The sequence below is a fragment of the Pseudoalteromonas sp. SR43-5 genome (genome assembly GCF_014163835.1).
Classification (GTDB): Bacteria; Pseudomonadota; Gammaproteobacteria; order Enterobacterales; family Alteromonadaceae; genus Pseudoalteromonas; species Pseudoalteromonas distincta.
In genome coordinates, this window is the sequence record NZ_JACJEA010000002.1 from 1 (window position 1) to 115343 (window position 115343).

Annotated in this window: 94 protein-coding genes and 1 pseudogene (1 of these 95 running past the window's edge); 31 read left to right on the plus strand and 64 right to left on the minus strand. The window is 38.3% G+C overall.

Features of this window, described 5'->3' with window-relative positions; translation table 11 throughout:
* Positions 1 to 172 precede the first annotated feature (172 nt).
* The 3 genes from H5090_RS01485 to H5090_RS01495 all read right to left on the minus strand — a co-directional run bounded on the left by H5090_RS01485 (position 173) and on the right by H5090_RS01495 (position 4894).
* On the minus strand, positions 173 to 2191 hold the full coding sequence (locus H5090_RS01485; RefSeq protein ID WP_182694839.1) for a S9 family peptidase: 2019 nt from the start codon (positions 2189 to 2191) through the stop codon (positions 173 to 175).
* 155 nt (positions 2192 to 2346) lie between these two features.
* Entirely contained in the window at positions 2347 to 3081 is a 735-nt protein-coding gene (locus tag H5090_RS01490; RefSeq protein ID WP_182694840.1) for a 5-oxoprolinase subunit PxpA, read from the minus strand.
* Position 3082: 1 nt separating this feature from the next.
* Positions 3083 to 4894 carry a glycoside hydrolase family 3 protein gene (locus tag H5090_RS01495; RefSeq protein WP_182694841.1) on the minus strand — a complete coding sequence of 604 codons (1812 nt, stop codon included), beginning with the start codon at positions 4892 to 4894 and terminating at the stop codon, positions 3083 to 3085.
* 370 nt (positions 4895 to 5264) lie between these two features.
* Between H5090_RS01495 and H5090_RS01500 the strand changes: the two genes are divergently transcribed.
* Positions 5265 to 6770 (plus strand): sensor domain-containing diguanylate cyclase, encoded by a 1506-nt coding sequence (locus H5090_RS01500; protein WP_182694933.1) that lies wholly within the window; start codon positions 5265 to 5267, stop codon positions 6768 to 6770.
* On the opposite strand, the gene H5090_RS01505 is transcribed toward H5090_RS01500, so the two are convergent.
* Positions 6767 to 7291 carry a hypothetical protein gene (locus tag H5090_RS01505; RefSeq protein WP_154902851.1) on the minus strand — a complete coding sequence of 175 codons (525 nt, stop codon included), beginning with the start codon at positions 7289 to 7291 and terminating at the stop codon, positions 6767 to 6769. The genes H5090_RS01500 and H5090_RS01505 overlap by 4 nt on opposite strands.
* A gap of 149 nt (positions 7292 to 7440) precedes the next feature.
* On the opposite strand from H5090_RS01505, the gene H5090_RS01510 reads away from it, so the two are divergent.
* The gene (locus tag H5090_RS01510) at positions 7441 to 11463 is read left to right on the plus strand and encodes a rhombosortase-dependent M36 family metallopeptidase (protein ID WP_182694842.1); all 4023 of its coding nucleotides are present in this window, start codon (positions 7441 to 7443) and stop codon (positions 11461 to 11463) included.
* A 263-nt stretch (positions 11464 to 11726) separates the two neighbouring features.
* Here H5090_RS01510 and H5090_RS01520 read toward each other — a convergent pair whose 3' ends face one another.
* The gene (locus H5090_RS01520; RefSeq protein ID WP_182694843.1) at positions 11727 to 12602 is read right to left on the minus strand and encodes a LysR family transcriptional regulator; all 876 of its coding nucleotides are present in this window, start codon (positions 12600 to 12602) and stop codon (positions 11727 to 11729) included.
* Between the two features lie 108 nt (positions 12603 to 12710).
* Here H5090_RS01520 and H5090_RS01525 point away from each other — a divergent pair, with 108 nt between their 5' ends.
* The gene (locus H5090_RS01525; protein ID WP_182694844.1) at positions 12711 to 13382 is read left to right on the plus strand and encodes a hypothetical protein; all 672 of its coding nucleotides are present in this window, start codon (positions 12711 to 12713) and stop codon (positions 13380 to 13382) included.
* A 261-nt stretch (positions 13383 to 13643) separates the two neighbouring features.
* Here H5090_RS01525 and H5090_RS01530 read toward each other — a convergent pair whose 3' ends face one another.
* Positions 13644 to 15725, minus strand: a complete 2082-nt coding sequence (locus tag H5090_RS01530) for a TonB-dependent hemoglobin/transferrin/lactoferrin family receptor (RefSeq protein ID WP_182694845.1) — start codon at positions 15723 to 15725, stop codon at positions 13644 to 13646.
* A gap of 139 nt (positions 15726 to 15864) precedes the next feature.
* On the opposite strand from H5090_RS01530, the gene H5090_RS01535 reads away from it, so the two are divergent.
* From H5090_RS01535 to H5090_RS01550, 4 genes are read left to right on the plus strand one after another with little or no spacing between them, the layout of a single operon-like run.
* On the plus strand, positions 15865 to 16674 hold the full coding sequence (locus H5090_RS01535; protein ID WP_182694846.1) for a hemin ABC transporter substrate-binding protein: 810 nt from the start codon (positions 15865 to 15867) through the stop codon (positions 16672 to 16674).
* Positions 16671 to 17723 (plus strand): iron ABC transporter permease, encoded by a 1053-nt coding sequence (locus tag H5090_RS01540; RefSeq protein WP_182694847.1) that lies wholly within the window; start codon positions 16671 to 16673, stop codon positions 17721 to 17723. Before H5090_RS01535 ends, H5090_RS01540 begins: the two co-directional genes overlap by 4 nt.
* On the plus strand, positions 17720 to 18508 hold the full coding sequence (locus H5090_RS01545; RefSeq protein WP_182694848.1) for a heme ABC transporter ATP-binding protein: 789 nt from the start codon (positions 17720 to 17722) through the stop codon (positions 18506 to 18508). Before H5090_RS01540 ends, H5090_RS01545 begins: the two co-directional genes overlap by 4 nt.
* On the plus strand, positions 18505 to 19224 hold the full coding sequence (locus tag H5090_RS01550; protein WP_182694849.1) for a HugZ family protein: 720 nt from the start codon (positions 18505 to 18507) through the stop codon (positions 19222 to 19224). The genes H5090_RS01545 and H5090_RS01550 overlap by 4 nt, the downstream gene beginning before the upstream one ends.
* A gap of 66 nt (positions 19225 to 19290) precedes the next feature.
* On the opposite strand, the gene H5090_RS01555 is transcribed toward H5090_RS01550, so the two are convergent.
* The gene (locus tag H5090_RS01555) at positions 19291 to 20223 is read right to left on the minus strand and encodes a ChaN family lipoprotein (RefSeq protein WP_182694850.1); all 933 of its coding nucleotides are present in this window, start codon (positions 20221 to 20223) and stop codon (positions 19291 to 19293) included.
* A 275-nt stretch (positions 20224 to 20498) separates the two neighbouring features.
* Between H5090_RS01555 and H5090_RS01560 the strand changes: the two genes are divergently transcribed.
* Both H5090_RS01560 and H5090_RS01565 read left to right on the plus strand, forming a co-directional pair.
* Positions 20499 to 21074 carry a hypothetical protein gene (locus H5090_RS01560; protein WP_076924884.1) on the plus strand — a complete coding sequence of 192 codons (576 nt, stop codon included), beginning with the start codon at positions 20499 to 20501 and terminating at the stop codon, positions 21072 to 21074.
* A gap of 256 nt (positions 21075 to 21330) precedes the next feature.
* Entirely contained in the window at positions 21331 to 22005 is a 675-nt protein-coding gene (locus tag H5090_RS01565; RefSeq protein WP_197111856.1) for a hypothetical protein, read from the plus strand.
* A 316-nt stretch (positions 22006 to 22321) separates the two neighbouring features.
* Here H5090_RS01565 and H5090_RS01570 read toward each other — a convergent pair whose 3' ends face one another.
* Both H5090_RS01570 and H5090_RS01575 read right to left on the minus strand, forming a co-directional pair.
* Positions 22322 to 22765, minus strand: coding sequence for a GNAT family N-acetyltransferase (locus tag H5090_RS01570; RefSeq protein ID WP_182694851.1), 444 nt, complete (start codon positions 22763 to 22765; stop codon positions 22322 to 22324).
* A gap of 362 nt (positions 22766 to 23127) precedes the next feature.
* Positions 23128 to 23628, minus strand: a complete 501-nt coding sequence (locus tag H5090_RS01575) for a lactoylglutathione lyase family protein (RefSeq protein ID WP_002959229.1) — start codon at positions 23626 to 23628, stop codon at positions 23128 to 23130.
* Positions 23629 to 23742: 114 nt separating this feature from the next.
* Between H5090_RS01575 and H5090_RS01580 the strand changes: the two genes are divergently transcribed.
* Positions 23743 to 24618 (plus strand): LysR family transcriptional regulator, encoded by an 876-nt coding sequence (locus tag H5090_RS01580; protein WP_182694852.1) that lies wholly within the window; start codon positions 23743 to 23745, stop codon positions 24616 to 24618.
* 61 nt (positions 24619 to 24679) lie between these two features.
* Here H5090_RS01580 and H5090_RS01585 read toward each other — a convergent pair whose 3' ends face one another.
* Together H5090_RS01585 and H5090_RS01590 are read right to left on the minus strand one after the other, a co-directional pair.
* Complete coding sequence (locus H5090_RS01585) at positions 24680 to 25357, minus strand: haloacid dehalogenase type II (protein ID WP_182694853.1); 678 nt, start codon at positions 25355 to 25357, stop codon at positions 24680 to 24682.
* 80 nt (positions 25358 to 25437) lie between these two features.
* Positions 25438 to 26214 (minus strand): class III extradiol ring-cleavage dioxygenase, encoded by a 777-nt coding sequence (locus tag H5090_RS01590; protein WP_182694854.1) that lies wholly within the window; start codon positions 26212 to 26214, stop codon positions 25438 to 25440.
* A 105-nt stretch (positions 26215 to 26319) separates the two neighbouring features.
* On the opposite strand from H5090_RS01590, the gene H5090_RS01595 reads away from it, so the two are divergent.
* Complete coding sequence (locus tag H5090_RS01595; RefSeq protein WP_182694855.1) at positions 26320 to 27225, plus strand: LysR family transcriptional regulator; 906 nt, start codon at positions 26320 to 26322, stop codon at positions 27223 to 27225.
* Positions 27226 to 27232: 7 nt separating this feature from the next.
* Entirely contained in the window at positions 27233 to 27400 is a 168-nt protein-coding gene (locus H5090_RS20725; RefSeq protein ID WP_310736300.1) for a LysR family transcriptional regulator, read from the plus strand.
* An 86-nt stretch (positions 27401 to 27486) separates the two neighbouring features.
* Here H5090_RS20725 and H5090_RS01605 read toward each other — a convergent pair whose 3' ends face one another.
* Positions 27487 to 28368 (minus strand): LysR family transcriptional regulator, encoded by an 882-nt coding sequence (locus H5090_RS01605; protein WP_182694856.1) that lies wholly within the window; start codon positions 28366 to 28368, stop codon positions 27487 to 27489.
* Positions 28369 to 28483: 115 nt separating this feature from the next.
* Here H5090_RS01605 and H5090_RS01610 point away from each other — a divergent pair, with 115 nt between their 5' ends.
* Entirely contained in the window at positions 28484 to 29209 is a 726-nt protein-coding gene (locus tag H5090_RS01610; RefSeq protein ID WP_182694857.1) for an aspartate/glutamate racemase family protein, read from the plus strand.
* Positions 29210 to 29276: 67 nt separating this feature from the next.
* Here the strand turns inward: H5090_RS01610 and H5090_RS01615 are convergent, their stop codons facing one another.
* From H5090_RS01615 to H5090_RS01640, 6 genes are all read right to left on the minus strand, one after another.
* Positions 29277 to 30437 (minus strand): aldo/keto reductase, encoded by a 1161-nt coding sequence (locus tag H5090_RS01615; protein WP_024596529.1) that lies wholly within the window; start codon positions 30435 to 30437, stop codon positions 29277 to 29279.
* A gap of 616 nt (positions 30438 to 31053) precedes the next feature.
* Entirely contained in the window at positions 31054 to 31245 is a 192-nt protein-coding gene (locus tag H5090_RS01620; RefSeq protein ID WP_024596528.1) for a DUF3185 family protein, read from the minus strand.
* A 51-nt stretch (positions 31246 to 31296) separates the two neighbouring features.
* On the minus strand, positions 31297 to 32763 hold the full coding sequence (gene rmuC, locus H5090_RS01625; RefSeq protein WP_024596527.1) for a DNA recombination protein RmuC: 1467 nt from the start codon (positions 32761 to 32763) through the stop codon (positions 31297 to 31299).
* 876 nt (positions 32764 to 33639) lie between these two features.
* Positions 33640 to 36786, minus strand: a complete 3147-nt coding sequence (locus H5090_RS01630) for a DEAD/DEAH box helicase (protein ID WP_182694858.1) — start codon at positions 36784 to 36786, stop codon at positions 33640 to 33642.
* A 406-nt stretch (positions 36787 to 37192) separates the two neighbouring features.
* Positions 37193 to 38155, minus strand: coding sequence for a transcriptional regulator (locus tag H5090_RS01635; RefSeq protein ID WP_182694859.1), 963 nt, complete (start codon positions 38153 to 38155; stop codon positions 37193 to 37195).
* 15 nt (positions 38156 to 38170) lie between these two features.
* On the minus strand, positions 38171 to 39409 hold the full coding sequence (locus H5090_RS01640; protein ID WP_182694860.1) for an AAA family ATPase: 1239 nt from the start codon (positions 39407 to 39409) through the stop codon (positions 38171 to 38173).
* Positions 39410 to 40182: 773 nt separating this feature from the next.
* Here H5090_RS01640 and H5090_RS01645 point away from each other — a divergent pair.
* The gene (locus H5090_RS01645) at positions 40183 to 41397 is read left to right on the plus strand and encodes a hypothetical protein (protein ID WP_024596523.1); all 1215 of its coding nucleotides are present in this window, start codon (positions 40183 to 40185) and stop codon (positions 41395 to 41397) included.
* A gap of 70 nt (positions 41398 to 41467) precedes the next feature.
* Here the strand turns inward: H5090_RS01645 and H5090_RS01650 are convergent, their stop codons facing one another.
* On the minus strand, positions 41468 to 42343 hold the full coding sequence (locus tag H5090_RS01650) for a DNA replication terminus site-binding protein (protein ID WP_182694861.1): 876 nt from the start codon (positions 42341 to 42343) through the stop codon (positions 41468 to 41470).
* 953 nt (positions 42344 to 43296) lie between these two features.
* On the opposite strand from H5090_RS01650, the gene H5090_RS01655 reads away from it, so the two are divergent.
* On the plus strand, positions 43297 to 44646 hold the full coding sequence (locus H5090_RS01655) for a class II 3-deoxy-7-phosphoheptulonate synthase (protein WP_024596521.1): 1350 nt from the start codon (positions 43297 to 43299) through the stop codon (positions 44644 to 44646).
* Positions 44647 to 44709: 63 nt separating this feature from the next.
* On the opposite strand, the gene H5090_RS01660 is transcribed toward H5090_RS01655, so the two are convergent.
* A complete protein-coding gene (locus H5090_RS01660; RefSeq protein WP_007583184.1) occupies positions 44710 to 45519 on the minus strand; it encodes a pyruvate, water dikinase regulatory protein in 810 nt (269 codons plus the stop codon).
* Between the two features lie 158 nt (positions 45520 to 45677).
* Here H5090_RS01660 and ppsA point away from each other — a divergent pair, with 158 nt between their 5' ends.
* On the plus strand, positions 45678 to 48053 hold the full coding sequence (ppsA, locus tag H5090_RS01665; RefSeq protein WP_182694862.1) for a phosphoenolpyruvate synthase: 2376 nt from the start codon (positions 45678 to 45680) through the stop codon (positions 48051 to 48053).
* A gap of 71 nt (positions 48054 to 48124) precedes the next feature.
* On the opposite strand, the gene H5090_RS01670 is transcribed toward ppsA, so the two are convergent.
* Positions 48125 to 48334 carry a PGPGW domain-containing protein gene (locus H5090_RS01670; protein ID WP_182694863.1) on the minus strand — a complete coding sequence of 70 codons (210 nt, stop codon included), beginning with the start codon at positions 48332 to 48334 and terminating at the stop codon, positions 48125 to 48127.
* A gap of 145 nt (positions 48335 to 48479) precedes the next feature.
* Here H5090_RS01670 and H5090_RS01675 point away from each other — a divergent pair, with 145 nt between their 5' ends.
* Complete coding sequence (locus tag H5090_RS01675; RefSeq protein ID WP_182694864.1) at positions 48480 to 51527, plus strand: FAD-binding and (Fe-S)-binding domain-containing protein; 3048 nt, start codon at positions 48480 to 48482, stop codon at positions 51525 to 51527.
* Positions 51528 to 51667: 140 nt separating this feature from the next.
* On the opposite strand, the gene H5090_RS01680 is transcribed toward H5090_RS01675, so the two are convergent.
* Together H5090_RS01680 and H5090_RS01685 are read right to left on the minus strand one after the other, a co-directional pair.
* Complete coding sequence (locus H5090_RS01680; protein ID WP_182694865.1) at positions 51668 to 52867, minus strand: sodium:proton antiporter; 1200 nt, start codon at positions 52865 to 52867, stop codon at positions 51668 to 51670.
* Positions 52867 to 54078 (minus strand): tyrosine-type recombinase/integrase, encoded by a 1212-nt coding sequence (locus H5090_RS01685; RefSeq protein WP_182694866.1) that lies wholly within the window; start codon positions 54076 to 54078, stop codon positions 52867 to 52869. Before H5090_RS01685 ends, H5090_RS01680 begins: the two co-directional genes overlap by 1 nt.
* 149 nt (positions 54079 to 54227) lie before the next feature.
* On the opposite strand from H5090_RS01685, the gene H5090_RS01690 reads away from it, so the two are divergent.
* The gene (locus tag H5090_RS01690) at positions 54228 to 54791 is read left to right on the plus strand and encodes a YSC84-related protein (protein ID WP_024596516.1); all 564 of its coding nucleotides are present in this window, start codon (positions 54228 to 54230) and stop codon (positions 54789 to 54791) included.
* Positions 54792 to 55201: 410 nt separating this feature from the next.
* The gene (locus tag H5090_RS01695; protein WP_182694867.1) at positions 55202 to 55663 is read left to right on the plus strand and encodes a hypothetical protein; all 462 of its coding nucleotides are present in this window, start codon (positions 55202 to 55204) and stop codon (positions 55661 to 55663) included.
* Positions 55664 to 55810: 147 nt separating this feature from the next.
* Here the strand turns inward: H5090_RS01695 and H5090_RS01700 are convergent, their stop codons facing one another.
* The 4 genes from H5090_RS01700 to H5090_RS01715 form a co-directional block, all read right to left on the minus strand.
* Positions 55811 to 56851 (minus strand): patatin-like phospholipase family protein, encoded by a 1041-nt coding sequence (locus H5090_RS01700; RefSeq protein WP_182694868.1) that lies wholly within the window; start codon positions 56849 to 56851, stop codon positions 55811 to 55813.
* Between the two features lie 126 nt (positions 56852 to 56977).
* The gene (locus tag H5090_RS01705; protein ID WP_076924661.1) at positions 56978 to 58384 is read right to left on the minus strand and encodes a sodium:alanine symporter family protein; all 1407 of its coding nucleotides are present in this window, start codon (positions 58382 to 58384) and stop codon (positions 56978 to 56980) included.
* 126 nt (positions 58385 to 58510) lie between these two features.
* Positions 58511 to 59422, minus strand: a complete 912-nt coding sequence (gene ctlX, locus H5090_RS01710) for a citrulline utilization hydrolase CtlX (RefSeq protein ID WP_182694869.1) — start codon at positions 59420 to 59422, stop codon at positions 58511 to 58513.
* On the minus strand, positions 59419 to 60492 hold the full coding sequence (locus H5090_RS01715; RefSeq protein WP_182694870.1) for an ornithine cyclodeaminase: 1074 nt from the start codon (positions 60490 to 60492) through the stop codon (positions 59419 to 59421). The genes ctlX and H5090_RS01715 overlap by 4 nt, the downstream gene beginning before the upstream one ends.
* Before the next feature lie 172 nt (positions 60493 to 60664).
* On the opposite strand from H5090_RS01715, the gene H5090_RS01720 reads away from it, so the two are divergent.
* The gene (locus H5090_RS01720) at positions 60665 to 61096 is read left to right on the plus strand and encodes an Lrp/AsnC family transcriptional regulator (RefSeq protein WP_182694871.1); all 432 of its coding nucleotides are present in this window, start codon (positions 60665 to 60667) and stop codon (positions 61094 to 61096) included.
* Positions 61097 to 61296: 200 nt separating this feature from the next.
* On the opposite strand, the gene H5090_RS01725 is transcribed toward H5090_RS01720, so the two are convergent.
* The 3 genes from H5090_RS01725 to H5090_RS01735 form a co-directional block, all read right to left on the minus strand.
* Positions 61297 to 62310 carry a patatin family protein gene (locus H5090_RS01725; protein WP_182694872.1) on the minus strand — a complete coding sequence of 338 codons (1014 nt, stop codon included), beginning with the start codon at positions 62308 to 62310 and terminating at the stop codon, positions 61297 to 61299.
* 284 nt (positions 62311 to 62594) lie between these two features.
* Positions 62595 to 63584, minus strand: coding sequence for an LLM class flavin-dependent oxidoreductase (locus H5090_RS01730; protein WP_024597585.1), 990 nt, complete (start codon positions 63582 to 63584; stop codon positions 62595 to 62597).
* Positions 63585 to 63725: 141 nt separating this feature from the next.
* Positions 63726 to 64469: a siderophore-interacting protein gene (locus H5090_RS01735; protein ID WP_182694873.1), complete on the minus strand. Its 744-nt coding sequence runs from the start codon at positions 64467 to 64469 to the stop codon at positions 63726 to 63728.
* A gap of 204 nt (positions 64470 to 64673) precedes the next feature.
* Between H5090_RS01735 and H5090_RS01740 the strand changes: the two genes are divergently transcribed.
* The 3 genes from H5090_RS01740 (at position 64674) to H5090_RS01750 (ending at position 66835) form a co-directional block, all read left to right on the plus strand.
* A complete protein-coding gene (locus H5090_RS01740) occupies positions 64674 to 65093 on the plus strand; it encodes a MarR family winged helix-turn-helix transcriptional regulator (RefSeq protein WP_004334811.1) in 420 nt (139 codons plus the stop codon).
* Positions 65094 to 65174: 81 nt separating this feature from the next.
* A complete protein-coding gene (locus H5090_RS01745) occupies positions 65175 to 65588 on the plus strand; it encodes a S24 family peptidase (protein ID WP_004334808.1) in 414 nt (137 codons plus the stop codon).
* Positions 65576 to 66835 (plus strand): Y-family DNA polymerase, encoded by a 1260-nt coding sequence (locus tag H5090_RS01750; protein WP_024597582.1) that lies wholly within the window; start codon positions 65576 to 65578, stop codon positions 66833 to 66835. The genes H5090_RS01745 and H5090_RS01750 overlap by 13 nt, the downstream gene beginning before the upstream one ends.
* Before the next feature lie 27 nt (positions 66836 to 66862).
* Here H5090_RS01750 and H5090_RS01755 read toward each other — a convergent pair whose 3' ends face one another.
* The 5 genes from H5090_RS01755 to H5090_RS01775 all read right to left on the minus strand — a co-directional run bounded on the left by H5090_RS01755 (position 66863) and on the right by H5090_RS01775 (position 69051).
* Positions 66863 to 67324, minus strand: a complete 462-nt coding sequence (locus H5090_RS01755; protein WP_182694874.1) for a hypothetical protein — start codon at positions 67322 to 67324, stop codon at positions 66863 to 66865.
* Positions 67325 to 67763: 439 nt separating this feature from the next.
* Positions 67764 to 68282 (minus strand): DUF4240 domain-containing protein, encoded by a 519-nt coding sequence (locus H5090_RS01760; RefSeq protein ID WP_024597581.1) that lies wholly within the window; start codon positions 68280 to 68282, stop codon positions 67764 to 67766.
* Positions 68282 to 68473: a YwbE family protein gene (locus tag H5090_RS01765; RefSeq protein ID WP_004334795.1), complete on the minus strand. Its 192-nt coding sequence runs from the start codon at positions 68471 to 68473 to the stop codon at positions 68282 to 68284. The genes H5090_RS01760 and H5090_RS01765 overlap by 1 nt, the downstream gene beginning before the upstream one ends.
* 68 nt (positions 68474 to 68541) lie before the next feature.
* On the minus strand, positions 68542 to 68823 hold the full coding sequence (locus H5090_RS01770; protein ID WP_182694875.1) for a hypothetical protein: 282 nt from the start codon (positions 68821 to 68823) through the stop codon (positions 68542 to 68544).
* Between the two features lie 15 nt (positions 68824 to 68838).
* Complete coding sequence (locus H5090_RS01775; protein WP_004334789.1) at positions 68839 to 69051, minus strand: hypothetical protein; 213 nt, start codon at positions 69049 to 69051, stop codon at positions 68839 to 68841.
* Positions 69052 to 69151: 100 nt separating this feature from the next.
* Between H5090_RS01775 and H5090_RS01780 the strand changes: the two genes are divergently transcribed.
* Positions 69152 to 69961 carry an ion transporter gene (locus H5090_RS01780; protein WP_182196261.1) on the plus strand — a complete coding sequence of 270 codons (810 nt, stop codon included), beginning with the start codon at positions 69152 to 69154 and terminating at the stop codon, positions 69959 to 69961.
* A gap of 88 nt (positions 69962 to 70049) precedes the next feature.
* On the opposite strand, the gene H5090_RS01785 is transcribed toward H5090_RS01780, so the two are convergent.
* The 19 genes and pseudogenes from H5090_RS01785 to H5090_RS01875 all read right to left on the minus strand — a co-directional run bounded on the left by H5090_RS01785 (position 70050) and on the right by H5090_RS01875 (position 96637).
* On the minus strand, positions 70050 to 71174 hold the full coding sequence (locus H5090_RS01785) for a DUF748 domain-containing protein (RefSeq protein ID WP_182694876.1): 1125 nt from the start codon (positions 71172 to 71174) through the stop codon (positions 70050 to 70052).
* 229 nt (positions 71175 to 71403) lie between these two features.
* A pseudogene (locus H5090_RS01790) lies at positions 71404 to 73293 on the minus strand (putative bifunctional diguanylate cyclase/phosphodiesterase).
* Positions 73294 to 73631: 338 nt separating this feature from the next.
* Positions 73632 to 74771 (minus strand): aspartate-semialdehyde dehydrogenase, encoded by a 1140-nt coding sequence (gene asd / locus H5090_RS01795; RefSeq protein ID WP_004334779.1) that lies wholly within the window; start codon positions 74769 to 74771, stop codon positions 73632 to 73634.
* Positions 74772 to 74974: 203 nt separating this feature from the next.
* A complete protein-coding gene (locus H5090_RS01800) occupies positions 74975 to 77671 on the minus strand; it encodes a TonB-dependent receptor domain-containing protein (RefSeq protein ID WP_182694877.1) in 2697 nt (898 codons plus the stop codon).
* Between the two features lie 64 nt (positions 77672 to 77735).
* The gene (locus tag H5090_RS01805; protein ID WP_182692813.1) at positions 77736 to 81824 is read right to left on the minus strand and encodes a hypothetical protein; all 4089 of its coding nucleotides are present in this window, start codon (positions 81822 to 81824) and stop codon (positions 77736 to 77738) included.
* 296 nt (positions 81825 to 82120) lie between these two features.
* Positions 82121 to 83449 carry a lipopolysaccharide assembly protein LapB gene (locus H5090_RS01810; RefSeq protein ID WP_182694878.1) on the minus strand — a complete coding sequence of 443 codons (1329 nt, stop codon included), beginning with the start codon at positions 83447 to 83449 and terminating at the stop codon, positions 82121 to 82123.
* A 44-nt stretch (positions 83450 to 83493) separates the two neighbouring features.
* The gene (locus tag H5090_RS01815; protein ID WP_024597386.1) at positions 83494 to 84099 is read right to left on the minus strand and encodes an energy transducer TonB; all 606 of its coding nucleotides are present in this window, start codon (positions 84097 to 84099) and stop codon (positions 83494 to 83496) included.
* Positions 84100 to 84111: 12 nt separating this feature from the next.
* A complete protein-coding gene (locus H5090_RS01820) occupies positions 84112 to 84525 on the minus strand; it encodes a biopolymer transporter ExbD (protein ID WP_004334764.1) in 414 nt (137 codons plus the stop codon).
* 53 nt (positions 84526 to 84578) lie between these two features.
* Positions 84579 to 85106, minus strand: coding sequence for a MotA/TolQ/ExbB proton channel family protein (locus H5090_RS01825; RefSeq protein WP_010552929.1), 528 nt, complete (start codon positions 85104 to 85106; stop codon positions 84579 to 84581).
* A gap of 3 nt (positions 85107 to 85109) precedes the next feature.
* The gene (locus tag H5090_RS01830) at positions 85110 to 86477 is read right to left on the minus strand and encodes a MotA/TolQ/ExbB proton channel family protein (RefSeq protein WP_165723865.1); all 1368 of its coding nucleotides are present in this window, start codon (positions 86475 to 86477) and stop codon (positions 85110 to 85112) included.
* A 10-nt stretch (positions 86478 to 86487) separates the two neighbouring features.
* Complete coding sequence (locus H5090_RS01835) at positions 86488 to 87240, minus strand: DUF3450 domain-containing protein (protein WP_004334751.1); 753 nt, start codon at positions 87238 to 87240, stop codon at positions 86488 to 86490.
* A gap of 251 nt (positions 87241 to 87491) precedes the next feature.
* Positions 87492 to 88106, minus strand: a complete 615-nt coding sequence (locus tag H5090_RS01840) for a DsbA family protein (protein WP_024594646.1) — start codon at positions 88104 to 88106, stop codon at positions 87492 to 87494.
* 13 nt (positions 88107 to 88119) lie between these two features.
* On the minus strand, positions 88120 to 89202 hold the full coding sequence (locus H5090_RS01845; RefSeq protein WP_182694879.1) for a GGDEF domain-containing protein: 1083 nt from the start codon (positions 89200 to 89202) through the stop codon (positions 88120 to 88122).
* Between the two features lie 12 nt (positions 89203 to 89214).
* Positions 89215 to 91104 carry a methyl-accepting chemotaxis protein gene (locus tag H5090_RS01850; RefSeq protein WP_182694880.1) on the minus strand — a complete coding sequence of 630 codons (1890 nt, stop codon included), beginning with the start codon at positions 91102 to 91104 and terminating at the stop codon, positions 89215 to 89217.
* Positions 91105 to 91359: 255 nt separating this feature from the next.
* Positions 91360 to 92616 (minus strand): sugar MFS transporter, encoded by a 1257-nt coding sequence (locus H5090_RS01855; RefSeq protein ID WP_182694881.1) that lies wholly within the window; start codon positions 92614 to 92616, stop codon positions 91360 to 91362.
* 88 nt (positions 92617 to 92704) lie between these two features.
* The gene (locus H5090_RS01860; RefSeq protein ID WP_182692723.1) at positions 92705 to 93595 is read right to left on the minus strand and encodes an ABC transporter substrate-binding protein; all 891 of its coding nucleotides are present in this window, start codon (positions 93593 to 93595) and stop codon (positions 92705 to 92707) included.
* Positions 93596 to 93673: 78 nt separating this feature from the next.
* Positions 93674 to 94186, minus strand: coding sequence for an RNA methyltransferase (locus tag H5090_RS01865; RefSeq protein ID WP_024595017.1), 513 nt, complete (start codon positions 94184 to 94186; stop codon positions 93674 to 93676).
* The gene (locus H5090_RS01870) at positions 94186 to 94698 is read right to left on the minus strand and encodes a YcgN family cysteine cluster protein (protein ID WP_004334734.1); all 513 of its coding nucleotides are present in this window, start codon (positions 94696 to 94698) and stop codon (positions 94186 to 94188) included. Before H5090_RS01870 ends, H5090_RS01865 begins: the two co-directional genes overlap by 1 nt.
* 97 nt (positions 94699 to 94795) lie before the next feature.
* Positions 94796 to 96637: a DUF885 family protein gene (locus H5090_RS01875; RefSeq protein WP_182694882.1), complete on the minus strand. Its 1842-nt coding sequence runs from the start codon at positions 96635 to 96637 to the stop codon at positions 94796 to 94798.
* Positions 96638 to 96791: 154 nt separating this feature from the next.
* Here H5090_RS01875 and H5090_RS01880 point away from each other — a divergent pair, with 154 nt between their 5' ends.
* Positions 96792 to 98069, plus strand: a complete 1278-nt coding sequence (locus H5090_RS01880; RefSeq protein ID WP_182694883.1) for an amidohydrolase family protein — start codon at positions 96792 to 96794, stop codon at positions 98067 to 98069.
* A 220-nt stretch (positions 98070 to 98289) separates the two neighbouring features.
* Positions 98290 to 100710: a TonB-dependent siderophore receptor gene (locus H5090_RS01885; RefSeq protein WP_182694884.1), complete on the plus strand. Its 2421-nt coding sequence runs from the start codon at positions 98290 to 98292 to the stop codon at positions 100708 to 100710.
* A gap of 139 nt (positions 100711 to 100849) precedes the next feature.
* Here H5090_RS01885 and adhP read toward each other — a convergent pair whose 3' ends face one another.
* Complete coding sequence (gene adhP, locus H5090_RS01890) at positions 100850 to 101860, minus strand: alcohol dehydrogenase AdhP (protein ID WP_182694885.1); 1011 nt, start codon at positions 101858 to 101860, stop codon at positions 100850 to 100852.
* Positions 101861 to 102065: 205 nt separating this feature from the next.
* Between adhP and H5090_RS01895 the strand changes: the two genes are divergently transcribed.
* Positions 102066 to 102611, plus strand: coding sequence for a GbsR/MarR family transcriptional regulator (locus H5090_RS01895; RefSeq protein WP_024596846.1), 546 nt, complete (start codon positions 102066 to 102068; stop codon positions 102609 to 102611).
* A 40-nt stretch (positions 102612 to 102651) separates the two neighbouring features.
* On the opposite strand, the gene H5090_RS01900 is transcribed toward H5090_RS01895, so the two are convergent.
* Together H5090_RS01900 and H5090_RS01905 are read right to left on the minus strand one after the other, a co-directional pair.
* On the minus strand, positions 102652 to 103668 hold the full coding sequence (locus H5090_RS01900; protein WP_004334714.1) for a lytic transglycosylase domain-containing protein: 1017 nt from the start codon (positions 103666 to 103668) through the stop codon (positions 102652 to 102654).
* Positions 103661 to 103948, minus strand: coding sequence for a YcgL domain-containing protein (locus H5090_RS01905; RefSeq protein ID WP_004334712.1), 288 nt, complete (start codon positions 103946 to 103948; stop codon positions 103661 to 103663). Before H5090_RS01905 ends, H5090_RS01900 begins: the two co-directional genes overlap by 8 nt.
* A gap of 155 nt (positions 103949 to 104103) precedes the next feature.
* Between H5090_RS01905 and minC the strand changes: the two genes are divergently transcribed.
* From minC to minE, 3 genes are read left to right on the plus strand one after another with little or no spacing between them, the layout of a single operon-like run.
* Positions 104104 to 104808: a septum site-determining protein MinC gene (gene minC / locus H5090_RS01910; protein ID WP_024596847.1), complete on the plus strand. Its 705-nt coding sequence runs from the start codon at positions 104104 to 104106 to the stop codon at positions 104806 to 104808.
* A 5-nt stretch (positions 104809 to 104813) separates the two neighbouring features.
* Positions 104814 to 105623: a septum site-determining protein MinD gene (gene minD, locus H5090_RS01915; RefSeq protein WP_004334708.1), complete on the plus strand. Its 810-nt coding sequence runs from the start codon at positions 104814 to 104816 to the stop codon at positions 105621 to 105623.
* A 1-nt stretch (position 105624) separates the two neighbouring features.
* Positions 105625 to 105888, plus strand: a complete 264-nt coding sequence (minE, locus tag H5090_RS01920) for a cell division topological specificity factor MinE (protein ID WP_004334706.1) — start codon at positions 105625 to 105627, stop codon at positions 105886 to 105888.
* 323 nt (positions 105889 to 106211) lie between these two features.
* On the opposite strand, the gene rnd is transcribed toward minE, so the two are convergent.
* From rnd to H5090_RS01935, 3 genes are all read right to left on the minus strand, one after another.
* The gene (gene rnd / locus H5090_RS01925) at positions 106212 to 107342 is read right to left on the minus strand and encodes a ribonuclease D (protein WP_182681952.1); all 1131 of its coding nucleotides are present in this window, start codon (positions 107340 to 107342) and stop codon (positions 106212 to 106214) included.
* 51 nt (positions 107343 to 107393) lie between these two features.
* Positions 107394 to 109046 (minus strand): long-chain-fatty-acid--CoA ligase FadD, encoded by a 1653-nt coding sequence (fadD, locus tag H5090_RS01930; RefSeq protein WP_182672373.1) that lies wholly within the window; start codon positions 109044 to 109046, stop codon positions 107394 to 107396.
* 115 nt (positions 109047 to 109161) lie between these two features.
* Positions 109162 to 110013 carry an alpha/beta hydrolase gene (locus tag H5090_RS01935; RefSeq protein ID WP_182694886.1) on the minus strand — a complete coding sequence of 284 codons (852 nt, stop codon included), beginning with the start codon at positions 110011 to 110013 and terminating at the stop codon, positions 109162 to 109164.
* A gap of 411 nt (positions 110014 to 110424) precedes the next feature.
* Here H5090_RS01935 and H5090_RS01940 point away from each other — a divergent pair, with 411 nt between their 5' ends.
* Entirely contained in the window at positions 110425 to 111714 is a 1290-nt protein-coding gene (locus H5090_RS01940; RefSeq protein ID WP_182694887.1) for an alkaline phosphatase, read from the plus strand.
* Between the two features lie 95 nt (positions 111715 to 111809).
* Here H5090_RS01940 and H5090_RS01945 read toward each other — a convergent pair whose 3' ends face one another.
* From H5090_RS01945 to H5090_RS01960, 4 genes are all read right to left on the minus strand, one after another.
* Positions 111810 to 112139, minus strand: coding sequence for a hypothetical protein (locus H5090_RS01945; RefSeq protein ID WP_007580633.1), 330 nt, complete (start codon positions 112137 to 112139; stop codon positions 111810 to 111812).
* A 68-nt stretch (positions 112140 to 112207) separates the two neighbouring features.
* The gene (gene tsaB, locus H5090_RS01950) at positions 112208 to 112909 is read right to left on the minus strand and encodes a tRNA (adenosine(37)-N6)-threonylcarbamoyltransferase complex dimerization subunit type 1 TsaB (protein ID WP_182694888.1); all 702 of its coding nucleotides are present in this window, start codon (positions 112907 to 112909) and stop codon (positions 112208 to 112210) included.
* 9 nt (positions 112910 to 112918) lie between these two features.
* Positions 112919 to 114835, minus strand: a complete 1917-nt coding sequence (locus H5090_RS01955) for an ATP-dependent DNA helicase (RefSeq protein WP_182693235.1) — start codon at positions 114833 to 114835, stop codon at positions 112919 to 112921.
* Positions 114836 to 114941: 106 nt separating this feature from the next.
* Positions 114942 to 115343, minus strand: partial view of a M28 family metallopeptidase gene (locus H5090_RS01960; RefSeq protein ID WP_182694889.1) — the 3' end only. The gene runs 1461 nt beyond the window's last position; the window shows 402 of its 1863 coding nt (coding positions 1462-1863); its start codon lies beyond the right edge, outside the window — the gene reads right to left on this strand; it ends in the stop codon at positions 114942 to 114944.

Below are 115343 nucleotides of genomic sequence, written 5' to 3' on the forward strand. Positions count from 1 at the left end.
AGTATGTTCGTTAATCATAATGTGCCCTCAAACAAGATTTGAAGATCTGATCATGACATTGAGATTTAGTTCAAAAAAATCCCCGCTAATTTCTTAGCAGGGATTTGTGTATAAGAGACAGCTTATTTAAAGTGGCTTTTATTTGAGCTATAAATGTTATACAAATTTTAGGTTATTTAGTGTGTTTATCAAACCACCATTGAATATAAGCAACTTTGGTCATTAAGTTTGATGGGCGAGCTGTAATACCATGCGATGCATCAGGAATTCGCACCATTGCAGTATCAACACCTTGTAACTTTAATGCCTGATAAAACTGTTCAGTTTCTGAAATTGGTGTACGGTAGTCAGATTCCCCAGTGAGCAACATAGTAGGAGTTTTAACGTTTCCAACATAGCTAATAGGCGAGCGTTTCATGTAATGCTCAATGTGATCCCATGGTTTCCCTGGAAACCAGTAATCAGCAAAAAACGGGTAAAAATCGGCAGTTAGTACAAAGCTGATCCAATTAATAACCGGTTTGGCAACTACAGCCGCAGCAAAACGATCGGTATGACCCACAATCCAAGCTGTTAGCACGCCGCCGCCAGAACCACCGGTCACAAACAATTTAGACTCGTCAATAAAGCCTTTCGCTATTAGCGCATCAACGCCCGTCATTAAGTCGTCAAAATCGTTACTAGGGTAATTATGATGAATAGTTTGTGCAAACTCTTTACCATAGGAATCACTACCACGTGGGTTCATGTATAAAACGACATTACCTTTGGCTGCAAAAAGTTGAATTTCAGCGCTAAAGTGCGGGCCATAATTAGCGACAGGGCCGCCGTGAATTTCTAGTATTAGCGGGTATTTTTTGCTGCTATCAAATTCTGGTGGGTAAGCAACCCAACCTTGAATAGGTAACTCATCGTGACTTGATTTAACCCAAATTTCTTCCACTTTAGCCAAAGCTTTGTCGCCCAATGCATCTGCATTAAGAGTAGTTAAACGCTGCGCTTTACCGCGTTTAATTGTTGCTATATCAGCAGGGCGCTGAGTATCGGCAAGGGTAAAGGCTACTTCGCCATCTTCGCTTACATCAAAGTCGCCACCAGAATAAGGGCGTCCAAAGGCAACGCTGCCAATTTGGGTTGTTATTATTTTACGCTTGCCACTGCGTGGTTGATACGCAAGGGCGGTTTGACCTTTATCGGCGTAACTAAAGTACACACCTTTTGAATTGGCACTCCATTTTATTTGACCTACGCTTCTATCAAAATTTGGCGTTAAGCTAGTTGTGTTACCTGTTTTTAAATCACGAATGTAAAGTTGAGCATTTTCGTAGTTAGTGCGTTTATCATCGTAACCTGTGTACGCTAAGTAACGACCATCGGGCGATACTTTAGGCTGCTCATCAGGACCATTTCGATCAGTAATTTCAGTTATATTTTGCGAGGCCAAATCGAGTTTATAAATTTCACTATTTGTGGGTTTTAGTTGGTTGTTTGTGTGCCTGTTCGCAGAAAAATAAAGTGATTTACCGTCTTTACTAAAACTTACATCGCCCGCGTTATCAAATTCATCATCAGTGAGTTGTTTAGCATTACCTCCGTTAGCATCTATGGAAAATAATTGGCTAAAACCTTTTTGTGTGTAACCGCCACCATCTGAACGGTAATACACATCATCAATAAATTTGGCGGGCTCTGCCCACGTTGCACCTTTTGGTTTACCTGGTAAGCTCACTGGCGCTGAATTAGCGCTTGGGACAAACATGCTAAATATTAATTGGTTAGAATCAGGGCTCCATGTAATCGAACGTGGACTACTTGTTAAGTTACTTATTTTTGCCATAGCACCTGTTTTAAGCCATTTAATATATATTTGGCTGCTGCCATCGCGGGTTGATATAAACGCAAGGCGTTGACCATCAGGAGAGAGTACTGGCGAATAATCCATATGTACGCCAGAGGTTAGCGGCTGCATTTGTTTGGTTTTGTAATCAACAGACCAAATATTACCCACTTTGCGATCTGTTTTTATATCCATTCGGTTACGCACAAAATAAACAGTTTTACCGTCTTCGGTTATATCTATTTGATTAGCATATTCTAAATTAAACACGTCTTGCAGTTGTAGTGTATTTGTTTCAGCGTAGGCTAAATTGCTACAACCTAAAATGAGGCTAAGTGTTAAAAGCTTTTTCATTTTTATCCCTGTTGTTACTTTTTTTAATTTGCTAAGTAGTTATATGTTAGAGATTATTAAATTAACAGTAGGATGCGATGAAGCTCTTATTTAACTCTATGAGTTAAAGCTGTAAAGGGGCTTTACAGCTTATAATTTAAGGTTGTGTGGAAAGCCTAATTGGCTGAGTTACACAGGGCTTTTATATCTTTTATAAGTGATATGCCATCAGCGTTGTCGCCATGTACACATAAGCTATGGGCGTTGAGCGTTAGTTTTTTTCCTGTTCGTGTTGTTACACTACCATCGGATAAAAGCTGAGTTACTTGCTCTAGTAATGCGGCTTTGTTGTGAACGCTGCCCTCAAGTGTTCTCGACACTAAATGCCCATCGTCGGTGTACTGCCTATCTGCAAAGGCCTCTAGTATTAACTCAACTCCTAAACTTTTAGCTATTTGAATGTGCTTATTGGCATTTTTAGTCGCTAAAACCATTAGTTTTAAATCTGTTGGGTAGCTGGCAATTGCATTTATAACGGTTTGTAATATTTTATCATCAGCCATCATGTCGTTATAAAGTGCGCCATGCGGTTTTACATAGCTAAGTGTTAAACCTTGCACTTTTGCCATGCCCTCAATAGCGGCTATTTGATAGTGCAGGCAATTTGTAAGCTCTTTTTCACTAAGTACTATTGAGCGCCTACCAAAGCCTTGCTTATCTGGGTAGCTTGGGTGAGCACCAATTAGTACGTTATTTTGCTTGGCAAGTATAAGAGTGTTTGCCATTACGTCGGCATCACCTGCATGGAACCCACACGCAATATTAGCCATATCAATATGTGGCATAACGTCATCGTCTAGTCCCATTTTCCATGCGCCAAAGCTTTCACCTAAATCACAATTGAGCTTCATATTAGTGCGCCTTTTGCGGTTTTATTGTGACAGGTAATACGCCGTTAGCAGTTGCTTCGCCTAGTAACACTTTTGCAAGTGCGGTAAAAGCAGGACCAGATACAATATCGTTTTTATCTACATCAATATTATATGCGTAGGATGCAAGTACAGCATTTGCATAATTGCCAAATTTAGCAATGTCGTAAGGGGCTCTTAGGCTTATAAAAACAGTGCTTTTGTTTTTCTCTTTTGCCATATTTAATAATGACTCAAGTGCTTTTGGTTGCTCTGCATTATTAAGTGCAAAATTAGGGTCGTCTTTTAAATCATCCATACCGCCAATTTCTACCGCACTTTGATTAGGTGTTGCATTGCCGGCTATAACTACATCAGCAGCGTGTATTTGTGCTTTTGCGAGTGCAGGGTCGAACCCTTGTAAGCTACTACAGCTATAAGTGAATTTTTTCTGGCTGATAGCTTCAATCGCTTGCTGCATTGCCATACATTTACGCGTGTCGGGCATAATAATATGAACATTACTTCCTGCTTTTAAATTAAGTGGCAAAGTACTGTTATTATTTTTAACCTGCGTTATTGCCTTTACAGCAAGCTGCGCTTCTATTTCACGATGTGTTGCACTGCCAATTGTTTGCTTTGCATTTATGAGCGCGGTAATAGGGTCAAAATTAGTGCTTAATCTAAATTTATTTTTAAGTGTAATTATACGCTGTGCCGATTGTGCTATTTCTTGCTCATCAAGTTGGTTTGATTTAACCGCTTCAACAAGATCTTTAATAAGATCATCGAGTTTATTTAAATCATCGGGTGTTCTAATTTCAATAGGCATTAGGGCAATGTCAGCTCCAGCGGCAAATGTATTTATTACCGCTTGAGTTGGTGTGAAGAAGTTACTAATACCAGCCATATCAAGCGCATCAGTTACTACAACTCCTTGGTAATTAAGCTCGCCACGTAAAATATCAGTAATGATTGCGCGCGACATTGTTGCTGGTTTTACCATAGTTTTGCCATTAACACTTATAAACGTTGTGCTATCAAGCGCTGGGTATTGAATATGCGCCGTCATTATCATACCTGGGTTTTGCTTGGCGATAATGTGTTTAAACGGTGCTAGGTCTTGCTCGTAAATAACTTCTTTTGCATGGTTTACTTTAGGCAAGCCTGTATGGCTATCTACGTTTGTATCGCCGTGACCCGGAAAGTGCTTTAACGAGGTAATCACGCCATTGCTTTCAAATCCTGCAACTTGTGCGGCGCCCAATTTACTCACTAATGCTGGGTTTTCACCAAACGAGCGTACGTTAATAACTGGGTTGTCGGGGTTCATGTTTACATCAACCGTGGGCGCGTAGTTTACATTTATACCCAGCGAGTTTAGTTCTTTAGCTATAACTGTTGCTGTTTTTGTCGCAAAGCTTGTACCGTGTTTTTTGTAGGTTGCGCCAATCGACATATTACCGGTAAATGAGGTGGCAACATCGCGTGGTAAACGCGCTACACGTCCGCCTTCTTGATCTATTGATATAAATAGCGGCAGCTTACTACTGGATTTACTTGCAGCTGTTTGCAATTGGCTATTAAGCGTAATTGTTTGCTCTATCGATTGAGTGTTTTCAGAAAATAAAATTACCCCACCAATATCGTATTTTGCAATAGCGGTAGCGAGCTCATTAGGTAACTCGGTCATTGGAGTTCGGCATTTATTACTTACTCCTTGCTGGCAGAAGTAACGAAAGTCGAGTATTAGCTTTTGCCCAAGTTTTTGTTCAAGAGAAAGCACGGGTTTAGCAAGCGAGGATTGTAATGGCATTAAGCACCCAGATAAAAAAACGATAGACGATACAATACACTTATTTAGCAAAACACACTCCAAAGCTAAAAAGTAGATAAGTGTAAGCAGCTTAACTACTTTTTGAGGTAACTGCAAAAGAAGGATTTTTTGCAGAGGAACCAATAACATATTGTAAAAGTTAAAGAAAATTTATAATTTTGCTATTAGCGAAAAGTTATATTTAGTTATATTTTTTGTGGCTTTGTTAATATTAGATAATAAATTTTCCAGAGGGTATAATTGCGGGCTTTATATACAATTATAGGTTCGGGTACTGAATACCTGTACTTAGGATGGCATACGTTTGCGAAAAAAATTATTAACGGCCTTAAATCTTCGATTTCTTATTTTGCTTTTAGCGATTACGGCTTCTATTAGTACTTTAGTAAGTAGCTTTTATTCTACCTACCAAGTACAAAAAGAGCAGTTAACAGCTTACACGCTAAAAAGTAACTATGCTTATGCCAATAAACTGGCATCAGCAACAGATAATTTTTTAGAATCCGCAATGCAACAACTGGCCTATTCAGCTAAAAAAATAGAGCAAAGAGTTGATGATGAAAATTTATTAAACCAAGAAGCGACCCGCTTACACTTACAAACGAATAGCTTTAACTCGGTTGTAATTAATAAGCATAGTGTTGTTGTCGCAACCTCTCCTAAATTTCCGCAACTTATTGGTGAATCAATCCACTCACCTGGCGCTGTACAAGCGCTACAAGAAAAAAGACCATTAATCAGCGCGCCTTATATGTCGGCTGCTGGGAACTTTATTGTTTTTATTTCTCATCCTTTGTTTGATCAAAGTGGAGATTACCTTGGTTATATTGGTGGCTCTCTTTATCTAAAGGAGCGTAATATTTTAAATAGCTTATTAGAGCAGCATTATTATGAGGGTGGAACATATATTTATGTGGTCGACGCCAGTAGGCGAATTCTCTATCACCCAGATCAGGCACTAATAGGGACAGTCGTCACAAATAATTCCATCACTAATAATATGATTACAGGCCAAAGCGGTACTTCTATTGTTAAAAATAGCCAAGAGATAGAAATGCTAGCAGGCTTTTCCTCCGTGCCTAAAGCAAAATGGGTAATTGTCGCTCAGCGCCCTGTAAGAGCAACGCTTTCGTCACTTGATTTACTCATAACTGAAGTAATAAAACGTACATTACCGATGGCTGTTATTACGTTTCTTTTAATCGGTTTTTTTGCTCACTTAATTTCTAGACCTTTAAAACAACTAGCAGACAAAGCAAATACACTTGACGATCCAACAAGTATTGAAGAGCTAAAAAGTGTTAAATCTTGGTACTTTGAAAGCCAAAGACTAAAAATTGCAATGCTCAATGGAGTTAATACTTTGCAAATGCAGATAGGTCAGCTTCGTCATGATGCGCAAACAGATCCCCTAACTGATACTCATAACCGTAGGAGTTTAAACCAGTTGATGTTTAAGCAAACTCCATTTGCTATTTTAGAGATAGACATCGATTTCTTTAAGCGAGTTAACGATACCTTTGGCCATGATAAAGGAGATGAAGCTCTTAAATCGCTTACTGATATTATCAAAAAATTATCTCGAAAAGACGATATCGTAGCACGTATAGGTGGTGAAGAATTTGTACTTGTCTTGCCTAATGAAAACAGCCAAAGTGCGCTCAAAATAGCAGAGCGACTACGTAAAACTGTTGAGTCTACAAATATGGAAACTATCGGCTTTATAACAATTTCAATTGGGATTGCAACTTGGCCTGAGCACAGTAACGACATGGACCAAGTTTACAAATGTGCTGACAAAGCACTTTACCATGCAAAAGAACATGGCCGTAATCAGTGCATTGTTGCTGATTAAAAGTGTGTTTCGATAGGTGAATAGTTAATTGCAATTTCTACATTGGTCACTGATTTATAGCTGTTTAAAGCACTAGACAATCCTGCAATATCAACACCTTTTTCAACAAGTAATGTGTAATTGTGAGCTGTTGACTTGATTAATTCATAATTATTTTTTAACTCATCAGGCACAGAATCGGTATTTAATGTAATGGTAAGAGTACCTGTTACTACACCTTTTTGTTTTAAGTTCTGATTATAAATAACGTCGCCTTTAAATAACTGCTCAGAGTTAAAGATAAGTTTATCACCCGATGAATTTATGCTTTTAGATGCATTTTTAATAACACCTTGACTACTTTCTTTTTTAGGGAAAATAGTGTCACTTTTCTGGTTCTTAGATGGTTCTTTTATAATGATTTCTGCTGTTTTAGGTTGTGCCTGAGAGTTGTTAACCTCTGTTTTTTCACTGTTATTACATGCAGATAGTAATAAAGCTGCGATTATTGGCACTGCACTTGTAAAAATTATTTTTTGCATTCGTTTACCTTTGTTTACTTTTCTTTAAATTTAAAGCTATTCAGCCTTATTCAAGTCTGTATATTAACAACTTAACCAGGCGTTTACATAAAATAATCAATTTAAAAACATTAAGTGTTTAAACATAATAAATACAAACAGGTGGATACATGTCTCAATTTAAATTAACAACTATTGCCATGGTTGTAGCATCTACATTAGCAGCAGGTGAGCTAACGGCCGCTGAACAAACTCGATTTTATGATGTAAGTGCAACAAATGCAGTTACTCAGGGTACTTCTTTAGCTGCTGTTCAGCAGAAAACCTTAGCCGAACGCGCCACTGTCTCGGGTCAAAAATCAATTTACGATGCACAAATGGGTAAAGCAACGTTTTTATGGCAAGCAATAGGTCAGCGTAAGCCTGACATGGCTTTAATCGCTGCTGATAACCGTAACCAATATGCTGCTGACTTTTATATTGAAACTTTAACAGGTATTAGTAATCGTAAAGCAACAGCATCTTCTGCTGTTATGGTTGATTTATCAGAGCAAAAACGTGGCTCTATTAGTGCAAAATACAAGCAACAAGTAAACGGTGTTGAAGTTTTTAACCGCGAATACAACTTGTTAATGGATAAAGAGTACAACCTAGTAGCAAGCTCGGGGTATTTTGCTGATACGTCGTCATCTAAAAATAAACTTGCTGCATTAACGGGTTTTGTAAACTCTGAGCAAAGTATAAAAAAAGCATTTAGTGAATTAGCTAATATTGATGTCTCACTTCGTAAAATTGGTAATGAAGGTGGCTATGCAAAATATGAGGCTAAATCATTAGATGACTCTAAGATTGTTTTAGGTACGCCACGTGCAAAAGAAGTGTTTTTTGAAGTTGCAGGCGAGCTGAAATCTGCTTATTACATTGAAGTAGAAGTAGCAGAAGTTGGCTCTTTAGAAAGTGACTACTTTAGTTACGTAGTAGATTCGAATAACAACAAAGTATATTTTGCGAAAGATTTGAAATCTCATGCAGCTGACTTTAATTACCGTGTTTACGCTAACCAAGATGGCTACCCAATGGAAAGCCCGCACGGTGACGTAATTCCTGCAGATGGCCCAGGACAAGTAGACGAGACTGAGATTTTAGACGCGCCAATGGTATCTCTATCCTACTACAGCAAACTAAGCACAATGGACCCATGGTTAGCTGATGATGCAACGACAACATCAGGTAATAACGTATTTGCTTACGCCGATGTGATTGCACCTCAAGACTTTAGTGAAGGTGACTTTACCGCTGAAACAACTGCAGACTTCACATTTGACTACCCTTACCAAGTAGATGAAGTTGCAAATAGCTACGCAAACCGTAAAGCAGCTATTGTTAACTTGTTTTATATGAATAACTTTTTACATGATTTTTTCTATGATCATGGTTTTGATGAAACATCAAATGTAGCGCAGGTATCTAACTTTGGTCGTGGCGGCGTAGAAGGTGACCCGATTGAAGCACAGGCTCAAGATAACTCAGGTCGTAATAATGCAAATATGTCTACACCAGCTGATGGTGCTAGCCCACGTATGCAAATGTACTTGTACAACAGTAAAGATGCCACTGTTGGTGTAGATTTTGGTATTACAGTAACTTCACATGACTCTTTAGGCCTTTTAGCTTCAACAAAAGAATCTGGCTTTGGTAAATACCAATTCAGTGATGTGGCTGCAGAAGTTGTTCGTTTAGATGATGGAAATACAGTAGATTCAACAAGTATTAATGATGGTTGTGAGCCTGCTATAAATGCTGCTGAACTAGCAGGGAAAATTGCAATTGTAGATCGTGGCTCATGTGCTTTTACGATTAAAGTAAAAAATGCACAAGATGCAGGTGCAATAGCAACTATCGTTGTTAATAATGACCCAGATACGGCAGAACCGGCACCAATGGGCGGTGAAGACGATACTGTAACCATTCCAAATATGGGTTTAAATTACGCTGATGGTCATGCAATGTATGACCTAATTGATGCTGGTGAAGTTGTTACTGTAGACATGTTTACCAAAGCAACATTAAAAGATGGTACGTTTGATAATGGTATTATTGCTCATGAATGGGGTCACTACATTAGTAACCGCTTAGTCGGTAATTCATCAGGCCTTATTAACTTCCAAGGCCGCGCAATGGGCGAAGGCTGGGGCGATTTCCACTCATTAATGTTTATCGCTAAAGAAAGCGATATAAATATTACAGGTAACGATAAGTTCCAAAAAGCATATGGTAGCGGCACATTTGTAGAAGACTTCTACTTCGGTATTCGTCGTCTTCCTTATTCAACTGATACAGATGTAAATGCATTGTCGTTCCGCCATATTACTGAAAATGCTGGTGCTGATATTGGTATATCACCAACAAGCGTGGCTTCTCCTCATGCTGCCGGCGAAATTTGGGCAACTGTATTATGGGAAAACTATGTAGCGCTTATTAACGAGCATGGCTTTAATGAAGCACAAACTCGAATGGCAGATTACTTAGTTGCAGGTTACAAATTAACACCTATAGCACCAACCTACACTGAAGCACGTGATGCTATTTTAGCTGCTGCCTATGCAGTAGACCCTGCTGATTACAAATTAATGGTAGGTGCATTTGCTAAACGTGGTATGGGTCTTGGCGCAGTATCGCCAGATCGTTTCAGTAATGACCTTACTGGTGTGGTTGAATCAGATAAAACACAGCTTTCTAGCTATGCATTTGCAAGTGCTGACTTAAACAACATGTACAATGGTACAGAGCTTGGTTTTTGTACTAACGACAATATTTTAGATAAAGGCGAAACGAGTACGGTTAGCGTAACAATTACTAACCGTGGTAGTGAAGTACTTAGTGGTACAACAGCACAACTGACTGTTATAAGCGATCATGATGTAACATTTGAAAATGATGGTTTACTTACTTTTGGTGAAGTTCAACCGTACGAAGCAATAACTAGTAACGATATTAAAGTTACTTTGAACGAAGCGGGTACAGCTGAAACACTAGAAATTGAAGTCACATTCCCTGAAATTGAAACGGACGATGATATCGTTGAAGCACTTGATCAAACACTTACGTTTGAAGTAAATATGGGCTTTAAGTCAGAAGTGCCTGTTGGAGCTGTAGTTTCAGATGATATGGAAGTAGCAAGTTCATCACTATTAGATTTAAAAGAAAACGTAATGTTTGGCGGTGACTTAGCTGTTGGCACTCAGGTTATGGATAATAGTGGTAATATTGCCTTCTTTGAACAAGGTGGGTTTGAGCTAGGCACACAGGCAATGCGCCTTGTAAATAATGGCTTCCAATCAGATGTAGCAATAGAGAGTAAGCCATTCGAAGTTGGTTACTCAGGCGACTTTGAAATCTCGTTTTGGCATTTCTATAGTATTGAGCAAAACTGGGATGGTGGTGTTGTAGAAGTTAGTGTTAATGGCGGTGACTGGGTTGATGCTACTGAAATTGGCGGCACATTTGATGTTGGCTACGACGCTGTTCTAATCGAAAACGATTCGCAAGAACTTCAAGAACGTGAAACTTTTACTGGTAATAACGTACAAGATAGTGGCGCGTATGGTAATTATGAAACTATCAACTTTGGTGATGCTCTAAACGGCAACTTAGTAAAAGTACGCTTTAGGATTTCATCAGATGGCGCAGTAAGTGATTTAGGTTGGTGGATTGATAACCTAACTATGTCTAACGTTTTATCTCCTGTATTTTCTGAGCTTGTAGCGGGTGATTCACTAGCATGTGATAACGCAGCCCCACTTGTTTTAGTCGAAAGTGCATCAGCGGAAATTACTGAATCTGCTACAGGAACAATTACAGCAACAGCGACAGATCGCAATGGTCAAACACTAACTTATGCTTGGACTCAGGTTAGCGGTAGTGCTGCTACGCTCACTGGTACCGATACAGCAACTTTAAGCTTCACACCTGCAGCTATTACTGCAGATGAAGAGCTTGTTTTTGAAGTTGCCGTAAGTGATGGTGTAACAACTGTGACTCAACAAAGTACTGTAATGGTAAAAAATGAAGCGGTAGCAACTGTGCCTGTAACAGAATCAAAATCTAGCGGTGGTGGTAGTTTTGGCTTTATAGCTTTATTACTTACTCCATTAGTATGGTTTAATAGACGCCGTAAAAACGTAAGTAAATAAGTTTAAATAACATCCCGTCATCTCTAAATACATGACGGTTTTAATGAAAGGCCAGTAGCGTTTGCATCTGGCCTTTTTTATGCACTTAGTTTGATTTTTTTAGTCCTGAGCACAGTAACGACATAGACCAAGTTTACAAATGTGCTGACAAAGCACTTTACCATGCAAAAGAACATGGCCGTAATCAGTGCATTGTTGCTGATATTAGCTAACCACTGCTTAGCTAAGTAATACTTTACATTGAACTTAAATTGATAAATTCTCTACAAAGAGTGCATGAGTTTATTAAGCCAGCCATCAGCTTTTGATGGTTTGTAAATCATTACTATGTCTTCGCTGTAGCGACTGTTAACCCCCTTTACAGTTAATTTTTTAAGCCCTAAATCATCAATCACGAAATTTGGTAAATATGCCAACGCCAAGCCACTTTGTATCACCTCTATTAATGCACTGTAATCGCTACATCTAAATACAATATTGCGCGGGGCTATTTCATCTTGCCAACCGTCGGAGCCAATACCTTGTTCAAGGCCGCACAGTGGTGAAAACAACGGGCATGCAAAAGACAACTGTAGTAATTGGTTTTTATTGAGTGTTAAAAAGCCTTTTTGTACTAGCTGATGTGAAGGAGACGCAGCTACACTAAACTCAGTATTAAATACGTCAACCGCCACTAAATTAGTATGTGAGCTGTTGTTTAATGCCTCGCGAGTAACTAGCGCAATATGCGCCGAACCTGATGCAACTTGGCTTATGGCTTCACCTTCAAATACATTATTAATACGCACCGAGCAAGGCAGGTTACTAAGGAGTGTAAGCAGCTTTTTAACGCCACTTTTGAGTAAAATGGCAGGGCCTGCAATAACCGCATTAAATTTATGATTATCGCTTTTAAAACGGCTAGTAAGCTGCTGGTAATTATGAACTAAATCGCTACTGTGCTTAACAAACTCTTTGCCTTTATCATTGAGTACTAAGGTTTTACCTACACGGTTAAACAGCTCCGTGGCTAAATTTGCCTCAACCTTTTTTAGCGTTTTAGACAGCGCACCTGGGGTAATATTAAAGTGCTTAGCGGTTGTATGCAGATTTTGCGAACCCGCCATATGAATTACTTTTTCAATGTCATCTAAATGCATAGCGCCAAACCGTATTAACTAAAAGGAAACAACTAATCACTTATTATCGATTATTTGTATATAAAAATCAGCTTATAGTGGCGCTATATATATTTTTTGAGCACTAACATGAAACACATACTGCTATTTTTTATTTTATTATCGAGTGCAGCGCACGCAAATACACCTCAACACAATTCACACATAACCCACAGCTATAATGGCTTCCATGGTATGGCGCTTATTTTAGCCGGCGATAAAGTACTTGCCAGCCACATGCCTTTATACGCCCCTCCACACAACTACCAAATAGTGTATGAAGTAACTACGGATGACACCCACTTAAAAACAATCAAAAATATTTTAAATAAAGCAGCAGACGAGCAAGAACAGATCACTATTTTACCAACCAAATTTGACCTAAATTTATTAATAAATAAAAAGACACCCACCTTAAATGTAACTGTATTTAACGGCCATTTTGAACGCGGTGGCAACGCACTTTTTACTACAAAGCTAACCTTTAAAAACCCGCTATATGTTGAAAAAATAACGACTAATCAAGCACAAAAAAATGTGTTTACATTAATAAAGCTAACAGAGCAGCAAGGTTTAGTAATTCATAAAATACAAAGCAAGCCAAGCTATGACTCGTTAAGCTTAGTACCGCTTACTATGAGTAAATATAACGGGAAATTGAAGTGTGATGCTTCGGTAAGCACTGCGCTTAAAAGCAAACTAGAGGCATGTTTTAAAACCGTACCAAGCTATTTAGAAACAAAAGACTTTGCAGTTAATTAATTTATAAAACCAGTGATTTTGGCTTTAAATCGCTGGCTTATAAAGTGTTACTTTGTTTTTAGTAAATTTTAAGATTAAATTTTGAGATGACACCCACCGTTAATTTTGTACTTTAGCCATAATGAATTAGGTGGTGCACTTCCAATTAGAATCTAGGAATCAATAAATAAAAAATTAGGTTGGGTGTCATCATAAAAATAAACTCAACAAACGCTACAGCTTCATGCAGCGTTTGTTGCTATTTAATTTTCTAGGAGCTAATTAAAACTCATAGCTTATTTTGGCTGAAAAGTTACGCCCAGGTTGGGTGTATTGGCTAAAATCAGCACCTTGTGATTGACCTGCAATCAACTCAAAAGGTACATATTCTTTATCGAGCAAGTTAAGTACACCTACATTTAGCTGCCACGCTTGCCATTCGTAGTTTGCGTATAAATCAACAACGCCGTAGCCATGTCCTTGCGTAGTTTTATTACCGTTTGTATCAAGTACTACATCCGATTGCGATTTAGCCAAACGCAACGCGGCGGTCCAGTTAATATTACCCTGTTCTGTACTTAACAATACTGAGCCATTTAACGGGCTAATGCTGGTAAGTGGCTGATCGGTTTCTTTATTTTCACCATCAACGTAAGCCACGTTTGCCTCTAGTAGTATATTTTCAGCTACATACATGGCAATTCCGGCTTCCACACCGCTTATTTGTGTTTCGCTAATATTTTGGTACTGATACAGCGTTTTGTTTACGCCAGGAATGTACGTTGGCTCAACACCCACTACGGCGGTTTCTATAAAGTCATCGTATGCTGCATAAAAAGCACTTAAATTTACGCTAATATCGCTGCTGGCGTATCTTAGCCCAAGCTCAAACGAATCACTGCTTTCAGGGTCTAAATCGGCGTTTGGTAATATTTGATAAAACGGCTCAACGCCGTGACTTTGATAGGCTTGGTCGTGTGGTGGTATTTTAAAGCCTCGTACGTATTGCCCGTACAACGATAAGTTATCATCCACTTGGTATATAACACCTAGCTTAGGCGAAAAGGCAGATTCGGTAATATCACCAAGCTGCGCATCGGCGTATAGCTCATCATTTTTAGCCTCTAGGGTGTAGTAATCATATCGCACACCCGCAATAACCGACCACGCGCTATTATTAAACGAGATACTGTCTTGTACATAAGCGCCAATTAAAGAGGTATCAGCCCCCGGGAATGCTTTTTGTTTTTGGTCTGTAAAATCAACAGTGCCATCGGCTAAAATACGGGTTTTAAAACGTGGGCGGGTGGTGTCGTATAAGTCTATATCAATCCCGTATACCACTTCATGATCGGCACCCTCTGCGTTAAACCCTTTATTAAATACCGCTTTTAAACCTAAAATATTTTGCTCAAAACGATAGTCGTTATAATCGGTGTAGGTGCTTGCGCCACTAATTTGATCGCTTTGTTGCTCGTAACTACTATAAGACACTTGCCCATACCATTTATCAAACGCGGCGGTTGCTACTTCTGAATGGTAATCGAGCGCCAGTGACCAACTCGTGTCATCTTCTTCGGTTTCTTGAACAGCGGGGGTTATTACTTGCTCAGTTGTTTGATTAAAGTAATCAAGGGTGTATTTAAGTGTGCGTTTTTCATCAAGCTGTTGCTCAAATTTAACTAATAAAGCATCCGACTTAGCATCATAACCGGGTAAATTTTCGTCATAGTTTTGTACTTCTTCGCTGTCGCGGTGGCTATACACGGCGCTTACTGCAAAGTCGCCTAAGTCTTTTGCCGCAGTAATATCGGCGGCAACTTGATTACTTTGACCTTGATACCCAAGCGCCATTTTTACAAAGCTGCTGTTATTTTTTAAATAATCACTAGGATCTTTAGTGGTTATAACCACAATGCCACCAAGTGCATCAGAGCCATATAATGACGATGCAGCACCTTTGGCTACTTCTACTTGTTTTACACCTGCTACGTCAAAATAATTACGGCCAACTAAATAGCCCCCTCCACCTGCATAACCATCGTTGGTGCGTCGGCCATCTTTTATAAATACAACCCGGTTACCACCAACACCACGTACTGTAAGTGTTTGCGCGCCTGCGCCACTGCCTGTCGTTGCAATGCTTGGGTCGTACTTAAACATGGTTTGTAAATCTACAGCTAGCTGACGCTCTATGTCTTGCTCGGTAATAACAGTAACTGAGCCTGTAACATCTTTAAGCTTTTGCTCAAAGCGCGAGCCACTTACAACAATATGATCGTCAATTATGTTTTCGGCAATGGCAGTGCCCGAGCCGAGTAGTAAGGTTGCAATAGCAGTAAATCTAAACGCAGAGGGATTCATTTTAACTCCAAATGATAATAGTTATTATTTATGGCGGAGATGTTACAACTAAGTCAAAATAAGATCAATTAATTATGATAATCATTTTCATTTAGATTTAACTAGTTATAATAGCCAAAAAATAAAACCGGAGTGTGTAATGAAATACCTATTTATATTGTTTGCTTTAATGGCCCAATCTGCAGTTGCACAAGAGCGCGTTATTAGCGCTGGCGGCACCCTTACAGAAATAATTTATGCGCTAGGCAAACAAAATACCCTTGTAGCGGTTGATCAATCGAGCATGTACCCGCACCAAGCCACACAATTACCACAAGTGGGCTATTATCGCGATTTAGCGGCAGAAGGCGTACTTTCAATGCGTCCAACCACCTTGTTAGCGCTTGAAGGCGCAGGGCGTAGCCAAGCACTTAAGCAAATTGAGGCAACAGGGGTTAAGCTAATTCATTATAAAAAGCCGACCTCAGTTAACGAGCTACTTGAGCTAATAAAACGTTTAGGTGACGATTTAAACGCTAAGCAAAAAGCACAAACACTTATTACGCACATTACAAAATCGTTACCTGAAAAAGCAAAAGCGCCAACACACAGCGCGCTATTTATACTCTCAGCTAATGAGCGCGGGCTTGTTGCCGCCGGGCAAGAAACCGTCCCTAATTTATTATTTAGCTATGCAGGCATTACTAATATAGGCGCTACGTATTCAGGCTTTAAAGCAATAAATAGTGAAGTACTGGCTGTAAATCAGCCCGACTTTTTAGTAGCCCCAGCCCATGTTGTACAAAGCATTGGCGGCAAGCAGGCTTTTTGTAAGCAACCGAACCTACGCTTATTAAAAGCTGCGCAAAGCTGTAACTTACTTGTAATGGATAGCCTGCTTTCGCTTGGCATGTCGCCACGTATTGCCACAGCAATTAATGAGCTTAACGAGTATAAAACCCGCTTATGAACACCCTAACATTGAGCCGCTTTGTGCCTATAACACTTAGCCAAACTCATAAATGGATGCTATTAGCCTCTGTTTGTATTTTTGCTTTGGCGCTACTAAGCATTGGGTACGGCCCTGCAGGATGGGATTGGCGTTTAGCTATTGCCTGGCTTGCGCCCGAGTACTTTAATCAGTTTGATGCGCTGCAAATTAATGTAGTAATGCAAATACGTTTGCCGCGTTTTGTGCTTGCTGTATTAGTAGGGTTGGTACTTGCCCAAACAGGGGCGGCAACCCAAGCGCTTTGCCGTAACCCGCTGGCAGACCCATCTATTATTGGCATTAGTGCAGGTGCGGCAATGGTTGCAGTGGCGTTTATTGCACTTAGCGCGCAGTTTAATTTTAACGCTCAGTTGTATTTACCTTATGCGTCGTTTTTAGGGGCGCTTGGTGTTACCTCGCTGGTATATTTTATTGCCAAGCAGCAAGGGCAAATTAATATCACCACACTTATATTGGTGGGGGTTGCTATTAACGCGTTAGCATTCGCTGTTATTGGGCTACTGAGTTTTTTTGCCGACGATAGCGCGCTACGATTAATAAATTATTGGACCATGGGCTCATTAGGCGGAGCAAGCTGGAGCACGATTATTCAAGCTGCGCCGTTACTGTTTATCAGCCTAATTGGCCTGTGGCGGTTAAAAAAACCCATGAACTTACTCCTTATTGGCGAGTCACAAGCTCAGTACCTAGGAGTAGATACCAATAAGCTTAAATTGTATGTCATTATACTCGTTGCATTAGGGGTCGGTGCGGTTGTAGCGCTTACCGGTTTAATAGGGTTTGTTGGCTTGGTAGTCCCGCATATTGCCCGCTTAATGGTGGGGCCGCATTTACGTAATATGCTGCCGCTTTGTATGCTAATTGGCGTGGTGGTATTGCTACTTTCTGACTGGCTAGCACGGATTGTGATCATGCCATCAGAGCTACCTATTGGCATTATTACCGCGCTATTGGGTGCGCCATTGTTTATTTATTTAATAGTGAAAAATAAGCGAGGTTGGTCATGATCACGTTTAACAACCTAAGCGTTGGCTTTGATAATCACAGCGTTTTAAACGCTATTAATGGCAGCGCTAAACAAGGGCAACTTGTAGCACTACTTGGTGAAAATGGCGCAGGTAAATCTACCTTGCTGCATACCTTAGCAGGTATGCACTCCTTTACAGGCAGTGTACTTTTTAATGCTAAGCCGCTGGCCTCTCACGCTAAAAAACGCCTTGCAACACAGCGCGCAGTCATGATGCAAGCTAACCACGTAGGGTTTGATTTTAATGTATTTGAGCTTATTGCAATGGGTCGCTATCCGTATGTAGAGTCATTAAAAATGCAAAGCGAAAAAGTACATAAATACGCCGCTATTATGGATTTAAACCAGTATTTAACTCGCCGCGTAAGTGCGCTTTCGGGCGGAGAGCAACAACGTGTTCATATGGCGCGTACTTTAGCCCAGCTCGATGCCTTTACACAATCGGCCGAGCCAAAACTAATGCTGCTCGACGAGCCTACATCAGCACTTGATATGCGCCACCAACATGCTTTGCTCAGCTGCGTTAAAACCTTTGTAGAGCAGGGCAACAGCGCCATTATTGCAATACACGATCTAAATTTAGCCAGCCTTTATGCAACCGACGCTATTTTACTGCACAACAAAAAAGTGTTGCAAAGTGGGCCTATAAACACCGTATTAACAGAACAAAACTTACAACAAATGTACGCCATGAAACTGCACGTAAACCCTCATCCTTATAACGATGCACCCATGGTTTTTTCTCAACGTCAGGAGTTTTTATGAGAGAGCAAGCATTAAACGATGCACGCACCTTGGTTTACAAAACCAATGCTGGTGTCATGTCGACCATTTCTAATAATTTACGCGGCTACCCGTTTGGCTCAGTAACCCCCTATATGTGCGACGAACAAGGCCGTGTTTACTTTTTTATTAGCGATATAGCCCAGCACACTAAAAATCTAAAGCACGACTCACGTATGAGCCTTACCGTATTTGACGCCGCCGACTACGGCGATCAAAACGAGCACGGCCGCGTAACGCTTGTAGGCGATGGCTCTGTTGTGCCAAGTGAGCAAGCACACACTTTACTTGATAACTATATTGCCCTACACCCCGAAGCCGCTAGCTATCGCAATGCGCACGACTTTCAGTTATGGCAATTAGACGTAGTGCGTGTGCGTTACATTGGCGGTTTTGGCAAAATATTTTGGCTTGAACAAACCGAGTGGCAGGGCGAGGCAAAAAACTGGGACGAAAGCCAACAGCAAAGCATGATAAGTCACATGAACGATGACCATAAAGATGCTATGTCGCTCATATTAATGCAGCACTACAGCATAGCTGATAACACCCCAATAATGAGCGGCTTATTACCCACAGGCTTTTATATACAAAGCCAAAAGCGTAATTACTTTATTAACTTTAAAACCCAGTGCAACAGCCCGTTAGAGGTACGTAAAGCGCTGGTTGAGCTAACCAACCAAGCCCGAAATAACTAAACTAAATACATGACGACATAGTTAACCTGAGCCCTGGTTAAGAGATTCACTAACTATGTCGTTATTTTATAAGCAAGCTGTTTGCTCGCCTCGTTTGGCTAACGCTTTAAAAGCGGCTTGTTGATGTCCTTTTTGTACATAACGGGGTGGCAAAGGGTTAACCTGCAACTGATACCCACTTTGATTAGCTTGCACATTCGTTACCGGCGATATCCACACAACATTTAGCTCTGGCGCTAAACGCTTAATAATACGCGCTATTCCTTCGCCATTTTTCACATGAAAATCGCCCGCTATATGCATTACCTGCGTATCTTTATGATTATTTAAATAGTTAACGATAGACTCCCCCATGGTTTCATCCCAGGTAACTTGCGCAGCATAATAATTTTCGTTTTGACTTGGCGTGCCATGGTGCATTGAGGTCATAAAACGTTGTTTATAATCACTGGGGGATGTATCAATAGCGGCTGCAATATAGCTCTGCTGTGTTTCATCAAGTTTATTTACATAACTTATGCCTTGCCTGCCAATACAGGTGACTATATTTTTAGGGCCATTTGCAGCTATTACATCACTATTGTTCGTTTTTGCCAGCTCTACCAGCGCACGGTAGTCACTTTTGTAGTTAGGCCACGCTTGGGTGTTATCAATTAAGTATTGCTCGCCAATTTCACCCTTAACGTACTGGTTTAAAATATGCTGATCCGCGCGGCTAAATTGTTCAAGCGAAAGGGCAGTGCGTTTATTACCGGCACTTAATTGCTCAAATAACTCAGCCTGAAATAAATGCACGCCCGGGTGTGTATGCCATTCACCTACTAAAACCACATCGGCATTTAATAGCTTGGGCTCTAATAATACAGAGCTAACAGGCTTTGCTTGTGCATTATAAAGTGCTGAGTAATATAACGATGAGCTTTTATCAGGCGGCACAGTTGTTGTGCTACAACCACTCAAACCCATAACTAACGCCAGAGTTAACATATACTTTTTCATACACACCTTTAAAACTCTTTAATGCAAATAATTATCAATATCATATACTTGTAATACCTATTAAGCCAGCCAAACTGCTGCTTACTTACATAATCAAGGAAATGAGCGAAACGCGCATTTATATGCCTTAACTTTGCTTGTAAATATTAAATAGCTTTTGATAGCAATGCCTTAGGTAATTTGTTAAAACTGTAGAAAAATGAGCGTAGCATCGGCAGAAGTATACTCGATTCGCGTATTATAAAATTGTTAGACAAATACATTTGGAGTATAAATTGGAAATTACATTACCAATTACGGTGATTTTTGCGATTTCACTTTTTATCATTAAAGAGAGCTTAGAGTTAGTCCGAAAGTCTAGAGCAAAAAAAAGAAAGCTACTTGCTTTCAAAGCTGTATTGAAAGAAGAATTAGAACTTAATTTATGGACGTGGAAAAAGTTTAAATCTTCACTGAACAGAATCCGAGAGGCTGGGCAAGGTGGTCATTACAATTATTCTATATCACCTGCAGGAACAGAGCGGTTCGAGGTAGTTGATGCCGAAGGATATGGAACTGGACAAATGTTCCCTAAAGTTGAAATTGAACTGCATTCTAAATTACTAATAGATGTTGCAGAGTTAGATGCAAAGATGTATAAAAAATTGATTGCAAGTTATAAAGGACTTTCTGAATTGCATCATTTGAGGAATAGAATAGTCGACTTTATTCATGAAAACCAAGAGACAGTTTGTGATATTGATAATTTTACTGGGTCTACTTTACAAGATCTTTCTCCTATTTATACTGAGTTGGATGCATTGTATCAATATTGTACGGGTAAAAAACTGACTGAACATCGCATGAGATAATTACCTAACAAGCTTTAAACGAAATAAAAACTGTTGGTTACGTTCCACTTTGCTTCACAATTATAGTCAACTATTTTTATTCGCTTAAGCAGGCGTTGAGACTGTAGAATTACTCTTTTTAAGAAAAACAGCCTGTTTTATGGGTTCCAAATGCTTTAAAAACGATCAAAGTTAATTACAGGAACTCGTTTTTTTAATTGAATTTGGCTGTCAGAGTTATTCTACAGTCTCGTTATAAATCACAAGGAGTGCGGTGTTGAATTCCGAGTTATCTGAAATTTCAGACCATATGTTTGAGTTGGGGACAAGTGCATTAGCCCATGCTAATTGGCATGCGAATTATATGAGCTTTGAAAATCATATGTGGCCAGAGCTTTCTGTGCTTCAAGCAGCTCATGCCGCAGAAATATTGATTAAAGCGAGGATAGCAGAAGAACATCCATTGCTAATTTTTGATCAAGTTCCAAAGTCTACTCAAGTTGATGATTCTAAATTAGGATTAAAACATCTTTTTGAAAAAGCTAAAACTATACAATATTCTGAATTACCTGAAAGGCTATGGGCAGCAACTGGTATAAAACTAAAGAATATTGATGCTTATAAGAAGTTTGGCTATTTAAGAAATAGCATTCAACATTTTGCTAGTCCATCGGATGTTGGTTGCAGTGAAGAAACAAGAAAATTTATTTATCAAGTCATTGATCCATTCATTCATGATTGTTGGGGTATAACAGCCGTTGATTACAACGAAGATCATGAACCGTATATTTATTTAATGGCTAACTTGATAACTAATGGTGTTGAGTTTTTAGTTTCAAATGCAGCTGCTAATAACTTGCAATATACAGAATTAAACTGGCCTAATGAAAACTACAAGCAGCTTATGCTTAAAAGGTTCAAACAGGCAGGTGCGGATGTAAGTGATTTATAACAAGCGCCTTATGTCTGCCCAACAGGTTAGGCTAGGACAATTATTCGCTGCAACTTCGTTGCAAAACACTCATAATCGCCTCATAGACGAGCGTTAGCAATCACTGAGATGATTATTAATTTAAATATAGAAGGTCATCGGCTTTGATAGCGCTTATAAAAGAACTCCAACCACAGCTTAAATACCTGTCGACATTAAACTTCTTATCCCTAAGCGTTGGAACTGGTGTGATATGGCAAAAAAAGTCGGCTTAGCTGAGGAGTATTTCCTTACAACTATTATTATTCCTTAAAATTAGCGACCTACTTATGATGAGTTAACTACTAATTTTAATAACCGCTAACATATCGTCGTCATCCTCATCGAGGCCAACTTCTTCAAACCCAAAACTTGAATAAAAGTCTTTAGCAACAGGGTTTAGCGGGTTGTAACAAATCTCGATTTGTTTAAGCTTAGAAGTTGTTTTAATCTCTTCAATTGCCATAGTTAGTGCTTTGCGCCCAATGCCTTTATTTTGATGAGTTTGATCCACCATAAAGCGCCAAATAGAAACCTTTGCAGAGGTTTCTTGTACCCACATAAAAAAGCCTACTGGCACACCATTTAGGTAAATAGCTTTACAGGTATACCCGCTATTGTAGTGCGCCTCAACTAACGACCACATATTACACGCTACGTATTCTTCTTGTGTTTTAGCAACCTCTAAATCGCATATGGCTTCGTAATTATCGGCGGTGATATCTTCCAATGACAGTTTCATGTTTTTCCTTCAGTACAACTTTGTGTAATTAGTAAGCTATCAGTGTATGTACCTATAATCAAATAAATGAAGAGATTGATTTTTATACCCCCTTAAATTAGCCTAAATAATGATCTACACGCCTATCTAAAACAAAAAGGCCGCAGTAATAAATACTGCGGCCTTAGCTTTTAGCTAAACTTTTTTAAACTAAGTGCGTTTATACCAATTCGCTTAATTAAGTGATCTATTTTGAGGGTGGAAAAACGTGTTGATAGCTAGGCAAAAAATTCGCTATTTAGTTGTTCTAAATGAAAATTTTTTAACACAGGTAGCGACACGTTTAGCCCCGCAAAATGATTAAGTATTATTGCGGGTTGGTATTAGTAAGCCCCTGCGCTGTAAATAAGCTCGTAGCTGTGGCTGTAAATCTCAAGGATGTTACCAAACGGGTCTTCCATGTAGATCATGCGGTACGGCTTTTCACCCGGGTAGTAATAACGAGGGGCTTCCATACGTTTTTTACCGCCAGCTTCTACAATACGCTCGGCTAAACCTTCTACATCAGGGTCTTGAACACAAAAATGAAAGATGCCTGTTTTCCAATATTCAAAATTGTCTTTTGGGTTTTCTTGGTTTTTAAATTCGAAAATTTCGACACCAATACGATCCCCTGTAGATAGGTGCGCTATTTTGAATTTTTCCCACTTTTCGCCAAATACTTCTGTACACATTTCGCCAATTGGGCTTTTGTCTTCGGTAATTAAAGTCGGTTCCATTATTGTGTACCAACCCATAACCTTAGTGTAAAACTCGACTGCTTTTTCAACGTCGGGAACCGAAATACCAATGTGCGAAAAACTACGTGGATATGTATGACTCATAATGCTTCCTCTTTAACTTGTGACTTATCTTGTGGCTAGTTGATGGAGTTAGTTTACGAATTGAACAATATTAAGTAAAATTATCATTAATCATCATTTTGAGTACGTTTTGTAATGATAAATCCAACATGGTTAAACACGTTTTGTACTTTGGTTGAGGTAAATCATTTTACCCAAACCGCCGAGCGTCTTTTTATGACCCAATCGGGCGTAAGTCAGCACATTAAAAAGCTAGAGCAGCAAGTAAACTGCGCGCTATTAGAGCGCCACGGCAAACAATTTACCCTTACCGTACATGGGCAAAACTTGTATCAACAAGGCAGCTTGTTATTAAAGGAATGGCAATTTTTAGAACAACAATTAAAAGATGATTCGCCTTACAGCGGCCTAGTAAAAATACAATCGCCTGGTAGTTGTGGGCTACAATTTTATAGCCAATTATTAGCGCTGCAGGCAAAGCATACCGAGCTTAATATTGATTATCGCTTTGCACCCAATACAAGCGTAGAGCAAGCCGTAGCAAACCACAGTGCCGACATAGGCTTTTTAACTCAAGCTCCCACACTTAGCGAAGTTACTAGCCACAAAATTGGTAAAGAAGCCTTACTACTTGTCACCCCCGCACATATTAAAAACCCAACGTGGGAGGTTTTATGTGAGCTTGGCTTTATTGGCCACCCCGATGCAAAACACCACGCGCAGCTATTACTAAGCGAAAACTACAGTGAGTTTGAACATGTTGATCAAATTAAGCGCACGGGGTTTTCTAACCAAATAAGTTTAATACTCGAACCGGTAAGTTTAGGGCTGGGTTTTACGGTTTTACCTGCGCATGCTGTTAGCGCATTTAATAAACCTGCGCTTATTAAAACGCACCACTTAGCTAATCCGATTAGCGAAAATATTTATGTATGCCATCACCGAAATAGGCCAATGGCAAAGCGTATGAATACAGTAATTGAGCTAATAAAGGCGGGAGTAAATAGTTAAAACGTAAACCCCCTTTACACCCACGGCACTTAATACCATAAGCAAAAGGGGGAATAGAAAATTAATTAACGCTTTCTAATTTTGCTTTTAAATCAAGTAAGTCGGTTGCGATAGTATTTGGCTGTATTTCCCACGGATCGAAAATAGATTCTTTAGATCGTTGAATCCACGCCGCGCGCATACCGTGCGATATAGCACCGGTTACATCAAACGGATTACTTGATACAAGCCACGTGTTTGCGCCTGTTGAATTGGTTTCGCGTAAAAAGTGGCTATAAACCCCTGGGTTTGGTTTAAAGGTTTTAACGTCGTCGGCACTTACTACCCCTTCAAAAAGCTCACTAATGCCAGCGGTTTCTAATAAGGTATGAACTGCGTCGGCAGCGCCGTTTGAAAATGCAAACAAACGGTAATCCTTCGCTTTTAATTGCTCAAGGCCTGCTTTTACATCATCGAACGCAGGAAGCGTTTTATAAAGCTCTAGCAGTTGCCCTTTTTGCTCTTCACTTAGCTCGGTTTTGTGCGCTAAGCAGGCGTAATCGAGTGCGTGTTTTGTACATAGCGAGAAAGGAATATAATTTTGCATTAATCCACGTCTAAATGAATACTCTAATTGCTTTTCGCGCCATGTATTTGAAAATGCTTGGGCGTTATCGCCAATCATGTCGTCGAGTAAGGACAGTACGCCGTGAGTGTTTATTAGCGTACCGTATACGTCAAATGCAAGTGTAGTTGCCATGTTTGCTCCGCAATAAAATAAATTAAGTTGGTTTTAGAGTACTTGCTTACAGCTTAACTTACTTTGAACGAACGCTCAATTTAATAAAACTTATACGCATCAAGCGCTAAAATATCCATTTCTATATCTTCATGTATTTTTTTGGCTTTACCGTCACTACTTCCAAGCGCTGCAAAAAGAGGTAAAAAGTGCTCCTGGGTAGGGTGATTAAATAAAGCATGGGGTGCTTCATTTAAATAGTTAAGTAACGCTTGGGTGTTTTGCGCTATTAATTTTTGCTCAACCCAATGGGTAAACTCATTAACCATTTGAACACGATTAGGTGTAGCAGGATTTTTAAATATTTCACGTAGATTGTGACTAATCCCGCCGGAGCCAATAATTAATACGTTATCGTAGCGCAGTGGTGCAAGTAACTGCCCGTATTTATACATAGCCTGAGCGCCCAAACGCGTGTTAATAGACACCTGAACAATGGGAATATTAGCTGCTGGGTACATTAAGCGCAGCGGGATCCACACACCATGATCCCACCCTTGTTCTGCATTTTGCACCGTTTTAATGCCCGCTTTGTAAAAGTACTCACTAATAGTATTAGCAAGCTTAGGGTCCCCTGGTGCTGGGTATTGAATTTCATACAGGGGCTTGGGGAAGTTATAAAAGTCGTGAATAGTATGCGGCGCATCTCCGGATGTAATAACTATATCGTGCGCTTCATCAAAGTGGGCAGAAAACACCACAATAGCACGTGGTTTACTAAGCGTTTGAGCTAATGATGCAAGAAAATCTGACGTAGCCGATTGCTGAACAGCCATCATTGGCGAGCCGTGAGATATAAATAAAGCAAGTTGAGTCATACTAAAACCTTAAACAAATAAACAAGTTATAAACACTATATAAGTTTCTAATTTGACGATAAATATGATACTTATTTATACATTATCAACAAAGTATTGTTAAAGATGGATAAACTCACCACCATGAAGACCTTTTTAGCCGTTGTGCAAGAAGGATCGTTTTCAAAAGCGGCCGATAAACTCGATATTTCGCCGCAGTTAGTCAGCAAATATATTTCTGCGCTGGAAGATAATCTACGCACGCGTTTATTACACCGTACAACGCGAAAAGTAAGTGTTACAGAAGCTGGAAATCAATATTATCAGCGTTGTCAGCAGGTGATTATTGATATTGAAAACATGGAAAACTCACTAAATAACTTAAGCGAGAATGTCTCGGGTGTGCTTAGTATTAGTGCACCTATGTCGTTTGGTACTAAGCATTTAGCAGGTTTGCTGGTTGATTTTCAAAAGCAGTATCCAAATTTAAAGTTAGATTTACGGCTCACCGACCAATATGTAGATATAGTAGAGCAGGGTATTGATATTGCTCTGCGCATTGGTGTATTAAAAAACTCAACGTTGATAGCTAAAAAAATTGCACCTATACACCTAGCGGTGTTTGCATCACCCGACTATTTAGAACGCCATGGCACGCCACAAACGCTTTTAGATTTACAGTCACATAATTATTTACGCTATTCCCACAGCGAACCCACAAAGCGATTATTTGGGGTTAATGAGTTAAAAAGCGAGCTAAAGCTTGAAAGTAACTTTGTGGCTAACAATGGTGATTTGCTACTAAATACAGCCATTGCGGGTGGTGGTATTGCTATGCAGCCAACATTTATAGCAGGGGAAGCACTGGCTCAAGGTAAAGTAGTGCGCATTTTAAATGACTACGAACCCGAGCCAATGGGGCTTTACATGGTGTATGCAAACAGACAGTTTTTACCCAGTAAAGTACGTGCGTTTGTTGATTTTGCAAGTGGCTATTATGGCGATACACCTTACTGGGATTTAGGACAGTGATATATCGATAAGTAATCAATTAAAGTTATTTGTAGATGTAGTGCAACAAGGCTCATTTGCCAAAGCCGCAGCACTGCATGATATGGTTAATTCGTCACTATCTAAGCAAATTAAAAAAGGGACAAAACACCCAATTATTATGGAAGTAAAAATCCATAATAAAATAGGAATATAATTAAAATACAGATTCATATTACTGTGAGCGCGTTAAATTAATAATGCCCATTTTACTGTAATGGGGGTTTACAGTAATTTTTTGCGTTATACATTTAGCTCTTTTAATTTATTCCAGACGCTCTCGCCGCCAGGGTGAAGCGCTGCATGGTACCGATACGCATAATATGTAATAGGTACGCAATGATGCTTTTGGCCAACCACAACTAAACTTTTCTCTTTTAGCTCTTTAGTAATGACATAGTTTGGTAACCAAGCAATGCCATTACCCTCTAAAGCCTGTATTTTTAAAAGCTCTGTCATCGACGATACAAATACTTTTTTAAGTTTAGAGCCCGATATTATCGGCTCTAACTGCCTACCCATATAAGAATCTAAACTGTAAGCTAAGTGAGGTACAAACCCATCACTTTCTAAATTGTATATTGCCTTACCGTTTGCATTGCAGGCACTCACCGGCAATAACTCTGCACTGCCTATTTTTTGATGACTAAACGGAGGTAACTTTAATCGTTCGTTATCAAAAGCAATAAGTAGGTCACATGCGCCATGTTCGAGCGTAGCTGTGGCTTTATCAACATCAATGGCTTCTATATTGAGGACTACTTTGCGATCACTTTTACTATGAAAGTTCGACAGCTTTAGCGCTAAAAACGTAGCTAATGAGTGCGCTGCAGCAACCTTTACTGAGTGAGTTTCTTCAGAGGAGAGTTCTTCTAACATACTCACTGAGTTATTCATTTGGTTTATTAGATTACGCGCTGTTATATGAAATATTTTACCGCTTGAGGTAAGTGTAATTGGTAAGTTCTCTCTATCTATTAGCACTGCACCTACGGCTTCTTCTAATGCTTTAATTCGTCGACTAAAAGCAGGTTGCGTTATATGCCTAAGCCTTGCGGCCTGCGAAAAGCTTTTTGTATTAGATAAGGCCAAAAAATCTTCTAACCATTTACTCTCTATATTCATAATACTCACTCAAGATATGCAATTTAAGCATGGCCAGTAAAATAATAGCATTATTCAAAACAAAAAAAACACGATAAATTTAACCCATACAGTAACAACTTATCGGAATATAACAATGCTTAGAACACTAGGAATATTGGGAGGAATGGGGCCTTTGGCTACCGCCTCATTTATGAATCAAGTAATTGCGTTATCACCTGCTAAGAATGATCAAGAGCACATACCTATGTTTATAAGGAATATCCCGCAAATTCCTGACAGAACAAATTTTTTAATGGGTATTGAAGATGAAAATCCATTTTTTGAGCTTAAAAAGGGTTTTAACCAACTTACTAGCTTAGGTGTAAGTTGCATTGTTATACCGTGTAATACCGCGCATTATTGGTACAACGCACTAACGCAAAATGCTGATGTGCATACCATTAGTATTGTACAAAGCGTTATTAAGCGCGCAAAGGCAACGGGCAAACGTAAGATAGGGATATTAGCAACCACAGCCACGCTCAATATGCGGATATATCAGACGGCATTTAGTAAGCACAATATTAAATTTATTGAGCCTAACGAGCAGCAGCAAACATTTATAATGCAAGGTATAACGGCGGTTAAGTCAGGAGATTTAACCTCAGGACATAATCTTTTAAAACAAAGTTATGAGCTAATGCTAGCCCACGGTGCCGATACAGTACTATTTGGTTGCACCGAAATACCGCTAGTTTTAAATGAACAAGTATTAAATTCACCCGATACATGCTTAGATACCATCGCGATTTTAGCGCAAGAGTGCGTTAATTGGGCTTATATAAGCACTCAACAATCAACCGTCTCAAGTGTGGCTTAATTAAACATTAGTTATAAATAGGTGTGCTTACACTGGTGCATTTAAGTAGCACACCTAAATAGCCAACTTACACTGGCGCGTTTTGTTCAATCAAGTTTTTAGCTTTTAACTCACTCCAAAACGCATCCGGAATAGTAACCTTCATTGAGGCTACATTAGCTTTAATTTGCTCCTCCGTGCGTGCCCCAGGAATAATTGAGGATACCGTTGAAGGCGCCTCTGCAAACTGCAGTGCAGCTGTTTTAATATCAATCCCATGTTTAGATGCAATGTCGCTTATTGCATTAAACTTTTGCTGCATAGGCCCTGGAATTTTAGGCGAGTAATTAAAGCGATTACGACCGGCTAAAAAACCACCATTAAGCGGCGCACCAATGACTGCTGAAATACCTCGTTTATCAAGCATAGGAAAGGTTTTATCAAGTGCCTGCTTGTGATCTAAAATTGAATATTGCAGCGCTAGTAAGCAAATATCTGGGTCTGACATATCAAGCGCTTTATAAACAGCATGAGGTGTATTTACTCCAAAACCCCAGCCTTTAATTATTCCTTCATCACGCATTTTAGTCAGCTCAGGAATAGCACCTTTAGCCGCTTGATCAAAATACTTAAGCCAGTCATCCCCCATGTCACTATTTTGTGGTGATAAATCGTGAATATAAACAATATCGAGTGAGGCGACACCAATACGATGCAAAGTATCTTCTATTGAACGGCGCGTGCCTGAGGCTGAATAATCATACTTATAATGAAACGGTGAGTGATCAGCCCAATGCCAACTATTTTCTAAAGGCTCTGCTGAAGGGGTAAGAAGGCGGCCTACTTTTGAGGATAAAACATAATCTTCACGCTTTTTGTTTCGAAGTAAATCACCGAAGCGCCTTTCGCTTAAACTCAAACCGTAAAAAGGTGACGTATCAAAATGACGAATACCAGAATCCCATGCTGCATTTAGCATTGTTAAAATTTCTGTATCACTTGATATAGTATTAAAGCCATTCCCGGCGGCAAGGCCGCCCAAGCCCATTCTTGATTCCGGCCGGTAATGCTTAGCGTTAGTAACATCGTTTGTGGGTAGAGCAGCGCTTTTATCTATTGATCCTTTAGTTTGCATAACACTGCCGTTAGACATTTTTACCTTTAGTTGCTCAGCCAAAGCTGAAGCACTAAAAATAGAGCCTAAACTTAAAGCAGCCCCTGCTTTAATAAAATTTCTGCGAGATACCATGTGACTATTCTCCTTGAGTAGGTTAAATATCTACGCTATAAGCTAGTATAAATAACAACCAAACTCAAGCAAGAAGAAGACAATAAACACCAATATTATCAATAAGATAGTTAAATTAATAAACACTGAACAGACGTTTGAATTAACATTTAAAACTGATTATTTTCTTTACTCGTATAGTCCTTTTAAATGCACAAAACAGTGCACTTTAATAGCTTGATAAAAAAGCATACTTCCAAATTGGTGCACGCTTTAATACTCATTTATACAACATAAAATGGTTACATTTATTAGATGTGTACAAATTAGTAGACAAAACCGCAATAAATTAAAGATGCACAAATAATTTCACTAGCAAAGCGATTGCGGCAATAATTGGCTAATTTAACCGAGCGTAGTTGAAATAATTGGGGTAAATATTACTGAAGCGTTTATTTTTGAAGGTTTGCCTTGCAATACACGGCGTATTTTACTCTTTCACAATGCCATTGCTGGCAAGCCCTGTAAGAGTTTTATCTTGCCAAGTAACACTGTGCAGCGCAGCAAATTGCAACTAAATTCAACGTAGTTAGCGCTGAAAATAGCTGCTTAAATAGATCAATTATTCAAGTTCAGGTTACTTGAGCTTTTTAATACCAATTAACACACAGATGGCACCGCCAATAATACCCGCCCATGCTTCTATTGGTGTGTCGCCACTAAATGCACGGCTAAGCTGCGAAGCCGCCGCATCATACACGTCGTATCCCCACATAATTAAAGCGATACCTATAACGATTAAAACAATTCCTACAATCTTATTATTCATAAATATCCTTAAGGTTTAACTTACATAAACTAAATAAAAAATAAATCAGGGTTAATCTAATTCTAATTGAGCACGTTCTACGCTCTCACTAGGTAACTCTTTTTGTACCGATACACCAAGCTCTTTAAACTCTGATGCTTGTTTAATTAAATTACCTTTACCACGGTATAGCTGCGAAAATGCTTTATCATAACTTTCTTTCGCTTTATCAAGCTGCTTACCTACGCCTTCCATACTCAATAAAAAACCATTGAGCTTGTTATAAAAACGCTCCGCTCGACTTGCCAGCTCTTTTGAGTATTTAGTTTGCTCTTCAAAACGCCATAACTGTTTAACAATATTTAAACTAGTAAGCAAAGTCGTGGGTGTAGCTACCAGTATATTTTTTTCGATTGCTTGTTGGTAAATATCGCTTTGATATTTGAGTGCTTCTACAAAAGCTGATTCTATTGGTACAAACATAACCACCACTTCTGGCGAGTTAATACCTGGTAAGCGGTCGTACGATTTACTCGCAAGTTCATTAATACGCGCTGTAACGGCGTTTACATGCTCTTTAATTGCTTGATTAGCATCTAGATCATTTTCAGCATTCACGTAGCGTGTATAGGCATTTAATGAAGTTTTAGCATCAATAACTAAGTGGCGACCCTGTGGTAAGTACACAACTACATCAGGGCGTAAGCGGCCATCTTCAGTGTTAAACGACACTTCGCGCTTATAATCAACGCCTGCACGTAAGCCAGCACTATCTAATACGTTTTCGAGCATAAGCTCGCCCCAATTACCTTGGGTTTTCTTTTGCCCTTGTAGGGCGTTACTGAGCTTGTCGGCTTGATCTGTTATAGCTTGGCTTTTAGCTTGCAAATGCAGTAGCTCGGTTTTAAGCGCAGTCCGTTGTTTTATGTCTTCAACGTGCATTGATTCCATTTTTTCTCTAAAGCCTTTTAGCTCGCCTTGAACTGGTTTTAATAATTGCTCAATGCTTTCTTGATTTAAGGTTTTAAAGCTTTGTGATTTTTCTTCTAGAATTTTATTGGCTAGGTTTTCAAACTCTTTTTTGAGCGTATTTTTACTTTGCTCAATTTGCGCGAGTTGCTCGCTAAAGTTTTGCTGTTTTTGCTCAAGGGTAGTGCGCATATTATTATATTCAACATCGCGCTGATTATATTGTTCACGAAGCGCTGCCAGCTCGCCTTCGGCTTTACGCCAAAAGTGATTGTATTGAATGCTTTGTTTTTCTTGTTCGCTAAAACGCGTTTTAAAATGCTGCGCTTCATCGCGCTGCTCTTGGTGAGTATGTTCTAGCAGTTCATGATCTTCTAGCAAGGCGCTGTATTGCAGCTCTTTATTATCAAATTGGTTTTGTAACAGGGAAAGCTGTTGCTGCTGTTCGCTTATTTGTAGATGTAGCTTTTTGCGAAGCCGTGTTGATACAGCGCCGTAAAATAGGGCGCCTAAAGCAACACCAGCACCAGCGCTTAGCCAATCAATATTAGTGAGTACTTGAGTGAGCATAAAATAAACTTATAAAATTTAGAGACATGCCATCATAACCAATAACCAACAACAGAAGTAGGGGAGTTAAGAAATTACAGACATAAAAAAGCCAGCTTAAAATAAGCTGGTCAAATATTACTAAGTTAAGTAATCAAAGGGATAATCAACATGTGCCCGAGCAAGCTGCAACTTAAATACATAATCACCAAAATAACTAATATTATTAGGTGAGGCTATATAACAACAGGCATTGGAGTAGACCGGATAACAAAATAATTAAGTCAAATTAATTTGCGGAAGATCAATTATTTTTATTCGGGTTGATTTAAACAAATCAAATTATGGGCATAAAAAAAGCCAGTTCAAAATGAACTGGCTCAATCATTACTAAAATTAGTAACTAAATAGGGGGAATCAACATGAAAACTTGTATTAACTGCAATTAATCAACAAGCATAATAGTAGACGCGTCTTTTTAATTAAGTTCAAAAAAAATAAAAAACTTTTAAAATAAGTGCTGAACGCTAGATTTTAGACATAAAAAAAGCCAACTCAAAATGGGCTGGCTCAATCATTACTAAAATTAGTAACTAAATAGGGAATCAACATGAAAACTTGTATTAACTGCAATTAATCAACAAGCATAATAGTAGACGCGTCTTTTTGAATTAAGTTCATAAAAAAATAAAAACTTTTAAAATAAGTGCTGCACGCTAAATTTTAGACATAAAAAAAGCCAACTCAAAATGGGCTGGCTCAATCATTACTAAAATTAGTAACTAAATGGGAAATCAACATGATGCTTGTGTTAACTGCAATTAATCAACAAGCATAATAATAGACGTCCGCTTTTTAATTAAGTTCATAAAAAGATCAAAACTTTTTAGATCTTTTTTAGTTTTTAATTAATGACAACATTTGCTGCTCATCAAACTTTGTAAAGCTCATTGATTTATCAGTAAATAATGCATCAACAAGGGCTTGCTTGTCTTGCTGCATTCTAAATACTTTTTGCTCTATTGAGTTACTCATTATGAGCTTATAAACAAATACAGGATTAGTTTGACCAATACGGTAGGCTCTATCAGTCGCTTGCTTTTCTACTGCGGGATTCCACCATGGATCAAAATGAATAACGGTATCTGCTTGTGTTAAGTTAAGGCCTGTTCCACCGGCTTTTAAGCTAATTAAAAACACGGATGTTTTACCACTGGTAAACTCGTCGATTACTTTATCTCGTTGACGCGTTTGCCCTGTAAGCATACTAAAGTTAATGTTTATTTCTTCAAGGCGTTGGGCTATTAAATCGAGTGCCGATGTAAACTGACTAAATATAATAATCTTACGACCCAGGCTTAGCATAAGCGGTAAGTTTGTTGTTAACCATTCAAGCTTAGCGGAGCCTGCTTGAGTATCTGGATCTATTAATTTAGGGTGGCAACAAATTTGCCTTAACTTTAAAAGCGCCTCTAAAAATGCAAGCTTACTTTTTTGTGCGCCTTGTTCGGCAAATAAGTCTATTAGCTTCTCTTCTAATGAACGTGTAATGCCTTGATACATTTCTTTTTGCTTAGGCTCAAACTCAAACTCTTTTGTAAGCTCTGTTTTTTCAGGTAACTCTTGCGCTACTTGTGCTTTAGTGCGGCGCATTATAAAGGGCATAATTAACGCTTTTAACTGCTCAGCCCTCTGCATATCAGCTTCACGCTCAATAGGTGTTTGAAAGTGCTGCTTAAAGTGGGCTTGAGACCCAAGTAACGATGGCATAGCAAAATCGAGTAACGATTTAAGCTCAAGTAAATTATTCTCGATTGGAGTACCACTTAAACAAAGTTTAAAGTCGGCATTTAAGCGTTTAACTAATCGTGAGACCTGTGCGGTATCGTTTTTAATGTATTGTGCTTCATCGAGGATAATATTTTCAAAATATAATGGCGAATAATATGCAATATCACGCTTTAAAAGCGGGTATGTAGTAAGAATGCATTGCGCTTGTGCTAAGTGTTGTAAAGGATCGTTACGGTTTGATCCAAAAATAGTGGTTACTTTTAAACTTTTAGCAAACTTAGTAATTTCGTTTTTCCAATTACTCACCAAGCTAGTTGGGCACACTATAAGTGTAGGGCCTGCTTGTGGGCGATTAAATGTACTCGCTAAAAATGCAATAACTTGGAGTGTTTTACCCAACCCCATGTCGTCAGCTAAAATACCACCTAATTGATGACGTTTTAAAAAACTAAGCCAATCAACGCCTTGCTGTTGGTACTCACGAAGTGTTACTGAGTCATTTAAGCCATGTAAGGAAACCTTAGGCATTGCCTTATCGGTATTATTTAACTCTTGTAAATATAGCTCAAGTGAATCGTCGTGAAGCTCTACGTTAATAGCTGTGTGCTTTACTAGTTCAGGCAAATACGAAAGCGGAATATTAAATTCGTCACGTGTTTTTACAAATTCAAAACGTTCTTTAAATTCGTTTAATAAGTTAATGGCAGACTTATTAATAACCCCAAATTGACGGCCAAGCGGGTAGTAATAAAACAGTTCACTTTGGCGATTCAATGACTGATAAAGCGAATCAGCATTAGTAAACAACAGCGATGCTTTTGCGTCACACAACAATACTTTGCAGTGCATTTGATGCCCTGCTGCACGGTGTACATGTAAACTCACTTCACATTGTGGATTAGGGCTTGTTACTTTACTTACACTGACTTGCCAACCACGCTGCTTAAAGCCAGGGAATACTTCGTATATTAGCCAATGCAAATGGATAGGAGATTGCTTTGTAAATACAAGCTCACTTTGTAAACCCCCTTTACAAAATTCAAACCCTAGATTGATTAGCTCGTTAGTTACGGTGTTTTCAAATGCGCTATTTATAGTACTTGCTGGGGCAGAACCAGCTAAATAGTTTTTATTTTTATACTTAAATAACAGCGAAAGTGATAAACCTTGCTCGCCCATTGTTACTTTTAAAACAGCATTACTAGATAGCTTAGGTAACGTTGGCTGCAAGTTAGTAGGGTGCGGTATAACACCTGCACCAAAGTTATCGGCAAGCTGTTTATATATTCTGTCAAAATTAGCGTCATGCAAAGCAGGCATAGTTTGTAAATGCGCTATTTCGTCTGCACTCAATGGGGTACGAAGACGACCCGCTTTTAAATGATCTAAATCGAGATAAGTAGGCGGTGTTGTTTTTAATAAAGCCCAGTTTTGGGTTTGCTCAAGCTTAATAACTAATTGTGATAGATCTTTATCTTGCTCCCATCTAAAACTCAATGCTTGGCCAGATTGCGCTTTAATTGGCACGCGAGAGCGCTGAAAAAACAAGCGCTCAGTAGCTATCAATTGTTGTAGGGCACTAAAGCCCCATTGGCCTTTTAGCTCAATACTTCCTACTGCATTTTGTGAACGTATCCAACTAAATAATCTAAAATCACTTTCGAGTAAATCATTTGGCGTTACGAAACTATTTAACTGTTGCTCTGTGAGGTTTCGGCCTAACGTGTAATTCTTTTTAGTCTCAAAATTAGCTATTTTAGGTGTTAAAAATACTTTGTTATTTTCAATATCTAATACAAATAATAATACTTGCGACGGCGTATGTTGATCACCACTTTTAAGAGCGCTTAATTCACTAAACCAATCATTAATGAAGTAATCTTCACCGTATTCACCAGAGTGCTCTATTTTAAGCTTAAACAAAATAGCAGCTAAATGTCGGCATTTGGTTTTTGCATTACACGTACAGTGTGTATCAACAGAATAACCAGTTGGTACTTTACTGATCTCAATACGTTGGTTAAATGATGATCCGTTATCCACTTGCACGGTAGAGTCTACAACAGAAAAATTAGGGGTATGCTCTAGCCAGGTGATTTGACCTTTCTTGTAGTACTCTTTGCCTTTATCTAAGACATTTTCGCGAAAAAGTTTTTTAATAAAGCGTTCAGAAAGAGGAAACTGGGTAGCCTGCTCATTTTTAATTTCTTCAAAAATAGCCATTAAATCATTTTTTGATAAGTTAGCAGACATGTCACTCTAAGCATTAAATTTTAAAAATAATTCTGCCAGTATATGCCTTATGTGCTCTGAGCTAAAGCACTATTAACAAGATATAAACTGGTTGGAGCTGATAGCTTAGTAAAAAATCGGTTTATAGGTAAAAATGAGTATAAAATTTCGCAAAATATTAGGCACTACATACAAATATAAAGATTAAACCACACGTTATAGATCACAATTTTACTAACAATAATAATAAACCAAGAGCAAATAGCTAAAAAGGGGCGATTAGTTAGTAAAAAAGTGATCTTGAAGAGGAAATATGATTATTTAAGGTAGGATTAGGCTAGTAAAGATCAGATTTTTACTAACAAAACAATCTGTCAGATCAGTATTTAACTAAGTATATATGTCTGACAGATCATTATTTAACTAACTAATTAAAGACACTTAATAGCTTAGTTAATTGTTCTAAGCGTTTGTCTGTCATCACTTTATTGTCGATTTTGATAGACACATCACCACTTTTTAAATTGCGTTGTACCGATACAAACTTATTTTCAAGTACAGCTTCACGCTTAACAGCAGCTTGAGGCTCAGCAGTTAGGCATTTGGTGATTGCCATTGCACGCTTGTCGTCACTTGTAATGGCGTTTAGCTCTTCATCACTAGCTAGGTCACTAACAAGTTGATTAAACGCCTCTTGGTCTCTCTCCTTTGCGCTCATGAGCTTTTTAGCCACTTCGCGACCCACGTGATTCGCAGTAGGGTAGAGTGCAATAACTTCAGCAGGTATTTGTTCATACGCTTTAACAGCATCTGCAATGGCGGTGTGTGATACACCTTCAATTGCAGCAATCTCTCTGTAAGATCCTTTTTTACCTTGTTCAATAAGCTCATTTTTAGTTTGCTGGTAAGCTTGTCCTAGCTCCCATAGACTTGGAGCGATATATTGATCTGAAGATACAGCTAAAATTTTAGCGTCTTGCTCAGTAAAGTCACTTGAACTAAGTACTAAATAATCAGCGTTACCTAAAATACAGGCCATACGACGGCGAGAACCCGCTAAGACTAAGCTTTTACCACCCTGATCCCAAAGTAACGCAGGGTGCTGATTACGGCCATCCTCTGCAATGGCAGGTAAAATATCCGATACTGACTTTTCGTTAAGAAGTGCTTGTACACGGCGGTTTTTACCGTACACACCTGTTGTAGATTCAATGTCAGCGTGTGCGATCACTTTGCAAATAAGAGTAATTTGGCGCTCAGGATCGCTCGGTGCTGGCATGCGAATTACATCACCAGCATTTGCTTGTTCAAGTAATGCGTCAAGGCTACTACTTCCTACAGCTGTTGCAAAAGGATCTAAGCGGGTGTCATTTTTACGTTTTTTAGCCATTTTTATTTAACATCCTTACTTAGGGGTATTGAGTGTTGATTGAGTTGACTGCCAATTTGAACGAATAAGCATTTCTAGCTCATCGACCACATCTTTGATATTTTCTTGAGCGCGCATTAGTGATTCACGGCTTGCTAAGCTGTCTGACGCTTTTTGATCAAAAATAGTATTGAAAGACGAAGAGCTAGCAGTAATCGCCGAGCTGTGGTTGATTGGGTAACTCATAACTTGGCGACCGAATGCACTACGAACATCTTTAACAATATCGCGCTGTGAGTGATTACCTTTTACATAGTTGGTCACTAAAAACTGCATAAAATCCCATCCCTCATGGCCAAGTGCCGCAACGGTATGGTAAATCTCGCCTAGTCGTTTTAAATATTTATTATTAGCATCAAAGTCTACAGCTTCTGGATGAACAGGTATAAGCATCGCAGTAGAAGCCATTAATGCATTATAAAACATAAAGTTAAGAGTTGGAGCTGTATCTATTAATATAATATCAAACTCGTCTTTAACAGGGTTAATTACTTTTTCAAGTAACTTATGGTAATGACGAGTTTGCTCATAATTTGAGGTGTCTTTGAGTAATGTTGCAGTTTCGTGCTCAAAATAAAAATCGTCCATACCTGATGGTAGTACACGAATATTTGGGATATGCGTTGGTAAAAATGAGTTTGAAACAAATTCAGGCCATGTTTCGCCCTCATCCAAATCTATACAATCACGCATTAAATCACCAACAGTAATTGGGTCATGTTCGCTTGAAGGAAAAAAGCTTGAAGAAGAGCCTTGAGGATCTAAATCAATTATTCCAATGCGATAGCGCTTAATATTTGTAGTTGCCAGCGCTGCTGCAATATTAACCATGCTGGTTGTTTTGCCACAACCACCTTTGAGAGAATTAATGACAATAACTTGCAGTTTGTCATCAGCAGTACGATGATCTGGTTTAATATCCATAATATCAGCCATAGCAAAAATATTTACTAATGTGTAAGCATAATGACCATTGGCGCCGCGTTTTATGTTTAAATCATCAAAGTCACCGTTGTCATGACGTCTTTTTAAAGTACGATTATTACAACCTAATAAATCGGCAGCTGCTTTTTGCGTATAAGTTCTTAATTCTTTTTCTTCTGATTTAAGATGAGCACGATAGTGCTGAATACGACCTTCTAATGATTTTTCAGCTACTTCGGCAGTTGCTTTTAAAAGCCGGTAGGTACTTAGCGCGTTATTATTGATAGACATACTTTCTTCCTCAAAGTTAGGCAGTTAGTATAATGTCCATTCAAATTGCTGTAAACAACTATTTAAGACGACATGCATTTTAAAAAGAAGACATTTAAAAATACTTTTACACTTTTAATATTGCTTAGTATAAATAAAGAAGTTTAAAGGTGGTTAAATATATAAGGTAGTAAAGGTTAAGGACCTTAAATTAACACATAACATTATGATTAATATAAACAATATAAAAAAAAGCAGATCAGCGTTATACTTGGTTAAGATCAGATCTTTATCTACCTGCAGATCACCTTTTTACTAAGCCTTATTTTTTAAATCAAGTTATACACAGGTTACGCATAAGGTTATGAACAAAAAGAGCCCTTGAGATCAATTTTTTACTAAGTAAATTATAAAGTTATGCACTAACCTTAGCGTCAATAGGTACGTTTAATTAGTATAGATCTGATCTGTACTTGGTACAGATCAGATCTATGCTAACTCGATAAGCCTTTATCCACAGGGATATTAATTTTCGTATGAATTTGTCGTGCTAAATTTTAAAATAAAGCCATTGTGATGGACAAAATAACAGCTGAGTTAGTAAAAAACCGATTTGAGATGACCTAGTTAGTAAAAATATGATCTGAAATCGCAAGTTATGTACATTACTTAGTATAATAGTGATCTAAACGTTTTATTTAAAGTCAGATCACTTTTATACTAACTTAAACATTTAACTTTTGTTGTTTAATGTGTTGTTATTAGATGTCGCAATAAAAATGGAAATAAGAACAATGAGCCGAAAGGTCAACATCTCGGTAGATAATTTGCCCGATACACTCAGGGGCCAAATCCACGGGGTGGAAAGTGCAATTGATAACGAAAGTTTAGCACTATTTACAGACAACAAAGACGTGCGAATTTCTATTGAAAATGCAGCTCATGGTTTACGTGCATATTCAAACACGTTTAATCATTATGATTTGTGGGGCCGTTTTGTTCGCTCTGGCTATAAAAAATTGCCACTTGAAGAAGCGCCTAAAAAAACAATCATTACGCGTAAAATATCAGAGAAAGTAGATGGTATTTTATACGATGGTGAGATAAAAATTACCCCTGCTGTTGTCAGTACTCGTAAAGATGGTGAAGATATTGAGTATCTTGTTTGGCCATCGGACAGGGAAGAAAAAGTAGAACGAGCACTTATTCGTTTAGCTTCTAAAGGCAAAATAGTTAAAATTAATTTTAAGTCCGGTATTCAATACGCGGTTGTTTTTTCTATGAACGAATTAGCGCAAGAGCTCAAAGCGGTAGGGCAGTCAATGCCATATCCTGCAATTAAAGAGTCACTTGAAGCATTGCAAGGTTCTAAACTTTCATTTAAATACTCAGCAACCGATACTAAAAACTCCGATATAGATGATTCGTTTTACGAGTCAAATATGAATTTTTTATCGTCACTTCACTTTAGTGGTAAAAAGGGTCAAGGTGGCAATGTAAAGTGTGTGGCCTGTTTAAATGCGTTTGTTCATAACATGATTGATAACCTTGAATACAAAGGATATTACTTTAACAGTGCACAAGAATTAAAACGGGGATTGTCGCGTTGGATGATGCTTCGTTTGTATCACCTTTGGCGTTATGCAGCTCCAGGTAAAACGTATCATTTTAGATTACTTTCTATTATGGAAAAATACGGATCTATTTATTCAACTGATGATATTACGGAAAATAAATTAAAAGCGCTTCGTCGTGATATGACCACCACAATGAAAGATTTGATTGAAAAAGGTGCTATATCAGAATACAGCATTACAAACGTCAAAGATGACAAAACTGGTAACATTATTGATTACACATACGAAATGCACCCCTCTGATCAGTTTTGCGATGAAATACTTACATTGAACAAACACAACAAGCGCATTGAGATTCAAGGCGGTAAACGTATTGTTGAAAATGCAGTGTTAATTGATGAAGATAAAATAGAAGAGATAGTAGAAAAATAATAAACGTTATTTTAAATACTGTACATATTTACTAAAAAGGCCACATATTGTGGCCTTTTTAACATAATAGCTATCGGTCAACTTGTTCTAAATATAGCCTATCAACTAAAAAATCATACTCACGTTTTCGAGGATGAGCTTCGGGTTTTTTATAATCAGGTAAGATACCTATTTTAACGTCTGGTTCTGGATTAATCAGAATAAATGGTAATGCGGCGCTCACATGATAGCGGTTTTGTGCTGTGTATCTCACATTAACTTGAGGGCTTACGCGAGTAGGGCGACGAATTCTTAATTTTTCCTTTTCACCTAAACTAGCAACCCGTAATTGTTCTTGAGCTACAAGTGATTGCCATTTTTGTTGATCTATCATTCTTGGATTTCGATAACTGGCCGATTTGTCGAGCATTTCGAGGGCCATTTTTTTAGTTAATGTTTTAGTTGCGTGCTTGTGCATCCAAGTAAACCTAACAGAAAATGGTGATTCACTCTCACTGTGAATCTTACGATAAGCAGCAAGTGTTATTAAATTTGGTATTGCATTATGAACAGCCTCAAATCGGGCATCGTTATTATCAATTGCCAATATACACTCTTTGAAACTAGCTTTAGCTTTGTTAACCTGTGCTATACGATTATTTAAAGCTTGTTTATCTGCATTTTTAATAACAAGTAAACCAGGGTGCCTTTTTAACACGCGACTGCTTAAGCCCGATTTTTTATAAATGTCAGAAAAGGAGTTTAAAATTGCCTTTTGAGCCGGCGCTCCCGTTATTTTAGAGACATGTATGGACTCAGGAACCTTATTTTCATCTAAATTACTTACATCAGGTAACTGATAGTACTCTGCTCTGGAAAACTCACATTCGTTTAATTCCTCAATTAACCTTAAAGTTAATTCGTTCATTAAATCAAACTGACTCCTAATTTGCACTTTAGTAACCACGGCACACCTCAAAGAACACATCTTACTAACTTCATATTATTGCATGCACTTTGCATTGAGTAAATATTTAATAAAATAATACTTGGCGTCCAGACTGTATCAAAAGTGGATATAGTATGATGTGTTCTTTCTGGAGTGAATGGTTCTACTTATTCCTGTAATTTAGTACTGTTTTATTGATTAAAGAGTTAGTCCGCTTAGAGCTTAATTGCCCATATAGTGTAATAAATGAGAAATGTAAAATGAACTTGGTGCGGTTGTATTCTAAATAATAGTGTTAGTTTTGGTTGTTTCTCTAATTAGTGATTAATATTATAACGTGTTTTAACTATGGGTTTATCATCTAAAAGCGTAGAATGTCATACATGATTTTTGCATGAGAGCCATTTAAGGCATCACTGGCAGTTAAGTTTTTAGTTATCACAACTTGCTAAATAACGTTGCCGGCAGGATGGGAAGGTGAGTGGTGAATCAGCAGATTACCTTGTGTCAGTTGTAAGTATATTCTGGCATCAGAATAATCAACAGCGCTATTCTACTAGGCTTAAAGTACATATAAATGAACAACACAAAATGCCATATCATATATTTAGGCCTGCACATAGTCCCTGTTAGTTAATAATTAATTTATCGCGTAAAGTTAAGAGTACACTTGATGCAATTTAAGTATGATGTGTTCTTAGGTAAAATACATATAATATACCCTTGTGCTTTATTTATTCTCAATGTGTTAAAATTGAAACTAATTAACTCTAAATGTATGTTTTAAATCACTTTAGTTTATTTGAAATAAAACTAAAGTGATTGTTATATAACCACCTGAGTTAAGTAAAATTACTTTTATACTTAACTCATAACTAAATAATTGGAAAATAGTGAATTTAGTCCTTGAACATAGGGGTCTGCATACGTTAATTTCTTCTTATCAGGTAATGTAGGAATGAGGAAAAATTATGTCATCGTGGAACCCAAATAGCTGGAGAGAGCTGCCAATACTGCAGCAGCCACAGTACCCAGATCAAGAAATACTTAAATCAGTTGAAGGCCAATTAAAAACGGCTCCGCCTCTAGTTTTTGCAGAAGAAACAAGAAGCCTATTCAAACAACTTGAAGACGTGTGCGAAGGTCGTGCATTTCTACTTCAAGGTGGTGACTGTGCCGAGTCGTTTAGCGATTTTAATGCCGCTAATATTCGCGATACATTCAAAACAATTTTACAAATGGCTGTTGTATTAACTTATGGCGGTAAATGCCCTGTAGTTAAAATAGCGCGTATGGCTGGTCAATACGCTAAACCTCGTTCAGCAGACTTAGAAACAATTAATGGCGTGTCTTTACCATCTTACCGTGGCGACATCATTAATAATATTGAGTTTACAGAAGAAGCGCGCATTCCAGACCCACAACGTTTAATGACTGCATACCATCACAGTGCCGCTACGTTGAACTTATTACGTGCATTTGCACAAGGTGGCCTAGCCGATCTTCATCAGGTTAACCGCTGGAACATGGGCTTTGTTGCTGCAAATCCACTTAAAGAAAAATACCAACAACTTGCAGATAAAATTCAAGACGCACTAGAGTTTATGGAAGTGTGCGGAATTAACTCTACAATTGCGCCAAGCTTAAAAGAAACCGATTTATACACTTCTCACGAAGCTTTACTACTTGGTTACGAAGAGGCACTAACACGTCGCGACCATTTATCGGGTGATTGGTACGATTGTTCTGCTCACTTTGTTTGGATTGGTGAACGTACACGCCAACTAGACCACGCACATATTGAGTTCTTTAAAGGCATTAAAAACCCAATTGGTGTTAAAGTTGGCCCAGGTATGGACCCAGACGACCTAATTCGTTTAATTGACGCATTAAACCCAGATAACATTCCTGGTCGTTTAACGCTAATTACACGTATGGGTGCAGACGTACTGCCAGAAAAACTCCCAGCACTAGTACGAAGAGTTCAACAAGAAGGCCGTAAAGTAATTTGGAGCTCAGATCCAATGCACGGTAATACTGAAAAAGCGACTTCAGGTTACAAAACGCGTAACTTCGATAATATCATGCGCGAGATCAGTCAATTCTTCGCTGTACACAAAGCAGAAGGTTCATACGCAGGTGGTGTTCACCTAGAAATGACAGGTCAGCACGTAACAGAATGTACAGGCGGTGCTTACGGTTTATCTGACGATGACTTAGCACAGCGTTACAAAACACAGTGTGATCCACGCCTTAACGCCGACCAAGTATTAGAGTTAGGCTTTTTAGTAGCTGATTTACTAAAAGACGCACGTAAATAATATTTATTGATACAAAAAAAACCGCTTAGTTGCGGTTTTTTTATTTCAAATTTGATGAGTAAGTCAGTACTTACGTCGCTCCAAGTCTGTTTCTATCAGTATTTTTGCAGAAATCTCTTCAACAGAATGATGCGTAGAATTAAAGTAAGCTATTTTGTGACGCTTATACAACATTTCTACTTCGCGCACCTCAATACGGCACTGTTTAATTGAAGCATACTTAGAGTTAGCCATACGTCGATGCCTTATAGCCGCAAGCCTCTCAGGGTCAATCGTCAGTCCAAATAACTTATGTTTATAAGGGACTAAACATTTAGGCAAACCTTCATTATCTAAATCTTCTTCTGTAATAGGGTAGTTAGCCGCTTTAATGCCGTACTGCAGTGCTAAGTATAAGCTTGTCGGTGTTTTACCACTTCTGCTAACGCCAATTAAAATGATGTCTGCTTCGGAAAAGTTTTTAATATTTCCACCATCATCATTCATAAGAGCATAGTTAACCGCATCAATTCTAAAATCATAACTTTTTTCGTGGATAGAATGCGTACGATGCATTTTTGGAACAGGGGCTACATTGAGCTCTTTTTCTATTTTTTCGCTATACGTAGTTAAAAAATCATACGTAACTGCATCAGCCGATTTTATAATTTCACTTAAATTGTGATTTACAAAAGTAAAAAACACGAAAGGCTTTTCACCTGTTTTTGCAGCGGTTGCATTAATTAAAGCTTTAATTTCGTGCGCTTTTTCTTCCGTTTCTACAAATGGAATTGTTTTATGATTAAAATCGATAGGAAACAACGACAAAGTCGCATGCCCAAACACCTCTGAAGTAATTGCTGTTCCATCTGATATATAAAAAGCAGTTCTCATAATTAACCTTTTTATTGCGTTTAAATCCCTAAAATGGGTTTCCCACGGTTTACGTGAGGACTGTTGCCAGTGTAGAATGATGACGACCTTTATAAAAGGTTTTCTTTCTTAACTCTCACAGTTAGACCTACAATTTGTTTTTTTTTGGAGAAAGATCCGTGCAAGAATACGTTCTCTGGTATCAAGAGCTTGGTATGCAAGATGTTCCTCGAGTTGGCGGTAAAAACGCGTCACTTGGCGAAATGATTTCAAACCTCGCAAACGCAGGTGTACAAGTACCGGGTGGTTTCGCAACTACCGCAGATGCTTTTAATGAGTTTCTAGATCAATCAGGACTCACCGCCAAAATTCATGACATCTTAGATACACTTGATGTTGATGATGTAAATACACTCGCTAAAGTCGGTGCCGATATCCGCCAATGGATAATCGACACACCATTCCAACCAAACCTAGATCAAGCCATTCGCGACGCATATAGCCAACTCCATGGCGATACTGCAACAGATGTTTCATTTGCGGTACGTTCATCAGCTACCGCTGAAGATATGCCAGATGCATCATTCGCAGGCCAACAAGAAACTTTCCTTAACGTTGTCGGTATCGATTCAGTCATGGTCGCTATTAAACACGTATTTGCTTCATTATTTAATGACCGTGCAATCTCATATCGTGTTCACCAAGGTTACGATCACCGTGGTGTAGCGTTATCTGCAGGTATACAGCGCATGGTACGTTCAGATAAATCAGCATCTGGCGTAATGTTTAGTATTGATACAGAGTCTGGTTTTGAAGACGTTGTATTTATTACATCAAGCTATGGCTTAGGTGAAATGGTTGTACAGGGCGCCGTTAACCCTGATGAATTTTATGTTCATAAGCCAACACTCCTTAAAAACAAACCTTCAGTAGTACGTCGTAATATTGGTTCTAAAGCCATACAAATGATTTACTCAGAAGACAAAGCACATGGTAAGCAAGTAGACATCGTTGATGTTGACCCTGAGCTTTCTAATAAATTTTCGATTACAGATGAAGAAGTGCAAGATCTTGCCAAACAAGCTGTAATCATTGAAAAACATTACGGTCGTCCTATGGACATCGAATGGGCAAAAGACGGAAACGACGGCAAACTATATATAGTTCAAGCACGTCCAGAAACTGTCCGCTCAAACGAAGACTCAAACGTAATGGAACGTTTTCAATTAAATGGCACAAGTAATGTACTTGTTGAAGGCCGTGCAATTGGTCACAAAATTGGTAGCGGTGTTGTACGTGTTCTTGATTCAATCAAAGAAATGGACCAGGTACAAGTAGGCGACATTTTAGTTACCGATATGACCGACCCTGATTGGGAACCAATCATGAAACGTGCAGCAGCGATAGTTACAAATCGTGGTGGCCGTACGTGTCACGCGGCAATAATTGCACGCGAACTTGGTATTCCGGCAGTTGTTGGTTGTGGTAATGCAACTGATTTAATTAAAGCGGGCCAAGAAGTAACAGTATCGTGCGCCGAAGGCGATACCGGCTTTATTTACGAAGGTATTTTAGATTTTGAAATACTAACGTCACGCGTTGATAAAATGCCAGAACTACCAATGAAAGTAATGATGAACGTGGGTAACCCCGATCGCGCCTTTGACTTTGCACGCTTACCGCATGCAGGTGTTGGCCTTGCGCGAGTTGAATTTATTATCAACCGTATGATTGGCGTTCACCCTAAAGCGTTATTAAATTTTGATGCGCAAACCGATGCATTAAAAGCAGAAATTACTGACATGATTGCCGGTTACGAATCACCGGTAGAGTTTTACATAACAAAACTGGTTGAAGGTATTTCAACGCTTGGTTGTGCTTTTGCACCGGAGCGTGTAATTGTGCGTATGTCTGATTTTAAATCAAACGAATACGCAAACCTAGTTGGTGGCCAGCAATACGAGCCAGAAGAAGAAAACCCAATGATTGGTTTTCGTGGCGCCGCACGTTATATCTCTGAAGACTTCCGCGATTGTTTTGCATTAGAATGTGAAGCTATAAAACGCGTAAGAAACGACATGGATATGGCAAACATTGAAATCATGATCCCATTCGTACGTACCCTTGAAGAAGGTAAACGCGTAATTGAATTACTAGAAGAGCATGGCCTTAAACGTGGTGAAAATGGTCTTAAAGTAATCATGATGTGTGAGCTGCCTTCAAATGCATTACTTGCTGATGAATTTTTAGAAATGTTTGATGGTTTTTCTATCGGCTCTAACGATTTAACACAGTTAACGCTTGGTCTTGACCGTGATTCTGGTTTAATCGCACATTTATTTGATGAGCGTAACCCAGCAATTAAAAAACTACTTTCTATGGCAATTAAAACAGCTAAAGAAAAAGGCAAGTACGTAGGTATTTGTGGTCAAGGTCCTTCAGATCACGAAGACTTTGCAGCATGGTTAGTAGAGCAGGGCATTGACTCTGTTTCACTAAACCCAGACACAGTAATAGAAACATGGTTATACCTAGCTAAAAAATTAGCAAAGTAATAAATAGGTAAGCTATAAAAAATGCCAGCAATGTATTGCTGGCATTTTTTTTATACCCAATTAAAAGTAAGTTAACGGGCTAATTTTTTATCTAAATAAGCACATGACTTAGTTAACGCCTTTTGGCAAAGTGATAAGTAATGTCGCGCTTTAGGGTAATAAAACGAAAAACACAATAAACCCGCCATAAAAAATATAAGTGATGGTCCTGGTACAACCGCAAAAAATAACCCTAGTAAAATAAATAGCACGCCACTGATCTGTAATAGTATTTTTTTCATATAACACACCTCATTACTCGTTAACTTGAGTATAATTTAAGCTGCATTAAAATCGACTAAAAGAGTGTTACAAACTGTAAAATCTTCAATTTCTATTCGCCATCACCATGATATAATTAGTCAAATGCCCTAAAATATCGCCGTCATGATAGCAACAATTACACAGCAAGATGCCGCGACAGAACTTGTCGCAAATTACCTAAATACCATTGCAAGCCAAGGTTTTAGTGGAGATACCGATGCAAGTTATGCAACGCGTATTACTGCTTCAACCGATAACAGTGTATATCAGGAAATACCCAAAGGTGTTATTTTTCCAAAAAATGAAAAAGATATTCAACTCGCACTGCAAACTGCATCTCGCGACCCATTTTTATCTTTAACTTTTGGCCCTCGTGGTGGCGGAACAGGTACTAACGGTCAATCGTTAACACCAGGTATTGTTGTAGATTTGTCTCGCTATATGCGCGAAATCCTCGAAATAAATGTAGAAGAAGGCTGGGTACGCGTTCAAACCGGCGTAATAAAAGATCAACTTAATGACTTTTTAAAACCTTATGGTTTTTTCTTCTCGCCCGATTTATCTACCAGTAACAGGGCAACTATTGGTGGCATGATAAGTACTGACGCTTCTGGGCAAGGTTCGCTAGTTTACGGAAAAACAAGCGATCATGTTTTAGGGCTTACAACTTATTTAGTCGATGGTACACCTATGTGTACCTCACCAATAGACATCGACAAAGCAAAAATTATAGCCGAGCAAGACTCTCTAATTGGTAGTTTATATAAAACAGTTTTAGATATTTCAGTTAATGAACGCGCAGCTATTTTAGCTAAGTTTCCACGGTTAAATAGGTTTTTAACCGGCTACGACCTAGAGCATGTGCTAAGTGATGACTTACTAACTTTTGATATGAGCCGCTTAATAACGGGTTCAGAAGGCTCATTAGGTATAGTAACTGAAGCTAAATTAAACCTAACGCCTATTGCCGAATTTAAAACCCTTATAAATATCAAATACGATAGTTTTGACTCAGCACTTCGTCATTCACCGTTTTTAGTTGATGCACGCGCAACATCGGTAGAAACCGTTGATAGCAAAGTTTTAAACTTAGCGCGTGAAGACATTATTTGGAATTTAGTATCGGACTTAATAACCGACGTACCAAATAAAGATATGCAAGGCCTTAACATGGTCGAGTTTAATGCAGTATCAAACGATGATATAAAAGACAAAGTAGACACGCTTTGTAAACTTCTAGACGAATGCGTAGCAAATCAAACTAATGGCGTTATTGGATATCAGTTAACCAGTGATAAAAGCGATATACTAAAAATTTACGCAATGCGTAAAAAATCAGTGGGTTTATTAGGTAATGTAAAAGGCAGTCAAAAACCACTCGCCTTTGCAGAAGATACCGCTGTACCCCCTGAAAATTTAGCAGATTATATTGTCGAATTTAGAGCATTACTCGACAGCCATAATTTACAGTATGGTATGTTTGGCCATGTTGATGCTGGGGTTTTACACGTACGCCCAGCACTTGATATGTGCGACCCAGAACAAGAAAAACTACTTAGAACTATTTCAGATCAAGTAGTAAAACTAACCGCTAAGTACGGTGGTTTAATGTGGGGCGAACACGGTAAAGGTTACCGAAGTGAATATAGTCCTGAATTTTTTGGTGAGCATTTATATACGCAACTTCGTAAAATAAAAACAGCTTTTGATCCTAACAACCGCATCAACCCCGGTAAAATATGCATTCCTATCGATAGTGAAGACTCACTAGTTAGTGTTGATGGACAAAAGAGATCGCACTTCGATAAGCAAATATCAATAGAAGTTAAAACCAGTTTTAACAATGCAATGACCTGTAATGGTAATGGCATATGCTTTAATTACGATGAAAATTCACCTATGTGTCCATCGTATAAAGTAACTGGCGATCGCCGTAATTCACCAAAAGGACGCGCAAGTTTAATGCGCGAATGGCTTCGTTTACAAGAGTCAAAAAATGTAGATTTACTCGAAGTAGAAAAGCAGCTTAACAAAGGTGAAGTAATCACCTGGTGGGAACGTTTCGTTCACAGCCGCGAAAAACGAAAAGGTATTTACGACTTTTCTCACGAAGTAAAAGCGTCAATGGATGAATGTTTAGCATGTAAAGCATGTACAACTGCTTGCCCTATTAAAGTAGATGTTCCTACTTTTCGTTCGCGCTTTTTAAATTATTATCATAGTTATTATGCGCGTCCGCTAAAAGATTACCTTGTTGGTAACATAGAAAGCAGCGCGCCATTAATGGCAAAGTTTGCAAAAGTTATAAACCCAATTGTTAAAACATCATTAGTAAGCAATGTTATTAAAAAAACAGTTGGCTATGTTGATACACCACAGTTAAGTATTCCTGCACTTTCAAAGCGTATTACTAAAACACAAAAATTTGATTTTGATTTATTAAATAAATTAAATGCAGAGCAACAAAGTGAATATGTATTAATAGTACAAGACCCATTTACGAGCTTTTACGAAGCCGAACTAGTAGAAAGTTTTATTACTTTAATAACCCAACTTGGCAAAAAACCAATGCTATTACCTTTTAAACCAAATGGTAAACCGCAACACGTAAAAGGTTTTTTGCATGAATTTAAAGTTACAGCTAAAAATGCAGCTGAGTTTTTAAATAAATTAAATGATATTAATGCACCCCTAGTCGGTTTAGATGCGTCACTCGTTATGTGTTACCGCGATGAATATAATACAATTTTAGAAAATAACCGTGGTGAATTTAATGTGCAACTTGCCCATGAGTGGTTAGAAACACAATCGTTTAAATCACTAAGCGCAAAGCAAAATACAGATACCGAATTTACATTACTGAGTCACTGTACTGAAACAACTGCACTGCCAAAAGCGGCAAATGTTTGGCAAACAATTTTCAGTGATATTGGTTTAACATTAAAAACAACAAATACAGGTTGTTGTGGAATGGCGGGAACTTATGGCCACGAAGCACAAAATCAAGATAACTCACGTGCGCTTTACGAAATGAGCTGGAAACCAATTGTAGATAAAAATAAACCTGAGCAACTTTTATCTACGGGCTTTTCTTGTCGTAGCCAAGTTAAACGTTTTGAACAATTTAAACCAAAACACCCAATTGAATTACTAGCACAGGTACTTAGCTAATAAAAGTTAAAAAAAGGCGTAACTTAAAAATAAGTTACGCCTTTTTTTATTAATACCCATTCGCTTAATTAAATGATCGTTTTTGAGGCTGGAAAAACGCCTTGATACCTCGGCAAAAAATTCACTAATTTTTATAAAAGCTATTTAGATTTTTTAGCGAAACTGTCTGCAATTGGCTTTGTACTTATACCGTGAATAAATACACTAAACAAAATAGTCGTCATTGCTATTGTCGCTATTTGATATTTGTTTTCTATTTGCGTATCAATCACCATCAATGTAAAAACAATTGATGCTAATCCTCTTGGTCCAAACCACGCAAATGTAAAACGCTCTTTAATATTCAATGCCGTAAACTGCAGTGACAACATAACTGGAATTATTCTAATCAATGTTGTACTTAACAAAGCGTAAATTATAATTTCAGTATTTAATTTCGGAATAACTAAGTAAGCACAAACAAACCCGAACAAGCACCAAATCATTAGCGATGTAAAATCTGCAATGTGCTCTGAGTCTTCAATTAATTCTCTTCTAACTTCTTCAGTCGAAAATTTATCAAATAATAAGCCTGCAATAAACACCGCAATAAATCCACTGCCATGAAAATACTGAGTGACAGAAAAAACAGCCATAGCAAAACCGAGTAATAAAAATGGACTGGTATTTTGTGCAAAGTAATGACGTTTCATTGCAAAGTTTAAACTCGGTATAAAAACAGCGATACTTGTAATAGCTATTAATAGAGCCAGGCCAAGCTCTCGGCCAAACACACTTAATGTTTGTGTTGCAGTAATAGCTGAGTCAGGATTTTTAGCGAGTAATATAAATATTAAAAATATGGGCACACATAATCCATCGTTCAAACCACTTTCAGTATTTATTCCTTCGCGTATTTTTTCAGGCACTTGTGTACTTGCTAGTAACCCTTTACTTAATGCCGCATCGGTAGGTGTTAAAATAATAGCGAGCAACGCCGCTTCAATAAGTGAAAGCTCAGCAAAGAAAAATAAAGCAACAGCAATACCGAGTAATAAAGTTAAGGGTAGGGCAACAAACAACAGTAAACTAGGATACTGAAAACTATGCCTTAATACACTTAACTTTGATTTAGCTGCATCAGAAAATAAAAATATACTTAGCGTAAGCTCTATAAATGGTAATAAAAGATCAACGCCTTCTTTTATTTTATCCCCTTCGTTGGGTAGCATTAAAGCTAAACATATTCCCCCAACAACAAAAAACATTGGGCCTGTTACTTCTGTTTTTTCTAACTGGCGAAGTGTTAAAGAATAAATTAAAAATAGTCCGCCTATAAATGATATTACTAAATACTCCATTAAATTTTCCTTTTAAGTCCTGATTTTGCTCGCTCTTTAATATTTGTTTGAATATAAATTTGATCGGTAGTCGCAATTTTAGAATGGCCTAAATCTTCTGATAAATGTTTGAGCGGTCTGGTTTGCGCATCATGTGTAGCACCAGTATGACGAAGCCAATGTGCAGTTGCAGCGCCAAGTTGTTCAGCGTCATCTTTAAAACCATCATCAAGTAATGATTGCTGAGCATAATCAAAACTTTGTTGAACTAAACGCCTAATTTGCCTTACGGTCATACCACCTTGACCGCGAATTTTATGAACTAACGGCTCAGATTCATCAACCCGAGGAAGGGCAGGTAGACCTCGATATAATCTGTATCGTTTTAAATATTCAACAAAATCATCACTTAAGGTTACATCTCGTAATTTATTACCTTTACCCATTATACGTAAAAACCAAAATCCATCATTATCTTGCCAAAAATGAGACATGACCGGCGACCATTGTGGGCGCTCAGATAATTCTGAAATTCGTAAATAAAGACCTTTTAAGCAGGCAAGCGTAAACAAATTTCGCTCAAAATCAGGGTTATGTTCGCATAAATCACGCGTTACACCAAAAACGTATTCCCATTGAATATCACTTAATGTATCAGGAATTTGAATTTGTGATTGAACAACTAAATACGGGCTATTTTTTTTAACAACAGGGACAAAGTTCGCGAATGTTTTTTCTTCGAGTAGGGCAAACTTATAAAATACATTTAAGGCAGTAAACATGGCCGATAAAGTTTGTTGACTAGCAATGGATTCTTTAAGCATAAAAGGGCGCCAATTTTGGTTTAATCGACGAATTCCTTGTTCATCTTTATAACGCCATTGCACTGAAGTTGCAGCCCATGCTTTATCGGGTTCAACCATAAAATCAACGTAAGCTTCAATATCTTCACGTTTTAAATCGAATACTGATTTTTCTGCTATTAACCACGACCATAAATAAAAGCGTTCAAGTTCATTTCGAAAACGGCTATAAGTCGCTTCTGATTTTCTGCCATAAACATATAAAAACTGATATAAGAATGTCAGATCGGCTTTTGATTCAGTTACAGTCAAGCCAACTTCCTGTATAAAGGATGCAAGTTCTGGGTATTCTGAATTTAGAGTACCGTCATCTAGATGGGCAATTTGATATCTTAATTGTTTTAACGTATCAACCAAAGCAACAAGCATAATGTATAAATATTCAATTAAATAATAGGCTTACAGAATAACGTTAAAGTCCGATACTGTCTAGTATTGGACATAGTAAAGCTCTAATTATTTTAATACTGTGATTATTCTATGGTTGTTGGTTGCTATATCTTATTAAGGAAAACAATATGAAAAAACTAATTATACTAAGCATACTTGCTTTAACTGTTGCGTTAACTGGGTGTGCTACTACAGGTAGCGCATCACCAAGCGAAAAACGTTCACTTGTACAAAGTATGAAAACAAATACATTAGATAAATTATACGCTGAAAAACCTGATGTTAAAAAACAAATTGCTAATTCGGCTGGTTACGCTGTTTTTGATAACGCGAACGTAAATGTTGTTTTAGCCAGTTTTGGTGGCGGTTACGGCGTAGTTAAAAATAACCTTACAGGTAAATCGACTTACATGAATATGGGTGAAGCCGGTTTAGGGCTTGGTTTAGGTGTAAAAGATTTTAACGTTGTAATGGTTTTTCATAACCAAGCTGCATTAAATAGATTTATTGAACATGGTTGGGCTTTTGGCGGAAACGCTGATGCAGCAGCTAAATACGAAGATAAAGGCGGTGCACTGGTTGCCGAAGCGATTGCAGATCAAGTGACTGTATATTCTGTAACCGAAAATGGCCTTGCACTACAAGCTGTATTAAAAGGTACTAAGTTTTGGGTTGATTCAGAGCTTAATTAACCACCAAATTACTCTCCTAAAAGCGGGCTGGTTTGTATAATCACGCTCGCTTTATTAAAACCCATGTAATTTAACATAACGTAATTTATGGGTAATCAGCTATCGGCTAAAATAATTTAACGTTTATAAAATACAATATACAATGCTTATCATCCTCTCTTCATTGTTTAATGAATATCAGAAAAGATATATAAAATATTTAAAGCACAAAATAAAACTTAGAACATTTATTTATCTAACCTACAAAGCCAGCTTTTAAATATAATTGGTGAAATATCTTAAAGAACAGGAAGTTAATAAAAACTTTAGTTTAAGTGACTGCACGGTCAATTAAAGCACTGATTTATAAGTCTTTTTATTTGTTTTCTTTCTGATATGATAGACTAAATAAATAAACAAGGATAAAGAAAATGCCTATCAACACGATAGATAACTTAACACTCATTGTATCCCTGGTCTCAGCTTTTATAGCTATAGCTATGTTTGTAATTGCGTCCATTCAAACTCGAATACAAAAACGTAATCTTAATTTAGCTCTTTTTAATAGCAGATATAAAGTTTATATAGATTCACAGAAGCTATATCAAGAGTATACTAATGGATATATTTCTGACATTACTTTTAGCCACTTTATTGCTTCATTTCATGCTTCAGAATTACTATTTCCATCAAAATCTGGAATTTATAAATTTCTAGATAAAGTACATGAATGTGCAGTATCTTTTAATGGTACTAAAAGAGCAATGCAAAGCACTGATGAACCAACTGTCCTAGAAATGATTTATGAATACAATAGAGAAGCTAGTTCTAATTTAAATTGTTTTTTAAAAGAGCTAACCAAGTTAATGAAGCCTTATATTAAAATTCATTAGTAACAAAAGACAAACTATATTGCTTTACAGTATTCTTAAGCGTTAGCAATAAGGGCTTTCGCCCTTTTCTTTAATATTAGTACCGTAATATTTAAATTATCAATTAACCACCAGACATAGAACGTCATTACTTGATAGATTAGATCATCAAATTATTTTCAATTCAACATTTTCTCTATTGAGTTTTCTGTCAAAATCATCAGCTAACTTCTCGGTCTCACTAAACACGGTATTCCAATATTTTATACGCGTGTCTGCATCAAGATCGGTAAAGTCATTTCTGTCTGGAATTTTTCCGTACGGTAAGCTTGCTATAAATTCTTTTGATGGAGTGATCATTACCACATTATCGTAATTAAGTGGTGATACTTTACGTTTTAAATTTTTATCGAACCACCCTGCTTTTGGCTCACTATTAAAATGCGGATATAAAATTAAGCCTGGGTTATTAATTTTTAAATCAAAGTGGTAATCAATTATTCCGCCATCGCGATATATTCCTTGCGGCGAGCCTTCAATATTTTTTATGCCTTGCATAACGAGTGGTATTGAACCCGATGCAAGTAACGCGTCTTTTAAATTATTTTGAGTAAGCGCTATGCTTTGCGTTTTAAAATTGTAGGTGTCGGTAATTGATAAGTCACTTGTTGCTGGGCCAAATATAAAACGCTCATACTGCGAGCCTAATAATTTTCGGTTAACGCGGTTAAGCATGTAACTTTTTGATAAACCCATTAACTGTATTAATTTATTTTCGCTGGCAATAAAGCCATTCGATTTTGCTACTATAAAGTGCGCTTTAAATATTGGGTTATTTATAATTTCGGTTACGCCGTTATCGCCAAAAACATCTTCAAGTAATGCGCGCGCTTTTATTGTGATTTCACTTGGTGTAGGTTTATTACTTGAATATCGCGTTTGCGAATACGATTTTGCTAAGCGCTCAATCGCAGCAACAGGATCGTTTTGTGCAAAACACGCAGAGCGAAAAGCGCCAGCAGATGAGCCAATTAAATTAAGTGGTTGGCGGCTTTTAAAAAATTCACCAAAAATATATTTATCTAAGCCAAATAATGTAAACCATTTAGGACCGCCACTTGCACCTAAAAAAGAGGTAAAAAGTTCAGGTTTAAAGCCCTGTTCGTTAATAATTTTAGCCGCTGTTTTCCCTGCGTGAATCTCGATCATCTAAAAAATTGTGCCTTTATTTTGGTTGCTATAGTTTTCTTACAATACTAAAAGTGAATATTTATGCAAATCAAAAAGCGACTTTATGTTGCCATAAAACCGCTTTTTATAGTTAAGTGTGCTGAATTAGTCCCAAATGCCGTCTTCGCATTTACCCTGTACTTTTACATCTTTTACTTTAAATTCGGGCTCTAAACCTTTGTCTCTTTGTGCGTGGTAATCGCTCGTAACAGACAAAATAGTCGGCGTTAACAGTATAATAGCGATAACGTTAACCACTGTCATTAACCCTAAGGCAATATCGGCTAAATCCCAGACTTCTTTTAATGTGGCCGATGCGCCCCACAACATCATTGATAAATAAAGCAAAGTGTAAATGCCGCGCCCTACTTTGTTGTCGAGCTTAAATAAGTGCAAGTTGCTCTCTGCATAGGCGTAGTTTGCCACTACCGATGTAAAAGCAAATAAGGTTATAGCGGCTGCTACAAAGTAAACACCACCTTGTGCTAAGTGAGCAGTCATCGCGCTTTGTGTTAAACGAATGCCTTCCATTTCGCCGCTAATGTCTATATCGGCTAATAAAATGATCACCGCGGTACAGCTACACAGTACGATTGTATCGAAAAATACGCCTAGCATTTGTATGTAACCTTGCGTTACAGGGTGATTAGGAATTGGGCTGGCACTTGCTGAAGCATGCGGCACACTACCTGCACCGGCCTCATTAGAATATAAACCACGTTGTATACCGTTTTTAATGGCTGCGCCCATTGCACCAGCCCCAGCTTCTTGTAAACCAAACGCCGATAAAAATATATCTTTAAGCATGGCAGGTACTTGCGTGAAATTTATAATAGTAATAATTACGGCAGCAAGTACAAACACAATGCCCATTATTGGTACAACACGCTCTGCAAATCGGGCAATTGCTTTAAAGCCACCGAGTATAATTGAGCCGGCTAGTACGGTAATGACCAGGCCTGAATAAAATGTAGGAACTTCAAACGCGTAATTAAGTGCGTCGGTAATTGTGTTAGTTTGCATTGCGCTAAACGTAAAGCCGTAACCTAAAAACAAACACGCGGCAAACACAATTGCAAATGCTCGGCTACCCAAACCTTGTTGAATATAATATGCAGGGCCGCCTCTAAACTCGCCGCCACTATCTCGCACTTTATATACTTGCCCAAGTACGCTTTCAGCAAAGCCTGTAGCCATACCCAATATGGCTATTACCCACATCCAAAATATTGCACCGCTGCCGCCAAGTGAAATTGCCACAGCCACACCGGCTAAATTACCAGTGCCTACTCGTGCGCAAAGCCCTGTACACAATGCTTGGAATGATGAAATGTCGTCTTTTTTACATTTGCTACTGCCTTTTAAAAGGCTAAACATATGTTTAAATTTAAGTATTTGAATTGCTTTTAGTCGTACTGAAAACCATATCCCTGTAAACAAGAGTATATAAATAAGTACCTGACCTTCTCCCCACAAAAGGTTGTTTACGCTTTTGACGACGGTATCGAACATTGCTAATTCCTTCTTATATTTTTATATTAGTATCCTGTTGCGGATATAACGGCTTTTGCTTACGACATCGACTTAAATTTTGGACGAATAAGGCAGCCATACTTTTTGCTGCCTTAAAACTATACATTATTTGTTTTGCAAATGAACTCCTGCAATCATGCATCTAACTGATCCACCAGCCGACTCAATGGTAGGAATCGGTAACGGTACAAGCTTAGCCGTTTTTTGTATGGCTGCTATTTGTGCTGTTGTGAGCGCATTAAATGCTGTTTGCGATAACGCTAAAATACGGCCATTGTCACCTTGTAACTCTATGGCGTTACCACAAAATTGATTAATTTGATCGAGTGATAAATCAATTACTTCGTGGTGGCTTTGTAAAAAATGAGTAACTAGCGCTTTACGCTCCTCACTTGGCACCATGTTTAAGCCAACCATTACAAACTCAGTTGCAACGCACATTAATACATTAGTGTGATATACCGCTGTACCTTTTTCATCATATGCATTAAATATAACGGGTTTTAATGCGAGCAAATTACAAACTGTATTAACAACCGATTGAGTTGTTCTTTTAGATTTTGCTGCATAAGCCAGTTTATATTGATGATCGAGAACCAGTGAGCCCGTGCCTTCTAGGAATGAATTTTCTTTCGATAAATGCGCATAATCAGTCACAACCGTCACTTTATAGTGATCCGTTAAAAAATCAATAATATCTTTTCGATATTCTAACCTTCTGTTTTCTACAAACATTGGGTAGATTATTAATTCCCCACTTTGATGAGTAGAAAACCAATTATTTGGAAACACAGAGTCGGGAGTCTGTGTTTGCTCATCTTCAAAAAGGTGAACTTTTACCCCTTCATTTTTTAATAATTTTACTGCATTTGTGACTTCGCTATATGCTTGTTCACTTTGATTTGGTGCTAAGCATTCACTTTGAAATGCATTGTCGAGCATTGTTTGTGGGTTAGACGTAAAGTGATGCGGACGTACCATAACAACCGCACTCGGAGCTTGATTTACGTGGCTCATGCTACGTGCTCTTGTGCTGATGTTTGCTCTGTATTAAGTACCGAAAACAAGTTGCGCGGATCGGCTTGCTGTGTAATTAAATCGAGCAATGTAAATTCACCGCTTTTAATAAGTTGATCGCGTATAAATACAAGCGCTGTAAAGTCTTCGCTCGCAAAGCCTACACCATCAAAAATAGTTAATTCGTCTTGGCTAGTACGGCCAAGCGATTGCTTATTAACGACTTTATGAAACTCAGTTACAAAAAAGCTTTCACTCATTTGTTGTATTTCGCCCTCTATTCGAGTTTGTGGCTCGTATTCAACAAATACATTAGCACGCTCAAGCAATCTAGCATCTAACTCTGTTTTACCTGGGCAATCACCACCTATGGCATTAATGTGCACACCTTGTGGGATCATGTCATTTGTTAAAATAGTGGCGTTAGTTTTATCAGCAGTACAGGTAGTGATAATATCTACCCCTTTTACTGCCTCTTGTACACTATTACAAATAATCACGTTTAACCCGCATGCACTTAAATTAGCAAATGCTTTTTTAGAGGCGCTTTTATCTATATCGTATAAACGAATATGCGTAATACCTAGTACCGCTTTAAAAGCGAGTGCCTGAAACTCTGATTGAGCACCGTTGCCTATTAAAGTAAGGGTTGTTGAGTTTTTAGGTGCTAAATATTTAGCTACCATTGCAGAAGTTGCGGCTGTACGTAGTGCTGTTAGTAAACACATTTCGCTTATCATAACCGGATAGCCACTATCTACATCGGCTAAAATACCAAATGCAGCGACTGTTTGAAGTTCTCTAAAGGTGTTTTTTGGGTGACCATTTACATATTTACAGCTGAACATTTGGCCATCACTCACTGGCATTAGCTCTATTACACCCTCTGGTGAGTGTGCTGCATAGCGAGGTGACTTATCAAACTCAGTCCAACGGGCAAAGTCGGTTTCTAATTTATGTGTTAGATCTAGCAAAACGTTTTCGACCCCTAAGCTATTTATAAGCTTAACCATTGCCTGAACGCTAACAAATGGAACGCCTTGTTTTGGCTGTGCTATAAAATGACTCATGCTGAAACCTCTTGAATAAATGTATTAGTTAATTTAAAACAAGTTTAGCGAGGCTATGTGCTATTTAATATGGCAATTAATTATACAAACTTTATTAATTTTTATCACTTTGCTATGCAGTTATGTACAATTTATGTATTTTGGTCAGTAACTTCTTTTAAAGGTTTGATTTATGACTCCTTATATTTATGACTCTCTTGATAATGCTTTGATAGCTGAATTACGAAAAGACGGCCGCGCTTCGGTTTCAGCTTTAGCCGGTTCTTTAAATGTATCACGCGGGACAGTTCAAAATAGGTTAGACAGATTAGTTAGCTCAGGCGCAATATTAGGGTTTACTGTACGCGTTCACGAACACATAGAAACAGAAGCTGTGCGCGCAATTATGATGATAGAAGTCGTTGGTAAATCTACCTCACAAGTAATTAAAACAATGCGCGGAATACCCGAGCTTATAAAATTACACACCACCAATGGTGCATGGGATTTAGTTGCAGAACTACAAGCTGGAAATTTAAGTGAGTTTGATGGAGTGCTAAGGCAAGTACGCGAAATTGACGGTATTTTAAATAGTGAAACAAGCATATTACTTTCATCAACTTAAGTTATTTTTAATATTTAAAAGAATACTTAAATGACACCCATTTATAATGTTTTAAGTATTCACAAGGCACTCCCAATTAGAATCCAGGGGTTAATAAATGTACAAATTAGGGTGGGTGTCATTTAAATAAAAGGCATTTAAATAAATATTACTGCAACTTTAAGTCGCAGTATTATTCATGATTTGGGTATCCAATTTGCTTAATTGTAACGATACTCGCTTTGTGGGTAGTTATGCGTATTGCTGATCTCAAATTGGCTTTGCTGCGCTAAATAAGACCGACCTGCAGCTAAGCCTAATTTATGATCAAAACGTAAATCGTTATTTGAACTACCTAATAATTTGCTATGCAGTTTTTCGTCTGCAAAAATTTGTATTATTTCCACATCACTTGGTGGATTTGCAATAAACTCAAGCTCATCTAAATACGCTTTCTCGTGCTGTATTAAGTAGTCCAATGTTTTTGGACAATAGCCTGATGCTATAGCAAATGTTCTTAGCTTTTGTACCCATGCAGATTGCGCTTGAAAATTAGCGTCAACCGTTCTTATTACAACAATTTTACGTGCACCTCGGTTGTAAGCTTCACGCACGGGAAGTGGTGCTGCTAAACCGCCATCTAGATAAAAATCGCTCTGTGCTTGTTCTTCAACAAGATGTGTTTCATTCGCTGCTTTTGCGTTTAACCAAGGTGTTAACTTTACACCTTGTTTGTATAAAAACGGAAGTGCGCTAGAAGCCTTTAACAAATCACGCCATTGACCACTATCACCTGTAGGCGATAAGTAATAAGCTTTTCTATCTCGTGCATTTGTGGCTGTTATAAGTAGTTCACGCTCACCTAAACTAGTTTTCGCTGTTTTGAAATCTATAGCTCTGTTTACTTCAGTGGTTTTGTCAAAGTACCAATCTAAATCAACTATATGCTTACCCACTAATCCACGACCAAGCTGAAAAAAACGCTTATTACGCGAAAGCCCTCTGATCAGGCGTTTAGCGTAGCCTTTTTGGCGCGCTAAGTAGCTAGTTAAGTTTTGCGAACCCGCTGAAGTACCAATGAATAAATCAAAAGGGTCATAGCTTTGCTCTAACCAAGCATCAAGTACGCCAGCTGTGAATATCCCTCGCTGCCCGCCACCTTCAGCAATCAGAGCAACTTTTGGCTGCGCTGTTTTGTTAACTGAATTAGCTGTTGCGGTGTTTAGAGAGTTCACGGTGTACCTGCCTTTAATTTTATGATGTCTGGTTTAATAGCTACATTATAAAAAACAAAAGTGATATCTTAAAATTGATTGTTTAAATCAGTTCAATTGAAAAAACAGAACGGTATATAAAGCAAAATATTTACTAAAAATAGCAATCAAATTTACTTTGAATATTTAAATAACAAATACAGACATCACTTAAAGTTAATAAAATGAGTTATAAAAGTTTAACTTTTGATGATGTCTATAATCTTAACAAGCCCAGAGTGTACGCTTGCTTAACTAACTATATTTTAGTGTTTTATTTCCATTAAAATTTCGAGTGCACGGTGGCGTTTTTCACTATCGAATACATCATTGGTAAATATAAACTCATCAACTTCTAGCTGTTTAGCTATCATCTCTAACTTGTGTTTAATACTTACATGTCCGCCTACTACGCTTAGACTTAAAAAGTTCTCTACATGAGCGCGCTCTTGTTCGCTCCATAACCCGTCCATGCTTTCAACAGGCGGTTTTAGCCACAGCTCATTACCGCGTATAAGTTCGAGTACACGTTGCTTAGAAGTAGTCGATAAATATTGCGCTTCATCGTCGGTATCTGCAGCCACTAAAGGCAGTGCAAGCATTACGTATGGCTTATCAAGTACGCTTGATGCTTTAAATTCGCGCTTATACAACGCTATTGCATCGTGCACAAAGCGCGGTGCAAAATGCCCTGCAAATACATACGGTAACCCTTTTTGCGCCGCTAGTTGCGCGCTAAATAAACTCGAGCCTAATAACCAAATCGGAACGTTTGTGTCCTCCCCCGGTATAGCACGTATAAGGTGCGTACCATTGTAAGGACCTAACAATGTTTGCAGTTCAGTTACCTCACCTGGGAAATTTTCTGCGCGGCTCATATCGTTGTTTAATGCACGACTCGTTACAGGATCGCTACCTGGGGCACGCCCTAGCCCTAAATCTATTCGCCCTGGATATAAGCTCTCTAATGTACCAAATTGTTCAGCAACAACTAATGGGGAGTGGTTTGGCAGCATAATACCGCCTGACCCAACGCGTATCTTTTTGGTATTACCTGCAATGTGACCAACCAAAATTGAAGTGGCCGCACAAATTATACCTGGCATATTATGATGCTCAGCAAGCCAAAAACGGTTAAAGCCAAGCTCATCAGCACGTTGAGCGTATTTAGTACTTTTATGAAGAGTGTTAGTAACGCTGTCCCCTTTGATCATGGGGGCAAGTTCTAATAATGAAAAAGGAATGGAATTCAACAAAATAGCAGCTCCTAAAAATGCATGCTAACAATGTATTACATCATTAGCATAAAACACTTAAATGGGTCTGCTATTAGGTCAATTCAAGTTACGCAGTGGTATTAGAGCAAAATAGGTATATGTTATTTTGCTCTAAGGTATTCAAGCAAGCTGTGCATCACGTTGGCGCAGCTTTTTATAGCCTTCTGAATCCACGCCTTTTTTCCAATACCCTGAGGAAACAATATTACCACGTGGTATATTAAATTGCTCTGTTAAGAATGTCTTTGCTTTACGCACAAGCCCAGCTTCCAATGCCATAAATACAATGGGAGGCTCTGCTGTAATGTGCAAATTTTGAAGCGCGCTAAGTAGCGCTTCGTCAGCATTGTCGGTAACAAGCCAATTAACATCGCGGCTTGTTTCTAAATCAATAATGTCTTTTTCGGTGGGTACATGTACAAAGGCATCAATTTTTGAAAATAAAGGTAATTGCTGTATATACCCCTTTATTGCATTTACCGATGTTAAATCTCCTAGCAACACATAATGCGAATGCCCATAATTATCTAGCTTTTTAGGGCCTGGGCCTGCAATACCTACCTCATCACCTACTTTTGCAATTTTAGCCCAGTCAGTTGCCGGACCTTGGTGCATATTTATAACAAAATCAAGTGTTAACGCGCCTGTTTGTGCATCTACATGCCTTATTGTGTAAGATCGCATACACGCTGTTTTTAAGTTAAAATCTACTTCACCATTTTTTGGGATCAGTACTTTTACATAGTTACCAATGTGCTGTGAGGTTAAGTCGTTAAAATCATCAGAGCCTACAACAATGCGTTGTAGATGTGGTGTGATTTGCTGCGTACTTAATATGTTAGCTTTGCGAATTTGTTTACCCATGCATTACCTCGTTTTACAAAACTTGGACTTTAATACCAACTTGCATAAATCTTTGATCAATTTAACAAATTAAATAGACCCCATATATAAGCAGATTGGTATAATAATTGGCTACTATAAAAGCAGACATTGCACAACGCCCCATTGGTTGATAAAATCAACTATAACAAATTAATTGACTTTGTCAACTACATTGAGAGTTTTATGAATACACCTTTATCAAATACGCTGTTTGAATTGATGCAAAATTACCGCGTCACAATTCGTGAAGCAATTAACGCAGGCGAACTTGGTATTAATGCTATGCACGTACGCTGCATACATATTATTGCGAACGTAAATAACTGTACGGCTAACGATATTGTTACTAAAACGCAGCGCGACAAAGCGCAAATAGCACGTTTAATTAAAGATCTTATTGGCTTAAATTTAATAAATAAACAGGCAAGTGAGCACGATAAGCGCTGCTTTATTTTGTCGCTCACAGAGCAAGGTAAAGTTCTTTTTGATAAGTTATTAGCCTCAGAGCAGAAAATAAATAATCAAATGTGTAAAAACTTAAACCCTCAGCAAATCAAAGACTTTTTAGATATCGCACAGCAAATGATCAAAAATATGGATTGATCGGTTATACATTTCTTGGCATAACTTACACAAAACGCATATACTGTACACTTATACAGTATATGCGTTTTAGGTTGTGTTATGTTTGTCATTCCCATTTATATAGAAGCAGGCGTGTGTGGTTTTGAATCGCCCGCAGCGCAGTACACCGAGCTAGGTGTAACCCTTGATGAGCTTTTAATAAAGCACCCAAATGCTACCTTTATTGGCCTAGCATCGGGTAACTCTATGCAAGAAGTCGGAATTTTTGAAGGGGACTTATTAGTTATCGACCGTGCAGAGCCTGCAGAAAATGGTGACGTTATTGTTGCTAACTTAAATGGTCTTTTTGTATGTAAGCTGCTTGATAAAACCAATGCGCGGCTGCTTTCAGCTTCTTCTTTACATAAGCCTGTACAACTCACCTCTGCAGACGAGTTTCAGCTCGAAGGCGTAGTAACGCTATCAATAAGAATGCACAGGCAAAGCCCAGAGTTACTAAAATGTATGCCTTAGTTGATGCTGTGTCATTTTATGCCAGTGCCGAAAAAGTATTCGACCCTGCTATTCGATCAAAACCCGTGGTTGTACTTACCAATAACGATGGCTGTGTATGCGCTATTTGCCCTATTGCTCGGCGCTTAAATATTCCTAAATTTGGCCCGTACTTTAAAGTTAAGCATTTACTTGAGCAAAACAACGTTGTTATTCGCTCTAGCAATTACGAGCTTTATGCTGATTTAAGCGACAAAATGATGAATATCATCGCTCGCTTTTGCGATACACAGCACATATACAGTATTGATGAATCGTTTTTGCACTTTGATGGCTACACATCATTAATTAAAGACTGGCATGAATACGGTCATACAATAAGGCGCACAGTATGGCGCGAAACAAAGCTACCTGTAGGTGTTGGTTTTGGCCCGACCCCTACTTTAGCAAAAGCCGCTAACCATGCTGCTAAAAAGCTCAGTGGTTTTAATGGTGTAGCAGTAATAAATAGCGAACAAACTCGCCAAGCTATTTTACAAAGAATGAGCTGCGAAGATGTGTGGGGGATAGGCCGGCGGCTAGCTAAAAAACTTAAAATAATGAATATACACACCGCCTGGGATCTTGCTCAGCAAAACCCTAGAGCAATGCGCCGTGCATTTAGTGTGGTTGTTGAACGCACAGTAAGCGAGCTTAACGGGATAACATGTTTAAACTGGGATGATGTACGACAAGATAAGCGGGAGATTTATTCAACCCGTAGTTTTGGAGAGCGCATATGTGAGCCAACAGCACTTAAAACAGCGCTAATTAACCATGTAACCACAGTGGCTAATAAATTAAGAGCGCAACACTCGCTCACTCACCAGCTTTATATTTTTGCAGCCAGTGGCGCGCACGAAAATAAATATTATAAAAAGTCTTTTGTGTATAAGTTCCCCTCACCCACTAACGACACCTGCGTGATGGCTAATGCTGTATCTGAGGTATTTAATAAGATTTACCAACCCGGTATACGGTTTTATAAATGTGGTGTGGGTGCGGTAGAGCTAATATCAGAACAGTTTCAGCAAAATGACTTATTTAATAAAAGCCCTGATAATCCTAAACTTATGCAATGCTTAGACACAATTAACAATCGATACGGAAAAGGAATGCTAAGCCTTGCAAGTAGTAAATTAAATGACCGGTGGCACATGAACCGTGATTTTTTGTCGCCGCAGTACACTACGCGTTGGCGCGATATCCCTAAAATATACTGCGAATGATTTGCTACTTACTACTTACTAGATGCTTTATTTACTCTCATCTGCTTTTTTAAATGTGCACTCTACATTGGGTTCGCTCAATGTGTATTTGAGTGTGTTATCAGCTAAAAATTTGATACTTTGACTGATTGTTTTTTCGTTTGCAGGGCTTTCACAACGGCTCATTCTTAAGCCGTTTTCAAGGCCATCACTTTTATATTTAAGCGTGCTGGTTATAAAGCAAAAGTTTGGTTTTTTAATGGTTCGGGTACCATTGTGGAGCGATCCAAATACAATTTGCTCACCAAGTTTAAAACCAGCACTTAAATCACTTTCATCTGTAAAACTCAAATTGCTGTTAACGCATAACCCTGAGTTGCTCGACACAACTTCGTAGGCACCTAATTTTGACTTTAAAAGCGGTATAAATCGTGTTTTATTACTCGGCTCAGAAAAAGCATTTGCACTTGTAAAAGCGACAGTTAATAAAGCGAGTGTTAAATATTTCATTTCGTGGGTGTATCCTCGTGAGTCAGCGTGTTAAATAATAGCAAAATGCCTAATCACTTAGCTTTTATAACTTTTAACAACTATAACAGAGATTTACTATAAAAGGAGAGAAGTCGTATTCAGGAACTAAGACACGAGCAGCTAAGGGAGTTTTGCTCGACTATTACTGATTCTTACATGTGTGTAAGCCAGTAAGATAACGCAAGAGCAATTACCGATCCCATTAGGTTACAAACCTCGTGCCACAAATAAATCCCTTAGATTGAACACATTTAAATCCACAAAGATTCATCCTAGATACTGCATTACAAACCATTTTGCTGTTAAGTACTTTAGTTAATACGTACTTAAACAACAAAACGATTTATATCAATGCGCTTACTTGTAGGGAAATTAAACTCATTAAATTGTTTAAATAGCGCACAAATTACTATTTATTTTATTGCCAGTACTTTGCAAATAATAAAGGGTAGCTTTGCTTTAAAAACTTAGGTTTGTCTTTAAAACGTTTGCCTTTGGGTTCATCGCTGCCTGATGGAATAAACGGTAATTCGTCTTCGCTGCGTTCTTCAAATAATAAACCGGCTATTAAATCATACTCATCAATATACGGGTAAGGCTGCTCATTTAAGTAATAAACAGGTGTACACTGCGCTAACGAATCAGCATTTTCTAAAGCGTTTTCGAAAACTGTTTTACCACGCGAAATTAACCAACATCTAAACTCGCTAAAACCGTAATCGTCATTACATCCAGCCATCACAAAGGCGGCACCAAACAAATCCCAGGTAAAACATTTACGCATATGTATGCCAAAGTGCTTATCAAAATCAATAAGGTGCTGATCGCTTAAATCATTCAGTTTGTTTTTTAGGTTATCGCTCACACTTTGCGGATCGAGCCCTAAATCAGGCGTTGTTACTAAATCCCAAAAAGCCTGCTCTGTTAACGTTGCCATTATAAAATCTCTTTTACTCGGCCAACTTGACCATCTTCTAAACGTACTTTAATACCGTGTGGGTGGTTTGGTGATTTTGTTAAAAGGCGCTCAACCACACCCTCAGTTAATGTGCCGCTGCGTTGATCTTCTTTTAATACAATATTTACTGTGGTACCTGGTGAAATTTGCGAACGCGAAGGAACAGCCATAATTTAAACCCTAAAAATAATTTATCTAATTATAACGTCCATGTGATGTCATACCAACTAAACCGCTGTTAATTGGCTAAAAATGAGATGTGTGCTGGTTTTACGTTCAACTTAATAGCTGCTAGCTGGCTAAGTATAATCTGCGTTAACTCATCAAGTTGCGGTTTTGCATCTTCACGGGCTATCTCATCAATAAAGTAACATTGTACTTTTAACGTGTTTACTTCGTTATTTAAATCACCTGTATGCGTTAGATAATCAAAACCAATTACCATTTCTTTTATTGCTTCGCATGCATTAGTAAGCGCTAAGCGAATTTGCTTATCGCGCTGTTTTTGAGTTTTAGTCATAAATATAAAGGTTACTTATTTAGTCTGGGCTTGTTGCTGTTTTTTAAACTCTTCGTAGTTAGAGTCTTGTTTATCTAGGCATTCGTAATATTCTTTGTCAGCTTTATAGTTACACTCATCAAGGCGCGCCGATTGTAATTCATGAAAACGTGCATCAGAGCTGCAACCAGCCAAAACACATGATCCAATAATAAGTAATGCGCTGCTTTTTAGTTTATTGATAAACATTAAATTTCCTTACACTTTCTATATCGAAAAAGCGTTAAATTATTACGATACTATTGTATATTAGCGCCATAAAATCTTAATATCCAAAGGATCTATTACTATGATGTCGCAGTTACAAAAGTTGTTTCAGCGTATAGACAAAAGCAAGATATTTCAATCATTTGTTATAGCTGTAATTATTGTTTCTGCCCTTACAGTAGGTGCACACACTTACTCACTACATCCTACCGTAGAGCTTGCTCTAAATTGGATGGATGTTGGCATTACTGCATTCTTTTTAATTGAACTAATAATTCGCTTTGTTGCAAGCAAAGGCATTAAAGACTTCTTTTCTAAGGGATGGAATATATTTGACACTATCATAGTATTGGGCAGTTTATACCCTGCTGCTGGCTCTACAATGTTAATAGCTAGGCTGTTGCGCATATTTAGAGTGTTACGATTGGTTTCGATGATCCCAGAGCTGCGCTTATTGGTTAACTCATTGCTTAAAGCCATTCCACAAATGGGTTATATAGCCCTGTTAATGTTTGTTATTTTTTATATATACGCTGCAATGGGTAGCATGATGTTTGCTGAAATCAACCCTGTTCTTTGGCAAGACGTATCCATTTCAATGCTAACTTTGTTTAGAATAGCCACGTTTGAAGATTGGACCGACATAATGTACGAAACAATGGCGGTGTACGAATTAAGCTGGATTTATTACCTTACGTTTATATTCTTAACTGCATTTGTGTTTTTAAACATGATGGTAGGTGCCATTTTAGAAGTAATGAGTGAAGAGCACCGCAAAGCGCGAGAAGAGCTCGCAGACGACAGCTCATTACCTGCAACGCAAGGGCAAGTAAACGAACTACAATCCCAAATTGCTGAGCTTAAAGAGCTATTGAGTAACCGCAAAAACTAATCTGAGAAAAGTACTAAAGCACCCACTTAAAGTTTAAAAAGTGGGTGCAGCTTAAGTATTTAACTAAAACGAACATTACCAAAGAGCTTTAATTCTCCTCGTTATCAGATTTTTCATCCGTATCTTCAAAAGAAATAACGTTATCTACTTTCATTTTAAACGCATCAAAAAATGCGTTTTCTAATACCGAAATCACAGCTTGAAAAGTCGAAACATCCGTATTATCTAATTGCCCCTCTATAGGGATACGTGCAGCAACAAGTTTAGACTCATCGTTTTCGAGTATAGAGCCCAGTAAATCAACACTGCCTTCAAATATGGCCGTAAATATTCCATCGTCATCTTTTTCTATATCTTCGCGCCACGAGAACACACTCAAGTTTTGAACGCCCGCTTTTACATAACCATTTAAGTTATTGTCTTTAGCCACCAATTCCATAGCGCCATCAATGCCACCCGCTTCAATATCAAAAGGCGTGTATACCTTAAATACAGTATCGAGGTTTTTAACAGAGAAACGCTGTACCTCTGCGTTAAAATCAAAATTGGCTTGTTTGCTAAAGGGATCTAATTTGCCATCAAACTTTAATGCGGCCTCCCCCATTAATGCACCTTCTACGCTTAGAGTAGTCACTAGTGTTTTTGATAGGTTTTGCGCGTTGGTTATATTTTCAATTCGAGCGTTGATATTTGATATAAAAGTGGGTTTTTCACCACTATTCGTTGAGTTAACTAAGGTTAACTTGCCTTGCTCAATTGTTAAGGTATCAATAGAAAACAGTACTAAGTCATTCGCCAGCCCCACCCAAGTGGTTTCATCTTTTACTTGTTGATTTTGCTCAGAAGCATTGGGGTCTTTATCGTAAATAACTATCTCAGGACGCGTAAAAGCCATATTTGTGACTAAATTCCCTTTTAAAAGGGCTGACCACGCAAGTGAAAAATCGAGAGTTTGAATACTCAGTAAAGGCTTAGGAGCTGAAGTTGCATCAACAGCGTAAATTTCAACGTCGTCAATCGCGTAGGCACCGCGATATAAAAACAAATCTACATCACCAACATGCCCCGTAACACCTTGCGTATGTTTTAGCTGATAATTTACGTACTGCTGAAGCGCATAAGGTGCGGCTATTCTGGCAATAATAAGGACTAATAAAATAACCGCAAATGAGTTAAACCATTTGCTATGAAATACATTAGAAACCGAGCTCATTGTAATTTCCTTTACCTAATACTTTCAAATGAGCATTTTAAACATGTAAGAATTACGCAAAATTGTAACAACACTACGTAAATCGTATTTAAAATACATCGCTAATAGCCTAAGTGAAGTTAAAGTGGCTAATTTAAGTATTAACAGCAAAGGTTATACCAATTTAAAATTGCTACAAAAAATTGGGTTTATCCAGCAATGCTTAGCTAAATAAAAAAAGCGAGTACCTTTAATATATCAAGGATAGTGCTTGATCAAATCTAACTGGTTTACTGAATATAAAACCTTGGTATTTATCAATTTCTAAGCTTTGTAATAACGTTAACTGAGCGGAGTTTTCTACGCCCTCTGCTATTACTTGGCAACCAATCATATGCGACATGTTAGTTACAGCAGATACAATACTTTTATCTTTTGAGCACTCACAAATATTATCAATATAAGATTTGTCTATTTTAATGTAATCAACTGATAGCTCTTTTAAAACCGATATAGAAGAAAACCCAGTACCAAAGTCATCAATAGAAATACGCACTCCAGTATTTTTTATGGCCGTAATCACTTTAGACAAATACGGTAAATTTTTAATCATGACCGTTTCTGTTATTTCTAAATGCACATTGTATGGTTTAACTGCGTATCTATTTAAAAGCGCAACTAAAAAATCTAAAAAGTTATGGTTTTCTAGTTGCAACACCGACACATTAATCGACAATCCAATATTACTATTTACGGCATTTAGCCTACTTAAGCTCGCAATAGCTTGCTCTAGTACAAATTCGCCGAGTATATTAATTTTTCCATATCACTCTGCAATATCTATAAATTCTGAAGGGGGAATAAATTCATCATTAAACTGCCAACGAAGTAGTACTTCAAACGTAGTTATTTCATTTGTGCTTATATCAACAATAGGTTGATAGCACAGATGAAAGTCACCTTTTTCTACGCACTCTTTAATTGAGCTGCGAAGTACTTCTTCTCTTTTAAGCGATTCATGCATTCGCTCGTCAAATACCGATATTTCATTACGGCTTTTCTTACCTTCATACATAGCTACATCAGCGTATTTAATCGCCTCTGCAAGATTAAAATTTTCGCGCGTAAAATACAGCCCAACCTTAAAAGAGGGATTTACTTGATAGCTGTCCATGCTTACTGTTTTCGTTAAGGTTTTAACTAATCTAAAAACACAGTCAAAAAGTTCGTCTTCGGTGTTAGTGCGAGAATAAAAAATAAACTCATCACCTCCCCATCGACAAGCAATAAAGCCGCCTTGGGTTTGTGTTTCAACTAATCGTTTACCTGTTTGAGCCAGTACAAAATCACCAAAATCGTGACCGTATTTATCGTTGATGATTTTAAAGTCATCCATATCTAAAAATAAAACAGCTTTAATATCATCATTTTGATTGGCTAAATCAAGTTCAACATTAGAAACAAAGCTCCCCCTGTTAAACAATTTAGTTAGGTTGTCTTTTTGCTCTAAAGAAATTATTTGTTCGGTACGAAGTTGCACTTCGTTTTCTAAGTTTTCAATAAATTGATCTAACTTAAGTTCGTTATTAATTGATGATTTTACATCTTTTGCACTACGTGAAGCCGTTATAAAACACAAAATAAACCATAAAACGAGCCCTAAAACACCTAGTACATTCTCATCTTCAATAGGCTGTAAAAGTAATAAAATACTAAAAGGAACCAATAAGCAGGTTATATACGACAAGGAGGAACGAATATCTGAAGCTAAAACATTAACGCCTCCACCAGCAAGGGAGCTAAAAACAACCAATGATACAAATTTTTCCTGCATTTGCATGTTTTCATAAAACAAAATAGGAAAAGCAGCCCATGTTAAAGCCGTTAATAATAAACCTATAAAATACAGATGATATTTAAAAGCATGGGTGTTGTTAACAAATACATGGCTTGCTATTCGAAGTAATGAAATAAATGATAACGTAAAAAGCCAATAAAGTTTTTCTTGCGAGGCGCTGTGGTTAATACTGCTAAAAATAAGAAAACAAGAAACAACCGTGTTTATAGCAATTGCAGAACTAAAATAGGAGCTAACAAATGCTAATCGCTTATTGGCAAAGTTATTTGTGTGAGAGGTCATTAATGTTACTTGAATAGGCTGTTGCACAATGTAAACAGTTTACTTAAGTTCAATAATAAACAAAAGTGAACATTCATAAAAAAGTATTGTTTTAGCCTCTTAAGCGGTTTTATAAGCCATTAAACTAAAAAGGGCTGGCAAATTGCCAACCCCTTTTGTTAATACTGATTATATATTATACCAATTCGCTTAATTAAGTGATCTATTTTGAGGGAAGAAAATCGTGTCGATAACAAGGCAAAAATTTCGTTATTTAATTGTTATATATCAGAAATATTTAACGTAGTTAACGTCAGATTTAACCCCTCAAATTGATTAAGTATTATTGCGAATTGGTATTACTCACCATCAACAATTATGCGTAACATACGACGAAGTGGCTCTGCCGCGCCCCATAAAAGCTGATCGCCTACTGTAAATGCGCTAATGTATTTTGGTCCCATCGCTAATTTACGAATACGCCCAACAGGAATGCTTAAAGTGCCCGTTACTTTAACCGGTGTTAAATCTGTGGCACTAATTTCACGCTCGTTTGGAATTACCTTAACCCACTCATTATGAGACGCTAAAATTTCTTCAATTTTTTCTACGCTAATATCTTCACGTAATTTAATGGTCATCGCTTGTGAATGACAACGCATAGCGCCAATACGTACACATAAACCATCAATAGGTACTGGTTGCTTAGAAGAGCCTAAAATTTTATTCGCTTCAACCTGTGCTTTCCACTCTTCTTTAGACTGACCGCTTGGCATTGGTACGTCAATCCACGGGATTAAACTGCCCGCTAATGGCACACCAAATTGGTCTTGTGGTAAGTCTTTTGACGCCATTGTTTCACTGACTATTTTATCAATTTCTAAAATAGCAGAACTTGGGTTATCTAATTGCTCGGCAACACTTGCATGAATAGCGCCCATTTGTGCAATAAGCTCTTTCATATTTCGCGCACCAGCACCAGAGGCCGCTTGGTAAGTCATTGGGCTTACCCATTCAATTAGGTCTTGCTCAAATAAACCGCCTAATGCAAGTAGCATTAGCGATACTGTACAGTTACCGCCAACAAACGTTTTAACGCCTTGCTCTAAGCCTTGTTCAATAACATCTTTGTTTACGGGATCTAGCACTATTATGCTGTCTTCACTCATACGCAGTGCTGAAGCTGCATCAATCCAGTAACCATCCCAACCCGACTCGCGTAATTTTGGATATACCGCATTGGTGTAGTCACCGCCTTGGCAAGTAACAATAATATCCATTTTAGCAAGTTCGCTAATGTCACTTGCATCTAGCAATGGTTTTGCGTCGCCTGCTATATCAGGGCCTAGTTGACCCGCTTGTGAGGTGGTGAAAAAGGTGGTGTCGATATGGGCAAAATCACTTTGCTGCTGCATACGTTCTAATAACACAGAGCCAACCATGCCACGCCAACCGACTAATCCTACTTTTTTCATTGTTTGTTCCACTGTTTGATTCATAAAAGATGCCTTAATACATTAAAAATTAAATTCATTGGGTGAGATTTAATTTTCATTAACGTCAAAATAACACCACCAGCGCGCTAAAACTAGTGAATAAAGTAGAACTTAAATATTTTTCATAGTCATAAAAAAGCCCTGTATTAAATACAGGGCTAATAGGTAATTAGGTTTTATTATATCCCCCTTCCTTGGGTAGAAAATTAAAACTCGTAGCTAAAGCTTAAACTAAACTCAGTGCCTTCTTCTTGACGCCAAAGTGTTAAGTTTTCTTGTTCAATTTCTTTTTCTTGGCCAAGTATATTTTTAACTTTAAAATTAACTTTAGTATTAAAGTTAGGGAAGTAAGAATAAACTAAATCAAGAGAATGAAATGACTTTTCTTCTGCGTCTTCGTTACCACGCGTACCTGGTACAATTATGCGCGGCCCAAACACGTTATAAACAACTGAAGTAGAATGAAAACCATCAGCAGAGTCATAACCCATTTGTAAGTTTGCTACCCATTCAGAATGACCAACTAAACGACGTTTATTATTAGTAACAATGTTAGAAACAGAGTCAGCTTCAAGCGCCTCTTTTAGTTGTTGTTCAAATAATGAATCAACCCCATCAGCATCGTTTATGCCAAGCTCAACACTTGAATCCGATAGAGTAACGTTACCTGATAAAAATATGGCAGATAAATCATTATGAATAAAACTAAAGTCAGTTAAAAAGTCTACCTCAATACCTGTTAGTTGACCCGACTGCGCATTTGCTGTTAGTAATTGCGGAGCAGCTCCACCAACACCCGCTAACTCAACCATTTCAATTGGGTTTTCAATATCTTTATAAAACAAAGCAACTGATAGATTGTTTCCTGAAGGCATGTACCACTCAAACCTAAAGTCAGCATTTTTTAGCTTAGAGCTTTGAAGTGTAGGCGAGCCTCGCACTAAAAACTCTGTTAGTGGGTCAACATAATAAGTTGAGCTTACATCACGCATATCTGGGCGAATCGTCGTTTCACTTAAGTTTAAGCGAAACTGCATTTCTTCATCCATAATATAAGTAATTGCTAAAGAAGGAAAAAAGTTATCTTCTTTTATTGCAACTTCGCTCACTTCTTCAATTGTTCCATCAAAGAAATTAGTATGAGCCTGAAAAGGCACTGATATTTGAGAAAAGTCTTCCCAACGAATACCACCGGTTATACGCCATGTGTTTTCGTAGAAAAAGTCGGCCATAAAATAATAAGCGTCTAACTTATGTGCAGCGCTGTACTTATCACCATCTGCGGTACCATCATCAAAAATACCAGAGCCTGTAATACTTGTATAAAACTCACTATTAGCTAAATTTTCGTCAGAAAAAATTTGGTCTATGTTTGAGCCAAATGTATATTCATCTGTTATACCACGGTGCGTAATACCAAATTGAATATTACTTGCATCACGTTTTTTTTCAGAAAAATCGCCACCCACCTTAAGCTCTAACTCATAGCCATCACCATAAAACGGGATGCCCATATTCCAACCATACGTATCTACGTCATCATGCAAAGTTTGATAATCACGCGTTACGTTAGTAGCAGCAACATCTTGTAACTGCTCTGATTCAAATACACCATCATTTAAGTTAGTTTGAAAAACAACATCTAACGCACCTGGAGCATCCCTGTTGGCGCGGCTTGTACCTGCATACCAATCAAAAAATAAATTTTCTAATTCAGGAAAATTATGCGTCCCTTTGAGCTGCGTAGAGAACATTTCACGCTCTTCATACATAACGTCAACACGGCGTAACTCAGTAACACCTTCTTCTGACTCGTTAGCATCGAAAAAGTCACGATTACGCACTCTGTCACTCATATCATGCAGAGCTATATTCGTTAGTTCAAATTTATGGTTATTATTAAATTCATAACCTAAATTTAATGTGCCACTCCAACGAACGGTTTGTTCAGTAGATATGCCATCATAAGTTTGTGCAAAACATTTATCTTCGCAGCCCAAACTACCTAAATTTGTACCGCTTTGCTCTTTAACTACTTCCCATTCATTGTCATAGGAAACAGCTGCAAGAACGCCAAAAGTACCTACTTCAGACTCAAACCTATCACCTAGTGCTACTGAAAAATTCATGCCTGGATCAACGTCTTTCTCAGTAGGTCCAACTTGCCAATCTAGAGATTGTAAGAGCGCTTGACGCTGCTCAAGCGAAGTACTGCTGTCACCTTCAAGTCCTGCATCACTTTTAAGCGCTGTAGAAATTAATGAAGGTAAAGCACGTGTACCATCATCGCGCCCCATCCAATCATCATCACCACCACTGTAAAAATAACCGGTGTCACTGTTAGAGGTGTTATATGAAGTACCTAACTGTATTTTAAACAAAAAATCAGAAGGAATAGATTTGGTGCGTATATTTACATTACCACCACCAAAGTGCGCTGGCATATCAGGAGAAAACGATTTCTGCACACTTAAGCTTTCAATAATATCCGATGGAAATAAATCCAGTGGAACAACTGATCGAGTGGGATCTGGGCTTGGAACATACATGCTATTAAGTTGGGTACTTGAATAACGCTCACCCAAACCACGAACATAAATATATTTACCATCGACTAAGGTTAAACCAGTCACACGACGAAGCGCTGAAGCTGCATCGCCATCACCTGTGCGTGATATTTGATCAGCACCCATAATATCAGCAACAAATGCCTGATTTTGACGCTCTTGTAGTACTGCGCCTGCACTACCTTTTAGTCGCTGGCCAACAGCAACTACTTCTTCTATTTCTTGCTCTTCGGCTTCGGCTGCTATAGCTGTGTTTACTGATAGCCCCATAATTGCAGCCATAACTGCGCAATTTAGTTTACATAGAACAAGAGAAGAGGGTTTAAAAGATTTCATTTTAATACTCCGAAACAAAACAAGACATTAGCCGAGCTTTCGCTCGGCTATAATGTGGTTTGGATTAAAGACCTACCTTAACCCAACCTGCTGTCCAGTCTGTTTGTGCATCCATTGCACCAATGTAATCTACTGAATCAAAGTAACTATCTAGGCTTGAAGAATCAAAACCATTACCTAACAGTAATGACTCAGCCGAAGGCATATATCCGTTATCTGCTAAACCAAGGTCTGTGGCTGCTTGCACAGAGTTACCTGTTTGGCCTAAGAACCAAGACTCAACATTACCAGTACCAATTGCTTGCGTACCAAAGTTATTTGCCGTTTCACATGCAACAACTGAGTGAGTAACAGTTAATGTACCATCCTCTGCGCGAGGAGCTGAATCTGAACCTACACGTAAACAATTTGAATAATCTGCCCCACCTGTCACAACCACGTTTTTAAGCATACCCGCAGTGCCTGCACGTAGACGTATACCGTTAACCCCTACATTACCAATAATAGTAACATTAGAAATTGTAGGCATTGTGAGTGGTGTTGCACTTGAATCAAACTCAGAGTTATCCGCCTCAATTGCATTATCACCTGTTGATTCGGCTTGCTTGATAAGTACGTATTGCGCTTTACCCGTCCAACCAAATGACCAATCTAGTGAGTCATCACCAATATTAGTTAAAACAAGGTGACTGATGTTTGCAGTACCACCGAAAAATTCAACACCATCGTCCAGGTTTTCATGAACGTGAATGTAATCAAGCTCTGTTTGACTACCAACACCAGCAAGCGTAATGCCGTTTAACTCATCTCCGTTACCTAGCGTTTTACCTGCTTGTTTAACTGCCACGTATTTTAAAGTACCTGAGTTATCTTCTGGGTCATTACCACCAAATTGACCAGCATCACCTTCAGCAGACACACCACAGTTTGCAAGCTCATCAGCGGTAGCTTCGCCTTCTTGATCGCCACACGAGTTAGCCGGTGCATTACCTAAAAGCACTAAACCGCCCCATTGACCAATAGTCGTTTCGCCACCAGTAACATCTTCAATAGACGTCATAGTAATTGGCTGAGTTGCACTGCCCACGGCCTCTATTTTAGAACCACGGCGAACAACTAAAAAGTCATCACCCGACTCGCCAATAAGCGTAGTACCAAATTGAACATATAAAGTCGTTTCATCAGCGCGGTCATTACCTACGGCTGTACGGCCTTTTAGAATCCAATGTGCATCGTTAGTTAATGTTACGTCTGAAGTGAATACAACATCAGAAGTTAACTGATAAACTGGCTTGTCTGTGATTTCAGGAAAGCTCGCTGATACATCAGTAGCAAAACCCTGCTCTAAGGCGTTTTGAATATCATCAGGAAAACTTGGTGTTATAGCGACTGTCCAACCATCCATCCAGTTATTATCGCCATCAAACGCACCAATATAATTTGTTTTAGTAAAGAACGAATCAAGGTCTGACGAATCAACACCCGAACCTAATAATGGTGAGCTAGATTTAGGTGTAAAGCCATCGGTTGCTAAACTAAGGCCAGCAGCAGTCAGCGTTTGGTTACCTGTTTGGCCTTCAAACCAAGATTGAACGTTACCACCACCAATTGCTTCACTACCAAAGTTATTATCTTCACTACATGCCACTACTGAGTTTTCAATAGAAAGCTCACCAGATTCTGCATTTGCTACAGAGTCAGAACCCACACGTAAACAGTTTGAGTAACCTTCAGGCCCTGTAATTACTACATTACGAAGAACGCCGGCTGTACCTGCACGTAAACGAACACCGTTAGTACCATCAGCACCTACAATTGTTACGTTAGAAATTAGTGGCTTTGTTAAAGGTGTAGCATTTGAATCAAATTCTGAGTTATCCGCTTCAATAGCGTTATCACCACCAACAGCACTTTGTTGAATATAAATATTTTGCGCACGACCTGTCCAACCAAACGACCAATCAAATGCATCATCACCAATGTCAGTAAGTACTATGTTACGAACATTTACAGTACCACCAAAAAACTCAACGCCATCATCAAGGTTTTGATGAACTTGGATATATTCTACTTTTGTTGCAGAGCCTACACCCGCAAACGAAATACCATTAAGCTCATCACCGTTACCGAGAGTTTTACCTGCGTGCTTAACGACAATATAACGAAGTACACCTGAGTTATCATCGCTAATATCGCCACCAAACTGACCAGCGTCACCTTCAGCTGATACACCACAGTTAGCAAGTTCTTCAGCAGTCGTTTCGCCAGTTTGATCGCCACACGAGTTAGCAGGAGCATTACCTAAAAGTACTAAACCGCCCCATTGACCAATTGTTGTTTCAGCGCCTGTTACATCTTCAATAGATGTCATTGTAATAGGTGCAGTTGCATTACCATTTGCGTTAATTTGCGAACCACGACGAACAACTAAAAAGTCATCACCTGATTCACCAATTAATGTCGTGCCTGCTTGAACATAAAGTGTTGTAGCGTCTGCACGGTCATTACCTACTGCGGTACGGCCATTTAAAATCCAATGTGCGTCATTTGTAAGTGTTACATCCGCTGTAAACGTTGTATCTTCAGCTAAGCGATATACTGGCTTATCTGTAATTTCTGGAAATTCGCTAGAAACATCTGATGCTAAACCTTGTGATAGCGCATTATCAATATCAGTAGGGAAGCCACCATTAATACCAACAGTCCAACCTTCCATCCAATTAGTTGAGCCATCAAATGCACCAACTTGCGTATTTGCAATAAGCGGCGAGCCAGCAAGTGGTGTATAACCGTTGTCATCTAGCATTAAATCAGCTGGGGTAAGTGTTTGGTTAGCGTCTTGGCCTTCAAACCAAGATTGTACATCGCCACCGTTAATAACTTCGCTGCCAAAGTTATTCGCTGCAGTTTGACAAGCAACTATAGAGTTTGTAATCGTAAGTGTGCCATCCTCTGCACGAGGTACTGAATCAGAACCTACACGTAAGCAGTTTTCATAAGTAGCTGGGCCCGTTACAAATACATTTTTAAGAACCCCAGCAGTACCCGCACGTAAACGAATGCCGTTATTGCCCTCAGCACCCACAATTGTAACGTTTGAAATAGTAGGTAGTGTTAATGGTGTTGCACTTGAGTCAAATTCAGAGTTATCAGCTTCAATAGCGTTATCGCCTACGTTAGCCGCTTGCTGAATATAAACGTTTGTAGCTGAGCCCGTCCAACCAAAAGACCAATCTAGCGAATCGTCACCAATATTTGTAAGTACAACATTGCTTACATTAACTGTGCCACCAAAGAACTCAATACCATCATCAAGATTTTCATGTACTTGAATATAATCAACCGTAGTTGCAGAGCCAACACCGGCAAACGTAATACCATTTAACTCATCACCATTACCTAACGTTTTACCGGCTTGCTTAACAAGTACATACTTTAAAGTACCTGAATTATCATCACTGATATCGCCACCAAACTGACCTGCATCACCTTCAGCCGACACACCACAATTAGCAAGTTCATCAGCTGTTGCTTCACCTTCTTGGTCGCCGCAAGAATTTGCTGGCGCGTTACCTAATAATACTAAACCGCCCCACTGACCAATCGTTGTTTCTTGAGCTGTAACATCTTGAATTGAGGTCATTGTAATGGGCTGACTTACAGTCCCTACCGATTCAATTTGTGAACCGCGACGAACAACTAGGAAGTCATCTCCTGTTTCGCCAATAATCGTTGTACCTTGCTGAATATAAAGCTTGGTGTTATCTGCGCGATCATTACCAACCGCAGTACGGCCATTTAAGATCCAGTGTGCATCGTTTGTTAACGATACATCAGTAGTGAACACGGTATCTGCAGCTAAGCGATATACGGGCTTATCTGTAATAGATGTAAACTCACTAGAAACATCAGTTGCTAAACCTTGAGTTAGTGCATTATCAATATCAGTAGGAAAGCCAGTGGTAGCATTTTGTGAATCATCACGTGATGAGGTTTCACCACTTGTATCGTCACCGCCTTCAATAACGTTAGTTACTGTATCACCTTCATTAATAGTTGTGTCGCCTTCAGATACTACTAAGTCTCCACCACAACCAGCTAAAGATACTGCAGTTGCAATCAAACTTACTTTGAATAAGTCAGATAATTTCATTGTTCACTCCGTTAAAGTATTTAATTATTTTTTAGGTGCTCAAATAAACTCAAGTCACCATAAAACACTTAAATAATGCTTTAAGGTCACTTGAGTTTAGCTGCGGTTACAATACGGGAGACTTATGACAAAGTAGTTACAGTTTAATAACCATAAGATGACAAAAGTAACTTATTTAAAATCAAATAATTGGATGCTTTTAGAGACGATAAAAACCGCCCTGAGGCGGTTTTAGTATTGCGATTATGAACTGGTTTTACACGCGTTACTTGTTAATTAGTAAAGCGCTTTAAAATTTACAGTAAAGCTGTTCTAAGTGTTTCTGCATGCACTTTTTCGCGCTTTACATATTTGATCCACTGCTGTGCTAAACGCTGAGATTTTTTATGTTTTTCTGCCTGCTCAAACGCTAAAATTGATGCATCAAAATTTTGCATGTTGTACTGCGCCATACCCAGTGCAACAAATGCATTTGATTCAAAATCAAGGCCACCTTTATCAAGTGCTTTACGCGCTGCATCGGCGGCTTCTTCATATTGCTCTGTGTTAACAAATACTTCGGCTAAACGTTGATCGTATTTACCGTGCTCAGATAAATCAGCAGCTTTTGCAAAGTAGGTAATAGATTTTTCATCTTCTTTAGCTTGGATCATCGCCTCGGCAACAAAAGCGTAGTTTTTTGCTGTTTTTTCAGCAATATCTTTATCAATGGCATCGCTCATCACTTTTGCAGCTTTAAACGCTAAACCATTGTATAAATACACTTGCGCTAATTGGCGTAAATCAGATTTAGAGGTTAAAAATCCTAGCTGGTAAGCGGCTTCAATTACCGCCAACTGTTGTTTTTCCCTACCTGTTTCACCATACATACCCGATAACTGCACCCAATACTCAGGCTTATTATAAAGCTTTACCATGCGCTCAAGCACTTCAACAACTTTGTCAGTTTGATTAAGCGAGTAATACATTGCTCGCTGAAGTACTAACCAGTTTTCTTTAGGGATTTTGCCTTCGCTGTCGCTTAAAGCAATCACTTGAGATATGTACTCAAGCCCTTTTTTATAATCTTTTAACTGATAGTATGTTTGGGCTCTTAACAAGTAATAGCCTTCTGTTTTAGGCTGAGTGTTAATACTGTCCCAGTCATCTAAAAAAGAGATAACTTTAGTGTAATCACTATTAGCCATAGCCAGTTGAGCCAAGCTAAATGTAGTGCTTAAACGAAGTGACTCAGGAATGGCTTCCTCTGCTACCACTTTTTCAAACGAGGCAATCGCTTTTGGTAAGTCGTTTTCGTTGTAATAAATAAACCCGTAAAAGTTATGCATCATTGCCACTTCGTACGAGTTCATGCTTGCAGCTCGCTCTTGAATGCTATCAAGCGCTTCAAGTCCACCTTTAACATCACCATCGTCTGCAAGTTTTTGGGCACGAGCAAGCTGGCTATAAACCTTTTCACGTAGTGCTGGTACACGTTTCGTTTTTTGTTCTTGCTCTGCATATGCCGTAGCTACTTGTAGCCCTGGAATTAGGCTTAGAGCACTTGGTGTAACAATACTTGTACTGATCGCAGCGGTACAAAATAGTGTTAACTTTAAAAGTTTAGCTGTAGGTAGTAATTTCATAATCGCCTCGCATTTCTGTCCGTTTACTCGTGGTTAATTACTAATTAACCGCTAATTTGGAAAGATATTTTGTTCTGAACACCCGCAACTTCAACGGCTTCACCGTTTACTACGCGCGGTTTATATTTAAATTTAAGGGCTGCATCCATCGCAGCTCTATCAAAGAGTGACTCAGGCTCTGCTTTTACTACTTGTGGGTCGCGTACAGTGCCTTGTTTAGTTACTGTAAATTCAACAATAACGTAGCCTTCTATGCCACGTGATAACGCACGGCGCGGATAAACTGGGGCCACCTTTACAATCGGTAAGTATTCACCATCACTTGTTTCAAGTGCTAACCCGCCGGCTAAATTTACATCCGCATCTACATTGGCACCAAAGTCAAAGTTGTTAGCATTTGCTGTAGCATCACTATTTTGCATTTGCGGTGATTCCATTGGTGGTGGCGGCTCTTTTGGTGTTGGTGGCTTTTGTGGCTTACGCTCTTTTTTTTGTACGGTTTCTTCTTTTTTCAAGCGAACAAAATCAAGTACGTTACCCTTTACCGGATCCGTCATAGCGCCTTCACCGCCAGTGATCAGTGCCTGCATGCCTAAAAACAACATAAAGGTCACTACACCGGCTATCACTAATGCAACTAAATATCGCAACATAACTAGCCCTTAAGACGCATCTTGTGCGGCAATTGATACATCAAATGCGCCCGCCGCGCGCGAGGCATCCATCACCTTTATTAACATTTCGGTAGTGGCTTTTTTATCTGCTTGAATCACAACGCTACCTTGTGGATTTTCTGCTTTTAAACGCTCGATATTGGCTTGTACTGCGCGTACATCAATTTGACGTTTATTAATCCAAATCTCGCCTGTATCAGAAATAGCCACTAAAATATTAGCACGCTCTTTTTTAACAGCTGTTGCGGCTTCTGGGCGGTTTACATCAATACCGGCTTCTTTAACAAAAGAGGCAGTTACAATAAAGAAAATAAGCATGATAAATACAACGTCTAACATTGGGGTCATGTTTATTTCTTCAGCTTCGTCTTCTTGAAATAGGTTTCCTAACGGGGCTCTCATTTTTATTCTCCTAGGATAAGTGGCTTTATATAAGCCGCTTATCAAAATTTTGCTTAATGGTCTAAAACCATGCTGTCTTGTAGTAGTTCTACTTCGCGCTTAGCTTTTCGTTGTAAGTACGTTGAGGCAAATACCCCAGATAACGCACCTACCATGCCTGCCATTGTCGGAATAGTTGCTTTAGATACCCCTGATGCCATTGAACGCGCACTACCTGTGCCAGTAATTGCCATTACATCAAACACTTCTATCATGCCCGTCACAGTGCCTAACAAACCAAGTAGCGGGCACAAAGCAACCATCACATTAATCAAAGAAAGATTGGTGTTTAAGCGCATACCAGCTCGCGATATCATAGCTTCGCGTATTTGCTCTGCATTCCAGCTATCTCGTTCTGCACGGTTAATCCAATTGGCTTTAAGAGCGTGTTTATAGCTTCTAAAACCATTAAAAAAGTAAATAAATCGCTCGAGTATCAATAACCACATCGCGAAGATTAACACCCCGATGACCAAGAGAACTTGGCCACCAGTGTCGAGAAAATCACGGATAGCATTGATTGAATCAATCAATAGCACCATGGTTTATGCTCCTTTCTCGCTTCGCTCAGCAATAATACCGGCGCTCTGCTCTTGAATAGTTAACAAGATATTTTTAGCGCGCGTATTAAGTAAGGTGTATAAAAATACCGTTGGTATGGCGACCACTAAGCCCAATACCGTTGTTACTAGCGCTTGAGAAATACCACCCGCCATAAGCTTAGGATCCCCAGTACCAAATAAGGTGATTGCTTGGAATGTATTGATCATGCCGGTTACCGTACCTAATAAACCTAGTAGCGGCGCAACAACAGAGATGATTTTGATAAGTGTTAAATTACGCGTCACTTTTGGCATTTCACGTAAAATAGCTTCACTTAGTTTAAGCTCCAGTGTGTCGTGTGAAACACTTGGAAATTGATCTTTTACTTTCATTACGCGTCCAAGCGGATTGTCATCACGTGCAACTGTATCTTTAAGCTGGCGACGAATTTTACCGCCCATAATCAATAGTGAGAAAAAACGCTCAAGTGATATAAGAAGTGCAATAACACCTACGCCTAAAATCACATAACCCACTGTGCCACCTTGATGAACACGTTCTTGTGTATCAGGTGCTTGTACTAATAAACCAAGAATAGAGCCGCCTGTTGGGTCAAGTGCAAATTGCACCACGCCACTTTTAGTGCTTTGTAGCTCTTCTGCTGTTGCAGTAAAGCGCGATACAGGTTGGCGAGTTAATTCACTCAAAGAATTAGTCGAGGAGTTAAACTCTAAATACTTACCGTTTGATACGAGGTTAAATGCGCCCACTCGCACAACTTCTTGCTGTGCTTTAGTACCGCCTTCAACAATAACACTTGCGTTAAAACGACTTACTTTACCTTGCTCGGTCATTTCGCGTTGTAATTCAAACCATACTTTTTCAATATCTTCTATTGACGCAAGTTTTGAAGTTGAGCCCATCTTTTGAGCAAGGTCATCCATAAACGTACTGCGTCCATCAATCTGAGCAGATACTATTGATGTCGCAAACTTATTACTAGAATCCCCTGCAACTTGTTGAAGAACGCCAAACAACTCTTTAAGCGAACCCATGCGTTTAGAAAGCGTGTCTGTTAAGTTAGCAAGTTTTACTTCGTTTTCTTCAAATTGCGTTTCTAGACGTTCAGATTCCACCAGCATTTGATTGCGCTTTGCTTGGGTATTTTTAAGTGTTTGTACTTGCTCGTTTTGGCGAGCAGCAAACTCTTGTTCACGTTGTTTATTTTGCTCGCTTTGAGCTGATTTACCATTTTCGAGCGTTTTAAGTAATGAATCTAAGTTCATTGGCTCTGCCGCTATACTTGCACCAGTAATGCTTAGGCTTGCAGCAAAAAGAGCTATTTTTGTCATTTGAGTAAACAATTTCATTTTCAACCTCTTATTCTGCTGCATGTACTGGCAGAGTTAACATATCTGGGGCAAGTTGTTTACGCGCAATGCGTAAACCTTTATTAATTTGGCTTATTGTAGAGTCTGGTAATGCTTCAAATGATTTTGTATCTGCATTCCAACTACCTGCTTTTTTGCCATCGCGTGTTAGGTAAATAAGCTCTAAACGGCCAATGCGTAAAAAATCAACTTCACGCTCTTTGTCATCCACATTTAAAAGTGCGGTATAAGCTTCAATAGTGCGCCCGTAGTCTACTTCTACTTGATACGCTTCAAGTACACGTCGAAATTTTTCACTTGAGTTAATATCAGCACGATTCATCATTTCTTTTAAAGACGTAACGCGCTTAGTGCGCTCATCAGCTAAAAATGGAATATCTAAAGATACAAACTGCTCAAGACCTTCAATCATTCTAAGCATTAGCGGCGTAATTTGACGTTCAATAATAGAAACCTGATCCATTGACAGGTTTAAAGATTCCATCTCTTCTATTTGATTATTTAATTGTTTAGTTAGCTGGGCGTTGTATACAGCTAAACCATCAATCTCTTTATTGAGGGTTTTAAATTGCTGTAAACGTCCTTGCATTGAATCTGCAATCTTGTCTATTTTTGTTTGTGATTGCGCAGCTGATTTATTAATTTCACTGCTTTTATCAATAACCTTATCTAAATCGTTTGCGTGTACTGCTGCACTTGCGGCCACAATACCAGCTAAGATTAATGGTTTAACGCCTTTCATCGCATACACCTTTACTCGTTAGTTAGCGGATTTGCTAGTTTGTTTTTTTAGGTCATAAACTTTGTTATATAAATAATTTATGACTTAATAATTCAATGAGCAGGAGTTTATAGATGAAACATGACAAGGATGTTGCGCAAAAAAGTCGCTTTTATGACAATGGTAACAATTGAGACTTACAAGGAGGTTTTAACGCGAATAAGGGTACTTGCTGGCCAAATACCCCCTATTAAGAAGATGCAAGAAGGTGGTTAATCCAAAATTGAATTAATTTGATTAAGAGAATAGTGCCAATCGGTATAATTAATTTCTATAGGGTAAGCTTTATTATCTTTAATAAGCACTAGTGAGGGAAAACCTTGAATTGGTAAAGTGCGAACAAAGGATAACTCAGCTTTAAATTCATCATTAAGCTCGCTTGACGCTAGCTGCGCCGAAAACTCATCTTTATTTAAGCCAATTTTTTCAGCCAAACTAATTAATGTACTTTCATCAGACGGGTTTTGTGCGTTTAGGTAATAAGCGTGTTGGATAGCAGCCACCATTTGAGCTTCTTTACCCGCTTTACGCGCTATAAGTGCAGCTCTGCATGCGGGATACGTTGAACGCCTTGGCTGGCAATTGCGCCAAAAGTTATAATTAAATTGAGTACCTAGCTGAGCTGAAATTTTATGCCAAGTGCCCTCAAGCATCTCTTTCATATTTTGTGGCATTGGGTCTTGGCTATCGGGAGCAAGACCACCTACTTTATATTCTATTGCCACTTTACCAGCAAGCTCTGATTTTAGCTTAAGCCAGGTTGGTGAGTAACCCCAACACCAACTACACATTGGGTCATGAACATATATTAACTTACTTTGAGACATATTAATCCTTCAACTAGTTTGAGACGACACTATTACGACCAGCAGCCTTTGCACTATAAAGAGCTTCATCAGCTTGCTTTAACGAATCATCATAATCAGTTACTTTATTTACTTGGGAAATACCAATGCTACAGGTGATTGAAATACTCTGCTTGTCATCAGTAAATATAATATGCCCTGCCACGGCTTCTCGAAATTTGTTCGCAATTACAGAGGCTGCAGAGGCTGTGAGCTGCGGTAAAATAACAACAAATTCCTCACCGCCATAACGGGCCTTTAACGCAGTTGCCAAAAATTGAGACTCAAGAAGTTTGGTAAATTCTATCAATACCGTATCACCAAAATCGTGGCCATGCGTATCGTTTAAAGATTTAAAATTATCTAAATCAATTAACAAAATTGAAAAAGGTAAGTACTGCTCTGGGCGTGTTTGAGCAAGCTTTAAAAAATGAGAGGTAATAAAACGCCTATTTGCTATGCCAGTAAGGGGGTCAGTATAAGCATCTTGTTTTTGCTCTAGCGTAATATCGGCAATAGCCATGTGGCTTTTATGCCTAAAATACTCACCAATAAATGAGAATAAAAACACCATAGAAAAGGACGCTATAAAACGTGTTTTTTCTACGTTGCCATAGCTAACTTGACCAAAGTCAGGGCCGTATAAAATAACAATACAAGAAAACAGTAAGGTACAGCCTAACCAAGCACCTAATCTAACCCCTAAAGATGCAAACGTTACGACAGGATAAAACATTAGCCAATATAGCGCGGTATTATCTTTACCGCCGGTATAAACAAGTGCAATAAACATCATGCACACAATGCTCATACTTATTAATGCCACAACTTGCAGGTTACCCGTTTTTATAAAGTAGATAGAACAGCATATATTTGTAATGTTAACGATAATTAATGAAGCGGTCAGTAGTGGCGAATAAAGCTTATAATTAAAAAACACTAATACTGCGATCACCACAATTGAAATCCCAATCATGGTAAATAAAGAAAACGCTTTGCGTTGCATATCTGAGCTATAAACACTGTCGATATTTATTAGACTGAGCCAATTTGGTTTATTCACATTTTTTTTAGTCATTAATTTTATACTTTATACTTTAAACTTTTGAACCATATTTTCTAAAGCACTAAACTGTTGTTTTAGTTTGGTACATTCGTCAAGCGTGTCATTTAAGTTGGCCTTGCCTTGTATACAAAGCGAATTAATTGTTTGAATATCTGTATCTAATAACTTAACAACTTGGTTTTGTTCGTCTGTTGCAGTGGCCACAGAGTGATTTGCATCGTTAATTTGTTGAATCGCTTGTATAACATGGCTCATTAAATTGCCAACAGCATCGGCTTGTTGCACGCTTTTTTCACTGCCTTCAAGGCTTGTTTTCATAAGCTCTACAGCAAGGTTTGAGCCTTTTTGCAACTGACTAACCGTGTCTTCAATCTCTTGCGTTGACTGTTGAGTGCGGTGCGCTAATTGGCGAACTTCATCTGCTACAACGGCAAAACCGCGTCCCGCCTCTCCTGCTCTAGCCGCCTCAATTGCGGCATTAAGTGCCAATAAATTAGTCTGCTCGCTTACACCTTTAATAACTTCAAGCACTTGGCCAATACTGGCTGTATGCGTATTTAAACTGTTTATAGTTTGCTGAGCTTTTTCCATATTACCCGAGAGCTGGTGGATAGTTGCAACACTGTGGCTTAATGCTTCTTGGTTTTGTGTTGAGTGTTCATCTGCATTTTTAGCAAGCTGCGATGCACTCTCTGCATTACTTGAAATATCCATTGATGTGGCAGAAAACTGGTTGATAGCTGCTGCAACGCTATCGGTTCGTTTACTTTGATCATCATACATAGACAGCGAAGAATGTGTTTGTGATACCAAGCTCTCAATAGCTGTATCTAATTGCTTTGTAGACTCTTTTACTTGTTCTATTGAATGCTGAATTTTTTCGATGAAAATATTAAATGAATAGCTTAAATCGCCAAATTCATCGTCGTTTTCAACGGTTAAACGCCTTGTTAAATCGCCCTCACCTTGTGCTATATCTTTAATAGCATCGTTTAAACGATTCATTGGCTGCATTAAATAGCGTAATAAAAGCTGCATCATAATTATAATAGTGATAATTCCTATCACCATAAAAACAGCTGCGGTTTGGCCAAAATTAGAGACACTGGCATACGCTTTATCTTTGTCTATAACAACACCTAGGTACCAATCTACGTTTTCAATACCACTAATTTTTGTAAACGAAATAAGCTTAGACTCTCCGTTTATCTCGTACTGGGTAAACTCACTTTGTAAAGGTGTATTCGTGCCAAATATGTCTGATGTATTTTTTAAGTTTAACTGAGCATTTGGATGGCTTAACACTTGGCCTTTATTATCGAGTAAAAAACCATAACCGAGTCCTAAAAAGTCAATATCGTTGATAATTTTTGTCACGGTCTGCATATCAATATCGGCACCTGCAACGCCGCTAAACTGACCATTTTGGAGTATGGGTACTACCGCTGAAATTGTAAGCTCGTTAGTGGTTACATCAATATAAGGAGTTGTAAAAGCGGTATTTGATTTGTTTTCGACTAATTTATACCAAGGACGAGAAGTAGCATCAAAATCTGCAGGTAATACAACCGTTTGATCGTTTAATATAAACGTGCCGCTGGATTTACCTATATAAGTATTTTTAAAGCTTCCAGCAAGCTCTGCTGTATTTAGTTGTGAAAGGGTGAGTGCTTTAGAATCATTAGCTTTATGGGTTTTAGCAATTGATATAACAATCGCCAACTTTGCATTTAACCAACTCGCTATATTTTGTGAAACAGATTCGGAATTTTGTTGCAATACCAAGCTTAACTGCTGCTCGGTTTGCTTGCGCATCGCAATGTAGTTATTAAAAGTAAATAACCCTAACACCAAAACCAAAATTAAGGAGGCTGCAATAGTCACTTTGGAAGTAAATTTCAACGAGTTAAGCATATACACCCTTTTTATTATTTATCGTTATTAGCCTTACTGTTTTAGCAAAAATTTAGCTAAATGTCCTAGTAAAAGAGACTTACAGTTAGGTTATTGATGAAAAATAAGAATAAAGGATTGTAAAACAAAAGGCTTTCGTGGGTAACTGGCTAATATTAAATAATTAATGACTAGATTTATTTTTTATGGAACGTTCCCATTAAATGTAGCTTTATAAGTGACTGAATACGTATTCAGTCACTCTTGTATAGTCTGTTATTTCCACTTATTTGCTAAGCGAACAACATTTAAACCGTACCATGCAATAAATACATAACATAACATTGGAACAAAAAAGCTTTGCTGTATATTTACTGTATCAGCTATAAACCCTTGCAGTAATGGTACAAGTGCACCACCAACAATTGCTAAACATAACCAGCCAGAACCTTTGCTCGTCAATGATCCTAGTCGCTCGATTGCAACTGAAAATATAGTCGGGAACATAATTGAGTTAAATAAACCAATTGCCAATACTGAGTATAAAGCGACGTCACCTTGAGTAAAAATAGTGATCAATAATAGCGCAATAATACTAAATGCATTAAACGCTATAGCTTTAGAAGGTGCTATCTTTTGTAATAATACAGAGCCTATAAAACGCCCTACCATTGCCCCGCCCCAGTAATAACTAATAAGTGCGGCCGCAGTATGCTCTTCAAGCCCTGCTATGTGCGCCTCACCAAAGTAGTTAACTAAAAAGCTGCCAATGGCAACTTCCCCGCCTACGTAGCAAAATATAGCAAGTACACCCATAGTTAGGTGCGGTGCTTGCATTAACGAACGAGATTCAATTGCTGTATTATTTTCCTCTTTGTGGGCTTCAATTTCTGGAAGCTTTATAAAGGCAAATATAATAGCGATAAGCAATAAAGCGCCAGCAAGCATTAAATAAGGCACTTTTACAGATTCAGCAGTTGCTGCCGATGCGGCTAAACTACCTGCCGTACCGAAAAATAATAAACCACCAACATAAGGCCCAACGGTAGTACCAAGCGCATTAAGTGCTTGTGCTAAATTTAGACGAGAAGAAGCTGTTTTTTCACTGCCAAGAGCTGCAACATAAGGGTTAGCAGAAACCTGAAGTACAGTTACACCAGCAGCAAGTACAAATAAAGCGCCTAAAAATAGCCAATATTCATGTACTACAACAGCAGGGTAAAACAACATACACCCCATTGAAGCCACAATTAAACCAGTTAAAATTCCTTTTTTGTAACCAAATTGCTTAACTAAAAGCCCCGCAGGAATAGAAACAATAAAGTAAGCCCCAAAAAAGCAAAACTGTACTAGCATCGCTTCAAAAAAGCTCAAATCAAATACGCCTTTTAAGCGTGGTATTAGTACATCGTTTAAAACAGTAATAAAACCCCATAAAAAAAATAGGGTCGTCATTGCAGTCAGTGGAAACAGATAATTTTTATTTGGCTGTTCGTTGACCGCGAATGATTGGTTTGTATTTATTTCACTCACGTCGTTTTCACTCCATTAACAAGTTGAAAACGATTTTACATGTTTAAATATAAATTAGTCAGCGCACTTATGGAACGTTCCAGTGGCGTTATTCACATTGCGTGTTGGTCGCTCTAACAATTCGGTCTATTTCGCCACTGTTATTAAACTGATAAAGCCCTTCGTTTATATCCTCTAATACTAAAAGCCAATTATGTGCACGCTTACTAATGGCAAAATATAACGAGTTATATTGCAAAGGAATGCTTTCTTGCTCAATGGAAGAAAGCAAAGACTGTTTTTCAGGTTTAGTTAAAGAGGAGTAAGCCACAGATGATTTCAAAGCTTGAGGATCGCCTATAACCAAATCAACACGTTTAGCAGTCAGTAGCTTAACAAGCTGTAAGTCATCAACAGAGGCGATAACTTCAAACTCACCATTGTCCATCATGGCATCAAACTCTGGCGTATTTTGATACCCTCGAACAACACCAATCTTAAGCCCTTTGAGCGAGTTCAAGTTTCCTGTGAAATGGTCTGTATCGCCTTTCCTTTTTAAAAAAGCAATTTCGCCACCTTTAAACGAATTAGATAAGCCGAGTAATTCTCGACGTGTTTTACCATCAACATAATCGGAGGGGGCTGTATCTTCTATAAAGTATTCAGGCATTAGTATGTCAGCCCTGCCTAGTTCTACATTTCGTACCGCTCTTGCCCAAGGCAAAAATTCAATATATACGCTGTAGCCCTTACTATTTAACAAGGCAATTGAAAATTGATAAACCCAGCCTTTATTACATACATTATTACCAATATAGGGAGGCCAATCGAGTGTGGCTAGATGAAGTGTTTGTTTGGAGTTTTTAGCTTCATAGAGCACCCCTGATTTATGGGAATGCCCAGTTAAAGTGTGTTGAGTACCATTTTGAAAATACTCAACCGATGTTTCAGCAAAACTATTACTAGTTGTTAGCAATAATATAAAATAAAACCAGCGCATTTTAGTATCTATTTGTGATTAATAGTGTTTTTAAGTTTAGCTACTACTAACACTTTTGCACAAATAAACCTTAACTAATCAGCTTTTTTGCCACCTCATTTTATTGTTTGTATCACGAGAGCTAATAATAGTATCGTCACTACTCTCAACGCCGCCTAATTTAGCTAAGCGATCATACAAAACTACATTACAGGTTGCCGCTAAGTTCATGCAGCCAATAGTTGGAATATAAACAACCTCATCGCACCACTTTAAGACGTCTTTTGATACAGAACCATCTTCGGGCCCAAATACATAAAATGCATTTTCAGGATGTTTAAACTCAGGTAAAGGTGTTGCACCTTCAATAAGCTCAATAACCACAACCGTTGCGCCTTGTGGCTTTATTGCTTCTAAATTATCTGTTTCGGTTAAAGGAATACGCTCCACTACATTTTTTGTATCTGTATGGAATTTTTTGGCATTTAAGTAGCGATTGCCTGTAAAAAAAACTTGTTTAGCGTCATAACAGCCAGCTGCTCGCAATACACCACCAACATTAGTCGGGCTTTTAGGATTGATTAAACCAATTACGGCTTGTTGTTTACTCATTAATCTACGTCCTTTGTTGGCCATTCTGCAATGTACAAATCAAAGTCGTCGAGCTTTACATCGCAATCTTTTACTGTTTTGTCTTTTACAGAAATACCTAGCTCATGCATCTTTGTTTTATCACCATTATTTAATAACGGATGCCAAGAAGCCAAACCACGACCTTCATGTAAACGACGGTAACTGCAGCTTTGTGGCATAAAAAAGATGTCTTTAAGGTTTTCTTTTGTGAGTTTTACACAAGAAGGAACAAGCGTTTGGCGGTTTTCATATTCGCTACAACCACAGGTGTTGTTATCAAGATACTGACATACAATATTAGTAAATATTAATTGCTCACCTTCGCGTAACTGATCGGTGGCGGTAAATTCGTCTTCATCTTCGCTATCAATAAACGTATTTAAACAACATTTTCCGCATCCATCACAAATGGCTTCCCATTCGTTTTGACTCATGTCGCTTAAGCTTTTTTTAAGCCAAAATTGTGTATTTGCTAATTGTTGATCAAACATAGTTTACTCGTGCCCCCTAAAGAGCGCGCATTCTACCGTATTGCTGTAAATGGCGCAAAGCCAATACCCTTTCAAAGTACTGGCTTTGCGCTACAAATTAGCTTTGAGATTTAACCCAACGCTTAATTTTTTCCTCAAGGATTGGCATTGGTAATGCGCCATCAATTAATATTTGCGTGTGAAACGCTTTAATATCAAATTTATCACCGAGTTCTTTTTTAGAAAAATCACGTAATTCTTGAATTTTAAATTGCCCTAACTTGTAAGAAAGCGCTTGTCCTGGCCATGCAATATATCGCTCTACTTCAGCAATTACATCACTTTTAGCCATAGATGAATTTGCAAGCATGTAATCTATACCTTGTTGACGCGTCCACCCTTTTGCATGAAAACCAGTATCAAGCACTAAACGCATTGCGCGTAATTGCTCATCCGATAAACGTCCATACCACATATAAGGGTCGGTAAATAAGCCTAGCTCTTTGCCTAAGCTTTCTGCGTAAAGCGCCCAACCTTCTGCAAACACGGTATAGCCACCAAATTTACGAAAATCAGGTAAGCCCTCTATTTCTTGCTGAAGTGCTATTTGAAAGTGATGACCTGGGGCTGCTTCGTGAATCGATAAAGTTTCGAGTAAAAATTTAGGCTGCGCTTTTAAGTTATAAGCATTGATATAAAAAATACCAGGGCGAGAGCCATCAGGCGCCGGAGATGCATAGGATGCACCTGCTGCCGACTGCGCTCTGTAGGCTTCAACTGCTTTTACAACGTAAGGTGCTTTGGGTGCTATGTTAAAAAGTAGAGGTAAACGCGCATCTATTTTTTTATTAACGTTTTCATATGCCGCAATTAACTCCTCGGGCGTGTCGTAGTAAAATTCATCTGAATCGCGTAAATGATCAAAAAATTCAGATAGCTCACCTTTAAAGCCTACGGTTTCTTTTACTTTTTTCATTTCGCTTAAAATGCGCGACACTTCACTTAAACCAATGTCATGAATTTCGTCTGCAGATAAGCTAAGCGTCGTGTTTTTCTTAATTTGGTATTCGTACCATGCTTTACCGTTTGGTAAGTCACTGTAACCTACGCTTTCTCGACTATTAGGAATATATTGATTAGCTAAAAAGTCACTCATACTTTTATAAGCCGGTACTAAGTGCTGCATAATCAATTGACGATACTGCGCTGTAATTTTTTGCTTTTGTTGTTCGCTAAACGATTCTGGTAATTTTTTAACTGGTCTCCAAAATAATGAGTCTTCGGCATTTTTAACTACATGAGCTGCAAATTGTGGCTGTAATTTTTCAGCAAGTGGTTTTGGTAACGTAATACCTAGTTTGATGCCTTGCGCCATTGAACGCTCTACACTTGCAAGCCACTTTACAAAACCTTCGCTACGCGAGATAAAAGCCGTGTAATCTTCAACGGTATTAAACGGCTGAGCACTTTGACCTGAACCAAAACCTGCAAAGGTGTTATGCGCACCCGCCATTTGATTTATTGGTAGTAAATAATCAGGGAACTGCATGCCTTCTAATTTAAGTGCAAGGTCACGCTCTAATATTTCAAAACTTAAAAGCGATTGCCCTGTTAACTGTGCTTTATCTATAAAGTTTAATCGCTGTTGATATTTTTTATAAAAAGCGGCTTTTTTAGCTCTATTTTCTTTTGAAATCACAGGCGTGAATTGATCGTTAAACTCGTTACGACCATTGTACGTTGCACTGATGGGGCTATATGTGAGCGATTCATCGTAATACTGTGCAACAAGTACATCGAGTTGTTGCTCTGCTGAAAGCTCTGAAACAATACCTGCTGATGCGTTAACTGTGTTTAACTGCGTACTGGTATTAGTCTGTGTACTAAGCTCAGTATTCATACAGCCACTTAAAGCAAACATAACGCCACTGGCAACTAATGCTAATTTAATAGATTTCATGATAATCCTTTTTAATATCGTTTTTTGATTATGCGCATTAAACCGTGCTTAATAAAGTAATTACGATAGATTGCGTTCATCGTATTAAATTTGCACTTTTATCTGAACTTGTTACATTTCTATTAATTCAAATATGATTTAAAAGAAAAATAAAATGAAAAAACAACTACTCAGCACCTCTATTGCCTTACTTTGCTTAACCACTTTTAATAGCCATGCAGTTACATACCTATCGGCTAAAGCCATGATTGATGTTAAAGATGGCAAGCTCATTAAATCGCCCTTAATTACTATAGATGATGGCGTGATCACTAATGTTGAACAAAATAAAAAACCAATGCTAACTAAAGATGATAAACATATTCAACTCCCTGATTTGACCCTTATGCCTGGTTTAATGGATATGCATGTGCATTTAACGAGTGACCCTACGGTGCCGCGCAGTGAACGTTTAGGCCAGTCAGTTCCTAGAATGGCGATTAAAGCGGCTCATTTTGCTAAAAAAACCTTAGAAGCTGGATTTACAACAGTACGTAATGTTGGCGCAGAAGGTTACAGCGTCATAGCCGTGCGTGACGGCATAAATGCGGGTGACATAGTTGGCCCTCGTATTTGGGCTGCAGGCCCATCACTCGGCATTACTGGCGGGCACTGTGATAACAACCGCCTGCCTCCTGAGCTTAAATATACTTCAAGTGGCGTCGCAGACGGTCCATGGGCTGCGCGTATAAAAGTACGCGAAAATATTAAATACGGGGCAAATGCTATTAAGTTTTGCGCCACAGGTGGAGTATTTTCAAAAGGGACTAAAGTAGGTGCACAGCAGTATTCTTTTGAAGAAATGAAAGCCATTGTTGATGAAGCCCATATGCGAGATTTACCAGTAGCTGCTCACGCACACGGTACAAGCGGTATAAAAACAGCCATTAAAGCAGGTGTTGATAGCGTAGAGCATGCCAGCTTTTTAGATGACGAAGCGATAGCGCTTGCCAAAGAGCATGGAACTTGGCTTTCTATGGATATTTATAACACCGAATACACACTCACTTATGGCGAGCAAAACGGCGTAGACGAAGAAAACCTAAATAAAGAGCGCCAAGTTTCTAAAAGGCAACGTGATAGCTTTAGCCGTGCTGTAAAAGCGGGTGTTAAAATGGTCTTTGGTACCGATGCAGCAATTTACCCGCACGGAGATAATGCAAAACAGTTTAGCCGCATGGTTGAATTTGGCATGACAGAACTACAAGCCATTCAAGCATCAACTATTAATAGCGCTAAGTTATTAAAAATGGATACTCAGTTAGGACAAATTAAAACCGGATTTGCAGCTGATATAATTGCGGTTAAAGCAAATCCTCTTAAAAGTATTAAAACCTTAGAGGCAGTACCTTTTGTAATGAAAGCAGGGGTTGTTTATAAAAACCAATTGTAAATACACGCTATTAAGGCTGAGTTTACTCAGCCTTAATAAAACTCTCCCCCATATTGAATATGCCATAAAAGGGTCACCGCCCCCCCCTATTAGACTCGCTTTTGTCTATTAATTATCCGAACAGTTTTATTTAATCAAATAAAATGAACTTTCCATTCACTTTAAAAACAATAACCATTATCATTCGCGAAAATTCAATAACGCGAATAGTTATCACTCTATGAAAACGTTTAAGTACTCTCTTATTACTCTTGCTTGTTTAAATGCAAATGTTGCATTTGCCCAAAATACAAAAGTTGATGCTGATATTGAACGCATCAGCGTATACGAAAAGCAAAACCGCGTGGTGATGAGCTCTGGTCTTGCTACTAAATCAGACATGTCTTTAATGGAAACTCCTGCACCGGTAGTAATTATTGACCGAGAACTGATTGAATCTCAAGGTGTAGATAGCTTACAAGATTTAGTTAGAAACGTAAGTGGCTTAACACAAGCAGGTAATAATTACGGTATTGGTGATAACTTAGTAATTCGTGGTTTAGATGCAAACTACACCTACGATGGTATGTATGGTGGTGCAGGCCTGGGTAATACATTTAACCCAACTCGTTCACTTACAAATGTTGAATCTGTTGAGGTTTTAAAAGGCCCTGCAACAGGTTTATATGGCATTGGTAGCGCAGGTGGCGTAATTAACCTAATTGAAAAAAAGCCAGAGTTTGAAGAAAAACACAAAGTATCGGCTGAGCTTGGCCAGTGGGATAGCTATTCATTATCGTTTGATAGCACTAACGCTATAACAGATGATTTAGCTTATCGTGTTATGGCTAAAACAGCGTCAAGTGACGGATTTCGCGATTTAAAAGAAGATCGCGACGAAATTTATACTTCACTTAAATACGTGCTTAATGACAGACAAAACATCATGCTTTCTGCCGCCTATATAAAAGATGAAATAGCGGTTGATTCTATTGGTCATCCTATTCGTATTTACAGTGCAGAAACTGCAAACGGCTTAAGCGCGGGTGAAGTAACTGGTGCCGATTTAGTAAACGATCCGACAGGAAGCGGCGTACAGTTAAGTGATGCACAACGCGACCAACTTGCTAATTCATTATCTGCATCTGATGGCTTAACACCTTATAGCTTTGGCACAAATGGTATTATTTCACCAATGGCTGATGCTAACGAAGGTGAAGAGTTGCGTTTTAAATTAACGCATAACTATTACATTACTGACGATTTGTTTTTAAACCAGCAGCTACAGTACCGTAACTACACATCAAGTTTTGCGCGCCAAACAGGTGCATATAACTACGTCTATTCAACACGCGATGGAATAATTAATAACGACCCTCGTGCTCCATTAGTTGAAGACGGTGTACTTTACCCGTATGCAGCACGCCGCCAAGAATACCGCCAAGTAGAAGCAGATGAAAAATCATGGCAGTACTTCTTAGATTTACGTTATGACTTTATGTTAGGCGACGTAGATAACGAATTACTAGTTAACGCCAACTACGAAGATAGAGATATTCGTTTTAAACAATTCTCAATATGGGATCAAGATTACGTACTCACAAACAATGATGGTGATGTAACGTACCAAGGTTCGTTGCCGTATATTTACGATATAAGAGAACCAAATTGGCCAACCGGTAACTTTGAAGATTACGATCCGCTTAAAACAAGTGACTACAATAAAAAAGTACAAGCATGGGGCTTAGGCATTCAACATGTTGGTTACATAACTGAAGAACTTACAACGCGTATTGGTGTGGCATATAACCGAATTGAGCAAACTTATGAGCACTTTGGTGTTGATGAGCGCTACAGTTCTAGCCGTGCAGAGCCAACACCTGAAGCGAGTACATCAGATTCTGGCTTAACGTATAACCTTGGTGCAACGTATCAGCCATCTGAAGATTTATCTGTATTTGTAAATCATTCAAAAGGGCGTACAGCGTATAGTGTATTAGGCTCTGTGGCAGGAAACGAAGCTGACCGTGAAGATTCAGAGTCTATAAGTAACGACCTAGGCTTTAGATTTAAAGCATTTGATGACCAACTACTCGCATCTGTTGTTATATTTGAAAGCTCTCGTACTAATTTAGAATACGCAAACCCGCTTTATGACGCATTAACATCAGGCTCAGATGTACCTGAAAGCTATTATGATGGTAAAGAGCAAACAAAAGGTGTTGAGCTTGATTTAAATGCTTACTTGAACGATAAATGGAAAGTAAACGTAAACGGTATTTATCAAGATGCACGTGACAAAAGTAATCCTAATAGCAGCAGTTACGACACACGCCAAAAAGGTGTGCCTTACGTAACAGCAAGTACGTGGGTAACCTACTACGCAGATATGTTTAATTTACCTGAAGCTGTAAATATAAGTGGTGGTATTACATTTGTAGATAACAGAAGTACTAATTCAAGTTCGTTTTCGATTCCTGATGGTTATGTACCAAGTTACACGACTTACGATACAGCTGTATCGTATACAACTGATAAATGGCATATGCAGTTAAACTTAAATAACTTGTTCAACAAAAAGTATTACTCAAAAGCGATGTTTTTAGGTGGTATGCCAGGGGAAGAGCGTAATGCAAAACTAAGTTTTAGTTACACACTTTAATTGGTTAACCTGAACTCTGGATAAATAAATCTATCTCAAGCAGCTATTTTCAGCGCTCAGGTTAGTTAAATACTTAAAAAGCACGGTTTTCTAATTTAGAAGCCGTGCTTTTTTGTGTTTTATAAACGCTTAATCTAAATTAAATAGTAACAACTATGCGACCGTTAATTTCACCTTTGAGCATATCATCAAAAATTTCGTTAATGTCCTCTAAGCGTTTTTCTTCAATAATCGCTTTTACTTTACCTTGCGCTGCAAATTCCAAGCATTCTTGCAAATCTTTACGCGTACCAACAATAGAGCCCACTACTGAAATGCCATTAAGGACAGTATCAAAAATAGGAAGTGGCATATCCTCTGAAGGTAATCCCACTAATACGCATTTACCGCCACGGCGTACACTTTTATAGGCTTGTTCAAACCCCGCTTTAGACACCGCAGTACACACAACACCATGCGCGCCACCTACTTGTTCAAAAATAGCTTCGCTTGGAACCACCTCTTTAAAATCGAGGGTGATATCTGCGCCTAGCTCTTTAGCAAGCGCGAGTTTTTCTTTACCTGTATCAACAGCTATTACATTAAAACCCATTGCTTTAGCGTACTGTACTGCTAAATGACCAAGCCCGCCCACACCAACAATAGCAACCCACTGCCCTGGTTTAGCACCGGATACTTTTAATGCTTTATAGGTTGTAACACCTGCACAAAATAATGAAGCAGCCTCAGAAAAACCGAGTTCTTCTGGTATTTTTACAACGTAGTCGCCATGCGCTAAACAATATTCTGCATAACTACCATCAATAGAATAGCCAGTATTGTGCTGCGATAAACACAGTGTTTCTTTGCCATCTAGGCAAAACTCACAGTGCCCACATGCACTATAGAGCCAAGGAATACCGACTCTGTCGCCAACTTCTAAGTGCTTAATGTTGCTTCCGACTTTTTCGATAACACCGACACCTTCGTGCCCTGGTACTAATGGCATTTTTGGTTTTACTGGCCAATCCCCATGACAGGCATGTAAATCGGTATGGCAAACGCCACAGGCCGCTATTTTTACTAAAACATCGTTTATTCCCACCTCAGGAATTGGTAAGTCTGTTATTTCTAATTTACCTTTGTATTGAGTATTAATTGCAGCTTTCATAGTCATTCCATCGTATGTGAAAAAAAATTAAAATAAGGATTTATTTACGTATTGTTGTTTACAACATATCCCAATATAGATGTATAAATATTAATCTAAATCATATTTTAGTCATTTAAATTAACTTATAAGCTTGCTAAGAACTTGCTATCCATAATGAGCGTGCTAGCATTTACTTTCTGAAATTACTGAAAGTTACTAAGCTATGAGTTTATCCGAAAAGAATTTTGCCTTTGTAATGCATTGTGGTGAGATGGGCAGCCGCTGGGGATTCAACCGTACGATCGGACAAATGTGTGGTTTGCTGATTATTACTAAAAATCCTATGACAGCAAATGAGATTGCAGATGCGCTTAGTATTTCTCGCGGTAATGTAAGTATGGGCATTAAAGAGCTGCAATCGTGGCAGTTAATTAAAGTACAGCATATTCCTGGCGATCGTAAAGAGTACTACGCCCCTGCTGGCGATATTTGGGATATGGCAAATCGCGTATTTGAAGAACGTAAAAAGCGCGAAATTGAGCCCACCTTAACGCTACTACGCGATAACTTATTAGACGAAGCCAGTAACGACGATGAACTTTACGCACAAAAACAAATGGGTGAGATTCACAACCTACTTGAAACCGTCACTAAATGGTCATCAGAACTACAGCGTTTAACGCCAGAGCAACTTAATAAGCTAATGAAGCTAGGTTCTGGAATTGGTAAAGTTATTGACCTAAAAGAAAAGATATTCAAAAAAGAATAAAGCCGCAATTGCGGCTTTATTTATAGGTATATTTTAAAAATTAGATTTTTGGATAACCAATTCTATCCGACAAGTAACCTACACTAGTAGCAAAGTAATACGAGCGATTCCAATGCATAAACACTTTGTAGTTATCGTACGCTAAGTACATACGGCCATTTATATCATCAGGCATAACCAGCGCAGCACGTACGTCTACATTAGGTAAATCAGAACCATCAGCTTTACGAACACCCAGTGCTTGCCAATCAGCTAATGAGCGCTCTGAGTCGTTCCAATATTCTAACCACTGCTTGCGAGTTTTGGTACCACGCACTAAAACGTATTTACTATCAAAGTTTTCAGGTAACTGAACTTGGCGACCCCACGTAAGAGAGTCGTTCCAGCCTTCTTGCTTTAGATAATTAGCAATTGAGGCAAAAGCATCTTCTTTTGTAGTCCAAATATCTTTACGACCATCGTTGTTGTAATCAACCGCGTAAGCATTAAAAGAGGTAGGCATAAATTGCGTTTGCCCCATTGCGCCTGCCCAAGAGCCTTTAAATTTATCAAGCGTTATGTGGCCCGACTTTAAAATATCCAGTGCAGCCCAAAGTTGGCGCTTATAAAGTGCTTCTCGGCGCCCATCAAAAGCAAGTGTCACTAATGATGAAATAACGTTATGACCGCCTTGAATTGTACCAAAGTTACTTTCAAGCCCCCAAAGCGCGACTATAAAGCGTGCTTGTACGCCAAACTCTTTCGCTACTTTTTCAAGTACCTCTTTGTTTTCTGCGTAAAGCTTACGTGCGCGGTCAATTTTCCATTGTGGTACACGTTTTGGTAAATACGTTTCAAGGGTTTCTTTTACTTCTGGCTGGTTTTTGTCAGCCGAAACAACTTTTTCTTTATACGTTGCTGTTGCAAACGCATCGTCAATAAGTTTGGCTTCGTAACCTTTTGCGATAGCTTCTTGCTTTAAATTCGCTAAATAATCTTGAAATTCAGCCTGAGTTTTTGCCATAACAGGTGAGCTTAAACATACACCACATAATATAACGATAAGTTTTTTAATCACTATCAACTCCATTGTCTTTTCGTAATTGGCTTAGCAAATTTTGCTCAGGTGGTGGAATTTGTAAGTAGTAGCCTTTATCAGGATTTGATAACGCTGCTTTTACAGTTTCTAAATCTGCCCCACCTAAATGCTCACGTTTTGCTAAATTGATGATCATCACATAAACAGGTTGACCAAACATAGCCATCAAAGGTTCCGGAACTTTACTAAAATCATCTCTTTTTTCAACAAATAAGAACGTATCCGCTTTTTTCTTACTTTTATATACTGCAGTGAGCATTATGGCCCTATAAATTCTTGCTTAACAATGCCGCACACTATAACATGAGAGTAATAATAAGTTAGAAAAATTAGATTAGAAATTTCAATAAAGGCCCTATTCAGCCTACGTTTATCTAAAATTAATTTCTAATCAGACAAATCAATTGAGCGTGTATGTCGGACCAAATTTTTGAGTTAAAAGGGAATCTTTTTACGTTATCAGTTTTGCATCTTTATAGTACTGATATAAACCTTTTAGCAGAACAACTGTATGTAAAAATAGCCCAGGCCCCTAAGTTTTTTGAGGGTGCGCCTATTGTCGTTAATTTAATTGAAATTAAAAACAGTTCACTTGATTTTGTTCACTTAAAATCATTAATCGAGCGAATGAGTTTTAATGCGGTTGGTGTGTGTAATGGCTCAGATGAGCAACATACTCAAGCAAAGGCTGCTGGCTTATCTGTTTTAAATTATTCACAAGACGTTAAGAGCGAACCTGTTAAACAAGAGCCCAATACATCGATTGTAGAAAAAACGGTGCATTTACCGGCGCAAATTATCAGCGGTACAGTTCGCTCTGGACAACAAGTTTATGCAAAAGATAGAGATTTGATAGTACTTGGCGCAGTTAGTCATGGTGCGGAAGTCATTGCCGATGGGAATGTGCATATTTATGGCACGCTACGCGGTCGCGCTATTGCAGGCGCAAAAGGTTTTAAAGAAGCACACATTTTTTGCCAAAAACTTGAAGCCGAGCTGGTTTCAATAGATGGTAATTACTGGATCAGTGATTCGCTACAAGGTGAACATTGGGGAAATGCAGTGCAAATACAACAAAAAGACGAATCATTAGAAATTTCAGCTTTGGTTAAAGGATAAATCTCATGGCAAAAGTAATTGTCGTTACCTCAGGTAAAGGCGGTGTTGGTAAAACAACATCAAGTGCTGCAATTGGCACAGGCTTAGCGTTAAAAGGCTATAAAACAGTTATTATCGACTTTGATATTGGTTTACGTAACTTAGATTTAATTATGGGTTGTGAACGCCGCGTTGTTTATGACTTTGTAAATGTAATTAATGGTGAGGCAAACCTTAACCAAGCGCTTATTAAAGATAAACGTGTAGATAAATTATTTTTACTACCTGCTTCACAAACTCGTGATAAAGATGCTTTAACACGTGAAGGTGTTGAACGCGTACTAAATGAACTAAAAGAAGACTTTGATTACATAGTATGTGATTCACCAGCAGGTATTGAAGCTGGCGCTATGATGGCGATGTACTTTGCTGATGAAGCAATTGTTACAACAAACCCAGAGGTGTCGTCAGTTCGAGATTCAGATCGTATTTTAGGTATTTTACACAGCAAATCAAAACGTGCTGAAGAAGGCCTAGAAAATATTAAAGAACACTTACTATTAACACGCTATAACCCTGGTCGTGTTGAAAAAGGTGAAATGCTATCGGTAGAAGATGTGCAAGATATTCTGTCAATCCCATTATTAGGGGTTATTCCTGAATCGCAAGCGGTATTAAGTGCTTCAAACTCAGGCCAACCTGTTATATTGGATACAGAATCTGATGCAGGCCAAGCTTATTCTGATGCAATTAACCGCTTACTAGGTGAAACCGTCGATTTTCGCTTCTTAGACGTTGAGAAAAAAGGCTTATTTAAACGGATTTTTGGAGGTTAACGTGTCTTTACTTGACTACTTCCGCTCAGAAAAGAAAAACAGTGCGTCACTAGCAAAAGAGCGATTGCAGATCATTGTCGCGCACGAGCGTTCTCAGCGAGGAACGCCGGATTACTTACCACAATTAAAACAAGATATTTTAGATGTGATCCGTAAATACGTGAACGTAAGTACCGATGCAGTTCAGGTTCAGTTTGATCAAAACGAAGACGATTTAGCCGTACTTGAGCTAAACGTTACACTACCTGATGAAGAAAAGAAGTAATTGAAGAAAGGGCGCTTTATAAGCGCCCTCTTTATTTTCATTTACTTTTTAATAACTTTCTAAATATCTACGTTTTAATCCCTTGCATGCAACTAAAACTTTTTCACTATGTAACACAAAAATTATAGATAATACCAATTCGCTTAATTAAGTGATCTATTTTGAGGATGGAAAAACGTGTTGATAGCTAGGCAAAAAAATCGCTATTTAGTTGTTCTAAATGAGATTTTTTAACACAGGTAACGACACGTTTAGCGCCGTAAAATGATTAAGTATTATTGCGGATTGGTATAAGTATTACACAGTAAAAAAAATATCTAGTCTTAAGTATCCCATTCTTTTAAAGCGTCTTTAACATAGTTATAGCGCCAAGAGCTTAATAAATCAGGCTTAATATGGCTTTGTTTTTGCTCATTAGTTAACTTCCAATTCCAACTAATCAATTGATTAATTTGCTTTTTAGAGGCCATAACGTCTTCTGGTATATTGTGCTCTTTAGCGACTTTAGTGATCTTTTGTTTAATATCTTTGGCTACTTTTTTATAAGTAGGAAAATCAATTAAGCGCTTAAGTACTTCAGGATGCTCAGCATCTGGTACTGCTTTGGCAACTTCAATACACTTGATTATATCTACACCAGAGCGATTAACTTCAATAGCTTCAACTCCTGGAATTTGACGTAGAGCATTTAAACTTGAAGGACCACGTTTGGCAATTTCAGTCATGTTATGTTCTTTTAACACAAAATTTAGCGCTAAATTTTTCTTAATGGCTTTGTTTCTGCGCCATACAGCAAGTTCTTTTAAAACCGCAAGTTCGTGCGGTTTGAGTTGCCATGCATTTTTAATATCTTTATATAAAAGCTCGTCTGGTGTTTGAAACGCACGTTTTTTAGCTATCAGCTCACTCTCGTTTATTACAATGTCAAAGAACCCAGCGGCATTAATACGCTCTATAATCAGCTCGAAACACGGCAATAAGTAAAAAGTATCTGCAGCAGCATAATCTAACTGTTTTTTAGTTAACGGACGTTGTAGCCAGTTAGTGCGTGACTCACTTTTATCTATTTCAATACCTTGCAACTCTTTTACCATAAGGGCAAAGCCCATACAGTTACCTTCCCCAAGTAACTGCAACGCAAATTGTGTATCAAAAAGTGGGGATGGAACAAAGCCTGCGTATTTTTGAAAAACCTCAATATCTTCTGAAGGAGAATGCAGTACTTTTAAAACACTAGGATCTTTTAGTATTTCCCAAAAATCGAATAATGAGAGCTCAGCTAACGGATCGATAAGCGCTAAATGCTCACCATCAAAAACTTGGATAAGTGCAACTTCTGGATACAAAGTGCGACGACGCATAAACTCAGTATCAATAGCTAAAATAGGCTTATTTTTTATTTGTTCAACAAAAGTGTTCAGTTGATTTTGGGTTTCGATCAATTGGTATTGCACTTAATCTCCTACAATAAAAAAGCCGACATATGTCGGCTTTTTTATAGGTTGCTAATCTTTCAAGGCTCTTCGGAGTATTTTACCTACGTTAGTTTTAGGTAACTCATCCCTAAACTCTACCAGTTTTGGGACCTTGTAATTAGTTAAATTATCACGACAGTGACTTATTATATCTTTTTCAGTTAAAGAAGGGTCTTTTTTAACAACAAAAACTTTAACTTGTTCACCACTTACATCGTGAGGAATACCAATAGCAGCAACTTCAAGCACACCTTCGTGCATAGCCACTACCTCTTCTATCTCATTAGGGAAAACATTAAAGCCAGATACAATGATCATGTCTTTTTTGCGATCTACAATAAAGAAGAAACCTTCATCGTCATAAGTTGCAATATCACCTGTTGCAAACCAGCCATCTTTTAAACATTCAGCTGTTGCATCTGGTCGATTGTAATAGCCCACCATAACCTGCGGGCCTTTCACACACATTTCACCCGGTTCACCTTTAGCGGCCTCTTCACCGTTATCAAGTATTAGCTTAATCTCAGTATTAGGCGCAGGCAAACCAATAGAGCCGTTATATGCTTCTAAATCATAAGGACTAATAGTTACTAATGGAGAACATTCTGTAAGGCCATAGCCTTCCATTAATTTTGAGCCAGTCACTTTTTGCCACTTTTCAGCAACAGGACGTTGCACGGCCATACCGCCACCAAGTGACATTTTTAAATGACTGAAATCAAGTTCAGCAAAACCTGGTGTGTTTAATAAACCGTTAAATAACGTATTAACACCAGTAATAGCTGTAAATTTATGCTGACCTAGCTCTTTAACAAACCCAGGCATATCTCGTGGATTTGTGATTAATATATTTAAACCACCGTACTTCATAAACGTCAGGCAGTTAGCTGTTAAAGCAAATATATGATAAAGCGGTAAAGCGGTAACAACAACTTCTGTACCACGATTTAACACTTTGTCTAAACAGCCTGAAACTTGCTCAAGGTTACCAACCATATTGCCATGGCTCAGCATTGCCCCTTTTGATACACCTGTTGTGCCACCGGTGTACTGTAAAAAAGCAAGATCGGACAAGCTCATTTCAGGACGTGTATATTTAGTTTCGTCTGCAGCTAGAACGTCTGAAAAGTTAATTGTGTTTGGTAAGTTGAACTTTGGCACCATTTTTTTAATGTGCTTAACAACAAAGTTGACTATGTGCTTTTTAAGCCCACCAACCATATCGCCTACTTGCGTTACTACAATGTGTTTAACATCAGTGTGTGCAAGTGACTTTTCAAGTGTGTCAGCAAAGTTTGCTAAAATGAAAATAGCGGTAGTGTCAGAATCCTTTAACTGATGCTCTAACTCACGCACAGTGTAAAGTGGGTTAACATTTACAACCACACAACCTGCACGTAAAATACCTAAAATGGTGACTGGTGTTTGTAGTAAGTTAGGCATCATTACGGCAACTTTGTCGCCTTTTTTAAGACCTAAATCATTTTGAATGTAGGAAGCAACTTTTTTTGTTGCTGTATCTATTTCGCTATAAGACAGCGTTTTACCCATATTAGTAAATGCAGGTAAATCGGTGTAGTCAGTAAAACTTTTTTCGAACACTTCGAGTAACGAGTTGTAATGCTCAGGATCGATTGTTTCAGGCATACCCTCTGGGTAGCGCTTAAGCCAGATTTTTTCCACTCTTAGCCCCTGTTTATAATTATATTTTTATTAACCTTAATCTAAGTAAGGCGCTTTAACAATTGAGCAAATACTCTAATGGAGGAATAATCCCACATTTTACGTAAACTTACAATTAACATGCACCATTTTGCAGCATAAAGTCTTGAATATGCTTAAAACATAGTTCACTACTTTGCATATGACAGTGGTGCCCACCATCTACATTAATTACCTTTAAGCTATTGTAATAACTAATATACTTTGCCAGATTTTGTTTTACAAACGAATAACCTTCGTTACCTAAAATTAATTGGCACGGTGCAATTAAATCTTTTATTGCACCAATACATTGCGCCTCATTAAACCTAAAACCTGAGTGATTTTTAAGCTTTGGATCAGTTGTTAATGTATAACCATCTAAAACCGATTTTATATTTCGCTGCATTAAAAGAGCAATAAGCTCACTATTCAAATCGGTTGTTTGAGCACGTGCTTCATAAATAAGCTCTTTCGATTTATAAACTCTCTGCTTCTTATTTTTTAAACGCGCTCTATTTAATACTGCACTTTTTAGCTGTTCACATACGCCTTCGCTAGGAGTTGTAACACACCCAATCCCCTCAATAAAGGTAACAGATTTTACATAATCACCAAAGCAACTAGCAAAAAGCCCTGCAACCAAGGCTCCCATCGAATGCCCAACTAAATGCACTTTTTTAACACCAAGCGCATTAATAAGTTGGTACACATCATCAATATAATCAACAAAATAATAATGTGCATCATCACTTCGCCAAGATGATAAACCATGCCCGACAAAATCAATACAGTACCAAGTGTGCTTTGGCTTAGCTTTACTTAACATTGGTATAAAACTGTGGCAGTTATCTAACCAACCATGCAACGCTATTACTATTTCATCCCCAGAACCTACTTTTAAGCCATGAATATTCAAGTTATTGGTTTCAATATTAAATGGCTGCACGGCAAGTCCTTTATTAATTTAGAGCATCATTATTTATAGCATACAAGTTGTCAGACCACTAACCGAGAAAATGGTGCCAAATTCGCTATTTAATTATCTTGATGTTCTAAAGAAAGTAAAAAATATAAAATAAAATTTAAACGATATCATAAGCTTAATTACAAAAAAAATAAGCTGATCTTTTTAAATATATTTGCTTTGTATGCCTTTTGAACAATTAAAAGGTGATAGCATCATATGTAGTTAAGCTATAACCAGTATAATTTAAATAAATAGAACTAACAGCGTTAACTACAATTCTATTCATATAACCCTAAATTATAAATATCTTAGATATTCATTTATTTATCATACTATCTGTATACAATATCAGCGGCTATTTAATAAGGTACACTCATAAGGTACACAACCATGAAAAAACAGATCAGCTTATTAGCGCTTTTATGCACCGCTTCTGGTGCTTACGCAGAATCAGCACCTAAAAATGTAATTTATATGATTGGTGACGGCATGGGTCCGGCTTACACCACGGCTTATCGCTATTTTAAAGACGACCCTGCAACAAAAGAAGTAGAAGGCACGGTTTTTGACACTATTTTAAAGGGTATGGCTCGTACCTACCCTGATGACCATACTTATGTGACAGACAGCGCAGCAGGTGCTACAGCACTTAGTAGCGGTCATAAAAGTTACAATGGCGCAATTGCAGTAGATACAGACAAAAAATCAGTTAAAACCATGCTGGAAATAGCAAAAGAGCGCGGTATGACAACAGCGCTTGTAGCAACTTCACAAATAAACCATGCAACACCTGCTAGCTTTACAGCTCACAATGAATCTCGTTACAACTACGATGATATTGCCAACGATTATATTGATAATAAGATTGCTGGTAAATTACCTGTTGATTTAATGCTAGGTGGCGGTACTAAATATTTTATTCGTGACGACCGTAATTTAGTTGAAGAATTTAAAGCGGCAGGTTACCAATACGGTGACGATATTAATAATCTGGGACAAATTACACAAATACCTGCCATAGGTTTGTATGCAAGCAAAGGCTTGCCATTTGCCCTTGATATGAACCCAACTCGCCTTACTCAGTTAACATCTAAAGCGCTTGGTTTACTAGATAACCAGAATGAAGAAGGCTTTTTTGTGATGATTGAGGGCAGCCAAATTGATTGGTGTGGTCACTCTAACGATATAGCGTGTGCGATGGCTGAAATGGACGACTTTGCTAAATCAATCGAAAAAGCAAAAGCGTACGTTGATAAAAATAAAGACACTATACTTGTAGTTACAGCCGATCACTCAACGGGCGGCTTAACTATTGGTTCGCACGGCCAATTTAAATGGGAAACAGACGTAATTAAAGGTGTTAAGGCAACGGCTAGTAAGTTAACAGACAAACTTATGGAGTCTAAAGACTTAAAACCAGTATGGACTGCTAACACCAATATTGAATTTACAACTGAAAACCAAATCAAACTTGAGCAAGCTAAAAAAATGGGAGAAAAAGCGCTTAATTTAGCTGTTAAAAGTATTATTAGTGATGCAAGCTTTACTGGCTGGACAACTGGCGGACACACCGCTGTAGACGTTCAAGTATTTGCCTATGGCAAAGGCAGTGAGCAATTTATCGGCTCACAAAATAATACTGATATTGCAGATAAGCTGATTGACTTTATTGAGCAGTAAATTTCACCTCGTTTTGAACACAAAAAGCCCGAACACATGTTCGGGCTTTTTATTGAATTTTATCGCTGTATTTATCTAAAACGCTCAATTAAGCTTTAAGCGTATATATCAACACCTATTAAATTTTGTACTTCGGCTCTGCGTTCTAAATTAGCAAATTCAGTATAAGTAGAAATCGCTTTACTTACTTGAGCTGTCGGTTGGTCGTAAATTGTTTGGCTGTATTCATTGCTTTTAGCACTGCTTTTAAACAGTTGATTAGCTAGTTCGACGCCCTCGACACTGCTTTTTACATAATCGGTATTCGTTTTTTGAGCAGCCGGCTGGTCTAATAAACTCTGTGGTTTATTAGTAACAACTTTAGTAGGGCTAACCCTACCCGGAATATCCCCGGTAAAAAAACCTGAACCAATAGGCAGCGTCATTACGCGTCTCCAACCTTAATATTGTATAAAATTATGATTTAAAAACAACCAATTTGCAAATAATATGATTAGTCACGCCCTGGTAGCTTTTTCCACGTTACCGTATCTCGCACATATTTAGGTTGAGCGTCACTCGCTTTTACAACGTCACCCGCTAAAAACGCGGCTTCAACATGCGCTAACATATAACGCGCATCAGGCAATGTAATATCAGTATTAATTGTCACGTTTTCAAAGTCATTTAGCGCATCAGGATAGGTTTTAAAGCCCGTGCCCACAGCTACAGATGGCTCAGTGGTCGCTATATACTTATTGTTTAGTAAATCAGGTTTTATAACGCATTCTTGGTTAACTAAAAGCATTAGATTATTTTGCGCTTGGTAATGTGCAAAGTATATCTCCCCCATACGCGCATCTATACTTGGATAAACACTCAGGCTGCCTTTTTGTTCAAACGTTTGTTGAGCCATAGTAGCCAGTGTAGACACACCAACAAGCGGCAAATTAGTTGAATACGCTAAGCCTTGCGCTATAGCAACACTAATACGTACACCGGTGAAACTACCTGGCCCCTGGCCAAAACCAATTACGTCTAAATCTTTTAATTTACAGTTTGCTTTAGTTAAAAGTTCATCCACAAGTGGAAGTATTTTTTGGCTGTGCTGCTGCGGACACTCTTCAAAATGATGAAACGTTTGGCCCTGGTAATGTAAAACAATTGAAAGTGCTTCAGTTGAAGCATCAAGGGCAAGGATATTACTTTTGATCATTTTAGTACTCTAATTAATTTGTTTTAAAAATGTATTGGCATCTTCTAAGCTTCGCGTGCGGCGCATCGGTGGTAAGCTTTTTAAAAATACTTGGCCATATTGGCGTGTAACTAAGCGATTATCACATATTACAAGTACGCCTTTGTCTTTACTATCTCGAATTAAACGCCCTACACCTTGCTTTAGCGCAATTACAGCCTGCGGTAATTGTATGTGTGAAAAAGGGTCTTTTCCCTGCATTTGGCAATCTTGCATTTTAGCTTGTAGCAATGGATCGTCAGGGGCTGCAAATGGCAATTTGTCTATAATAACACAACTTAATGTACTACCGCGTACATCGACACCTTCCCAAAAAGAAGCCGTGCCGAGTAATACCGCATTACCATGGCGAGTAAATTTCTCTAAAATTATACGCTTAGACATTTGCCCTTGCATATAAACTGGGTAGTCTATTTGTGTAGTTAGCCCTTCGGCCACTAAGTGCATCATTCGATAGCTAGTAAATAACACAAAACAACGCCCTTGTGCTGATTTTATAAGCTCAAGCGTTAGTTTTACAATTGCATGTGGCATATTATCAGCATGCGATTCGGGTAAGTAGCGAGGTAAACACAGCAGCGCCTGATTAGGGTAGTCAAATGGGCTATCTACCATCATGCTTTGTTTTGGCTTTAAACCTAGGCTTGCATTAAAATGCTCTAGTTTGTTATCAACCGAAAGTGTTGCAGAAGTGAATACAAATCCTGCGCCCGTGTCTTGCATCATTTGAGCAAACTTAGCTGATACATTCAATGGCGTTATATTAATTGTTAAATAACGGCGCGTTGTTTCATACCAATAACTAAAGCCGGTTTGGGCTGTATCAAAAACCCGCTCTAACTGCCCTTTAAACGCAAGTGCACGTTCAAATGGATGCTCAATTTTGTCGCTTCTATCTAGGCAAAGCTTGAGTACTTGATAAACAAAATCTAAATCACTGATCACACGATGGAGCGCCGAGCAAATTTGTTTATCGCTTAGTTTTTCTCGCCAATCGCCACGGCTGCCATCAACACCAAATTGTAAACGTAAATCAGCAACGCTTGTCTCAAGCTTGTTTAAGCTTTTACCAAGTTGCAGCATATCGGGAATTTCAGCTCTATAAATAGCACGTAAATCATTAATTAAATCTACCAACTTTTTAGTGCTAACACTTTCACCAAAGTAATCGCTGGCAATTTCGCTTAACTGATGGGCTTCATCAAATATATATGCGTCGGCTTTTGGCATAAGTTCAGCAAAGCCACTTTCTTTTACAGCCATATCAGCAAAAAACAAATGGTGATTAATTACAACCACATCGGCATCGGCCGCAGTTAAACGTGCTTTGCGTATATAACAGCTTTGAAAATCTGGACACTCTTTACCTAAACAATTATCGGCTGTTGAATTTACATAAGGCAGTACTTTGGCATCATCTTCTATACCTATACAATCGGCCAAATCGCCCGATTGTGTTTCGCTTGCAAACTTAGCTACCATAGCTAGTTGATGCATTACGTCGGAGTCGTCAGTAGGTACATGTGCAACATGTTGATTAAGTCGGTAGGTGCATAGGTAATTGGCGCGCCCTTTTAATAAGGCGGTTTTTTTTGAAGCACTTAAAGCTTTAACTAGTTGCGGTAAATCTCTGTGATAAAGCTGCTCTTGTAGAGCTTTAGAACCTGTTGATATTATCGTGCGCCCTTTTGACTTAAGTGCAGGGGCTAAATATGCAAATGTTTTACCCGTACCCGTGCCTGCTTCAACAACTAATTGCGAACTGTTTTTTAATGCATCCGCAACAGCTACTGCCATATCAATTTGTGGTTGGCGAGGCGTATACCCATCTAAAGATAACGCTAAAGGCCCGGTTGCACTAAACAGCTGTTTGATAATACCAATCACTTTACAATAAATAATAGCGGGATTTTACGTAAGCTAAACATCAAGGGCAAGTAATTAAGTAATCGGTTTGAGTATATAAATAAGGGAGCAGAGCTCCCATTAGTTATTATTGCGCATTTATAGTTAAGGTTATTCCACTAGCTGCGCTGTACCCCTTTAAGTCAATATACCACTTGCCCGCTTGTGGGTTGGTAATACTACACGTTTCAGCATTACCATTTTTATACGGTCGACATTGATATACAGATTCAGTTGATTGACTGGCAAAATTCACATATAAATCGGCATCGCCTGAGCCACCAGCCATAGTTATATTTAAAGAGGAATACCCTACTTCTAAGTCTTGTGTAAACCGCCCCCAATCTCCCGTAGCAACACTAATATCAGTTTCTGTTCGATTAATAGGTTCAATCGCTGTTGTTTCATTATAATTGGCAATAAGAGAAACATTAGCAATAGCGTTCCATGCTTCTACCATAACGTAATAAATACCGTTTTGGGCACTCGC

Bases quoted from the DNA above. Each gene is read 5' to 3' on its own strand.
- H5090_RS01485 (WP_182694839.1), bottom strand. From the start codon at position 2,191: ATGAAAAAGCTTTTAACACTTAGCCTCATTTTAGGTTGTAGCAATTTA.
- H5090_RS01490 (WP_182694840.1), bottom strand. From the start codon at position 3,081: ATGAAGCTCAATTGTGATTTAGGTGAAAGCTTTGGCGCATGGAAAATG.
- H5090_RS01495 (WP_182694841.1), bottom strand. From the start codon at position 4,894: ATGCCATTACAATCCTCGCTTGCTAAACCCGTGCTTTCTCTTGAACAA.
- H5090_RS01505 (WP_154902851.1), bottom strand. From the start codon at position 7,291: ATGCAAAAAATAATTTTTACAAGTGCAGTGCCAATAATCGCAGCTTTA.
- H5090_RS01510 (WP_182694842.1), top strand. From the start codon at position 7,441: ATGTCTCAATTTAAATTAACAACTATTGCCATGGTTGTAGCATCTACA.
- H5090_RS01520 (WP_182694843.1), bottom strand. From the start codon at position 12,602: ATGCATTTAGATGACATTGAAAAAGTAATTCATATGGCGGGTTCGCAA.
- H5090_RS01525 (WP_182694844.1), top strand. From the start codon at position 12,711: ATGAAACACATACTGCTATTTTTTATTTTATTATCGAGTGCAGCGCAC.
- H5090_RS01530 (WP_182694845.1), bottom strand. From the start codon at position 15,725: ATGAATCCCTCTGCGTTTAGATTTACTGCTATTGCAACCTTACTACTC.
- H5090_RS01535 (WP_182694846.1), top strand. From the start codon at position 15,865: ATGAAATACCTATTTATATTGTTTGCTTTAATGGCCCAATCTGCAGTT.
- H5090_RS01540 (WP_182694847.1), top strand. From the start codon at position 16,671: ATGAACACCCTAACATTGAGCCGCTTTGTGCCTATAACACTTAGCCAA.
- H5090_RS01545 (WP_182694848.1), top strand. From the start codon at position 17,720: ATGATCACGTTTAACAACCTAAGCGTTGGCTTTGATAATCACAGCGTT.
- H5090_RS01550 (WP_182694849.1), top strand. From the start codon at position 18,505: ATGAGAGAGCAAGCATTAAACGATGCACGCACCTTGGTTTACAAAACC.
- H5090_RS01555 (WP_182694850.1), bottom strand. From the start codon at position 20,223: ATGAAAAAGTATATGTTAACTCTGGCGTTAGTTATGGGTTTGAGTGGT.
- H5090_RS01570 (WP_182694851.1), bottom strand. From the start codon at position 22,765: ATGAAACTGTCATTGGAAGATATCACCGCCGATAATTACGAAGCCATA.
- H5090_RS01575 (WP_002959229.1), bottom strand. From the start codon at position 23,628: ATGAGTCATACATATCCACGTAGTTTTTCGCACATTGGTATTTCGGTT.
- H5090_RS01580 (WP_182694852.1), top strand. From the start codon at position 23,743: ATGATAAATCCAACATGGTTAAACACGTTTTGTACTTTGGTTGAGGTA.
- H5090_RS01585 (WP_182694853.1), bottom strand. From the start codon at position 25,357: ATGGCAACTACACTTGCATTTGACGTATACGGTACGCTAATAAACACT.
- H5090_RS01590 (WP_182694854.1), bottom strand. From the start codon at position 26,214: ATGACTCAACTTGCTTTATTTATATCTCACGGCTCGCCAATGATGGCT.
- H5090_RS01595 (WP_182694855.1), top strand. From the start codon at position 26,320: ATGGATAAACTCACCACCATGAAGACCTTTTTAGCCGTTGTGCAAGAA.
- H5090_RS01605 (WP_182694856.1), bottom strand. From the start codon at position 28,368: ATGAATATAGAGAGTAAATGGTTAGAAGATTTTTTGGCCTTATCTAAT.
- H5090_RS01610 (WP_182694857.1), top strand. From the start codon at position 28,484: ATGCTTAGAACACTAGGAATATTGGGAGGAATGGGGCCTTTGGCTACC.
- H5090_RS01615 (WP_024596529.1), bottom strand. From the start codon at position 30,437: ATGGTATCTCGCAGAAATTTTATTAAAGCAGGGGCTGCTTTAAGTTTA.
- H5090_RS01620 (WP_024596528.1), bottom strand. From the start codon at position 31,245: ATGAATAATAAGATTGTAGGAATTGTTTTAATCGTTATAGGTATCGCT.
- rmuC (WP_024596527.1), bottom strand. From the start codon at position 32,763: ATGCTCACTCAAGTACTCACTAATATTGATTGGCTAAGCGCTGGTGCT.
- H5090_RS01630 (WP_182694858.1), bottom strand. From the start codon at position 36,786: ATGTCTGCTAACTTATCAAAAAATGATTTAATGGCTATTTTTGAAGAA.
- H5090_RS01635 (WP_182694859.1), bottom strand. From the start codon at position 38,155: ATGGCTAAAAAACGTAAAAATGACACCCGCTTAGATCCTTTTGCAACA.
- H5090_RS01640 (WP_182694860.1), bottom strand. From the start codon at position 39,409: ATGTCTATCAATAATAACGCGCTAAGTACCTACCGGCTTTTAAAAGCA.
- H5090_RS01645 (WP_024596523.1), top strand. From the start codon at position 40,183: ATGAGCCGAAAGGTCAACATCTCGGTAGATAATTTGCCCGATACACTC.
- H5090_RS01655 (WP_024596521.1), top strand. From the start codon at position 43,297: ATGTCATCGTGGAACCCAAATAGCTGGAGAGAGCTGCCAATACTGCAG.
- H5090_RS01660 (WP_007583184.1), bottom strand. From the start codon at position 45,519: ATGAGAACTGCTTTTTATATATCAGATGGAACAGCAATTACTTCAGAG.
- H5090_RS01670 (WP_182694863.1), bottom strand. From the start codon at position 48,334: ATGAAAAAAATACTATTACAGATCAGTGGCGTGCTATTTATTTTACTA.
- H5090_RS01675 (WP_182694864.1), top strand. From the start codon at position 48,480: ATGATAGCAACAATTACACAGCAAGATGCCGCGACAGAACTTGTCGCA.
- H5090_RS01680 (WP_182694865.1), bottom strand. From the start codon at position 52,867: ATGGAGTATTTAGTAATATCATTTATAGGCGGACTATTTTTAATTTAT.
- H5090_RS01685 (WP_182694866.1), bottom strand. From the start codon at position 54,078: ATGCTTGTTGCTTTGGTTGATACGTTAAAACAATTAAGATATCAAATT.
- H5090_RS01690 (WP_024596516.1), top strand. From the start codon at position 54,228: ATGAAAAAACTAATTATACTAAGCATACTTGCTTTAACTGTTGCGTTA.
- H5090_RS01695 (WP_182694867.1), top strand. From the start codon at position 55,202: ATGCCTATCAACACGATAGATAACTTAACACTCATTGTATCCCTGGTC.
- H5090_RS01700 (WP_182694868.1), bottom strand. From the start codon at position 56,851: ATGATCGAGATTCACGCAGGGAAAACAGCGGCTAAAATTATTAACGAA.
- H5090_RS01705 (WP_076924661.1), bottom strand. From the start codon at position 58,384: ATGTTCGATACCGTCGTCAAAAGCGTAAACAACCTTTTGTGGGGAGAA.
- ctlX (WP_182694869.1), bottom strand. From the start codon at position 59,422: ATGAGCCACGTAAATCAAGCTCCGAGTGCGGTTGTTATGGTACGTCCG.
- H5090_RS01715 (WP_182694870.1), bottom strand. From the start codon at position 60,492: ATGAGTCATTTTATAGCACAGCCAAAACAAGGCGTTCCATTTGTTAGC.
- H5090_RS01720 (WP_182694871.1), top strand. From the start codon at position 60,665: ATGACTCCTTATATTTATGACTCTCTTGATAATGCTTTGATAGCTGAA.
- H5090_RS01735 (WP_182694873.1), bottom strand. From the start codon at position 64,469: ATGGGTAAACAAATTCGCAAAGCTAACATATTAAGTACGCAGCAAATC.
- H5090_RS01740 (WP_004334811.1), top strand. From the start codon at position 64,674: ATGAATACACCTTTATCAAATACGCTGTTTGAATTGATGCAAAATTAC.
- H5090_RS01745 (WP_004334808.1), top strand. From the start codon at position 65,175: ATGTTTGTCATTCCCATTTATATAGAAGCAGGCGTGTGTGGTTTTGAA.
- H5090_RS01750 (WP_024597582.1), top strand. From the start codon at position 65,576: ATGTATGCCTTAGTTGATGCTGTGTCATTTTATGCCAGTGCCGAAAAA.
- H5090_RS01755 (WP_182694874.1), bottom strand. From the start codon at position 67,324: ATGAAATATTTAACACTCGCTTTATTAACTGTCGCTTTTACAAGTGCA.
- H5090_RS01760 (WP_024597581.1), bottom strand. From the start codon at position 68,282: ATGGCAACGTTAACAGAGCAGGCTTTTTGGGATTTAGTAACAACGCCT.
- H5090_RS01765 (WP_004334795.1), bottom strand. From the start codon at position 68,473: ATGGCTGTTCCTTCGCGTTCGCAAATTTCACCAGGTACCACAGTAAAT.
- H5090_RS01770 (WP_182694875.1), bottom strand. From the start codon at position 68,823: ATGACTAAAACTCAAAAACAGCGCGATAAGCAAATTCGCTTAGCGCTT.
- H5090_RS01775 (WP_004334789.1), bottom strand. From the start codon at position 69,051: ATGTTTATCAATAAACTAAAAAGCAGCGCATTACTTATTATTGGATCA.
- H5090_RS01780 (WP_182196261.1), top strand. From the start codon at position 69,152: ATGATGTCGCAGTTACAAAAGTTGTTTCAGCGTATAGACAAAAGCAAG.
- H5090_RS01785 (WP_182694876.1), bottom strand. From the start codon at position 71,174: ATGAGCTCGGTTTCTAATGTATTTCATAGCAAATGGTTTAACTCATTT.
- asd (WP_004334779.1), bottom strand. From the start codon at position 74,771: ATGAATCAAACAGTGGAACAAACAATGAAAAAAGTAGGATTAGTCGGT.
- H5090_RS01800 (WP_182694877.1), bottom strand. From the start codon at position 77,671: ATGAAATCTTTTAAACCCTCTTCTCTTGTTCTATGTAAACTAAATTGC.
- H5090_RS01805 (WP_182692813.1), bottom strand. From the start codon at position 81,824: ATGAAATTATCTGACTTATTCAAAGTAAGTTTGATTGCAACTGCAGTA.
- H5090_RS01810 (WP_182694878.1), bottom strand. From the start codon at position 83,449: ATGAAATTACTACCTACAGCTAAACTTTTAAAGTTAACACTATTTTGT.
- H5090_RS01820 (WP_004334764.1), bottom strand. From the start codon at position 84,525: ATGAGAGCCCCGTTAGGAAACCTATTTCAAGAAGACGAAGCTGAAGAA.
- H5090_RS01825 (WP_010552929.1), bottom strand. From the start codon at position 85,106: ATGGTGCTATTGATTGATTCAATCAATGCTATCCGTGATTTTCTCGAC.
- H5090_RS01830 (WP_165723865.1), bottom strand. From the start codon at position 86,477: ATGAAATTGTTTACTCAAATGACAAAAATAGCTCTTTTTGCTGCAAGC.
- H5090_RS01835 (WP_004334751.1), bottom strand. From the start codon at position 87,240: ATGAAAGGCGTTAAACCATTAATCTTAGCTGGTATTGTGGCCGCAAGT.
- H5090_RS01840 (WP_024594646.1), bottom strand. From the start codon at position 88,106: ATGTCTCAAAGTAAGTTAATATATGTTCATGACCCAATGTGTAGTTGG.
- H5090_RS01845 (WP_182694879.1), bottom strand. From the start codon at position 89,202: ATGACTAAAAAAAATGTGAATAAACCAAATTGGCTCAGTCTAATAAAT.
- H5090_RS01850 (WP_182694880.1), bottom strand. From the start codon at position 91,104: ATGCTTAACTCGTTGAAATTTACTTCCAAAGTGACTATTGCAGCCTCC.
- H5090_RS01860 (WP_182692723.1), bottom strand. From the start codon at position 93,595: ATGCGCTGGTTTTATTTTATATTATTGCTAACAACTAGTAATAGTTTT.
- H5090_RS01865 (WP_024595017.1), bottom strand. From the start codon at position 94,186: ATGAGTAAACAACAAGCCGTAATTGGTTTAATCAATCCTAAAAGCCCG.
- H5090_RS01870 (WP_004334734.1), bottom strand. From the start codon at position 94,698: ATGTTTGATCAACAATTAGCAAATACACAATTTTGGCTTAAAAAAAGC.
- H5090_RS01875 (WP_182694882.1), bottom strand. From the start codon at position 96,637: ATGAAATCTATTAAATTAGCATTAGTTGCCAGTGGCGTTATGTTTGCT.
- H5090_RS01880 (WP_182694883.1), top strand. From the start codon at position 96,792: ATGAAAAAACAACTACTCAGCACCTCTATTGCCTTACTTTGCTTAACC.
- H5090_RS01885 (WP_182694884.1), top strand. From the start codon at position 98,290: ATGAAAACGTTTAAGTACTCTCTTATTACTCTTGCTTGTTTAAATGCA.
- adhP (WP_182694885.1), bottom strand. From the start codon at position 101,860: ATGAAAGCTGCAATTAATACTCAATACAAAGGTAAATTAGAAATAACA.
- H5090_RS01895 (WP_024596846.1), top strand. From the start codon at position 102,066: ATGAGTTTATCCGAAAAGAATTTTGCCTTTGTAATGCATTGTGGTGAG.
- H5090_RS01905 (WP_004334712.1), bottom strand. From the start codon at position 103,948: ATGCTCACTGCAGTATATAAAAGTAAGAAAAAAGCGGATACGTTCTTA.
- minC (WP_024596847.1), top strand. From the start codon at position 104,104: ATGTCGGACCAAATTTTTGAGTTAAAAGGGAATCTTTTTACGTTATCA.
- minD (WP_004334708.1), top strand. From the start codon at position 104,814: ATGGCAAAAGTAATTGTCGTTACCTCAGGTAAAGGCGGTGTTGGTAAA.
- H5090_RS01940 (WP_182694887.1), top strand. From the start codon at position 110,425: ATGAAAAAACAGATCAGCTTATTAGCGCTTTTATGCACCGCTTCTGGT.
- H5090_RS01945 (WP_007580633.1), bottom strand. From the start codon at position 112,139: ATGACGCTGCCTATTGGTTCAGGTTTTTTTACCGGGGATATTCCGGGT.
- tsaB (WP_182694888.1), bottom strand. From the start codon at position 112,909: ATGATCAAAAGTAATATCCTTGCCCTTGATGCTTCAACTGAAGCACTT.